The sequence below is a fragment of the Streptomyces sp. NPDC026575 genome (assembly GCF_055567415.1).
The window spans coordinates 1-112,002 of record NZ_JBVHQM010000024.1; the positions used below are offsets into that span (position 1 = coordinate 1).

Genomic DNA, 112,002 nt, shown 5'->3' on the forward strand with positions numbered 1-112,002 from the left:
GCCTCGCCGCCGATGGACTTCCACATCTCCGACTCGTACTTCGTGGTCGCGCACTTCCACTACGTCGTGTTCGGCACGGTCGTCTTCGCGATGTTTTCCGGCTTCCACTTCTGGTGGCCCAAGTTCACCGGCAAGATGCTCGACGAGCGGCTCGGCAAGATCACGTTCTGGACGCTGTTCATCGGCTTCCACGGCACGTTCCTCGTCCAGCACTGGCTCGGCGCACAAGGCATGTTGCGCCGTATTCCCGACTACCTCGCCGCCGACGGTTTCACCGCTCTGAACACCGTCTCCAGCATTTTCTCCTTCGTCCTCGGACTCTCCCTCCTGCCGTTCCTCTACAACGTCTGGAGGACGGCGAAGTACGGCAAGAAGGTCGAGGTCGACGACCCGTGGGGCTACGGCCGCTCGCTGGAGTGGGCGACGCCCTGCCCGCCGCCGCGGCACAACTTCCGCACCCTGCCGCGCATTCGCTCCGAATCCCCGGCGTTCGACCTGCACCACCCGGAGGTCGCGCGCGAGCTGGCGGCCCTGGCCGATTCCGAGGGCACGCACAGCACGGAAATCGGAGCCCGCATATGAACGAGCCCATGCAGCGGGAACGTGCCATCAACGAGATCGAGGGGTATCTCCTCTGGGAGGCGGAGAAGGACCGTGCCCGTACCCGAGCGGCTGCCTTCTGCGCCGGTCTGCCCTGGCTCACCGACACCCAGCGGCAGGAAGTGGAACTGCGCTATTGCCAGGACCAGCGCGACGCCTCGCGGGCCTATCTGGAACGCATCGCGGTCCGCAGCGCCACTCTGCGGACCGAATACCAGGGTGTGTACCGGGCGCTCAGGCGTCGGCTGATCACCGCATTCGTCAGCGGTACGGTGGCGGTGTCGGTGACCGTGGCGGCCGTCGGGCTGGCCACACGCTGAGCGGTCCTCACGCGGATTCCTGCGCGGTTCCGGCATCGTTTCCGCGTAATGCCCGCAGGATCCTCGCGAGGCCCGCTCTCAGCCGCCGGTGACGGAGATCTGGGATGCGGGATCCGTGGTGTCACTGACCTTATAGGTGGCGTTGAACGTCGAGCTGGTCGCACTGGTCGGGCAGCCGAAACCGCCCACCACCTTCACAGGCACCGCCGCATTGGTGAAGGCGAGCGTGGACGGCGCGCCATTGGTCCAGGTGCCGTTCACCGTCGCCGCCGCGGTGGGGGCCGCGGTGACGGTGCAGGATGCCAGTCCGCTGGTCTTGAGGACGAACCCGCCGGACGGAATGGTCAGTCCGGCGGTCACCGGCGCTCCGTTCTGCATGGCCACACCCCAGGTGCCGGACGTGCTGACGGTTGCGCTGACACCCGGCATGCTCGTGGTGCAGGAGCTGTAGGTGGCCGGGGTCGTGGAGCTGCTCACCGGCCCGGCCTCGTTGTGGTTGCCAGGCGCGGCGGGCACCTGCCCACTGGAGGCCGAGACCGTACAGCTGACGGTCACCGAGCCGGCGGTGAAGGTGGCCTTGCCGCTGAGCGCGGCGGTGAAGGCGTGGCCCGCGGGGGTCACGGTCGTGGCTGCCTCGGCGGCCGCCGGCGCCCCACCAGACTGCGCCGCGGCGGAGGCCGGCACACCGATGGACAGTGCGGCCAACGCGGCGATCCCGGTGCCGGCGGCCTGCACGGCGCGCACGATGTGCAGGCGGTGTGCGGGCTGCGGGGGTTGCGTCATCGTCATCGTGAGGTTCCTTCCCGAGGGGGGCGGGAGTTGTGGGGTGTGAGGTGGGGGAGCCGTGGGGTCAGGCTTCGGTCGTGTGGTGCTCGCCGACGACCGGCTGCCAGGCGAAGATCATCGAACCGCCGAGAATTCCGATGACCGTGCCGATCAGAAAGCCCCCGAGGTTGGACATCACCAGTGCGGCCGCCGCGCACAAGACGGTCAGTACGCCCGCGATGCCCCGGTACTGCGGCGCGAACCACGCCGAGAGCCCCATCACGATCATCACCAGCCCCATCAGCACCGAGGGGATACCGGCGATGCCCTGTTGCAGCATGACTTTGAGTGGCGCCAGAGGGAGGGCGCAGATTTCGGCGCCGGCGACGAGGGTCGCCAGACCGCCCCAGAAGGGCCGCCCCGTCCGCCAGCGCCGCCAGGTCAGAAGCATTCCTTCTTGCCCTTGGAGATCTTCATGCTCAGCCCGGAGAGCTTGAACGTCCCCGCGTTGGTGGCCCAGGCGGTCTGCCGCAGTTTGCCGATGCTCACATCGTCGGCCTGTTGGGCGAAGAGGTCCTGCAAGCCCTGGGCACTGGCCGGCCCCTTGTCCAGGGTGGAGGCGTCCCGGCCGATCTCGATGTTGTTGAAGGACGCGTTGCCGGAGAGCTGAGTGGCGTCCACGAACAGATTGGCCGCTTCGACGGGCTGGGCGCCCGTCCCGGCATGGAGGTTGAGCGAGATATCGCCGATGACCGGCAGATGAGTGACCACCGACTGACAGAGATTGTTCAGCTGTGCCGTTTTGATGGCGGTGACCGCGACCGGGAGGAGGTCCCCCCTGGCGTTGGTGTCGATGCTGCCGTACTGGGCGAATCCCTCGCCCTTGAGGCTGTCCGCGGACACCTTGAACTGCTGTCCCGATACGGCGAACGACGCCGCCAGCGCCCCGTTGGCCAGGGCGATGCCCAGGGCCGCCGTGCCGGCGAGGGCCGGGACGGACAGCACGGCGAACCTCCGCCAGCTGATGCGTCCCGTGACAGGTCTGCCGTGTGCGTCCTTCATGGTGTGAGTCCCCTTCGAAGAGCGTGGAGCGCACTGTCGCAACACGTGGGGGGAAGAGACGTGGAGGTGCATCGCGGTACGGGGCGTGGTGCGCCGCGGTACCGCGTGGTGCTGAAGACGCGCGTGAGGTGCCGAGCCGGGCCGGCGTGTCCATGGGGGAGCGGGAACGTGCGGCCCCACCCGGCGCGCCACCGCACCGTGCCCCAATACGGTGAGCCGGGTGAAGCGAGCGAGCGGGGTGAACTGGACGATCTCGGTGAACTCGGCGAACCGAGCCAATCGCCAGGTGTTACCGGCGAGTTGAGTTGAATGTAAGTCTGCCCTCGGCGACTGGCAAGGTTGAGAGAGGAACAGTTTCGGACATACCGCTGCGCCCCATGGTCGGTGATGACCACCGAGCGCAGCGCATTCCAGAGGCGTCTGCCGACCGTCAGCCGACCCGTCAGCCGCTCACCCGTAGCGAACCTGGAGCTCCTTCACGCCGTTGAGCCATGCCGAGCGCAGCCGACGCGGATCGCCGACCAGCGAGATATCGGGCATGGCGTCCGCAATGGCGTTGAAGATCAGGTTGATCTCCAGGACCGCCAGGGACTTGCCGAGGCAGAAGTGCGGCCCGCCGCCCCCGAATCCCAGATGCAGATTGGGATCACGAGTGATGTCGAAGACCTCCGGATCGTCGAAGACCTCGGGGTCGTTGTTGGCGGAGGAGTAGAAGAGCCCGACCCGCTGGCCCTTCTTGATCTTCGCCCCGCCCAGTTCGGTGTCCTGGGTGGCGGTGCGCTGGAAGGAGACCACCGGCGTCGCCCAGCGCACGATCTCCTCGGCCGTCGTCGCGGGGCGTTCGCGCCGGTAGAGCTCCCATTGGTCGGGGTGGGTGAGGAAGGCGTGCATGCCGTGCGTAATGGCGTTCCGGGTCGTCTCGTTGCCGGCGACCGCCAGCAGAAGGACGAAGAACCCGAATTCGTCGGAGCCGAGATTCCCCTCGTGCTCGGCCGCCACCAGTTGGCTGACGATGTCCTTGGCCGGGCATTCCTTGCGCGCGGCGGCGAGGTTCATCGCGTACGAGATCAACTCCATCGCCGCGTTGGTGCCGACCTCCTCGGTGATGGCCAGTTCCGGGTCGTCATAGGCGACCATCTTGTTCGACCAGTCGAAGATGCGGGCCCGGTCGTCCTGGGGGATGCCGATGAGTTCGGCGATGGCCTGGAGGGGCAGCTCGCAGGCGACGTCGGTGACGAAGTCCCCGGCGCTCTTCGCCCGCGCCTCGGCGACGATCCGGGCCGCCCGATGGCGCAGCGCCTCCTCCAGGGCGCGAATGGAGCGCGGGGTGAAGCCCCGCTGCACTATCTGGCGGACCCTGGTGTGCTCGGGCGGGTCCATGTTCAGCATGATCAGCTTCTGGACGTCGATCTGGTCGCGGGTCATGGCCGAGTTGAAGCGGATGATCGAGGTGTTGAGGTTCGCGGAGAAGATGTCCGGCTTGGTGGACACCTCCTTGACGTCCTGATGACGGGTGACGACCCAGTAGCCGTCGTCGTCGAAGCCGGCGATGCCGTGCGGCTGGGCGTTCCACCACACGGGCGCGGTCTGCCGCAGCTGCGCGAACTCGGGGAGCGGAACGCGGGACTGGTAGACGTCGGGGTCGGTGAAGTCGAACCCCTCGGGCAGCGCTGGGCATGGCATCGGCGACTCCTGGTCCGTTATTCCATCCGGGACTTCTGACGGCTCATCAGGTGTGGGGTCGCGGTGAAGGTAGTAACGAGTTCTATAAGTGGCAAGGGTCATGGCGACTCCTGTTGCGGACAAGGGGCTTGCACGCCTCTTGCGCGCCGGAGGGTGGCTCATAAGACTGTTTGCGGAACTAGAACGCGTACTAGTTCTTCTTCCGTGGGTGCCGGGACGCCTGCGGGCGCGAGGAGAGGACGAGTCAGTCATGGCCGCGGAACCCGTCATCGTCGAAGCAGTACGCACTCCCATCGGCAAGCGCCAAGGCGCGCTCGCCAACCTCCACCCCGCCTACCTCCTTGGCGAGACCTACCGCGAACTCCTCGCCCGTACGGGCATCCAGCCCGACTGCGTCGAACAGATCGTCGGCGGCACCGTCACCCACGCCGGCGAACAGTCCATGAACCCGGCGCGCAACGCCTGGCTGGCGATGGGCCTCCCGTACGAGACCGCGGCGACCACCGTGGACTGCCAGTGCGGCTCCTCCCAGCAGGCCAACCACCTGGTCGCCAACATGATCGCGGGCGGTGTCATCGACATCGGCATCGGCTGCGGCGTCGAGGCGATGTCCCGGGTGCCGCTCGGCAGCGGCTCCAAGCACGGCCCGGGCAAGCCCTGGCCCGATGAGTGGAACGTCGACCTGCCCAACCAGTTCGAGGCCGCCGAACGCATCGCCCGCCACCGGGGGCTGACCCGGGAGAACGTCGACGCACTCGGCCTGATCTCGCAGGAGCGAGCCGCCGCTGCCTGGGCGGAGGAACGCTTCAAACGGGAGACGTTCGCCGTCCAGGTGCCCACTACGGAGGACGAGCAGGCGGCCGGTCAGGGCATGTGGCGGCTGGTCGACCGCGACGAGGGACTGCGCGACACCAGTATGGAGGCGCTGAGCGGCCTCAAGCCCGTGATGCCGACCGCCGTCCACACGGCGGGCAACTCCTCGCAGATCTCCGACGGCGCGGCCGCGATCATGTGGGCGTCGAAGCGGATGGCGCGCGCCCTCAAACTCAAGCCGCGGGCCCGCATCGTGGCCCAGGCGCTGGTCGGCGCCGATCCGCACTTCCACCTGGACGGCCCGATCGACGCCACCCGCGCCGTGCTCGGCAAGGCCGGCATGTCCCTCAAGGACATCGACCTGGTCGAGATCAACGAAGCCTTCGCCTCCGTCGTGCTCTCCTGGGCGCAGGTCTTCGAACAGGACCTGGAAAAGGTGAACGTCAACGGAGGCGCCATCGCGCTGGGGCACCCGGTCGGTGCCACCGGCGCCCGGCTGATCACCACCGCCCTCCATGAACTGGAGCGCAGAGACAAGGAATTCGCTCTCATCACGATGTGCGCGGGCGGCGCACTGGCCACGGGGACGATCATTCAGCGGTTGTAGGGGTTGTGGCGGCTGTGGTGGGTGGAGTGGCTGTGGTGGTTGGCGCGGTTGTGGTGGCTGTAGGGGGTGCGGGTGATTTGTTGTTTTCCCCGCCGCCCACCCCCCTTACGGGGGGTGGGCGGGTGTAGTGAGGTCCCGCGCGCGATGGGCGGCGGGCCCTCCCCAACCTGCGGAAAACCACAGGTGAGTTGTGCGGGAAACCGCATTCTGTGACGAGCGGCATCTCCGTACCGTCGAAGACATGACGAACAACGCTCAGCAGCCTTCACCGCATTCACCTGCAGCTTCCGCTTCACCGGCTGCCTCAACCTCAGCTTCGGTCTCACCCTCATCTGCGCCCGGCGCGCGGACGGCATCCAGCGTCCGGGCCGCTTCCGGCGCGGCGCGTCCGCCCGGCGCATTGTGTCCAGCCAACGCGCCGCGCGGACCGAGCGGACGCCCTCGCGTCTCCCGCGGCCTGGCCGTCGGTGCCGCCCTTCTGCTCGCGGCGCTCACGACGGCTCCGGCCCTCGCGACATCCTCGGCCTACGCATCGCAGTCGACTGGGCAGGGGCAGGGGCAGGGGCAGGGGCAGGGGCAGGGGCAGACGAAGACGGCCGGTGCAGGCGCGCTCGCCAGCTCGGGCGGTACGGGTCGAACGGCGGATGAGGAGCCGACGGCCGGCAGCGGACAGAGAGCCGCAGCCCTCACGACTGCCGCCACGGCTGGGTCCCGCACCGCGACCTGGCGCGGGAGGCTCCTCTCCATCACGCCTCTGGGCCGGCAGAGCAGAACCGGGATCATCGCCCAGGCGCAGAAGGCGGGCCTGGACGCGGAGACCGCGCGGCACGGCGTCGCCGCCTACCGCCTCACCTACCGCACGATCTCCCCCGACGGCCGTCCCACCACCGCGTCCGGCCTGCTGGCGCTCCCCTTCGGCACCAGCCAGCATCACCTCCCGCCCGTGGTCCACGCCCATGGCACCCTCGCCTACCGGGGCTATGCGCCCTCCGTCGCGGAAGGTCCTGACCGAGCGGTATCGGTGCTGTACGCCTCCGCCGGTCGCGCCGCCATCGCCCCCGACTACCTGGGCCTCGGCATGAGCCCTGGCCGCCACCCGTACATGGACGCCCGATCCGCGGCGTCGGCCTCCCTGGACATGCTCCGGGCAGCCCATTCGGCCGCTCCGAAGCTCGGCTCCGCCCTTGAACGCACGGTGTCCGTCACAGGCTTTTCACAGGGCGGGCAGGTCAGCATGGAGCTGGGCCGAGAGTTGGGCCGAGGCGCTGACCCCCGATTCCGCCTCGGAGCGCTCGCCCCGGTCGGCGGACCGTACGACCTCGACGGCAGCGAACTGCCCGGCATGTTCGACGGCCGAGTCGACCCGCGGTCCGCCGTCTTCTACGTCTCCTTCTTCCTCACCGCCCAGAACCGCCTGCACCCGCTCTACAAGGATCCGAGTGAGGTGTTCCGAGCCCCCTACGCCGACCGCGTCGAGGACCTCTTCGATGGTGACCACCCGGCCGAAGACATCGCCGGCAAGCTGCCCGACCGCCTCGAAGACCTGCTGACCGACACCTGGTACAAGAAGCTCCAGCACCCGTCCGGTGCCCTGCTGGAAGCCCTTCGTACCCACGACCGCACCTGTGCCTGGCAGCCCGGCCGAGGCGTCCGGACAACCCTCTATTCCGCCACCGGCGATCGCGACGTACCGATAGCCAACACCCGCAGCTGCGCGCGGGAACTGGCGCGCCACGGCGCTCGGGCCACGGTCGTCGATCAGGGTGCAGACGCCGACCACTACACCTCGTTCCAGCGCTCGGAGCCTTTGATAGCCCGGTCCTTGCCCGTCTCCCGCTGAGCCCGGTTCCGCCTTCCGCACGGGTCCTGGCAGCCCGCGAAGCGGGGCACGGTCTACAGGTCAGGCGGCCCCTCGGGGCGGATCAGGGGTGAAGGCTACGGGGACGTCGAAGGCGGCGCGGCGGGTGGCGCGGCGCAGGGCCTTGAGGACGGTGCCGCCCAAGGTGAAGGTGAGGATCACAGTGACCAGGGCACGGGGCAGGTCCCAGCCGAGGGAGGTGGCAAGGCAGTAGGCGAGATAGCGGGCGAGGTTCTCTTCGAGCGGGTCGCCCGGGACGAAGGAGACCCCCGAGGCCATGCCGGCGATATAGGGCCACCCCTGGAGGTTCATGATGAGGCCGTAGAGGACCGCGGAGACCGCGCCGTAAACGGCGAGCATGGCCAGCTCGCGGCGGCCGCGCAGCCGGTCGGGCCCCGGCAGCAGGCCGGCGCCCATCGACACCCATCCCATCGTCAGCATCTGGAACGGCATCCATGGGCCGACTCCGCCGGTCAGCAGGGCCGACGCGAACATCGCCACGGATCCCAGCACAAAGCCGAATCCGGGCCCGAGCACCCGGCCCGACAGCACCATCAGAAAGAACATCGGCTCGATTCCGGCCGTCCCCGCGCCCAGCGGGCGCATCGCGGCCCCGGCCGCGGCCAGCACGCCGAGCATGGCGATGGCTTTGGCGTCCAGGCCGGTGTCGGCGATGGTCGCGACCACCACGGCGAGCAGCAGCGGCAGCAGCGCGGCGAACAGCCAGGGCGCGTCCTTGGAATGGGCGAGGCCGGAGGCGGAGTCGGCGAGCAGCGGCCATCCGAAGGCCATCACGCCGATGGCTGAGACAAGGGCCAGTGCGGCGACGGACCGGGGACCGAGCCGTACTGCCCGAGCCTGACGGTGCGTGCGGAGACCGGAGCCGGCATCGGTAGCAGCACCGGCACCGGCACCGGAGTCGATGTCGGAGCCGGAGCCGGAGCCGGAGTCGGAGCCGGAGCGGGGGTGGTTGTCGTCGGGGTGTTGGGGGAGCGACGTGTAGGTCATGCGGTGGTCTCCAGGGCGTGGGCCACCTGAGGAACGGTCAGCCAGGGCAAGGGAGCGAGCACCTTGGCGACCTGCGGAGCAAAGGAGGGAGAGGAGACGACAATCTCGTCGGTGGGACCGTCGGCGACGACCTCACCGTCCGCGAGGATCACCACGCGGTGTGCCAGCTCGGCGGCGAGTTCGACGTCGTGAGTGGCCAGGATGATGGCGTGGCCGTCGGTGGCCAGAGTGCGCAGGACTTCGATCAGGCGGGCCTTGGCGGCGTAGTCCAGGCCGCGGGTGGGCTCGTCGAGGAGGAGCAGCGGCGGACGAGCGGTCAGTACGACGGCGAGGGCGAGCGCGAGGCGTTGGCCCTCGGACAGATCACGGGGGTGGGCGGAGTCCGGAACATCGGGCAGCAGCTGGGTCACCAGTGCCCGGCAGCTGCCGGCGGGGGCGCCCGCGTCCTGGTCGGCCATGGTGCATTCGGCGGCGACGGTGTCCGCGTAGAGGAGGTCACGAGGCTCCTGGGGCACCAGCCCGACGTGCCGCAGAAGGGCGCGGGGGCTGGTGCGGTGAGGAGTGGCGCCGCCCACGCGGACCGTACCGGCGGACGGTTGGTGCATTCCGACGAGTGTGCCGAGGAGCGTGGACTTTCCCGCACCGTTGCGCCCCATCAGGGCAACGGTCTCGCCGGCCCGGACCTTCAGATCCACCCGATACAACGTGTCCATCTGGCCCCGGCGCACGCCGAGCCCGGAAACCGCCGCGGCGGCATCCGCCCCGGCACTCGGCGATGTGACTCCGGGGGCCGGGGAGGTGGACGTGGATGAGGACGGGGCCGGGGCCGGGGACGGGGCCGTCCGAGGGGAGCCCGGGCCTGTCCCTGGTGCCGGTGGGGTCACGCCCGTCAGGCGTTCGCGGAGGGCGGTGGCCTTGCGGCGGGCATCGCGGACGGTGAGGGGGAGGGGGGACCAGTCGGCCAGGCGGCCGAGGGCGACTACCGGGGGGTGGACGGGGGAGACGGCCATGATGTCGGCGGGCGTTCCCATCACGGGGGCGGCGCCGGGGGAGGGGAGGAGGATGACCTGGTCGGCGTATTGGACGACGCGCTCCAGGCGATGTTCGGCGAGCAGGACGGTCGTGCCGAGGTCGTGGACCAGACGCTGGAGTACGGAGAGCACCTCTTCGGCGGCGGCCGGGTCGAGGGCGGAGGTCGGCTCGTCGAGTACCAGGACCTTGGGGTGGGTGGTGAGGACCGAGCCGATCGCCACCCGCTGCATCTGGCCGCCCGAGAGGGTGGTGAGAGCGCGATCGCGCAGGTCGGCCAGGCCCAGCAGATCCAGGGTCTCCTCGACGCGGCGGCGCATCACATCGGGGGCGAGCCCGAGGGATTCCATACCGTAGGCGAGTTCGTCCTCGACGGTGTCGGTGACGAAGTGCGCCAGCGGGTCCTGGCCCACCGTGCCGACGACATCGGCGAGTTCGCGTGGCTTGTGGGTGCGGGTGTCGCGGCCGTCGACGGTGACGCGTCCGTGCAACGTGCCGCCGGTGAAGTGGGGGACCAGTCCGCAGACGGCGTTCAGCACGGTGGACTTGCCCACGCCGGACGGGCCGACCAGGAGGCACAGTTCGCCTTCGGGGACGGTCAGGTCGATGCCCTGGACAGCGGGTGCCGCGGCGTCCCCGTAGGTGACCGAGACCTGCTCGAACCGGATCACTGGGTCGGCTCCTTCGTGAACGGAGGGGGATCGTCGGGGTGGCTGTGGCCCTCGCCGGGGCCGTCGCGATGAACACGACCCTGGCCCTGACACTGCCCGTGCCCGTGCCCGTGCCCGTGCCTGTAGCCCTGGCCCTGACGCTGGCCGTGGCCGTGGTCGTTGTCCTGCCCCTGCCCCTGCCCCTGCCCATGCCCCGGCCCCTGCTCCTGGCCGCGGCCGTGACCGCGGCCGTAAGGCTCGGCAGGAGCGTGAGCGGGGCCCCGAAGGCCCGATCGGCTGCCGCGCTCCTGCGTGCCCTCCGGCCGGGCGTCGCCGCGTCGCGCTCGTTCCGTCGGCCTCGGGAGGGGGGCCACCACCGCGGGGAGCAGCCCGATCAGTACGGATGCCGCCGGCCAGAGCGGAAGCACGGGGGCCGTGAGGGGGACGGCGGGTGGGTGGAGGGCGGCCGGTGCGTAGGTGTTCGCCCAGATCATCAGGGTGGCCACGGCGATGCCGGAGCCGGCGACGAGCCAGGCCCGCGGGCCCCAGCGCTCGGGGCGGTAGCGGGTGCGCAGCGTGCGGCGGCCGCCGAGCCACAGGCCGGCGAGGGCGGCGGCCAGCCCGGCGAGGAGCAGCGGCAGACCATAGCCGGCCCCGGTGCCGCCGAGCAGGCCGTAGGTGCCGGCGCAGATGCCGAGGAGACCGCCGAGGGTGAGAGCGGAGGTGAGGCGACGTACGGCGCGAGGCACTTGGGCGCTGCGGCCGTAGCCACGGGCGTCCATGGCCGCGGCCAGGGCCACCGAGCGCTCCAGCGCGCCCTCCAGCACCGGCACGCCGACCTGGAGCAGTGCCTTGAAGCCGCGGTCGGGGCGGCCGCGCAGCCGTCGGGCGGCGCGCAGCCGCTGGACGTCGGCGACCAGGTTCGGCGCGAACGTCATGGCGACGACGACCGCCACCCCCGCCTCGTACAGCGCGCCGGGCAGGGACTTCAGCAGCCGCGACGGGTTGGCCAGGGCGTTGGCGGCGCCCACGCAGATGAGGAGGGTGGCCAGCTTCAACCCGTCGTAGAGCGCGAAGACCATGCCCTCCGCCGTGACCCGCCCGCCGATCCGGACGCCCTTCGCCCAGTCGGGCAGCGGAACTTCGGGCAGTGTGACGAGGGTGTGGGTACCGGGGATGGGGGAGCCGAGGACGAAGGCGAAGGCCAGCCGAATGGCGATCACGACCAGACCGAGCTTGACGAACGCGCCGTAGGAGCGGGCCCAGGGCGCGTCCGTGCGCCGCGCCGCGACGACATAGCCGGCCACGCCCACCAGCAGCCCCAGCAGCAGCGGGTTGGTGGTGCGCGAGGCCGCGGTGGCCAGGCCGAGGGCCCACAGCCACCAGGCGCCGGCGTGCAGCGCGGTGGTACGGGTCGCCTGCGGGGCGCTCATCCGCGCCGGCGGCGCGCCTGCCACACGGCCGCCGCGCCCAGTACGACGACGGCCGCGACACCGCCGAGCAGCCCGGCGGACGGTCCGCCGTCACCCCCGGAGCCGGCCCCCTTCGCCCCGTCCGCACCCTGCCCGTCGGCGGACTGCTTCGGGTCGGCGGACGCCTTCGCCCCGCCCGATCCGCTCACCTGGTCCGCGCACCCCGTCTCCGGATAGCCGGCGATGGCGCACAGCAGCGCATTGGAGTCATAGCGCAGCCGCCCGGCGACCGCGGCCAGCGCCTCGCCCGCCGAGGCGTCCTCGGCCACCTGGGCGCACTCCGTCCGCGCCTTCGGCGGGCGCTCGCCATCGGGAGCGTCCTTCGCGGTACCGAAGTCGATGACGACGCCGATCCGCTTGCGGCCGTCCTTGGCGGGCGTCTCGCGGCAGATCGCGTCGAAGTCGGCGGCTGCGCGCGGTTTGCCGGCCGCGGCCGAGTCGGCGCTGACGGTGAAGCGGAAGCCCTCGACCGCGCCATCGGCCGGGCGCACGGTGGCCGGCCCCTGGGTGGCGTAGGCCCAGGAGCCGCCGCTCCCGCCGTCCCAGAAGGACCAGTAGCGGTACTCCTGCGCCTGGGCCGGCCCGGCGGCCAGCCCGGTGACCGTGCCGGCCAGCAGCAGCGCGCCGGCGATCCGGGTGCGCCGCGTCGGCTGCGGCAGCTGCCTCGGCCGCATCAGAGTGCGTTCTTCTTCTTACGGCCGCTCAGCAGGAAGCCGATGCCGGCGCCGAAGGCGAGCGCGACGCCGACGACCCACCAGACGTTGACGCCGCCGTCGCCGTCCTTGTGGTCCTCGGCGGCCGGCGCGGCGGTACCGGCCGGCTTGGGTCCGGTCGCGTTCAGCGCGGCCACCAGATCGCTGCCCCCGAAGGAGCGCGGGTCGGTGCCGGTGGCGTGCGCGGCGAGCACCAGCTGGGCGTACGCGGCCGGGCCGTTCTCCTTGGCCCAGCCCGCGGCGTTCTTCTCCAGCCACTTCAGCGGCTTCTGGGCGGCGGCCCCGTGCGAACCGGCCGCCAGCGCCACCACGGCATCCGCGGTGTTGCCGACATCGGGCTGCTTCTCCTGGCCCGGCATCGCGGAGAGCAGATGCTGTCCGTTCCGGTCGAGCTGGGCGACGAGGTGGGCGGCGCCGCCGGCCGCGGCCGACGCCGCATCGCTGGACTTCTCCGGCTTGCCGTCCTTGCAGGTCAGAGGCTTGACAGGGGTGTCCGCGCGCTTCCCGGCCGGTGCGACGACGAAGCCCTTGCCCAGCGCGCCGGTCGCGGCGGCCGCGGTGGCGTCCGCGTTCGGCGCCGCACCCTTGAGCTGGAAGGCGAACGCGCCGCGCTCGTCCTCCTTCGCCGCACAGCCCAGCTGGAAGGTGAGCAACGCGTCGTAGGGGGTCTTGCCGCCCTTCTTCGACGTGACCGACTCCGGCTTCTCGCCGGCCGCCGTGAGCGCGCCGATCACGACGGAGGTGGAGTTGGCGTCGCTGGGCGAGCCGGCCATCGAGCTCCAGCCGCCGTCGTCGTTCTGCACCGACTTCAGCCAGCTCACGGCCTTCTTCACGGTCTCGCCGTGCCCGCCGAGCGCGGCCAGCGCCTGCACCGCGGCGGCCGTCTGGTTGGTGTCCCGCATCGTCTTCGCGTCACAGGACCGCTTCGGCTCGGCGCGGAAGGCGGTGAACGAGCCGTCGGCGCACTGCTGCCCGACCAGCCAGTCCACGGCCGACGCCGCCGGCCGTACGCCGACCGTGTCCTGCGCCAGCAGCGCGAGCGACTGCCGCCAGACACCGTCGTACTGCGGGTCCTTGGTGCCGTACAGCCCGTCGGGCAGCTTCTTGGGGGACGCCGAGGGGGCGGCCGCGGGCTCCGCGAACGCGGCGGGGGCGGTGGCCGTGCCCAGCACCGCCACGGCCGCCAGCGCCATGGCGGCGCGGCGCGCCAGGAAGGCGACGGGGTGCGTCGAAGGGGCCTGGGGAGCCATGGAAGCCATGGGGGCCATCGGGTCGGTGCCTCTCGGGTCGGGTCGCGGCGGTGGTACGCAGCCGCGCTCGGACGACCGCCGAGCGCCGATCCTGCGATCGGGCGCGGTGGCACCGGGCTCAGCTCCGTATACCTCGACGGTGCCGCGCACCGGACCGTCCGCGCGGGCGGCGGTTCCGGTGGCGGGAGCCTTGGTCGTGCCCCAACGGGTGCTCCGGCTCGTACGGCCATCTGCGCCGCGCACTGCGCGGGCCGCCGGCCGTCCTCACGGTTGCGGGTCAGCGCCGGATTTCCACCGGCTTCCCCCGATCGGGTACGGATGAAGTTGTCCCGCACACCTTAACCGGCGCCCGGACGGGGCCCGCCCGCACGTACGAGCCGGGGAAGGCCGACGGTGGCCACGCGCGGCACAGGAACAGCGCCGACGTCGCCAGGCCGCGCACAGGCGCGAGGTGCGTCACACCTCCCTCACGCGTCACACCGACTCGGCGGCGCGAGTGCCCTCGCCCCGCCCGCCGCCTCGCCCGAGGCTCCCGCGCGTGCGTCACACCGCCTCGCGCCTCACACCGCCCGGTAAGTCGCCGGCTCGGAGCCCGGTACCCGCTCCACGCCCCCCTGCTTCACCAGGCGGCGCAGATGTGCCTCGGCCTCCGAGACGGCGATGTTCCGGGAGCCGTAGGGGATCTGCTCCCAGGGACGGTTCCACTCCATGGCCACGGCGAGCTGCCAGGGGGTGAGGGGTTCGCGGAGCAGTGCTCTCAGTCCGGAGAGCCGCTCTTCGTGGTGGGCGATGAGTTCGCGCACCCGGCCCTCGGCGTCGGTGAAGGCGTGCTGATGGGCGGGCAGTACCTCGGCGGGGGCGAGCCGGCCGATGCGTTCGAGGGAGGCGAGGTAGTCGCCCAGGGGGTCGGTGACCGTGCTGTCGTCGGGGTCCCCGTACAGGCCGATGTGCGGGGTGATGCCGGGGAGGAGGTGATCGCCGGAGAAGAGCCGGCCGAAGCCGTGCGCCCGCCCGCCCGGATGCTCCTCCTCCAGATGCAGGCACACATGCCCCGGCGTGTGCCCCGGCGTCCAGATGGCGCGCACCCGGCGTCCCGGCAGGTCGAGCAGCTCGCCGGGCTCGATCCCGCGGTCCGGCAGCGCGGCCCGCCGGCCGGGCGGCCTCCGGCCGCGCCCGCTGCCGCGCGCCTCCCGCAGCGGTGCCAGATGATCGTCCGGCGCGCCCGCGCCCGCGAGCTTGGCGATCAGGTAGTCGAGCCACTCGCCCGGCTCGGCCTCGCGGGTCCGGCGGACCACGGCGGTGTCCGCGGCGTGCATCGCGATCCAGGCGCCGGACGCCTGCCGCACCTTGGCGGAGAGGCCGTGGTGGTCGGGGTGGTGGTGGGTGATCAGGACGCCGTGGAGATCGGTGAGGGCGAAGCCGCAGGCGGCGACGCCGGCGACGAGGGTGTCCCAGGAGTCCGGGTCGTCCCAGCCGGTGTCGATGAGCACCGGTCCGCGGTCGGTCTCCAGGAGGTGGACGAGGGTGTGGCCGAGCGGGTTGTCCGGGATGGGGACGGCGATGCTCCACACCCCGCCCCGGTGGTCGATCACCTGCGTGGTCATCCCGGTCCCCTCTCGGTGTGGCACACACCCCGACACCCCGCACCTGCCCTCTCACTATAACTAGAACCGGTTTCAAGGAGGCGCGAAGTCACCTACCGTGGGCGGCGGTTGGGGTGGTGGTGGGGATTTGGTCCGCGCCGTGGACTCCTCCAACTAGAACTGGTATCAGTTTCTGACGTGGTGAACCGAGCGGCGCCGAGGCGATCGACTGACACGGCGTCACCAGTCGGCGCGGTAGCGCGGCACAGGCCCCTCGGGCGGTCCGCGTCGGTGCGCACCCACATCGGACAGGCGGCCAACCCGCAGGAGGCGGCAGCGATGAGCGACCTCGTCGAGCACGGAAAGCTCTACATAGGCGGACAGCTGGTCGATCCGGCCGGCCGGGACACGATCGAGGTCGTCTCACCGCACACCGAACAGGTCATCGGCCGCGTCCCGCACGCCTCGCGGGCCGATGTCGACCGTGCGGTGGCCGCGGCCCGTACGTCCTTCGAGTCCGGGGTGTGGGCGAACGCCCCGTTGGCGGACCGGATCGCGGTGGTGACCCGCATCAAGGACGCCTTCGCCGCGCGCAGCGAGGAGATCGCCAGGGTCATCAGCTCCGAGAACGGCACCCCGTTCACCTCCGGCGTCATGGTGCAGTCGCTGGCCTCGGTGCTGGCCTGGGACTCGGCGCTCACGGTGGCCCGCACCTTCGAGGGCGCGGACGGCGGCGCTCCGTTCGAGGAGCGGCGGGCCGGTGTGCTGGGGCCGATCCTCGTACGGCGGGAGCCGGTCGGGGTGGTCGCGGCCGTGGTGCCGTGGAACGTCCCGCAGTTCACCGCCGCGGCCAAGCTCGCGCCCGCCCTGCTGGCCGGCTGCTCGGCCGTGCTGAAGGTGTCGCCGGAGACCCCGCTGGACGCGTACCTCCTCGCCGAGATCGCGTCCGAGGCCGGACTGCCGGAGGGCGTGCTGTCGATCCTGCCGGCGGACCGCGAGGTGAGCGAGTACCTGGTCGGGCACCCGGGAGTGGACAAGGTGTCGTTCACCGGATCGGTCGCGGCCGGCCGGCGGGTCATGGAGGTCGCGGCCCGCAATCTCAGCCGCGTCACGCTGGAGTTGGGCGGCAAGTCCGCGGCGGTGATCCTGCCGGACGCGGATCTGGACGCGGCGGTGGCCGGCATCGTCCCGTTCGCCTGGATGATCAACGGCCAGGCATGTGTGGCCCAGACGCGGATCCTCGCACCGCGCAGCCACTACGACGAGATCGCCGAACGGTTCACCGCGGCCGCCTCCGCGCTCACCGTGGGCGACCCGCTGGATCCGGCCACGGAAGTGGGCCCGCTGGTCGCCCGCCGCCAGCAGCAGCGCTCGCTGGACTACATCGCGCTCGGCCAGCAGGAAGGCGCCAAGGTCCTGACCGGCGGCGGCCGGCCGAAGGGGCAGGACACCGGCTGGTACGTCGAGCCGACCCTCTTCGGCGAGGTCGCCAACTCGATGCGGATCGCCCGCGAGGAGATCTTCGGCCCGGTCATCTGCCTGCTGCCGTACGACGACGAGGCGGCGGCGGTCCGGATCGCCAACGACTCCGACTACGGGCTCTCCGGCTCGGTGTGGACCTCCGACGTCGACCACGGCATCGACATCGCGCGCCAGGTGCGCACCGGTACGTACTCGGTGAACACCTTCAGCATCGACATGCTCGGCCCGTTCGGCGGCTACAAGAACTCCGGTATCGGGCGGGAGTTCGGCCCCGAGGGCTTCGACGAGTACCTGGAGCACAAGATGATCCACCTGCCGGCGGGTGCCTGATGGCGGACCGCTGGCAGGTGGAGGTGGACCGGAGCGTCTGCATCGGGTCGGGGATGTGCGTCGGCGCGGCACCGGACGGCTTCCGGCTGGACGCGGCCCGTCAGTCGCACCCCGTGGCGCCGGAGGCGGAGGCCGCCGAGAGCGTTCTGGCGGCGGCGGAGGGGTGCCCCGTGGAGGCGATCATCATCACCGTCGCCGGCAGCGGCGAGGCGGTCTTCCCGCCGGAGGAGTGAGCGGCTCGGGCGGGGGTGGGGCCTTAGGGGGTGGGGGCCTTAGGGGGTGGGGGCGGCGATCCCGTAGGGGTTCGATGGGCCCCTTGCGGGCCAACTACCCGGGCGGGCGGCGGGGCGAACCTCGGCGGACCCGGGTACGCCCCTACCTCGGCCCCTCCGGTGCGGTCAGGTCGATCAGGCGGCAGACCGTCTCGATGTCTATCTTCACCTGGGCGATCGAGGCGCGGCCCGACAGCCAGGTGATCAGTGCCGAGTGCCAGGTGTGCTCGATGACCCGTACCGCGGAGAGCTGCTCCGGGGTGGGCGCGGCCTCCAGCCCCATCGCGTCCAGGATGATCGCCGTCGTCAGCCGGGAGACGGTGTCCACCTCCGGGCTCACCGACCGGTCGGCGAAGGTCAGCGCGCGCACCATCGCATCCGCGAGGTGCGGTTCGCGCTGCAGTGCGCGAAACGCCCGCATCAGGGTCTGGGCGACCCGCGCGCCCGGATCCTGCTCCGACGGCGGGCGCTTGCGCAGCGTCTCGTGCATGTGCTGGAGCTGGTCCTGCATGGTGGCGACCAGCAGATGCACCTTGGAGGGGAAGTAGCGGTAGAGGGTGCCGAGCGCGACGCCCGAGGACTCGGCGACCTCGCGCATCTGCACGGCGTCGAAGCCGCCGCGGGACGCCAGTTTGGCGCTGGTGTGCAGGATGCGGCGGCGCCGGGCCTCCTGACGCTCGGTCAGGGGAGGACTCGCGGGAAGCGCCGCCTTGGCCGCCTTGGATTCCGTAGTCATATTTCCCATTCCATGGCATTCCGTCCGCGATGCGGTGAGTGCCGGTGGTTCGATCGGCACAGCATGGCAGGGGGGCGGGTGGTGGCGCGAATCACCTGGTGCGGCTCTTTTCGCATCGGTCCTGGCCGGTAGATTCGAAGTTCGGTGAACTGATCAGTAGCCCGTCAGTTCTGTAACTTGTTCTAGATTACCGCCAGCGGTTACGCTCCGGCGAAAGTCCAGTGAGAAGGGGGCCGAGCGTGACCGCAGAGGCCGTCCAGGCAGCCGCGCCTCGCCCCGCAGAGGTCTCCTCGGCCTCCGCCCCGACGAACGGCGAGCGCCTGGAGCGCACCTCGGTCGCCACTCCGAGCGACCACGGGCGCCCCCTGCGGATCGCGATGCTCACGTACAAGGGGAACCCGTTCTGCGGCGGACAGGGCGTCTATGTACGCCACCTCTCGCGCGAGCTGGCCCGCCTCGGCCACACCGTCGAGGTGATCGGCGCCCAGCCCTACCCCGTCCTCGACGAGGGCGTGCAGCTGACCGAGCTGCCGAGCCTGGACCTCTACCGCCAGCCGGACCCGTTCCGCACGCCGGGGCGCGGCGAATACCGCGACTGGATCGACGCCCTTGAGGTGGGCACGATGTGGACCGGCGGCTTCCCCGAGCCGCTCACCTTCTCGCTGCGCGCCCGGCGCCACCTCGCCGCCCGCCGCGGCGAGTTCGACGTCGTCCACGACAACCAGACCCTCGGCTACGGCCTGCTCGGCGGCCCCGGTGCGCTCGGCGCCCCGCTGGTCACCACCATCCACCACCCCATCACCGTCGACCGGCGGCTCGACCTCGAAGCCGCCGACGACTGGAAGCGCCGCGCCTCGGTCCGCCGCTGGTACGGCTTCACCCGGATGCAGAAGCGGGTCGCCCGGCGGCTGCCGTCCGTGCTGACCGTCTCCGGGTCCTCCCGCCAGGAGATCGTCGACGACCTCGGGGTGAACCCCGGCCGCATCCACGTCGTCCACATCGGTGCCGACACCGACCTGTTCTCGCCGGACGCCGCCGTCCCGGAGGTGCCGGGCCGGATCGTCACCACCTCCAGCGCGGACGTCCCCCTCAAGGGGCTGATCCACCTCGTCGAGGCGCTCGCCAAGGTGCGCACCGAGAACCCCGACGCCCATCTGGTGGTCGTCGGCAAGCGGGCCGACGACGGGCCGGTCGCCGCCGCCATCGAGCGGCTCGGGCTCTCCGGCGCCATCGAGTTCGTCAAGGGCATCAGCGACGGCGAACTCGTCGACCTCGTCCGCGGCGCCCAGGTCGCCTGCGTCCCCTCCCTCTACGAGGGCTTCTCGCTGCCCGCGGCCGAGGCGATGGCCACCGGGACCCCGCTGCTGGCCACCACCGGCGGCGCGATCCCCGAGGTCGCCGGCCCCGACGGCGAGACCTGCCTCGCGGTGCCCCCGGGCGACGCCGACGCGCTCGCCGGCGGACTCCTGCGCCTCCTGGGCGACGAGGCGCTGCGCCGCCGGCTCGGCGCCGCCGGCCGGGAGCGGGTACTGGCCCGCTTCACCTGGCGGCAGGCCGCCATCGGCACCGCCGAGCGCTACCGCGAGGCGATCGCCCTCCAGGCCGCCGCCCGCACCCTGCGCACCTGACCCGCCCCACTGCCTTCAGCTGTTCGCAGCCACCACCGCCCGCCCGTCGCCCGACCTCCACCCCCAGAAGACGGCGCTACGCGCCGACCGCCCACTCACCGCCGGACGAAAGCAGAACCCCGTGCTGACCGTCGACTTTTCCCGTTTCCCGCTCGCTCCGGGCGACCGCGTGCTCGACCTGGGCTGCGGCGCCGGCCGGCACGCCTTCGAGTGTTACCGGCGCGGCGCGCAGGTCGTCGCCCTCGACCAGAACGGCGAGGAGATCCGCGAGGTCGCCAAGTGGTTCGCGGCGATGAAGGAGGCGGGCGAGGCCCCGGCGGGCGCCTCCGCCACCGCCATGGAAGGCGATGCGCTGGCCCTGCCGTTCCCCGACGACAGCTTCGATGTCGTGATCATCTCCGAGGTGATGGAGCACATCCCGGACGACAAGGGCGTGCTCGCCGAGATGGTGCGCGTCCTGCGGCCCGGCGGCCGGATCGCCGTCACCGTGCCCCGCTACGGCCCCGAGAAGATCTGCTGGGCGCTCAGCGACGCCTACCACGAGGTCGAGGGTGGCCATATCCGCATCTACCGCGGCGACGAGCTGCTGGGCAAGATGCGTGAGGCCGGCCTGGAGCCGTACGGCACGCACCACGCCCACGGGCTCCACAGCCCCTACTGGTGGCTCAAGTGCGCCTTCGGGGTGGACAACGACAAGGCGCTGCCGGTGCAGGCGTACCACAAGCTGCTGGTCTGGGACATCATGAAGAAGCCGCTGGCCACCCGGCTCGCCGAGCGGGCGCTCAACCCCGTCATCGGCAAGAGCTTCGTCGTCTACGCCACCAAGCCGCATCTGCCCGAGGCGCCGGCCGCCGCCCCGGCCGAGCCCGCCCGCCGTGCCGCCAAGTCCTCCGCCAAGTCCTCCGCCAAGTCCTCCGCCGGGGCCGCCAAGTGACGAGTCCCGGGCGTACCGAACGGCTCGTCCTGCCGGGGGTGCTCACCGCCGAACAGGCGGCCTCCACGGTCGCCGGCATCCTGGCGACCCAGCGCGAGGACGGCGCGATCCCCTGGTTCCGGGGCCACCACCTCGACCCGTGGGACCACACCGAGGCCGCCATGGCCCTGGACGCGGCCGGCGAACACGAGCGCGCCGAGGCCGCGTACGACTGGCTGGCACGCCACCAGAACCCGGACGGCTCCTGGTACGCGGCCTACGCCGACGGTGACGCCGAAGCGCCCACCGACCGCGGCCGGGAGACCAACTTCTGCGCCTACATCGCGGTCGGCGTCTGGCACCACTTCCTGTCGACCGGCGACGAGGGCTTCGTCGACCGCATGTGGCCCGCGGTCTCCGCGGCGATCTCCTACGTCCTAAAGCTCCAGCAGCCCGGCGGCGAGATCGGCTGGAAGCGCGAGGACGACGGCACCCCCGTCAACGACGCGCTGCTGACCGGCTCGTCCTCCATCTACCAGGCGCTGCGCTGCGCCCTCGCGCTCGCCGAGGAGCGCGAGGAGCCGCAGCCCGACTGGGAGCTGGCGGTCGGCCGACTGGGCCATGCGATACGCAGCCACCCCGAGCGGTTCCTGGACAAGGGCCGCTACTCGATGGACTGGTACTACCCGATCCTGGGCGGCGCGGTCCGCGGCGAGGCGGCCAGGAAGCGCATCGACGCCTCCTGGGACCGCTTCGTGGTCCCGGATCTGGGGGTGCGCTGCGTGCTGCCCAACCCCTGGGTCACCGGCGGCGAGAGCGCGGAGCTGGCGCTCGCCCTGTGGGCCATGGGGGAGTCCGAGCGGGCCGTGCAGATCCTCAAGTGGATACAGCATCTGCGCGCCGAGGACGGCATGTACTGGACCGGCTATGTCTTCGACGACGACGCGATCTGGCCGCGTGAACTCACCTCCTGGACGGCCGGCTCGCTGCTGCTGGCGGTCGCGGCCGTGGGCGGCGACGAGGCGACGACGTCGGTCTTCGGCGGCGAACAGCTGCCGACGGGGCTCGATCCGGACTGCTGCCGGTAGGCGCGGCGCGGCATCAGCAGCGCGGCATCAGCGGCCCCGGCGCGACGGGAACTAGGACGCCCCGGGGCCGCGATGCTCACTACTGTGCGGTACATGACTCTCCAAGGTTCCCTCACCCACGAGGAATACTGCGCCCAACTTCTCGCCGAGACCGCCGAGTTCCGTACGATCCTGCGCGGCGCCGACCTGTCGGCGACCGTGCCGACCTGCCCCGACTGGACGCTCGCCGATCTCGCCCGGCATGTCGGGGGTGCGCATCGCTGGGTCGGCACCCTCGTCGCCACCCGCGCTTCGGAGAACGTCGACCCCGCGGAGGTCCCCGAGGGCGCCGGGCCCGAGGGCGAGGACGCGGTGGCGCTGGACGCCTGGCTGGCGGCGGGCGTCGAGCAGACCGTGGCCGCGCTGCGGGAAGCGGGCCCCGATGCCGAGGTGTGGAGCTGGACGACGGCCCACCACGCGGGGTTCTGGGCCCGCCGGATGGTCCACGAGACGGCCGTCCACCGTGCCGATGCCGCACTCACCGCCGGTGTCCCCTTCGACCTCCCGGCGCCGGTCGCCGCGGACTGTCTGGAGGAGTGGCTGCAGATCTGCGAACTGCCGGCGGTGGTGGCCCGCTTCGCCGAGCGCGGGAGCAAGGCGTTCGGCCCCGGCCGGACGATCCATGTCCACGCCACCGACGCCCCGCCCGAGCTGAACGCCGAATGGCTGCTCGATCTCACGGGGGAGGCGCCCTCCCACCGCCGCACCCACGAGAAGGCCGCGGTCGCGCTGCGCGGCAGCCTCACCGATGCCCTCCTGGTGGTCTATCGCAGGCTGCCCGCCGACAGCGACCGGGTGGAGGTGCTGGGCGAACCGGCGGTGCTCGACCAGTGGCTGGAGTGGGCGAACTTCGGGTGAGCGCCGGGCCGGGCTTCAGGAGTTCAGCTCGGCCAGCACCCGTAGGGTGTGCGGGTCCGGCGCGGTGACCAGCAGGTCGGTGACCGGGCCCGTGCGCCACAACTCCAGCCGCTCCGCGATCCGTTCCCGCGGGCCGACCAGGGAGATCTCGTCGGCGAAGGCGTCCGGCACGGCGCGTACGGCGTCCTCCCTGCGGCCTTCGAGGAAGAGCCGCTGCACCCGCCGGGCCTCCTCCTCGAAGCCCATCCGCGCCATCAGGTCGGCATGGAAGTTCCTGGCCGCGTGGCCCATTCCGCCGATGTAGAAGCCCAGCATCGCCTTGACCGGCAGCAGTCCCTCGGCGACGTCGTCGCAGACCACGGCGCGGGCCATCGGGGCGACGAGGAAGCCCTCGGGGGCGTCCGCCAGCGACGCCCGGTAGACGTCGGTGCGCTGCGGTGACCAGTACAGCGGCAGCCAGCCGTCCGCTATCCGGGTCGTCTGGGCGATGTTCTTGGGGCCCTCCGCACCCAGCAGGATCGGCAGGTCGCCGCGCAGCGGATGGGTGATGGGCTTGAGCGGTTTGCCGAGGCCGGTGCCGTCCGCGCCGCGGTAGGGGTGGGTGTGGAAGAGCCCGTCCACCTCCACCGGGCCCTCGCGGCGCAGGACTTGGCGGATCACCTCCACGTACTCCCGGGTGGCGGTCAGCGGGCTCTTGGGGAACGGTCGCCCGTACCACCCCTCGACGACCTGCGGTCCGGACAGCCCCAGGCCCAGCAGCACCCGCCCGCCCGAGAGGTGGTCGAGGGTCAGGGCGTGCATCGCGGTGGCGGTGGGGGTGCGGGCGGCCATCTGCGCGATGCCGGTGCCCAGCCGGATACGGGAGGTGTGGGCGGCGATCCAGGTGAGCGCGGTGAAGGCGTCCGAGCCCCAGGACTCCGCGGTCCACACCGAGTCGTAGCCCAGCCGCTCGGCCTCGCGGGCGAGTTCGAGGTGCCGGGGGTCGGGGCCGCGTCCCCAGTAGCCCAGTGCCAGACCGAGTCGCATGCTGATCGCCTCTCTCCGACGGTGACCGCTGACCGCTCGCCACCCGCGCTACTGACGATTCGTCAGATCCGGGGTTCCGGCGAACTGTACGGCGGCCTCGCGGGCAGTGCAACGGCCCCCCGCCCGCAAGGGGCGAGGGGCCGCGAAAGGACCGCTGCGCGTCCGGTCGGCCGCCGGGCTCTGCGCCCGGCGGCCCGTTGGGTGTCAGCCGCGCTGGATGCCGGTGGTGTCCTGCAGGACGCCGCGCCGGCCGTCCTGGGTCTGTGCGATCAGGGCCTGACCGCGCTGCTCCACCGCGAGGTACCAGGTGCCGGGCGCCAGTTCGGCGATCGGCGCCGGCGCGCCGTCCTCGCCGTACAGCGGGCGCGCGACGGGCACCGCGAACCAGAACGGCGCGAAGTCCGCCGGGCTCCCGGCCGCCGCGGTGGCGCCGGCCGGGCCGCCGGCCGTGGCGTCGACCGGAGCCTGCTGGCCGTGGGTCTGGCCCGCCTGCGGCTGCTGGCCGCCCGGGTAGCCGTAGCCCTGGCTCGCCTGCTGCTGCGCGCCGGGGTAGCCGTAACCCGGGGTGGGGCCGGCTCCGTACGGGGCGGCGGCCGGAGCCTTGGGGGCCGGCATCAGGGCGACCTTCAGCGCCGGGACGAGCGGCGTGGCGACCGCGCCACCGGCCAGGATCAGCGCGGCGATCAGACCGAGGATCAGACCGGCACCGGCGTTGTGGGCGTCGATGATGGTCCAGAACGCCGTCCACGCGGCGAAGATGCTGAGGGCGACGCCGAACTGCCCCAGGTCGAGCCCGGCGATCTTGCGCGGCTGCGGCAGTGCACGGCTGGCGACGATGATCGCCGCGCCGATCACACCGGCCAGGTACACGCTCATGAGGGTCGACAGCACGTCCCAGGCGTTGATGCTGCTGTAGGACTGGGCCTCGCAGTACTTGGCGAGCGGGCCGGAGCAGTCCGGGCCGCCGGTGGAATCGAGGAACGAGGCGATGAACAGCAACACCGCTGCTCCGATCACCACGCCGTCGCCTCGAGTGAGGGAGCGGATGTTCACGTAAGGGTCCTTTGTCTCTTTCGTGGGTCTGGTCGTCGCTGTCGCGGTGCGAGGCACGGCGGTGGCCACCCATCGTAAAGGGGAACCTATCGCCGAATCCGGCGGGTCGTCGTGTTCGTTTCCGCGTGCTATCGGACGGCGCATCGGAACCGCACCCCGGGCCCGTATCGGCGGGTATCGGATCCGGCCGCGGCGGTCGCGGTCAGTGCGCCAGGAAGTCCGTAATGCCCTCGGTGATCCCGAGGGCCGCTTTCTGCCGCCACTTCGGATCGGTCAATTGCGCGGCGTCCTTCGGATCGCGCATATTGCCGCACTCGATGAACACCTTCGGCACCGTGGAGAGGTTGAGGCCGCCGAGGTCGGAGCGCACGTCGAGCCCGGTACCGCCGCCGATGTAATTGGACGGATCACTTCCGGTCACCGCCATGAACCGGCGGGCCAGCCCTTCGCCGAGCCGCCGCGAGGGCTTGACGATGTGGGAGGTGTCCGCCGAGCCGGCCGTGACGCGGGCGGGCAGGATCACATGGAACCCGCGGTTCCCGGCGCCCGAACCGTCGGCGTGGAGGGAGAGCGCCGCATCGGCGTGCGCCTTGTTCCCGATGGCCGCGCGCTCGTCCACGCACGGCCCGTACGGCCGGTCGCCGTCCTGGGTGAAGACGACCTTGGCGCCCTGGCGTTCGAGGAGCGTGCGGGCCCGGCGGGCGACGTCCAGGGTGAAGGACGCCTCCGGGTAGTCGTCGTTGGTGGCGGTGCCGGTGGTGTCGCACTCCTTGCGCTCGTTGCCGATGTCCACCAGCCGGGCGATCTCCCGCCCGTGATCGCGGTTGTGCGGATTGTGGCCGGGGTCGATCAGCACGGTCCTGCCCTTGAGGCTGCCGCGCGGCGGTCCGGCCGTGCCGGAGCCGTCGCCCGGGGTGTGCCCCCGCCCGTCCGTGCCGTCGGGGGAGCCGCCGTGCCCCGCCGCGCCGTCGGCCGCCTCGCCCCCGGTGGACCGGCCCGGTGCGGGCTGCCCGGCTCGTGGCGGCTCGCCGCCCGACCGCCAGAACAGCCAGCCCCCGAGGCCGAGGACCACCACGGCCACCAGCACCAGGAGCAGGGTGCCGCGCAGGCGGCGGGGCGGGGGGAAAGTGCTGCCGTTCGACACGTTCGCGATGGTAGCCCGCTCAGATTCCGGCGCCGGTGCGCCGCAGGACGTGCAGCGACCCGTGCACGGAGATCTCGGTGAAGGCGCCGGACGCAAGCGCCCTGCGGTAGATGCGGTACGGGGCCTGGCCGCCGTCCGCCGGGTCCGCGAAGACGTCATGGATGACCAGCAGCCCGTCGGGCGCGATATGCGGGGCCCAGCCCTCGTAGTCGGCGCGGGCGTGCTCGTCGGTGTGCCCGCCGTCGACGAAGACCAGGCCGACCGGCGCCTGCCACAGGGCCGCGATCTGCGGCGACCGGCCCACCAGGGCGATCACCTGGTCCTCCAGCCCGGCGGCGTGCAGGGTGCGGCGGAAGGTGGGCAGGGTGTCCATCCGGCCGACCTCGGGGTCGACGACGGAGGGGTCGTGGTACTCCCAGCCGGGCTGCTGCTCCTCGCTGCCCCGGTGGTGGTCGACGGTGACGGCCGTCACCCCGGCGCCGCGCGCCGCGTCCGCGAGCAGGAGGGTGGACCGGCCGCAGTAGGTGCCGACCTCCACCAGGGGCAGCCCGAGCGCCGCCGCCTCGACCGCCGCGGCATACAGGGCGAGCCCCTCGTCCACGGGCATAAAGCCCTTCGCCGCCTCGAACGCGGCGAGTATCTCCGGCCGCGGAGCGGGCTGGGCCGTGGGAGCGGACATGGGCTTCCTCCAGGTGGTGCGGTCAGATGGCTCATCGTGCCGTATGAGGTGGGGCGGGTGGTGTGGGGGTCTGCCTGTGGGGCTTATGAGGTATGGCATAGGGGCGTAAGGCGTAAGGGGTATACGGATATCGGGACGGCGGGTTCGTATTTTCCGCTGTCCGCTCTTCCGTCCGAGGGGTGCATCTTCCGTCCGAGGGGCGCACGTCCCGGCATCCGTCGTTTGGCGTCCGTTCCCGTCGATTTTCGGCGGCCGTTTCGCCGATGCCCGAAAGCGGCGAATCCGCGTGGGCGCGGGGAGGCCGCCGGGAAAAGGCGAACCGGCCGGTACCGGAATTTCCCCCGCCGTTTCCGTGCCCCGCTTCCGGGCCCGCTTCTCCGCTTCCGCGGGCCCGCTCCCGGGCCGGCTGCCGGTTGCGCCCCGACCCCGGATCCCGCCGCATCCGACCTTCCGTCAGATTGGAACGTGTTCTAATCTGCCCCGCATGGGCATCGGAATCACACAGGAGCACCGTGACCTTGCCGAGGCGGCGGGCGGCTGGGCCGCGCGGGCCGTACCGCCCGAGGAAGTGCGCAAGCTGCTCGACGCCGCGCCCGGCCGCCACGGGCGGCCCGCCTACTGGGACGGGCTCGCGGCACAGGGGCTGCTCGGCCTCCACCTCCCCGAGGCCGACGGCGGGGGCGGCGGCGAACTGCTCGACCTCGCCGTCGTGTTGGAGGAGCTGGGCCGCGCCGCGCTCCCCGGCCCGTACCTGCCCACCGTCCTCGCCGCCGAACTACTGCACCGCGCCGGCGAGCACACCCTCGTACGGGCCCTGGTCTCCGGCGAACGGATCGCCGCCGTCGCGCTCGGCCCGGGCTCGCTCACCGCCGCCGCGGCGGCCGACGGCCACGTGCTGGACGGCACCGCGCCCCCGGTCCTCGCCGGCGCCGACGCCGATCTGATCCTGCTGGCGGCCGAAGGGGCCACCGGACCCGTCTGGTGCGCCGTCGACGCCGATGCGCTGGACGTCCGCCCCCAGGAGAGCGCCGACCCGACCCGGCCGACCGCCGAGGTGCGTGCGGAGGGGGTGCGGGTGCCCGGCGAGCGGGTGCTGGCCGTCGACAGCGCCCTCGTCCGGGACCTGGCCGGGGTGCTGTTCGCCGCGGAGAGCTGCGGAACGGCGGCCTGGGCGCTGCACACCGCCGCCGAACACGCCGCCGTACGCGAGCAGTTCGGCCGCCCGATCGGCCAGTTCCAGGGGGTCAAGCACCTCTGCGCCGACCTGCTCGTACGCTGCGAGCAGGCCCGTGCCCTGGTCTGGGACGCGGCCCGGGCGCTGCACCAGGCGCCCGAGGTCCGCGGACTGGTCGCGGCGCTGGCCACCGCCACCGCCCTGGACGCCGCCTTCAGCTGCGCCAAGGACTGCATCCAGATCCTCGGCGGCATCGGCTTCACCTGGGAGCACGACGCCCACCTCCACCTGCGGCGGGCGACCGCGGCCCGCCAGCTGCTGGGCGGCGGCGACACCCACCGGCTGCGCGCCGCCCGCTACGCCGCCGACGGCGCCCGCCGCCCGCTGCGCCTCGAACTCCCCGCCGAGGCGGACGAGTACCGCGCCGAGGCCCGTACCGTCGTCGACGGCGTACGCGGACTGGACCCCGCCGCGGTACGCCGGGCGCTGGCACCCACCGGCTATGCCGCGCCGCACCTCCCGGAGCCCTACGGCCTGGGCGCCGGGCCGCTGCGGCAGCTGGCGATCCAGCAGGAGATGGCCGCCGCAGGGGTCGGGATCAGCGATCTGGGCATCGCCACCTGGGTGGTGCCCTCCCTGATCGCCCACGGCACCCGGGAGCAGCAACAGCGCCTCATGCTGCCGACGCTGCGCGGCGAACTGCTGTGGTGCCAGCTGTTCTCCGAGCCGGAGGCCGGTTCCGACCTGGCGTCGCTGCGGACCCGCGCCGAGCGGGTGGACGGCGGCTGGCGGGTCAACGGCCAGAAGGTGTGGACCTCGGCGGCCCAGTGGTCGAGCCACGGGATCCTGCTCGCCCGCACCAACCCGGACGCGCCCAAGCACAAGGGGCTGACGTTCTTCCTCGTCGACATGGCGACCCCCGGCATCGAGATCCGCCCGCTGAAGGAGATCACCGGCGACGCGCTGTTCAACGAGGTCTACTTCGACGATGTGCTGCTGCCGGCCGACGCGGTGGTCGGCGAGGTCGACGACGGCTGGCGGGTGGCCCGCACCACCCTGGACAACGAACGCGTCCACATGGCCGACCAGTTGTCCTTCGACACCGGTCTGGAGGCACTGCTCGACCGCGCCGCCGAACTGGACGCGTCGGTACACGTCCGGCTCGGCGCGCTGGCCGCCGAGGCGCACGCCCTGGGCTGCATCGGGCTGCGGACCACGCTCCAGCAGGTGTCGGGCCTGGAACCGGGCGCCGGCGCCAGCATCCGCAAGCTGGTGCAGACCCCGCACCAGCAGAAGGTCGCCGAACTGGCGCTGGAACTCCTCGGCCCGGCGGGCGCGGTGCGCGAGGGTGCCGGTGAGCGGGCGCTGCACGGCTTCTTGATGTCGCGCTGTCTGACCATCGCCGGGGGCACCACCCAGGTGCAGCGCAACGTCGTCGCGGAGCGGCTGCTCGGCCTGCCGCGCGACCCGGAGCCCCGTCCCCTCATCTGACGCACCGCGGCTCCTTCATCCGCCGCACCGCTACCTCTCCAGGAGGACACGTATGGCTGGCAAGGCGTACCTCGTCGGCGTCGGGATGACCACGTTCGAGAAGCCCGAGACCCGCGAGTGGCAGTACTGGGACATGGCGAAGGAGGCGGGCGGCAAGGCCCTCGCCGACGCGGGGATCGGCTACGAGGCGGTCGAGCAGGTGCCGGTCGGCTACTGCTACCAGCCCTCGACGGCGGGCCAGCGCGCCGTGTACGAACTCGGCCTGACCGGCGTCCCCGTCTACAACGTCAACAACAACTGCGCGACCGCCTCGACCGCGCTGATGATGGCGCGCCAGTTCGTCGAGTCGGGGATCAACGACTGCGTACTGGCGCTCGGCTTCGAGAAGATGCGCCGCGGTGCGCTGGGCGGCGGTGCGGACGGATCGGACTTCAGTGTGTCCCCGGTGGCCCGCCACTACGGCGTGATGGCGGCCGCCCACGGCTTCGACATGACGCCGCCCACCGCCCAGATCTTCGGCAACGCGGCCCGTGAGCACATGGAGCGCTACGGCACCACGGCCGAGCAGCTCGCCGCGGTCGGCGCGAAGAACCACCGGCACTCCGCGCACAATCCCCACGCCCAGTTCCAGGACGTCTACACCGTCGAGGAGGTCCTCGCCGCCAAGACCATCCACCGTCCGCTGACCAGGCTCCAGTGCTCGCCGACCTCGGACGGGGCGGCCGCGGCGGTCGTCGCCTCCGAGCGGTTCGTCCGCGAACACGGGCTGGCCGACCGGGCGGTGGAGATCGTCGCCCAGGCCATGACGACCGACACCGAGGACGCCTTCGCCTCCGGCTCCTGCATCGACGTGGTCGGCAAGCCGATGTCGCGGGCCGCGGCCCGGCAGGTGTACGCGGCCGGCGGCCTGGGCATCGAGGACGTCGACGTCATCGAGCTGCACGACTGCTTCTCGGTCAATGAGCTGCTGACGTACGAGGCGTTGGGCATGTGCGCGGACGGGGAGTCCGGGAAGCTGGTCGCCGAAGGCGCCACGACCTACGGCGGCCGCTGGGTGGTCAACCCCTCCGGCGGCCTGATCTCCAAGGGGCATCCGCTGGGCGCGACGGGCCTGGCGCAGGTCGCGGAGCTGGTCTGGCAACTCCGCGGCACGGCGGGCGAACGCCAGGTCCCCGGCGCGCGGGTGGGCCTGGCCCACAACATCGGGCTGGGCGGGGCGGCGGTGGTGACGCTGCTGCGGCGGTGAGGCTGGTGGGGCCGGTGGGGCCGGTGGAGTGGGGCCGGTGGGGCGGCCCCGGACTCCGCCTCGCGACCTAGGTCCCCGGGTCCGGTGGTAGATGCACCGATATCCCGATGCGGGGGGCAAGCGGCGAATGCGAGCATGGTCCGCATGCCCCCGATAGCCTCCCCCGCGACCCTGTCCGAAACCCCGCGCCGCACGGTCGCACCGGCCTGGCTGGTGATGCTCCTGGTCTGCGCCGGACAGTTCCTGGTCGTCCTGGACGTCTCCGTCGTGAACGTGGCGCTGCCCGCCGTACGGACCGGGCTGGGGCTGAGCGAGCTGGGCCTGCAGTGGATCGTCAACGCGTACGTCATCACCTTCGCCGGCTTCATGCTGCTCGGCGGCCGGGCCGCGGACCTCTTCGGCCGCAAGCGGGTGTTCGTCGTCGGGCTGGCGCTGTTCACCGTCGCCAGCCTGGGGGGCGGGCTGGCGCAGCAGCCGTGGCAGCTGATCGCCGCCCGAGCCGTGCAAGGCATGGGCGCCGCCGTGCTCTCCCCGGCCACCCTGACGATCCTGACCACGTCGTTCCCGGCCGGTCCGGCCCGCACCCGGGCCATCGCCACCTGGACGGCGGTGGGCGCCGGCGGCGGCGCGGTGGGCGGTCTGGTCGGCGGGGTGCTCACCGAGTTCCTGTCGTGGCGCTGGGTGTTGCTGATCAATGTGCCGGTCGGGGCGCTGGTGCTGGTCGGTGCGGTGCTGTGGCTCACCGAGAGCCGGCAGGGCCTCGTGCGGCGGCTCGATGTGCCGGGCGCGCTGCTGGTGACCGGCGGGCTGGGGCTCGTGGCGTACGGGATCGTGCAGACCGAGACGGACGGCTGGACGTCGGCGTCCGCACTGCTGCCGCTGGCCGCCGGACTGCTCGTGCTCGCGGTCTTCCTCGCCGTCGAGGCGCGGGCCAAGGCGCCGTTGATGCCGCTGGGGCTCTTCCGGCTGCGCCCGGTCTCCTCGGCGAACGCGGCGATGGTGCTGCTCGGCGCCGCGATGTTCTCGATGTGGTACTTCCTGTCGCTCTACATGCAGAACGTGCTGGGCTACCCGCCGCTGCAGGCCGGGCTGTCGTTCATTCCGCACTCGCTGAGCATCGTGCTCGGCTCCAAGATCGGGCCGCGGCTGATGAACCGGATGGGCGCCAAGACCCTGGCCGTCGCCGGTGCGGTGATCTCCGCGGCGGGCATGGCCTGGCAGGGCACGATGGGCGTCGACGGCACGTACCTGGGCACGCTCCTCGGCCCCGGCATCCTGATGGCGCTGGGCGCGGGCCTGACCGCGACACCGGTCGCCGCCATCGCCACCTCCGGCGCCGACCCCGCCGACCAGGGCCTGGTCTCCGGCCTGATCAACACCTCCCGCCAGATGGGCGGTGCGCTGGGCCTGTCGATCCTGTCCACCGTCGCCGCCGCCCGCATCGAGTCCGGGCACGGCGCGAGGGCACTGGCGGACGGCTACGGACTGGCCTTCCAGGTCGGCACGGTGGTCCTGCTGGGCGCCCTCGCGCTGATGGTGATCGCCCTGCCCAGGCGCCGGACGGACACCGCCCACGGGCAGGGCTCCGCACAGAAGTAGGGCCCGCGGAGACGTCGTACGCGCGCAGGCGTGGAGCGCGCCCGGCGCCTCCTCGCCGGGGGCTCGCTACAGCCACCCGTTCTGCCGGGCCGTCCGAACCGCCTCCATGCGGTTGCGGGTGCCGGTCTTGCCGATGGCTGCGGAGAGGTAGTTGCGGACGGTGGCCTGGGAGAGATGGAGCTTGCCGGCGATATCGGCGACCGTGGCGCCGTCCACCGCGGCGGTGAGGACATCGCGCTCGCGCTGGGTCAGCGGACTGGGACCGGCGCTCAGCGCGGCCGCGGCCAGGCCCGGATCGATCACCCGCTCTCCGGCGAGCACCCGGCGGATCGCCGCCGCCAGCTCCTCCACCGGGCCGTCCTTCACCAGGAAGCCGGAGGCTCCCGCCTCCATGGCGCGCCGCAGATAGCCGGGCCGGCCGAAGGTCGTCACGATCAGCACCTTGCAGGACGGCAGTTGCGTGCGCAGGTCGGCCGCGGCGTCCAGGCCGCTGCGGCCGGGGAGTTCGATGTCCAGCAGGGCGATGTCGGGACGGGCGTCCAGGGCGGTGGCGACGATCTGGTCGCCCGCCGCCACCTGCGCCACGACCTCCATGTCCTCTTCCAGGTCGAGCAGCAGCGCCAGGGCGCCCCGCATCATCCCCTGGTCCTCGGCGAGGAGGACGCGTACCGGTCGTACGGGGGGCTGCTGGTCCGGCGCATGGGTCATGCGGCAAGAGTAGCCAGCACCGGTCATGTTCTTGATCACCTCGGTGACTCCTCGAATTCCGGCATATCGGCCGTGCCGACCGGGAGTTCGGCCCTGACGCGGAAGCCGCGTCGGCCGTCGGGGCCGCTGTGCAGGGTGCCGCCCGCCGCGGCCAGCCGCTCGGTGAGCCCCTTCAGGCCGGTGCCGCCGACCGGGCCCGAGGCGCCGGGCCGCGCGGCGTCGCCCCCAGGGTCCGTTGCCGGGGCCGCGGCGGTGCCTGCGGGACCGCGGCCGTCGTCGGTGATCGTCAGCCGTACCCGCTCCTCGTCGGCGTGCACCTCGATCTCGCAGCGGGTGGCGCCGCTGTGCCGGACGGTGTTGGTGACCCCCTCGCGGACCACCCAGCCCAGCAGCGCGCCGGTCTGCGGCGACAGCGGGGGCCCGGCCTGGCGTACGACGGGCTCGATACCGGCCGCCTCCAGTGCCGAACGGGCCCGGTCCAGTTCCGTGGACAGGGTGCCCTCCCGATAGCCGCTGACCGCCTCGCGGATCTCGGTCAGCGCCTGCCGGCCGACCGCCTCGATGTCGGCGGCCTGGGCGAGCGCCGCGTCCAGATTGCGCGGTGCCAGGCGGCGGACCGCCTCGGCCTTGACCACCACCACGGACAGGGTGTGCCCCAGCAGGTCGTGCAGATCGCGGGAGAAGCGCAGCCGCTCCTTCTCCACGGCGCTCCGGGCGAGTTCCTGGCGGGTGGCGTTCAGTTCCTGGATGGTGTCGAACAGGCTCAGGACCGTGGCCGTCACCATGCCGGACAGGAACGTGCCGTATCCGATGCCGAACGAGCCGGAGGGGTCGCCGTCGCGCCAGCCGGACAGATATCCGGCCGCACCGCTGAGCGAGATCAGCCAGAGGGCGAGCTTCTTGCCCCGCAGGGCGCGGACCGTGCCGGAGGCCAGCGACAGCAGCGGGAAGAACAGGAACCAGTTGCCGCCGAACCCGAGCGCGATGGCGAAGGTGATGGCGGTCAGCATCCCCAGGGCGATGAGCGGATAGCGGGAGTCGCGCCGCCGCGGGTTGAAGGAGGACCACACGACGCTGATGTAGAGGGAGTTGAAGGCGAGCAGTCCGAGGCCGGCCAGCCAGGGGCTGTCCGTCTTGCCCTGGAGGATGTTGGAGAAGGCCCCCAGGCCCATCAGGAGCCAGGGCAGGAAGGCGTACTTTCCCGGCCCCCGGTCCGGCTTCTTGTTCCCCGGCCTCGCCGATGTCGTCCGTGTGGCGCACGTCCCGTCCGTGTCGTTCGCCTCGCCGGGGCGCGGCCCGGCCGTGTTCTGCTGCTGTGTCTGCTGCACTGTCGTTTCCCAGGTCCGCCGCATCGTCGATCACACCGTTCGCGCGGCCCGACGGTATGCGTACACCGCGTAACCGCCGAAGAGTGCCAGCCAGGCGGCCAGTACCGCCACCGCGGTGAGGCTCGGAGCGCCGCCCTGGGTGACGCTCTGGCCCAGTTCGGAGAAGCGGTTGCCGGGCGTCCAGGAGGAGAGCGAGCGCAGCCAGCCGGGGAACAGCTCGGCCGGGAACCACAGGCCGCCGATGATCGAGAGCAGCAGCATGCAGCCCGTGTTGACCACGCCGGTGGACTGGGCGGAGAGGCGGTAGCCGTTGCCGAGCCCGAGGAGGGTGAAGGGGGCAGTGCCCACCCACAGCAGCCCGGCGAGCGCCGCCCACTGCCAGGCGGGCATCCGGACGCCGTTGACCAGCGCGCCCACCAGCAGGACGGCGGCGATGGCCGGCAGCACCGTCACCGAGCCGGTCAGCCCCCGGCTCACCACCACCCGCAGCGGACTCAGCGGGGTGATCCGCAGCTGCCGGAGCCAGCCCAGCTGCTTGTCCTCGGCGACACCGGTGCCCGTGCCGATGGCCGCGCCCAGCGCGCCGTACGCGGCCATCCCGACCATCGAGGCGGTCTTCCACTCCGCGGACGCGCCGCCGGGGCCCGCCCCGATGTTCGTCATCAGCAGATACATCAGCACCGGCATCCCGATGCCGAAGATCACAAAGCCCCTGTCGCGCAGTGTGCGGCGGACTTCGAGACGGATGTAGTCGAACATCAGGCGTTCTCCTTCGGGGACGGGGCGCCGGCTTCGGCGGAGGTGAGGGTGAGGAAGGCGTCCTCCAGACTGGCGGGGGCGACCTGCAGGCCGCGGACGAGACCGCGGCCGGCCAGCGCCACGACCGTCGCGTCGGAGTCCGTCGTGCGCAGCAGCGCGCGGTCGCCCCGTATCTCCACGGCGCTCACGCCGGGGAGTCCGGGCAGCGGTTCGGTCGCCGCCCCCGCGAGGTCGAAGGAGACCAGCGACCCGCCGGCCCGCCGCCGGATCTCCTCGCCGCTGCCGTCGGCGACCACCCTGCCGCCGTCGATCACCACGATCCGGTCGGCGTTGTCGTCCGCCTCCGCCAGATAGTGGGTGGAGAACACGATGGTGTTGCCCCGGCGGGCGTAGGCCCGCATGGAGCGCCAGAAGGCCCGGCGCGCCTCGACGTCCAGCGCCGCGGTCGGCTCGTCGAGCACCAGCAGCTCGGGGTTGCCGGCCAGCGCCATCGCGAAGCGGACCCGCTGGGCCTGCCCGCCGGACAGCCGGTCCACCCGCCGTCCGGCGAACTCCTCCAGGCCCGCGAGCTCCAGGGCCTCGGCGACGTCCAGGGGAGCGGGGTAGGTGGCGGCGACGAAGGCGATCAGTTCGCGGACCGTGACCCGCGGGATGGCCTTGCCGTCCTGGAGCATCGCGCCGACCTTGCCCGCCCGCACGGCGGCCTCCGGCGCGCCGCCGAACAGCGCCACCGTGCCCGAACTCGGCGGCAGCAGGCCCAGCAGCATGTTGAGGGTGGTGGACTTGCCGGCGCCGTTGCGCCCGAGCAGCGCCACGGTCTCGCCCGGGGCGATCTCCAGGTCGAGACCGTCCACGGCGCGGACCGCGCCATAACTCCGGGTCACTCCGAGGAAGGCGACGGCCGTGCCGCCGTCGGCCCTGCGCTCCGTGCGCAAACCTCCTGTCACCTGCGTTGATTCCGTCATCATGGCCCGCCCCTCCGGTCGGCTCATGGCCGCTCCCCGTGGTGTTTCCCGTCCTGCTTTCCGTCTTCGAGATTACGGAGAGTCGCCGGGCCGCGGCAGATGCGAATGTGTGGGATCCGCACTGACAAATGTCATGGTCCGTCGGCGGGATGCTGCCCGGACACCGATCTGACTGAATGTCAGAGGTCTTCCGGGTGCCGGGAGGATCGGCTATACATGAGGACCATCGGCTAGAACGCGTTCTAGATGTGTCCCGTGCGCCGTCGGAGCGCGGCCGCGCCGACCAGATACGACCCCGGCACGGCCGACGGTGCGGACGGCCGGGCCGGGGTCTTCCCACCGTGGTGAAGGAGCAGCAGCCCCATGCCCATCGACGCCGCCAAGGCCACCTCCGCCGAGCCGCGGACCACCGAACTCGCCTGGGACCACAAGGACGTCCAGCTCTACCACCTCGGCATCGGCGCCGGCGCGGCCACACCGCAGAAGCCGCACCCCGCCACCGACCCGGACGAGCTGCGCTACACCCTGGAGAGCGCACTGCACGTCCTGCCCAGCTTCGCCACCGTGGCGGGCGGCGGGATGGCGGTGGCCGGCGGCCTCTCCACGCCCGGCATCGACGTCGACCTCGCGGCCGTCCTGCACGGCGGGCAGTCCGTCACCGTGCACCGCCCCCTCCCGGTGCGCGGCCGCGCCCGGCAGACCTCCTCCGTCCCGGCCGTCTACGACAAGGGCAAGGCCGCCGTGATCGTGCTGCGCTCGGAGGTCGCCGACGAGGAGGGGCCGCTGTGGACCTGCGACACGCAGATCTTCGTCCGGGGGGAGGGCGACTTCGGGGGCGAACGAGGACCCTCCGTACGCCTCGAACTCCCCGAGCGCGCCCCTGACCTGAACACCGAACGGCATATCCGCGAGGACCAGGCGCTGCTCTACCGCCTCTCCGGGGACTGGAATCCGCTGCACGCCGACCCGGAGTTCGCCAAGCTCGCCGGCTTCGACCGGCCGATCCTGCACGGGCTGTGCACCTACGGGGTCGCACTCAAGGCGGTCGTCGACACGCTGCTCGACGGGGACGTGGCCAGGGTGCGCTCGTACGCCACCCGCTTCGCCGGAGTGGTGTTCCCGGGCGAGACGCTCCGCATCCGTGCGTGGCGGGAGCCCGGCCGGATCCAGGTGTCGGTCACGGCGCCCGAGCGGGACGACGCGGCGGTCCTGGAGGACACCGTGGTGGAGCACAGCTAGGGGTGTCTCCCCGGGCCCCCTACCCGACGCTTGAGAGGACGTGACATGCGCGCAGCCGTACAGCACGAGACGGGTCAGGACAAGCTGGAGGTGCTCGACGACGTCGAGGCGGTGGGGTTCGGCCCCGGGAAGGTCAGGGTCCGCATCCGGGCGACGGGACTGTGCCACTCCGACCTCTCGGCCATGAGCGGGGTGCTGCCGCAGCCCGCCCCGTTCGTTCCCGGGCACGAGGGCGCCGGGGAGATCCTCGACGTCGGCGACGGCGTCACCGGCCTCGGTCAGGGGGACCGGGTCCTGATGTGCTGGCTGCCCGCCTGCGGCAGCTGTCCGTCCTGCAAGCGCGGCCAGACCCACCTGTGCCTGGCCGGATTCCTGAACGCCGGTACGCCCAACTTCAAGCGCCCCGGTGGCGACGTGTTCGGCTTCGCCGGCACCGGCACCTTCGCCGAGGAGGTCGTGGTACCCGCCAACTGCGCGGTCCCGATCCCGGACGACGTCCCCTACGAGATCGCCGCGCTGATCGGCTGCGGTGTCACCACCGGACTCGGCGCGGCCCTCAACACGGCCGAGGTGGAGGCCGCCTCCTCGGTGGCGGTCATCGGGTGCGGCGGCGTCGGCATCTCCACCATCCAGGGCGCGCGGGCCTGCGGCGCCGCCCAGATCATCGCCGTCGACCCGGTGCCGGCCCGCCGCGAGGCCGCGCTGCGCTTCGGCGCCACCGAGGCCGTCGCCCCCGAGGAACTCGCCGACGCCAAGGCCCGGATCACCGCGGGGGAGGGCTTCGACTACGTCTTCGAGGTGGTCGGCAAGTCCGCCACCGCCCGCACCGCCTACGAGACGACCCGGCGCGGCGGCACCCTGTGCGTGGTCGGCGCGGGCGCCATGGACGACACCTTCCAGGTCAATATGTTCGAGCTGTTCTTCGACGAGAAGCGGATCCTGCCGTCCCTGTACGGCGGCGCGGACGTGCTGCGCTCCTACGAGCGGGCCATCGCCCTGTGGCGGGCCGGCCGGATCGATCTGGCCGGCCTGATCACCCACCGCGTGCAGCTCGCCGAGGTCAACGACGCGCTCGACCAGATGCGTTCCGGGGCCGCGCTGCGCACCTGCATAGAGATCTGACCGTGCGCCCGTAGGCCGGCCGCGCGCCCCTGGACCCGCCAGGCGCGCAGGGGCCGACCGGGCACCCGGGCACCCGGCCGGGGACGCCCGGAGAACCGATCGAGAGGACAGGAAGAGCGATGGCACAGCCACTTGAGGGCCTGACCGCGATCGTCACCGGGGCCGGCCGCGGCCTGGGCCGCGCCGAGGCCCTCGAACTCGCCCGGCTCGGCGCCCGCGTCGTGGTCAACGACTACGGGCAGCCGGGCCGCGACGGCTCGGGCGCGGCCTCCGCCGCGCCCGCCGAGGACGTCGCCGCCGAGATCCGGGCGGCGGGCGGTCAGGCGGTCGCCCACCTCGGCGACGTCGCCGACCACGAACAGGCCGGTGCGCTCGTGCAGTTGGCGGTCGCCACCTTCGGCCGGCTCGACATCCTGGTCAACAACGCGGGCATCCTCCGCGACCGGATGGTGTTCTCGATGACCGAGGACGAATGGGACTCGGTCATCCGCGTCCACCTCAAGGGCCACTTCAACACCACCCATTTCGCCGCGGTCCACTGGCGCGAACGTTCCAAGGCCGCCGGCGCCCCGGTGCACGGCCGGATCATCAACACCTCCTCGGAGGCGTTCCTCGCCGGCTCGGCGGGCCAGCCCAACTACGCCGCGGCCAAGGGAGGCATCGTCGGCCTGACGACCTCCACGGCGCTGGCGCTGGCCAAGTACGGCGTGACGGCCAACGCGATCTGCCCGCGTGCCCGCACCCGTATGACCGAGGACGTTTTCGCCGGCTTCGAGGAGCCGGAGGACGGCGGGCTCGACGCGCTCGCCCCGGAGCACGTCGCCCCGCTCGTCGGCTATCTGGCCGCGCCGGCCGCGGCCGGGGTCAACGGTCAGCTGCTGGTCGTACACGGCGGCATGGTCGCGATCGCCGAACGCCCGCGGATCGCCGCCAAGTTCGACACCGCCAAGGAGGTCTTCAGCTTCGAGGAGCTGGACGGGCTGCTGACGCCGTACTACGCCGAGCGCCCGCCGAACGAGACGTTCGCGGCGGCGGAGGTGCTGGGCCTCAAGCACGGCTGACGGGCGGACCGGCGGACCGGGCGGACCGGCGGACCGGGCGGACCGGCGGACCGGGTGGCCCGGCGGGCGGACGGCCCGCCAAAACGGCCGCGGCCGCCGCCCGCCGGGAAGGCGGTGCGGCGGCCACGGCCGTTGCCGCGCGCTCGGCGGTCGGGGTCCGCCGACGTGGACCTGTGCGTCCTGCGGCTACTTGTCCCGGCGGTGCCGGCCATGTGGGGTGGAGCCGGACTCCTCCGTGGCGGCCGGGCCACGGTGCCTGCCGGAGCTTGCGGCCTCGGCGGCCTGGGCGGATGCCTCCTGAGGGCGCGCCTGGGTCGTGTCGGTTCGGGCTTCGGACATGAAGAGAGTCACTCCGTCGGATCGCTTACGGCTTTACGCGTCGGGACCCCGCCCGACGGTCGCCGAGGCTGACCCCGAGCGGAACCGTCGGTGGCCGGTCAACCGGCTGCGTAGCCCCCGGCCCGAAATACTAACGGGGCGGAAAATCGCGCTGCACCGGGTCTACCGCGCTGTGAGAGGTGCCTGTTGCAGGGGCACTGGCCTGCACATTCGAGGATGCGCGGGGGAGCGGTGCGGTTCCGCGCCGACGGGCTGCGGATGTGGGGATCTTGTGGAGTGGTTGTCGGCATCCGCTGCATCCAGGACAATCCCCGCGCCGCTCCCGGCGCTTGCCCCGGAAGGGGAGCGCTCCGGCCGCAACGCCCCCTCCTGTTCCACGGGGCCCGTGGAACCCACCGCCCTCAGCGCCTGCATCAGACCCCCGCGCTCCACGGGTCCCCTGTGCACGACGGGTCCCTCGCGCCCCACCGGGTCTCCGCGCCCCACGGGCTCTTCGCCCCCCACCGGCTCCAGCGGTACGGCCATCCGCGCCACCCCGCACGGCTCCGCGTCCGTCGCGTACGGCAGCAGCAGTTCGCCGCCGGCCGTCCACAGCCCGGCCCCCGCCAGCCACCCCGCCGGTACGGGGAGTTGGCGCAGCCGCCGCCCCGAGGGCCGCCAGATCCCCAGCCAAGTGCCGCTCGCCGCGTCCATCCGGAACGCCACCGCACAGCTCTCCGGCGCCAACATCTGCCCCGGCTGGACGGCGAACGGGGTCACCGCCACATCCGCGGGCCGCAGGCACTCCGGGAAGCGCACCGGCAGGCTGCTGCCCAGTACGCCCCAGCCCAGCCGGTCGTACCCGGGGGCGTCGGACCGTACGAGCAGCAGTCCGCTGTCCGGGTCGGCGAGCAGCAGGCGGTCGTTGCTGTGCTCGGTGATCTGCAGGAGCGGCCCGGTCTCGCCGCCCCGCCCCAGGTCGAGAAGCACCGTCTTGGTCCGGCCGGCCAACTCCCGGTCCAGGGCGAGGAGCCGGCCGGATCGGTCCAGCCAGGCGCCGCCCGTACAGCGGCCCGGGATCTCGGCGATCCGCTCGGGGCCGCCCCCGCCGCCGTGCACCAGCCACAGCCCGGTGCGGTCCACCCCGGGGGCCAGGGCGTAGCCGAGGGTCCCGTCGGGGGCGGGCGGCAGCAGGGTCAGTTCGGGCGCCTCCACGGTGCCCAGCAGTCGCTCACCGGTCCCCGGGCCCGTCGGGTAGAGCAGGGAGAGCGCGAAGCGGTCGGCGACCCGGCGCAGGATCAGTACCCGGCCGTCCGTGAGGGGCAGCAGTTCGCTGTCCGGCTCCTCGGGCTGGCTGCCCGGCAGTGGAACGGCGTACGGCTCGGGTCCGCTCAGCGTCCAGCGCTCCGGGAACCAGCTCCCCGCCGCATCGTCGTGACGGGCGAGCCGGGCGGCGTACGAGCCGTCGGCGGCGATCGTCAGGGCGGCGCGGTGCGGGCTGTCCAGGGCGGTGGCGTCCTCGGTGGCGCAGATCGTCATCGCTTCGGTCACCTCCAGTCGGCAACCGAAGCTAGTTTTCGCACTTGCGGACGATCTTCGCGAGTTGCGGTACTTCACGCATAAGGGTGGCAGTTGTCCGGTTCGCCGGTGCCGGATGGGGTGGTTGTGCTTGCGGTTTCAACCGTGCATTAAGTTAGGTCTGCCTAACCCGGCCTTGCTCGGGCCCTTCCCTTGGAGTACGTGATGCCCCTTCGCCGCCGCGGCAGTGCCGCGATAGCCCTCGCCGCCGCCGGTGCCCTGTCGCTCGCGGCCTGCGGTTCCTCCGGTGCGGGCGGCAAGGGCGGCGACGGGGCGGGATCGAAGGCGGTCGCCCAGGGCGGCAAGGACTTCGCCGAGGCCGCCGAGGAGACCGCGAAGATGGGCGCCGACGCCGCCCCGGGGCGGTTCCCGCGCACCATCGAGCACGCGATGGGCAGCACCCGGCTCAAGGCCGCGCCCAAGAGGGTGGTCGTCCTCGACGTGGGCGAACTCGACAACGTCGTCTCACTGGGCGTCAAGCCGGTCGGCTACGCCCCGACCGAGGGCGACGAGGGCATCCCCGGCTACCTCAAGAAGGCCGCCGGCCACCCCAAGAGCATCGGCACCGTCAACGGCCTCAACCTGGAGGCGGTCGACAAGCTCAAGCCCGACCTGATCCTGGGCAGCAAGCTGCGCGCCGAGAAGCAGTACCGGCAGCTCAGCAGGATCGCCCCGACCGTGTTCTCGATCCGCCCCGGCTTCACCTGGAAGCAGAACTACCTGCTGAACGCCGCGGCCCTGGACAAGACCGCCGAGGCCAAGGCCGAGCTGGCCGGGTACGAGGCCAAGGCCCGCAAGCTCGGCGCGGACATCGGCCCGGAGAAGCCGACGGTCACCATGCTGCGCTACATGCCGCAGTTCACCCGGCTCTACGCCGAGCAGTCGTTCATCGGCACGATCCTCCGGGACGTCGGCCTGCCGCGGCCCGAGAACCAGCGGATCGACGACCTCGCCACCGAGGTCAGCCCGGAGAACATCGACCAGGCCGACGCGGACTGGATCTTCACCGGTGTCTACGGCGACCCCAAGGCCACCAAGCGGGAGAGCGCGGAGCACAACCCGCTGTGGAAGAACCTCAAGGCGGTCAAGGACGGTCACGCCAAGAACGTCCAGGACGAGACCTGGTACCTGGGCCTGGGCGTCACGGCGGCCGACCGCGTCCTGGACGATCTGCGGGGCTTCCTGGCCGGGTAGCCGCCGGCCGGGAGAGCGCCCGCGCCCGTCCGCGTCCCCCGTCGCGCCGTTGGCCCCACCCCCTGTCACAGGCGGGGGGTAACCTTCCCTCCGTGCCCGTACTGTCTGAAGTCCTCACCGCGCTCGACGCCCTCTGGCCCCCCGAGCGGGCCGAAGGGTGGGACGCCGTCGGCACGGTCTGCGGAGATCCCGACGCCGAGGTCCGCCGTGTGCTGTTCGCCGTCGACCCGGTCCAGGAAGTCGCCGACGAGGCGGTGAAGCTCGGCGCCGACCTCCTCGTCACCCACCACCCGCTCTATCTGCGCGGCACGACGACGGTCGCGGCCTCGACCTTCAAGGGCAAGGTCGTGCACACCCTGATCAAGCACGACATCGCCCTGCACGTCGCGCACACCAACGCCGACACCGCCGACCCCGGCGTCTCCGATGCCCTGGCGGGCGCCCTGGACCTGCGCGTCCTCGGCCCGCTGGTGCCGGATGCGAGCGACCCGGCGGGCCGGCGCGGCCTGGGCCGGATCTGCGAGCTGGCGCATCCGATGACGCTGGCCGAGTTCGCCTCGTACGCCGCGGCCCGACTGCCGTCGACCGCGCAGGGCGTTCGGGCGGCCGGCGACCCGGAGCGGGAGATCCGCACCGTCGCCGTCTCCGGCGGCTCCGGCGACAGCCTCTTCGAGGACGTGCGGGCGGCCGGTGTGGATGCCTTCCTCACCGCCGACCTGCGCCACCACCCGGCCTCCGAGGCCACCCAGCACACCCGAAACGGCCCGCTGGCGCTGCTCGACGCCGCCCACTGGGCCACCGAATGGCCGTGGTGCGAGCAGGCCGCGGCCCAGCTCGACGCGGTCTCCGACCGGCACGACTGGGGACTGCGCACGCATGTCTCCCGTACGGTCACCGACCCCTGGACCGCCCACGCGGCGTCCGCCCCTCTCTTCACCCCGACGCACACCACAGGAGCCCCACGCTGAACGCCGCGCCCGCCGACCAGATCCGCCTTCTCGACGTCCAGAACCTGGACGTCCGGCTCACCCAGCTCGCGCACCGGCGCAAGAACCTCCCCGAGCTGGCCGAGCTGCAGACCCTGGAGGCCGACCTCATCCAGCAGCGCGACCTGCTCGTCGCCGCGCAGACCGAGGAGAGCGACACCAGCCGCGAGCAGACCAAGGCCGAGCAGGACGTGGACCAGGTGCGCCAGCGCGCCGCCCGCGACCAGAAGCGGCTGGATTCCGGAGCCGTCACCTCTCCCAAGGACCTGGAGAACCTCCAGCACGAGATCGCCTCCCTGGCGAAGCGTCAGAGCGACCTGGAGGACGTCGTCCTGGAGGTCATGGAGCGCCGCGAGGCCGCCCAGGAGCGGGTCGGCGAGCTGACCGACCGGGTGGCGGCCATCCAGGCCAAGGTCGACGACGCCGTCGCCCGCCGTGACGCCGCGAACGGCGAGATCGACGCCGAGGCCGCCACCGTCACCAAGGAGCGCGAGCTGACCGTCGCCGACATCCCGGCCGACCTCGTCAAGCTCTACGACCGCATCCGCACCAAGGAGGGCGGCGTCGGCGCGGCCCGGCTCTACCAGCGCCGCTGCGAGGGCTGCCGCCTGGAGCTGAACATCACCGAGCTGAACGACGTGCGGGCGGCCCCCGCCGACACGGTCGTCCGGTGCGAGAACTGCAGCCGCATCCTGGTCCGTACGCCCGACTCGGGCCTGTAGGCCATGGCGCGCACGCTGATCGTCGAGGCGGACGGCGGGTCCCGGGGCAACCCGGGGCCGGCCGGCTACGGCGCGGTCGTCCTCGACCCGGAGACGGGCGAGGCGCTCGCCGAGGCCGCCGAGTTCATCGGCACCGCGACCAACAACGTCGCCGAGTACAAGGGCCTGGTGGCCGGCCTCCGGGCGGCGCACGCGCTGGATCCGCAGGCGCGCATCCAGGTGCGGATGGACTCCAAACTGGTCGTCGAGCAGATGTCCGGGCGCTGGCAGATCAAGCACCCGGACATGAAGCCGCTGGCCGCCGAGGCCAGGGCGGTCTTCCCGGCCGGCCAGGTCTCGTACGAATGGATCCCGCGCGCGCAGAACAAGCACGCCGACCGGCTCGCCAACGAGGCGATGGACGCCGGCAAGATCGGCAAGCAGTGGGAGCCCCGGGATTCCCGGGCGGCGCTCGCCACCACCGCGCCGGCCCGCAGCGCCGCGGCCCGGGCCGCCGACGAGGCGGCCGAGGCCGCGGACGAGGTGGCCGCCGCCGCCCCGCCGGCCGGTTGGGGAGCCCCCGACCTCGGCGTACCGGCGACCTTCGTGCTGCTGCGGCACGGCGAGACGGCGCTCACCCCCCAGAAGCGGTTCTCCGGCAGCGGCGGCGCCGACCCCGAGCTCTCCGCCGCCGGCCGCCGCCAGGCCGAGGCGGCCGCCGCCGCGCTCGCCGCACGCGGCACGATCCAGGCCGTCGTCAGCTCCCCGCTGCGGCGCTGCCGGGAGACCGCCCAGGCGGTCGCGGACCGGCTCGGTCAGGAGGTCCGCATCGAAGAGGGCCTGCGCGAGACCGACTTCGGTGCCTGGGAGGGGCTGACCTTCGGCGAGGTGCGCGAGCGCTTCCCCGACGACCTCGACGCCTGGCTCGGCTCGTCCAAGGCGGCGCCCACGGGAGGCGGCGAGTCCTTCGCGACGGTCGCCCGCCGGGTCGCCGTCGCCCGCGACAAGCTGCTCGCCCGCCACGCCGGCAAGACGGTGCTGCTGGTCACGCATGTCACGCCGATCAAGACGCTGGTCCGGCTGGCCCTGGGCGCCCCGCCGGAGTCGCTGTTCCGTATGGAGCTCTCCGCGGCCTCGCTCTCCGCGGTCGCCTACTTCGCGGACGGCAACGCCTCGTTGCGGCTGCTGAACGACACCTCGCATCTGCGGTAGGCGGGGCGTCCGGTGACCGGCGCGTTCCGTACGCGCGCGGTCGCCACGCGGACACCGGCAGACGGGCCCGGCGCATCGGCCATCCGATGCGCCGGGCCCGTTCGCGTCATCGGCGCAGCGGCGGTCGGACCGCCAGCGCCGCCGCCTCCAGGGCGAGCCGGCGCACCCGGTCCCAGTCCTTGGCGGCCAGCGCGTCGGCCGGCAGCATCCATGTGCCGCCCACACAGCCGACGTTCGGCAGCGCCAGATACGACGGGGCCGTCGCCAGGCCGATCCCGCCGGTCGGGCAGAAGCGGGCCTGCGGGAGCGGTGCGGCCAGCGACTTCAGATAGGCCGTGCCGCCGGCCGCCTCGGCCGGGAAGAACTTCAGCTCGGTGACGCCCTCCTCCAGCAGGGTCACCACCTCCGAGGCGGTCGAGACACCGGGCAGGAACGGGATGCCCGAGTCCCGCATGGCGTGCAGCAGCCGCGGCGACCAGCCGGGGCTGACCAGGAACTGTGCGCCGACCGCACCGGCCGCGGCGACATGCTCGGGGCTCAGCAGCGTGCCGGCGCCGACCACGGCCTCGGGCACCTCGCGGGCGATGGCCCGGATGGCGTCCAGCGCGGCGGGCGTCCGCAGGGTCACCTCGATGGCGGGCAGTCCGCCGGAGACCAGCGCCCGGGCGAGCGGAACGGCGTCGGCCGCGTCCTCCAGCACGACGACCGGGATGACGGGGGCGAGCCCGAGGACCGAGGGGGCGGTGGGCACGGGGGAGGAGGAGCTGGTCACATCGCCCATAGTGCGCCCAGGGGCCACTCTCCGCAACGACTGTTGCACATGTTGCAACAGTTGTGGGGGTCCGTTCCGCTCCTCAGACGCCCCGCCGCCCCGCCAGGGGTCCTACAGCTCCGTCACGATCACATCAATGGCCCACGCCGTGCCGCGCTTCGCCGGCGCCTTCGCCTCCACGACGTAGCCCAGCCCGCGCAGCGCCTCCACCAGCTCCGCCGGGTCCGCCGGGTCCAGCCCCGCGGACAGCAGGTCCCGCACCAGCCGCCCCTTGGTCGCCTTGTTGAAGTGGCTGACCACCGACCGCTTCTCCACACCGGCCACGATCTTCGACTGGAGCACCCGCACCGTCGCGGTCCGCCCGGCCACCTCGCCCTTGGGCTTCCACGCCGTGGCGTACGCCGCCGACCGCAGGTCCAGCACCAGCCCGTCCCCGGCCGCCTGCGGCATCACCTCCGCCATCGGCGCCCGCCAGTACGCGCCCAGCGCGCCCAGCCCCGGCAGCTTCACCCCCATCGAGCAGCGGTACGAGGGAATCCGGTCGCCGAGGCGCACGGCGCCCCACAGCCCCGAGAACACCAGCAGCGAGCGCTCGGCCAGCTTGCGCGCCCGTGCGTCCAGGGACCCGGCCCCCAGCGCGTCGTAGAGCACACCGGTGTAGATCTCCCCGGCCGGGCGGGTCCCCGCGGTCCGCAGCTCCGCGTTCTTGGCGATCTCGCCCCGGAGGCCGTCGCTCAGCCCGAGCACCTCCTGGGCCTTGCCCTCGTCCGCCGCGCACAGCTCGACCAGCTCCTCGAACACCGCCTGGCGCGCGCCGGTCAGCCCCGGCAGCGACAGCGCACCGATGTCCAGCGGCGCCCCGGCTCCGGGCGTGGCCTTCCCTTCGGACGGTGGCAACAGCACGAGCACGGTGTTCTCCTTCACGGCGGTACGGGCGGGGGTGCGGCCCCGGGAAAGCGTATGGCCTGCGGCGGGCGGGTGCGGAACCCACCCGCGGCCGCCGCCGCCCCCTCCCGCCCGCGGAGGCACCGCTCAGCCCGTGTACACCGAGCCGATGGCGCCCGGCGGCCATACGCTCGGTTTCATGCCCCGTCGCCATATGCATGTGACCGACGCAGCGGAGGCCCCGCTGCGCGCCGCGCTGCGTGAGCTGCGCGGAAAGCTGGAGATCCCGGACCACTTCCCGCCCACGGCGCAGGCCGAGGCGGAGAGCGCAGCCCGTGCCCCGCGGATCCCGGCCGCCGACGGCGCGGTGGCGACCGAGCACACTCTGGAGGACGCCACCGACCTCCCCCTCTTCACCATCGACCCGCCCGGCTCCCTCGACCTCGACCAGGCGGTGTTCCTGTCCCGGCGCAGCGGCGGCGGCTTCCGCGTCCACTACGCCATCGCCGATGTGGCCTCCTTCGTGACACCGGGCGGCGCCCTGGACGCCGAGGCCCACCACCGCGTGACGACCCTGTACTTCCCCGACGAGCGGCTTCCGCTGCACCCCTACGCGCTGAGCGAGGGCGCCGCCAGCCTGCTGCCCGACCAGGACCGCCCGGCCGTGCTGTGGCAGCTCGACCTCGACGCACAGGGCGCGCTGATCGCCACCTCGGTGCGCCGCGCCCTGGTCCGCTCCCGGGCCAAGCTCGACTACGCGGGCGTCCAGCGGGTCCTCGACGACAAGACGGCCGAGGAGCCGCTCGCCCTGCTCCGCGAGATCGGCCTGCTGCGCGAGGAGCTGGAGGTCGCCCGGGGCGCGATCTCCCTGCACGTCCCCGAGCAGGAGATCGTCGAGCGCGACGGCCACTACACCCTCGAATACCGCGCCCCGCTGCCGGTCTACGCCTGGAACGCGCAGATCTCCCTGCTCACCGGCATGGCCGCGGCCGAGCTGATGCTCGCCTCCGGCACCGGCGTGCTGCGCACCCTGCCCAAGGCCCCGGACGGCTCGGTCGCCCGGCTCCGCCTCACCGCCCGCGCCCTGGGCATCGACTGGCCGCACCACACCTCCTACGCCGCGCTGATCCGCACCCTCGACCCGCGCCGCGCCACTCACGCCGCGTTCCTCCAGGAGTGCACCGCCCTGCTGCGCGGCGCCGGCTACACCGTCTTCGACGGCACCGCGCCCACGGCCTCCGAGGTGCAGCACGCCGCCGTCGCCGCCCCCTACGCGCACGCCACCGCCCCGCTGCGGCGGCTGGTCGACCGCTACACCTCCGAGCTGTGCCTGGCCGCCTCGGCCGGCGAGGAACCGGCCGACTGGGTGCGCGGCGCGCTGCCGGCGCTGCCGGGCGAGATGGAGTCCGGCATCCAGCACGCCAACCGGGTCGAGCGGGCCTGCGTCGACCTCGTCGAGGCGGCGCTGCTGCGCGACCGGGTCGGCGAGACCTTCGAAGCACTGGTCGTCGAGATCCAGGAGAAGGACCCCACCCAGGGCACCGTCCACCTCTACGACCCGGCCGTCATCGGCCCCGTCGACGCCGCCTCGAACGGCCCCGAGCTGCCCCTGGGCCACCGCATCCGGGTCCGCCTCGCCGAGGCCGAACCGGGCCGCGAACCGGTCCGCTTCACTCCTGCGTGATCGCGGCTCGGTCCGGGGCCTTTCCGGTACCTTCCGGGGCCTTCCGGCGCCTGAGCCGGGGCCTTCGCCGCGTCAGGCCGCGCTCTGCGCCGTCTTGGGGCGCTCCTCAGGAGCATCGGCCGTACCCGGCGCCCCAGGACGCTCGCCGCGCGCCGCCCCTTCTGCCACCGCCGCCAGCTCCGCCCGTACGGCCGCGACCGCGCCCCGTGCGTCATCGGCATGGAACCGCACCGTGCGCACCGTCTCCCGCCGTCCCCGCAGCGTCGCGGTCTCGACCGGTTCGGCCAGTTCCACGGTGACCGACGTCTGCCCGCCGACCGCCAGCACCACGACCCCGCCTCCACCCTCCTTGCCGAACCGCAGGTCATAGCGCACGGAGGCGATCCGCTCCAGCGGTATCCGCAGCTCCCGCCGCGCCCCCTCGCGCAGCCGCAGCTCACCGGCGCCCACGACGTGCGGCCGGGTCACCGCCGCCGCCTGGAACCCCAGCATCATCAGCACCGTGTAGACGTCGAGGACCAATATCACCTCGCGCACCACCGGCACACCGCCGAGCAGCACATGCAGCCCGACGGTCTCCACCCCGCACACGAACGTCAGCCCGTACACGAGCGCCGCCTGCGCCCCCGCATAGGGCATCGCCCGGTCGCCGGACGCCACCCCGATCCGCCGCCGCGCCACCCACCAGCCCAGGCTCACCAGCCAGCGGCCCTCGTAGGCGGCCAGGGCACGCAGCGCACCGCCCCGGCTCACCGGGCACGCTCCGCCACGAGCCGGATCGCCTGCCGTACGGCCTCGGCCTGCGCCGGCGCGAAGTGCGCGTAGTACGCCGCGACGAACCCGTCGTCCGTCCCCTCGCCGGCCGCCCGCTCCCAGTCCTCCCCGCCGACCTGGGCGAACATCGCGTCCGGAATGCAGTCGGCGAGCGCCTGCGCGGCCTGTGCCACCCGCGGGTCGTCCGGCGCGGCCGCCGCCAGCGCGTCCAGCAGCCCGTACACCTCGTACGTCCGCTCCATCGCCCCCGGCGCCGACATGGCCTCCTCCAGCAGCGCCGTCACCCGGCCGCCCTCCTCCCCGCCCCCCATCGACTCCATCAGCGCCAGCACCTCACGCTCCTTCGCCGCCATCGCGGGCTCCGGGCCGGGGCGTGCCGCCGAGGTACGGGCCATCTCCCCGAAGACGGCCGCCAGCTCGTCCGAGACCGGCCCCTCCGCCGGAAGCCCCCCGTACTGCTCCGCCTGCCGTCGCAGGGCGGCCAGCCGGGCCCGCCGCTCGCGGAGCTGCTCCTCCTGGCGGGCCAGATCCGCGTCCAGCTCGGCCAGCACCTCGTCCAGCTCGCGCCCGGAGTCGTCGGCGAGCACATCGCGTACCTCCTCCAGCCCGAGCCCCAGCTCCGTCAGCCGGCGCAGCCGCGCGAGCTCGACCGCGTCCCGCAGCCCGTACTCCCGGTAGCCGTTGGCCCGGCGTTCGGGCTCGGCCAGCAGTCCGAGGTGGTGGTAGTGGCGCACGGCGCGCGTGCTGACGCCGATCAGACCTGCGAGCTCCCCGATTCTCATGCGTCCAGTAGAAACGTTGCCGCTGCGACAAGGTCAAGGGCGGACCGGGAGCGCCCGCGGCCGGCGGGCGAGGGGCGGCTCGCGGCCCCTCGACCTGTGGGTACCATGGTCGGCACGGCGGACGAGCCGGCCGGACGGCCGCGTGGGGCTCCTGGCATCTTCGGATGCACGGATCCTCCCGAGGAACGTCCGGGCTCCACAGGGCAGGGTGGTGGGTAACGCCCACCCGGGGTGACCCGCGGGACAGTGCCACAGAAAGTAAACCGCCCGGGCCGCAAGGCGCGGGTAAGGGTGAAACGGTGGTGTAAGAGACCACCAGCCTCCGAGGTGACTCGGAGGGCTAGGTAAACCCCACCCGGAGCAAGGTCAAGAGGGGGCGTCACTGACGCCCCTGCGCGGACGACCGAGGGCTGCCCGCCCGAGTCCGCGGGTAGACCGCACGAGGCTGCCGGCAACGGCAGCCCTAGATGGATGGCCGTCTCCCCCCGGCCCGCAAGGACCGGGGGCGACAGAACCCGGCGTACAGGCCGACTCGTCCGCCTTCCCCCTCCGGCCGTATGCGCCGTACCGCCATGCCTCTTTGCCGTGGCGCAATTCGACATGCCCGTGATCGGGCTCATGAGGGAAAGAAACACGAAATTCCGGCACCACATCGCCAGGACAAGGGTGACTGCCGTCGAAAGGACAGGAGCCCACCGATGGTGGGTGCCTGTGAATATTTTGTGGACGCGCCGTAAGGGGTGTAACGGAAGTAGAGAAAAAGTGGATGAGGTCCCGGTGCGGCGGCTCGGCCGCTCATTACGCCTGGCGCCACGCCGCAGAAAGCAGAAACGGGGTGCGGGCGGTGTCGGTCAATCCGGGCCGACACCGCCCTCACCCCCTTGGCGCTGTGCGCGCAGACGGGCCCAGCCGCCGCAGTCGCCGACCTACTTGCCGAGCTCCTGGTCGAGGTTCTCGAAGGAGTCCGCCGCCTTGTCCAGGTACTGGGCCAGGCCGTCGAGACCCTCGTTGGTCTTCGACATGCCCTGCTTGAACTCGTCGAAGTCGTGGCCGAACTTCTTCGAGGCCGACCGGGTGACGAAGCCGCTTTCGAGCAGGCCGTCGATGTAGGACTTCAGGTCGTGCAGCTTCTCCTCGATGCGCTCCTTCTCGCGGTTCATCTTCTTCGCGGCGGCCCGCATGTCCTCATATGTGACATCAAGGTCCTTGGCCATGACGCTCCCCTTCCCTCGTTCGGCAACCGCGAGGTTCCCCCTCCCGGCATATACGCGTGGCGCGCACCCGAGTTGGGCACACGCCGTTGGGCACCTTAGTCGCTAACCCGCACAGGCGCATAAGCGCAGACCCGGTGTCCGTTTTAACTCTCCTAAATCGGGACGTTGTTGGGACATATCGCGGGTGCGCGGCCGAGTCGCCGGGAGGATATTCTCGATCTCGTAGCGAGGCATTTCGAGGAGGAGTTAAGTGTGCGTTTGAAGCTGACTGTCGTTGACCCTTATACGAACGCCAGCAAAGACCTCGTCCTCGATGCCGACCCCGAGGCCCGAATCGACGCCGTGGCCCGGGAGTTGGCGGTCCGGGTGCGGGGCGGGATCGCGCCCGGGCAGCCAGGGCCGGTGCTCTACGTCGACAACCATCAAGTGGACCCCCACCGCACCGTCACCACCTCTCCGCTGCGCGACGGCGCGGTGGTGAGCCTGGACGACCCCTCCGGCTCGTTGCCTGGCGAGCAGTCCGGTGTCATCGAGATCCGGGTGGCCGGCGGGCCCGACGCGGGTGCCGTGTACCGGTTCGGCATCGGCCGGTACGACATAGGGTCCGGCCAGGGCTGCCAACTGATCGTCAACGACCCGGAGTTGCCCCAGCGCGCGCTGACGCTCTACGTGGTCGCCCCGGACGACCTCCGCCTGGGCGTGCACGCCGGTCTGCAGTCGGCTGGGCAGCGAGGCGGCCAGCCCGGTGCGGCGCCCGAGAGCAAGGGGCCCGAGTTCGAGGTGCGGGTCGATGGCAAGCCGCTCGAAGGGCAGCAGTTGCGCGTCGGCTCCCAGCTCGCCATCGGCAACACCCTGCTCGACGTGGCCCGTTACACGCCCCCGGACGCGGCCCTGAAGTGGTCCGACGACGGCTCCGGGCTCGACTACAACCGCCCGCCGCGGCTGCGCCCGCCGGAGCGCGTCACCAAGTTCCGTCTGCCGGCGCCCCCGAAGGAGTTCGAGGCCCGCCCGCTGCCCTGGCTGATGGCGCTGTCCCCGCTCGTCATGGCCGTCACCATGGCGTTCGCGATGGGGCGTACGACGTACCTGGCGATCGCGCTCTTCAGCCCGCTGATCATGCTCGGCAACTACTTCTGGGACAAGAAGCACGGCCGCAAGTCCCACGCCAAGCAGGTCCAGGAATACGAGGAGCACAAGGCGCGGATCGAGCGCGACGCGCAGGAGGCGCTGGTCCTGGAGCGCGGCGACCGCAACCTCGACCACCCGGACCCCGGCACCATCTGGGCCAACGCCACCGGCCCCCGTACTCGTCTGTGGGAACGCCGCCGCAGCGACGCCGACCACCTGCTGCTGCGGGTGGGCACCGGCCGGCTGCCCTCCGCCGTCGTCCTCGACGACCCCGAGCAGGACGATCACCGCCGCCAGGTCACCTGGGACATCGCCGACACCCCTGTCGCCCTGCACCTGGCCCGGCTCGGCGTGATCGGCTTCGCCGGCCCCGACGACACCGCGCGCAGCCTGGCGCGATGGACGGTGGCGCAGGCGGCCGCCCTGCACAGCCCGCTGGACGTGCAGTTCTACGTGCTCACCGAGGCGCATGCGCAAGGCAGTTGGGACTGGGTCCGCTGGCTGCCGCATGCCCGTCCGAGGGCGCAGGACGCCAACGTCCTCATCGGGAACGACGCCGAGACCGTCGGCGCCCGTATCGGTGAACTCACCCAGATCCTTGAGGCCCGGCAGAAGGCGGCCCAGGAGAACCGCGGTCAGGCGGGCTTCGCCGACCCCGACATCGTCGTCGTCTGGGACGGCACCCGCCGACTGCGCTCGATGCCCGGCGTCGTACGGCTGCTCCAGGAAGGCCCGGCCGTCTCGATGTACGCGATCTGCCTGGACGGGGAGGAGCGCTTCCTGCCGGGCGAGTGCAAGGGCATCGTGATCGCGGAGCCGCGCAATTCCCGGCACGCCGCGCACGAGAAGCAGGCCGGTGGCGGCGCGACCGACGCCATGGAGGTGCTGCGGCGGGCCGCCGAGGAGGAGCAGCGGAAGAAGGCGGCGGCCGAGAAGGGTAAGCGCGGCAAGGGGAAGCGGAGGAAGTCGGCTGCGTCCGACAATCCGGAGCTGACCAACACCGCCGCCGTGATGCTCGCCTTCAACAACCAGAGCGGCGCCCCCGCGCACGCGACGCCGACCGCCGGGGAGCAGTTCGACCCCTCCGTGCTGCGGCTGCGCGTGCAGCAGGAGGGCACGGCCAAGGTCCTGGGCGTACGGCCCGACTTCGTCTCGCCGGACTGGTGCGCCCGGGTGGCCCGGGCCCTCGCCCCGCTGCGCGACATCAGCGGCGAGGCGACGGACAGCGCGCTGCCGGACGCCAGCCGGCTCCTTGACATCATCGGGATGGAGCCGCCGACGGCCGGCGCGGTGGTCGGCCGCTGGCAGACCGGCGGGCAGTCCACGCTGGCGACGGTCGGCGAGTCGTACGACGGTCCCTTCGGCATCGACATCCGCAAGGACGGGCCGCACGGCCTCATCGCCGGTACGACGGGTTCCGGCAAGTCCGAGCTGCTGCAGACGATCGTCGCCGCGCTCGCGGTGGCGAACACGCCGGAGAACATGACCTTCGTGCTCGTCGACTACAAGGGCGGCAGCGCTTTCAAGGACTGCGTCCACCTGCCGCACACCGTCGGCATGGTCACCGACCTCGACGCCCACCTCGTCGAGCGCGCCCTTGAGTCGCTCGGCGCCGAGCTGCACCGCCGCGAGCACATCCTGGCCCAGGTCGGTGCGAAGGACATCGAGGACTACCAGGACCTGGTGCGCCGTCATCCGGGTGTGGCGCCGCTGCCCCGACTGCTCCTCGTCATCGACGAGTTCGCGTCCATGGTCCGCGACATGCCGGACTTCGTCACCGGCCTGGTCAACATCGCACAGCGAGGCCGTTCCCTCGGCATCCACCTGATGCTGGCCACCCAGCGGCCGTCCGGCGTGGTCTCGCCGGAGATCCGGGCCAACACCAACCTCCGGATCGCCCTGCGGGTCACCGACGGTGGCGAGTCGACGGACGTCATCGACTCGCCCGAGGCCGGCAACATCTCCAAGAACAACCCGGGCCGCGCCTACGTGCGCACCGGCGCGGCCTCCCTCATCCCCTTCCAGTCCGGCCGCGTCGGCGGCCGCCGCCCCGGCACCGTGGACCCGATGGCCCTCGCCCCGTGGACCGGGGAGCTGGACTGGGCCGACCTGGGCCGCCAGGCGCTGGCGAAGCCCGCGGCCGCCAAGAGCGAGGAAGAGGAGATCACCGACCTGAAGGTCCTGGTCGACGCCATCCGGGAGGCCAACGCCCACCTGCAGATCCCGCAGCAGCACAGCCCGTGGCTGCCGGCTCTCGCGGAGACCGTGCTGCCCGAAGACCTGCCGTCCGTGCCGGGCCAGGGCGAGCTGCCCCCGGCGCCCTACGGCATCGAGGACCTGCCGGCGAGCCAGTCCCGCCGCGCGGCCGCGATCGACTTCGCCACCTTCGGCCACCTGCTCGTCGCGGGTGCGCCGCGCAGCGGCCGCTCCCAGGTGCTGCGGACGATCGCGGGCTCCCTGGCCCGCACCCTCTCCTGCGCCGACGTCCACCTGTACGGCATCGACTGCGGCAACGGCGCACTGAACGCGCTGACCAAGCTGCCGCACTGCGGCGCGGTGGTGGGCCGCAACCAGAGCGAGCGGGCCACCCGCCTGGTCCGCCGCCTTTCGGCGGAGGCGAGCAGGCGGCAGGAGCTGCTCGCGCAGTACGGCTTCGCGGACATCGGCGAGCAGCGCGCCGGGGTGCCGCGGGACCAGCAGCTGCCGCACATCGTGCTGCTGCTCGACCGCTGGGAGGGCTGGGTCTCCTCGCTGGGCGAGCTGGAACACGGCGAGCTGACCGATGAGTTGCTGACCCTGATGCGCGAGGGCGCGAGCGTCGGCATCCACCTGGTGATCACGGGCGACCGGCAGCTCCTCACCGGCCGGATCTCCTCGTTGACGGAGGACAAGCTCGCCCTGCGCCTTTCGGACCGTACCGACTTCTCGATGCTCGGCCTCAACAGCCGCAAGGTGCCCGAGGAGATCGCGCCCGGTCGCGCGTTCCGTAACGAGACGGGGACGGAGATCCAGTTCGCGCTGCTGAGCGAGGACGCCACCGGGCAGGGCCAGAACGCGGCGATCGTGGCCATCGGAGAGGGGGCGGCCCACCGGGACGCGGAAGTGCCGCGGGCCCGGCGGCCGTTCCGGGTGGACTCGCTGCCCAGCCGCATCACCTTCAACCAGGCGTGGCAGTACGCCGACCCGGCGACGTCCGCCTCGCGGCTGTGGGGCCTGGTGGGCGTCGGCGGTGATGACCTGACGGCCTTCGGTCCGGACCTGGCGCAGGGCTTGCCGGGCTTCGTGATCGCGGGCCCGGCGAAGTCGGGCCGCTCGACCGTGCTGATGAACCTGGCGGCCACGTATGTGGGCCGCCGCGGTGCCCGCCTGGTCATCGCTGCCCCGCGCACCTCTCCGTTGCGCCAACTCAAGGGCCAAAAGGGTGTGTTGGCGGTCTTCACGGGCAGCGACATCGAGGAGGACGAGCTGAAGGAGGCCGTGGCCACGGCGTCTTTGGAACGTCCGATCGTGGTCCTGATCGACGACGGCGAGCTCCTGGAGGACTGCGACGCGGAGGACGAGTTCAAGAGGCTGATCGCGACCGGCGCCGAACGCGGCATCGGCATCGTCATCGCCGGCGACGAGGACGACGTCTGCTCGGGCTTCAGCGGCTGGCAGGTCGACCTGAAGAAGTCCAAGCGGGGCCTGCTGCTGTCCCCGCAGGACACGTCGAGCGGCGAGCTGATCGGCGTACGCCTGAGCCGGAGCGCGGTGGGCGGTCCGGTGACCCCGGGCAAGGGCTTGCTGCACCTGGGGAGCGGGGAGGCGTTCACGGTGGCCGTGCCGGCGGGCTGAGGACGCTCGATCGAGCTTTGCGCCTGTCGGCCCGCAGATGCACGGGCCGACAGGCGGTCTCATACAGGATCAACCAAGGGGGAGGTCGGGCGCATTGAGCGACCTGCGAGTTTCTTACGACGAGCTGTTGGAGATCAAGAAGAACTTCGCCAGGCTCCATCGCGAGTTCAGTTCGTGCGGGGCCAACCAGGAGGCCATGGCGGACGCCTACGGAAATGGCAACATCATCGGGGCCATGCAGGAGTTCGTCGACAACTGGGATGACCACCGAAAAGAGCTTGTGCAGCAGATGGCGGACGCCGAAAAGCGGGTCAAGGAAGTCATCAAGAAGTTCAAAGAAGCCGACGGCGAGAAGGGGGAGTAAGGAATCATGGGTAAGCGTCCGGTCGATTGGTCTCCCCTCTCCGAGAGTGACCCGACTCCCGGAGACCCCTACGAGATCCGGGAAGAAGCTCGGCGGCTCGACAACATCGCAGAGACCATCAGGGAGCAGTCGCGGGCCCTCCGTGAGATCGGTAAGTCCGAGAACCTCAAGGGCAAGTACAAGCAGAAGCTCACCGAGGGCTCGGAGGATCTCGCGGGAAAGCTCAGCAAGGTCGAGGGCCGGTACGAGAAGGTCGCGGGCCTGCTCCGGGAATGGGCGAAGGAGCTGGAATACGCCCAGGGAGAGACCCTGAAGGCGCGCAGTCAGGCGCAGCAGGACGAGAAGGACGAGGACGCTGTGGAGACGGCCAAGTCCCGTATGGACGAGGCCGTGGGTCACTATCTGAGGTTTGGCGCGAAAATCGGCGGCCAGATCGAGGACGCGCTCGATGACGACATCGAGGACAGCCTCTGGGATGACGCGGTCGGCTGGGTGAAGGAGCATTCCGAGGGATTCAAGCTGTTCCTCGACATCCTCGGCTGGATCGGGACGGCACTCGCCATCGTGTCGATGTTCATCCCCGGACTGAACATCCTGGTCGGGATCGGCCTCGCGATCGGCCTCGCGGTGGTCGCCGGTCGAATGATGCTGGTGGCCGCTGGAAAGGCAACCTGGATGGACGTGGCGTTCGACTGCATTGGTCTGGTGACGTTCGCCGCCGGTGGGGTCGCGGTGAAGGGGCTGAAGGCAGCGGGTTCCAGCGTGCGCACCGCGGCCACCGCGAGTCGCACCGCGGGCCTCAAGGAGGGCCTTGCCGCCACCAAGGGCATGCGCAATCAGCTCGCCAGAGGACTGGCCAACGCCGGGGACGACGCCTCGAAGGCGGCCATCAGGTCGGAGATGAACACCCTGCGGAAGCTGATATCCCGCGACGCCGGAAAGGTCGCGGGTGACACCGCCGATATCGGTACGTTGGGCAAGATCCTGAACCAGGGTGACGACGAAGCCATCGGCATCCTCCAGGGAATCCGATCGAACGCCGCCGCGCACGGGGATGCCGTGTCATCAGCGGCCGTCCACGGTGGACAGCTGGCATACGGTGGAGCGGTCGGCATGCAGTGGACCGGTTTCGCCGCGGACGTCGGCGACAAGGCTCTCGGCGACAACGACACGTTGAACGCGGTTGGCGAGCAGACCGGCGGCTGGCAGAAGCCCAGTTGGGACTCCTACAACGATCTCAAGGGCGAAACCTGGAAGGTACCTGCCAGCTCGGCCTGGTAATCGGCCCCCTTCGAAACGCGAGGAATGAGCACCTTGGAAATCCCTCAGACGGCGGTCGGCGGCTACACGCTCCTGATGCCTCCGGGGTGGGACCGCATCCCACTGAGATCGAAGTCCGAGACCCAGGACGCGATCAAGGGAATTGTGGACCACGCCGTCACCTACCTGGACCCGGCGACCCCCAAGGAAAAGGTGACGCAAGCCCGGCTTGAGCTGCACAGCCGGCTCAACCGAGCCGTCGCCGACGCCAGGCGTCGGAACGGTGTCGACGTCTACCTTCCCGTGGAGCCGATCCACGGATTCGTCGCGCCCGCGTCGTTCCTGGTCTCCAAGGTCTTTCCGGGTTTCGCCGCGGAGACGTCGCCGAGCGAGATCATGAGCCATCTGACCAAGGACTTCGGGCCGTCGGAGGGCATCGAGCTGGACCACGTGCCCGGCGTTCGTTGTCAGCGTTCCGTCCCCGCCAACCCGAAGGAGGAGGATTCGGTACCCAGTCGGCAGGTCAACTACGTGGTGCCGGTGCCGGATTCCGGGGAGGTGAGCGAATGGCTCATCGTCTCGTTCACCACACTCACGCCCGAGGGCACCCCGCAGGACTTTCTGGAAATCCTCACCGAACTTTTCGACGCCGTCATGACCACCTTCCGCTGGAGCACAGCATGAGCATTCCGTACGCACTCGACTTCACCGAAGACCCGGAAGACTGGATTTCCGTCCCCATCCTTGAGGGGAGGGGCGCCGACCGGCAGCGGCGGAAGTGGTCGAAGAAGAGCGCCGAGTTGCGCTGGGCCCTTGAGGACGAGGGGCCTCGCGACAAGTCGCAGGTGAAGGAGCTGGCGCGCATGCTTGAGGGCTTCTCCGAGCAGTTGCCGCAGAGGATCCCTATGCACTACATGTTCGTGTACGCTCCGGATCTCCGCAGGCATCTCGTGCCGTTCTTCTTCTACGGCGCCGGGTCGGAAGGGCCGCTGGAGCAGGTCCTGGACGCACTGGTGCAGCGCAACGAGCCAGGGGCCGCGCAGGATCCCCAGATCGTGGATTTCACCACGGACAACCTCGGCAAGGGGCAGCGCTCCATCCGCCACTTCGTGCCGAAGGGCGGCGAAGCTCTGTGCATGTCGGTCAACTACGGGTGGCGCGTGGAGTCTTACGGCATCGATCTGTCCATGCGTACCGTCAGTGACGACCTCGGCTGGGTGTCCGCGAATATCGACGCGTTCGACGCGTTCGCCCGCAGCCTGAAGGTGGTGCACCCGAACGACGTCGCGGTCGACTGATGGCGAGGCGACGAGCCTCCAGGAGTGGGGCGATCCCGATTTCGGCTCGTGTGCTGACGGCTTCGGAGTGCCGAAGATTGCGCACGCGGCCTGTATCCGAACTATCAGCGGCACACCGGAAGTAAGGGCAGTAAATGGCACGCGAGGAAGGCGAGTTCGCCATCGGGGAGGGAGTTGCTTCCGAGAAGCAATCCCGGGAAGTCCGATCAGTGTTTCTGCGCTGGCTGTTGTTCTACCTTGCGTGCCTGGCCGGAATCATCGGGCTCACCTGGTCGGCACCTGCGATCCCGCTGGATCCGTGGATCCGGGGTGCGGTTCCTGTGGTGGGATGGCTCCTCTTGCCGCTCGCTTCGCTTATGGTGCCGATCTTCGGAATTCGGCGTGCCCCCCACATTCGGCGGAAGCTGGCGTGGCAGCTTGTGCTGCCACTTTTCGCCGGATCCGTACTGGCATTTGTGTCACAGGGGGCGGGCGAGGACGCGGCGTTGCAGGAGCGCGGCCGTTGGGCCAACGCCAAGATCGTGACGGTAGCGAATGACCATTCCAACAAGACCCGTCAGTGCACCTTGCAGAAGCTGGATGGGCAGGAGATAGAGCCGGATCTCAGGGAGAATCACGGTTGCGAGGACGGGGTTGAGCGGGGTGAGGTGTTGCGGATCCGATACGACCCCGCGGGGGTGGCCGGACCGGAAGACGAGTCTTGGGAGCCGGGCTCCCAAGGTGGCCTGATCGCCGTTCTGGCGATGCTGTTTGTGGCGTTTGGTATGTGGGGCTGCATGCGGATGTCCCGGGGCGAGCGCGAGTAGCCGCCGCATCGTGGCAGGTCCAGGGCACGGCGGCGAGCGTCTGCTCGGCCGCGGCGCGGTCGGCGGGGTAGTGGGTGGTGCCGCCGAGGAGTACGTCGTACACGCGCGCCGCGTGCGGTCTGTCGGGGTGGAGTTCGACCGGCGGCTCGGGGCGGGCCGTCATCCAGTCCTCCGGCATCGGCATGCCCCGTACTCCCTCCCCGCCCGATGTGCGGCGGTCCCAACGTGGCCGTCACCGTAGCGCGTTGACCGGCGGCCGCACGCGGACCTTGTGAGGGGTGTGGTGCGTGTCTGGTGGCGGGGTGCGTCGTTCTTTTCATAAAAGCCCATCTCCCCACCTCCCTAAGGAGTTTTGATGCGACGAGTCCTCACTGCAGCCGCTACCGCCGCAGCCGCCCTGACGCTGGGATCGACCGGTGCAGCCCAGGCCGTCGAGGCGCCGCAGGTCCCCGACCTGGGCGGTGCGAGTGCCGTTGACCCCGGTGAGGTCGGTGGTGCGGTGAGCGGGGCCGCGCAGGCGGTCGCGCCGCTGACCAGCGATGTCGCCGGATCGGCCGGAGGCGTCCTGGGGGAGACGGCGAAGACGGCCACGACCGGCGGAGCGCTTATGGGCGGGCTGCCGACCAAGGCGCTTCCGGGCAAGGCGCTTCCGGGTAAGGGGCTGCCGGCCAAGGGGCTGCCGCTGTCGACCGCCGGACCGTCCACGGACCAGCTGCCCACCGACGGAGTGTCGACCGACAAGCTGCCCACTGGCGGAGCTTCGACGGACAAGCTGCCCACCAAGGGCCTGCCGGTTTCCACGGACAAGCTGCCGACCAAGGGCCTGCCGGTGTCGACGGACAAGCTGCCGACCAAGGGGCTGCCGGTGTCCACGGACAAGCTGCCCACCAAGGACCTGCCGGTGTCCACGGACCAGGTTCAGGCTGTGGCCAAGGGCCTGCCCCTGGCGTGACGCGTCCTGCCGGGTCCTCCGGGCCCGCAGGCCGTCGGCCCCGCCCCGCCCCTCTTCGAGGGGGTGGGGCGGGGCCGTTTTGTCGCCGCGCCCCAGAAGGAGCATCAGGCGCCCCAATGCCACCCCGGCCTGAAGCACGGCTCAAAACCCCTCAGCGGTGTGGGTGTGATGCAGGCTCCACATGGGTAACACGCCTTCTTCGTAAGGGTGTTGGGGGTGGTGTGGTGCGCCCCCTGATGTCCATCAATGGGGGAGAGCTGGATGTCCGACCTGGCGACCGTGTCCACCGAAATCGCTCCCTATCTCACCCTGGCCGCGAACAGCCTGGGCACCTCCGTGATCACCGCCGCCCAGCAGCGGATCGCCGAACGCACGGTGACGGCCGGCGAGGGCTTCTTCCGCCGGCTGCTGCGGCGTGGTGACGGCACCGACGGCGACCTCGGCGGGGACGCTGGCGGCGGCACGACCCATCGGCTGGACGCCGACCGTGCGGACGCCCTCGACGAGCTGCTCGCGACGCTCACCGACCAGGAGCGCCGACTGCTGTCCGACGCGGTGACCTCCTGGCTGCGGGCCCCGGCTGCCCGGCGCGACGCCGCCCACCTCCTGGACCACGTCGGTCGGCTCGCCCCGTCCACCGGCGGGTACACCGTGCACAACACCCCGACCGCGACCGGCCGGGGCTCCATCGCGGCCGTCGAGATCCACGGCGACATCCACATGGGAGGCGGCGAGCGCACCCGGGACGGCTCATGACCGGCCGCCGACTCGGTGACAGCGGCGGCGTCCACAACAACCCGACGGCGCACGGCGACCACTCCATCGCGGCCAATGACATCCGGAACGTGATCGTCAAGTGGGTGATGCACCCCAGCGCACGCTGGCTGCCCCTGCTGCTGGCCTGCGCCGCCGTGGTGATCGCCGGAACCGACTGGCCGGACGGACCGGCCCGGCAGTACACCCTGTGGGGCACCCTCGCCGCGCTGTCGCTCGGTACCGCCGCCGCCCGCGTTCTCGGCCGAAGGCCCCGCGACGCCCGCGTGGTCGGCGTCCTCTCGCTGGTCTCCGTGCTGGCCACCGTCGGAGGCTGGCTGGCGTTCCGACACGTCTCGACGCACGGCGAGATCGATGTGACCGGGCAGGTGCGTACGGAGGGCGGGCAGCCGCTGGACGGCGCCGGGCATCGCGCGCTGGCCCTGCGGCTGGACGCGTCCGCGCTGGCGAAGCCCCGCAACGCCCTGCGGTTGACGCTGGCCATCGCCGACCACGAACCGGCCGGCCCGACCTGCCTTCCTGACACCAGCGCCACGCTTTCGCTGCTCACTTCGGGCGCCGCGGCGCAGTCGAAGGAGATCCGCCCCGGCGGCACCGCCGAATTCTCGCTGGGCGCGGGGGTCCGCAGCGTACGCATCGACGTCCGGCTGCACACGGCACGCGGCTGCCGCATGGACGTCCAGGCGACGGGCGCGGTGCTGTACGACGCGTAGACGGGGTGAAGGGGAGTACGGGAAGTACGCCGTCGACGGGGAGTACGGGGAGTACGGGGTCAACGGGGAGGACGGGGAGACGATGCGAGCAGGAGCAGGAGCAGGGACAGCGGCAAGGCGTGCGGCCGTGGTGTGGCGGCGTGGGCGTGGCAGGCGTGGGCGGCGGACGCTGCCGGGGGCGTTGCTGCTCGCGGGGGCCGCGCTGACCGCTACCGCCTGCGGGGCCTCCGGGCCGCCCTCGCTCTTCGAGTCCGGCAAGGTCTCGGTCGGGGCGAAGAACGACCAGCCGGGCACCGGCGTGGTCCACACCTACAAGTTCTCCGGCTTCGACATCACCGTCGCCCAGCAGATCCTCAAGGCCGTGGGCGCCGAACCGGACTTCGGGATCGTGCCGTCCGAGGACCGCGGCGCGGTGCTCACGGAGAAGAGGAAGGACCTGGTCGTCGCGACGTTCTCGATCACCGTCGAGCGGATGAAGAAGCTGGACTTCGCGGGCCCGTACGCCTCCACCTACCAGGGCATCATGGTCCGCAAGGACGACCACCGCATCCGCAAGCCCGACGACCTCTTCGGCAAGCGGGTCTGCACCTGGCCCGGGACCACCTCGGTGACCACGCTGGAGGGCCCCCAGTACAGCCGGATCGCGGTCTACGAGCGGCCGGACGCCTCCAGTTGCATCGAGGACCTCAAGGTGAAGAAGGTGGCCGACGCGGTCTCCACCGACCAGATGATCCTCTACGGCTTCACACAGGAGAACCCGGATCTCAGGGTCGTCCCCGACCTCACCTACGGGTCGGCCAACCACTACGGCATCGCCATGGACAAGGGCCACCGTAAGGACTGCCTGCGGTTGCGCGACGCGCTGCGGGACTACGTCGGCAGCAACAGCTGGAGCCATGACTTCTCGACCTCGCTGTGGTCGATACCGAAGGCCGACGCCACCTGGGAGACCGACTACAAGCCGCGCGTCGAGACCATCGACGCCCTCTCCTGCCGGGATCAGCCCCGGACCTGACGCCCGTAGCGCAGCAGCACCACGCCGTTGCCGAAGGTCCGGGTCTCTTCGAGCCGGAGGGCGGTCCTGGTGTCCGCGTCCGGGAACGGGGTTCTGCCGCGTCCGATGAGGACCGGATGGACGTAGACGCGGTACTCGTCGACGAGGTCGTGCCGCAGGAAGGACGTGGCGAGGTCGGCGCCGCCGAGCACCAGATCACCGCCCGGCCGGGCCTTGAGCGCCGCGATCTCCTCGACGACGACCTCCCGCGCCACGGTGGTGTTCCAGTCGGCCCGCTCCAGGGTCCGGGAGTACACGATCTTGGGCATCTCGCGCCAGATGGCGGCGAACTCGGCCACCGGGCCGCTGTTCGCGGGGTCCGCGTCGGCGGTGGGCCAGTAGTCGGCCATCAGTTCATAGGTGAGGCGGCCGCTGAGGAAGGCGCCCATCTCCCCGAGCTGCTCGTTGAGATGGCGGTGCAGCTCGTCGTCGACCAGGTGCCAGTCGATCTCCCGGTTCGGTCCCTCGAAGTAGCCGTCGAGGGACACCGACATCATGAAGATGATCTTTCTCATGGTCCGGACGATACGCCCGGCGGCTCACGTCCTGGGGGACGAGCCGGGGGAACACCCGGGAGGCCGTACGGCGTTCGGACGGTGTCCGGACGGGTCGCCGTACGGCCCCGGGCGCGGGTCGGGCCGTCTGGCCCGGATGGTCTGGGTCAGGCCGTCCGGCTCAGCTCGTCTGGGCCTTCTCGTAGAGGTTCTTGGCGTCGTCGCCGAAGTACGGGCCGAACATCGTGTTGGGCAGGAACTGGTAGCCGAAACTGTTCACCGAGGACTGCAGGCCGGTGCCGGTCTTCTCGTCGAACGAGGTGAACCAGGGGCCGCCGCTGGAGCCGCCGGTCATGTTGCAGGACAGCCCGTGGTCGTTGGAGAACAGCGGGTCCTTGATGGTGTTGCCGCTGCAGTAGATCAGCTTGCTGCCGTCGTACGGGGCGGCCGCCGGGTAGCCGAAGGCGTACATCGCCTTGTTGTAGCCGGAGTTGAAGGACAGGCCCTGGCCGCCGACGACATCGGTGAGCTTCTTGCCGTCGAGCGGGGCGACGACCGCCGCGCCGACGTCGTAGTTGATGTCCTCGCTGGCCGTCCACTGCGGGGTGGAGAGCGTCTTGGCGGCCGGCCACTTGCCGTACGGTGCCTGGCCGTCGTGGTAGCCGGGGACGAAGACCCAGTTGGTGTGCCAGTTGCCCTGGAGCTTCACACAGTGCCCGGCGGTGATCACCGTGCTCTTGTTGCCGCTGGTGACCGCGTCGCCGGAGCAGGAGGCGTTGCGGCCCTGGTAGGTGAAGAACACCCGGCCGGTGGTCTTGGTGACCGCGCCGCCGCCGGTCCAGGGCCCGCCGGCCTGGGGCAGGACCCCGGGCAGCAGAGAGGCGAGCGAGGGGACCTCGGGGAGCCGGGGGAGGGTGGGCGGCACCTTCAGGGGCGCGCTGCGCGGGACCGCGGCGGTGCGGGCGCCCTTCGCGGGTGCGGCCGGGTCCAGGGGGGCGGCGGAGCGCATCCGGCTCGCTGTCCAGAAGACGTCGGCGGCGGTCTGCGGGGCGGGGGAGCGGTGGGAGCCGGACGGGGTGGCGGCGCCGGCCGAGCCGGCGGGGAGCAGCAGGGCGAGCAGCGTACCGGCGGCCGTCAGGGCGCCGAGGGCGGCCCGGGACCTGCGCGCGGGGTGCGCCGCGGGTATGCCGTGAACTGCCGGTATGCCACGAACGGTTCGTCTCACGCGTAACTCCTTCTGCGGGGCCGCGCGAGGCGGGGCGCGCGCGGCCGCGGGGGATGGGGCCGCGCGGGGGCGGCCCGGCAGACGAGTGGTGCGGATCCGAGGTAAGCGTGCCACCGGAAGCGGCGGGAGGGCAGGGGGCGTACGGGGATCGATACCGGCGGGCGGGTAGCCGGAGGGCGGCCGCGCGGCGCCGGTCACGGCAGCGGCGGCTCCGACCGGCACCCGCGACGGCCCCGTGGGGCGGGCACCTCAACCCCGCCCGATGTACGGCATGTTCGTCGCCAGCACCGTCGCGAACTGCACATTGGCCTCCAGCGGCAGCGCCGCCATGTGCACGACCGTACGGGCGACGTCCGCCGCGTCCATCACCGGCTCGATGGCCGTCTGGCCGTTCGCCTGCAGGATTCCGGTCTGCATTCGGCCGGTCATCTCGGTCGCCGCGTTGCCGATGTCGATCTGCCCGCAGGCGATCCGGTACGGACGCCCGTCCAGGGAGAGCGATTTGGTCAGGCCGGTCATCGCATGCTTGGTGGCGGTGTACGCGATGGAGTGCGGCCGCGGCGCATGGGCGGAGATCGAGCCGTTGTTGATGATCCGTCCGCCCTGCGGGTCCTGGGCCTTCATGGCGCGGAAGGCGGCCTGGGCGCAGAGGAAGGAGCCGGTGAGGTTCACCTCGACCACCGAGCGCCAGTCGTCGTAGGACAGCTCCTCCAGCGGTACCGCCCGGCCGAAGGTGCCGGCGTTGTTGAAGAGCAGGTCGAGGTGGTCGAAGCGGTCCTGTACGGCCGCGAAGAGCGCATCTACCTGGTCGGGGCGGGTGACGTCGGTCGGCACCGTCATGACCGTGGGGCTGTTGATGTCGGTGAGGCCCACCAGGCGGGCGGTCTCCGCCAGCGCCTCGGCGCGCCGCCCGGCCAGTACCACCGACCAGTCCTCGGCGATCAGCGCATGGGCGACCGCCCGGCCGATGCCGGAACCGGCGCCGGTCACCACCGCCACCTTCCGGGGCGCCGCCCCGCCCCGCCGTGCCTCCTGCGGCACCGGTGCCGTCTGCGGGCTCTGCCCGGCCGGTGAGGAGGGTGCCGGCAGTGTGGGCCAGGGCGCGGTGGCCGTCCCGCCCACCTGCCCGGCCCGTGCCGTCGGCGTTGCCTGTGCTGCCCGTGCCCGCTCTGTGTTCTGTGCCATGGCGGCAGCGTAAACGCCGTACGGGGAGCGGACCGGGCGACTCAGCCGCCGGCGTGGAAGCGCTGGAGGACGGCCGCCTTCGCGGCGGTGAACTCCGCCTCGGCCAGGATGCCGTCGCGGTGCAGTTCGCCCAGTTCCCGCAGCCGGCGCAGCAGCGCGTCATGGTCCTCGGCGGGGGCTGCGCCGGCCGCCGCCGGGGCAGGCGGGGCGAGTGCCGGGGCCGCGGCGGCCGCCGGCGCGCCGTCGCCCGATGGGTGCGGCAGCCGGAGCGGCCGCCGCCGCCAGCAGTGCCGTCGTGCCGCTCTCCTTCTTGACCAGCGGCACCGTGAACTCGCCGAGGTCCTGACGCAGTTTGTGCACCCCGCGCTCGCGTCCCGGCACGATGCGCACGCTCTCGCCGTCGAAGCTCCAGGTGCCGTCCCGCACCATCAGTTCAGCCACGCGGCGCATCCCACGGAGGCGCCGGATGCCGTGATTGTCCGGCGTCGTCCGGTCCGGGCCCAACCATCATCCAGCTGTCATGCATGCGTCGTACACGGGACAGCGCCGCGCCGTCCCGGGCCACTCCAATCATGGGCGACAACCGCCGTCAGGGGAGGGCCAGATGACGCACTCAGCAGCGTACGAGCAGCAGATCCGGGCCGCCGGAGCGCTTCTCGCGTCCGCAGGGCGACCCGCAGGGACAGGCGCCGCGGCACACGTGGGCCGGCGCCGCTTCCTCACCGGCACCGGGGCCGCCGCCGCTCTCGCCTTCGCGACCAACCTCCCGGGCGCGGGCGCGGCGTACGCCGCCGAGGCCGACGCCCGGCAGATCACCGAGAACCCCTTCACCCTCGGCGTCGCCTCCGGAGACCCGCAGCCCGGCTCGGTCGTGCTGTGGACCCGCCTCGCACCGCGCCCGTATGAGCCGAGCAACGGCTTGCCGAACGCCAGAGTCACCGTCCGCTGGGAAGTCGCCTACGACGAGCGCTTCACGCGGCTGGCCGGCCGCGGCCGGGCCGACGCGCACCCGGAGTTCAACCACTCCGTGCACATCGAGCCCACCGGCCTCGCGCCCGACCGCGTCTACTACTACCGCTTCCGCGTCGGCAGCTGGATCAGCCCCGTCGGCCGGACCCGCACCGCGCCCGCCCGCAGCGCCCGGATCTCCGAGCTGAAGCTCGCCGCGGTCTCCTGCCAGGCCTACCACGACGGCTACTTCACGGCCTACCGGCACCTGGCGCAGGAGGACCTCGACGTGGTCTTCCACCTCGGCGACTACCTCTACGAGTACCCGGTCGGCGCGGCCGGCGGCGCCCGCAACTACACCGACCGCAAGCTGCCCGCGCTCTTCAACCGCGAGACGGTCACGCTGGAGGACTACCGGCTGCGCTACGCCCTCTACCGGTCCGACCCGGACCTGCAGGCCGCCCACGCCGCGCACCCCTTCATCGTCACCTGGGACGACCACGAGGTGGAGAACAACTACGCCTCCGACATCAGCGAGGACAACCTCCCGCCCGCCGAGTTCCTGGTCCGCCGGGCCGCCGCCTACCGGGCGTACTGGGAGAACCAGCCGCTGCGCCGCCCGCAGCGGCCCGACGGCCCCGACGCCCGGCTCTACCGGCGCCTGCAGTTCGGCCGGCTCGCCCAGTTCGACATCCTCGACACCCGCCAGTACCGCTCCGACCAGGCATACGGGGACGGCTGGCACGCACCGGGCCCCGAGTCCGAGGACCCCAGGCGCACCCTCACCGGCGCCGCCCAGGAGCGCTGGCTGATCGACGGCTGGCGGCAGTCCACCGCCCGCTGGAACGTCGTGCCCCAGCAGGTCACCTTCTCCGAGCGGCGCAACGCCACCGGTCCGGGCTACCAGGTCAGCATGGACGCCTGGGACGGCTACGCGGCGTCCCGCGCCCGGGTGCTGGCGGGCGCGGAGTCGGCCGGTGTGGACAACCTCGTCGTGCTCACCGGCGATGTGCACGTCCACTACGCCTTCGACATCAAGAAGGACTTCAAGGACCCCGACTCGCGCACCGCGGGGGTGGAGTTCGTCACCACCTCGATCGCCAGCGGCAAGGACGGCGCGGACAAGCCCGCCAACTGGGCCACCTACATGGCCGCCAACCCGCATATGAAGTTCTACAACGGCCGGCGGGGCTATGTGACCGTCACCCTGGACCAGGACGCCGCCCGCGCCGACTACCGGACGGTGTCCGCCGTCACCACCCCCGGCGCGCCGGTGACCACCGCCGCGTCCTTCGTCTCCGAGGCGGGCGATCCGGGCCTGAAGAGCGCCTGACGGGCCTTTGGGCGGACGCGCCGGGACGTTGGTCCTAGGTCGATGTGACCGGCCCGGAACCGGCCGGTATCGGCCGCGTGCATGACACCATGGTTCAGTCATCAACGACCCATGGAGACGCTCATGACAGAGCCCGGCCCCAGCACGGCCGAGACCCAGGACCCGCCCGCCATAACCGGGCGGGGCGCGGCGGCAGCACTTGCCGCGCCCCGCCGCACCGGCCTGCTGGTCACCCTCGTCCTCGGCGGTCTCACGGCGCTCGCGCCGCTCTCCATGGACATGTACCTGCCGGCCCTGCCGCAGGTCACCGCCGCCCTGCACAGCCCGGCCGCCACCATCCAGCTCACCCTCACCACCTGCCTGGCGGGCATGGCGCTGGGCCAGATGATCGTCGGTCCGATGAGCGACAAGTGGGGGCGCCGCCGCCCGCTGCTGGCCGGCATGGTGATCTACGTCCTGGCCACCGCCCTGTGCGCGGTGGCCACCGACGTCGCCTTCCTCATCGCCTTCCGCCTGCTCCAGGGCCTGGCGGGGGCCGCCGGCATCGTCATCGCGCGGGCGGTGGTGCGCGACCTCTACGACGGCGACGCGATGGCCCGCTTCTTCTCCACCCTCATGCTGATCTCCGGCGTGGCACCGGTCGTCGCCCCGCTCATCGGCGGCCAGATCCTCCAGATCACCGACTGGCGCGGCGTCTTCGTGGTGCTGACCGCGGTCGGCGCGGCGCTCACCCTCCTGGTGTGGCGCACGCTGCCGGAGACCCTGGCGCCCGAGCGGCGCCACCCCGGCGGCCTCGGCCAGACCCTGCGCACCATGCGCGATCTGCTCGCCGACCGGGGCTTCACCGGCTACCTGCTCGCCGGCGCCTTCGCCTTCGCCGCCCTCTTCGCGTACATCTCGGCCTCGCCGTTCGTCATCCAGGAGATCTACGGCGCCTCCCCGCAGACCTTCAGCCTGCTGTTCGGCCTGAACTCCGTCGGCCTGGTCCTCGCCGGCCAGATCAACGGAAAGGTGCTGGTCGGCCGGGTCAGCATGGAGAAGGTGCTGGGCTGCGGCCTGGTGCTGATCGCCGTCGCCGCGGGCGGACTGCTGCTGATGTCCGCCGGCGTCCTCGGCACGGTGGGCCTGGCCCCGATGGCCGCCGGCCTCTTCGTCCTGATGACCGGCATGGGCCTGGTCCTGCCGAACGCCAACACCCTCGCCCTGCTGCGCACCCCGCACGCGGCCGGCTCCGCCTCCGCGCTGCTGGGCACCTCGACCTTCCTGCTGGGCTCGGTGGCCTCCCCGCTGGTGGGCGTCGCGGGCGAGCACACGGCCGTCCCGATGGCCCTCGTGCAGCTGGTATGCGCCGTTTTGGCGCTCGTCAGCTTCCTGGGAATGTGCCGCCCGTGGCAGCGTAGGAAGGAGAGCACCCCGACCGAGGGCGAGAGGACCCGACCCTGAAGGCACCGAGACTCACCTACGGCACGCCGACCCAGGCGGGGCTGGACCCGGCCTGGGTGGAACGGCTGGTCCGCGGTGTGCGCGCGCTGCCCGACGGGCGGCCGCCGTGGTGCCCGGGGGCCGTGGTGCTGGCCGGCCGGGGTCCGGTCGTGGTCGCCGAGGCCGCCGCGGGCTGGGCGCACCGCTACCGTGCCTACGACCCCGAGCGGGACCGGGGGCTGGATCTGCCCCGCGAGCAGTGGGAGCCGATGCGGGTCGGCACCGTCTTCGACCTCGCCTCGCTCAGCAAGCTCTTCACCGCCATCGTCGCGATCCAGCAGGTCGAGCGCGGCCGCCTGGTGCTCAACGACCAGGTCAAGGCCCATCTGCCGGCCTTCGCCCCGGGCATCACCGTCCGCCAGCTGCTCACCCACACCTCCGGACTCGCCCCCGAGCTGCCCTTCTACGAGCGCCGGGACCGGGCCGCCCAGCTGGAGCTGCTGTGGCGGGAGGCGGCCGCCCCCACCGGCCGCCCCGACACCAGCTACCTCTACTCCGACGTCAACCTGATCTCCCTCCAGCTGATCCTGGAGCAGCTCACCGGCCGGCGTCTGGACGCCCTGGTCCACGAGGGCATCACCGGTCCGCTGGGCATGTCCAGCACGTGCTACGGCCCGCTGGCGCCGCCCGGTGTGGCGGCGACCGAGGACCAGCGGCGCCCCTGGGCCAAGGCGGACCGCGGCATGATCCGCGGCGAGGTGCACGACGAGAACGCCTGGGCGCTGGGCGGGGTGGCCGGTCACGCGGGCCTGTTCTCCACCGCCCAGGACCTCGCCGTGCTGTGCCGCACGCTGCTCAACGGCGGCGCCTACGGCTCCGCCCGGATCCTGGGCGCCGGCGCGGTCGCCGCGCTGCTGGACCCGCCCGGCCTCGGCTTCGGCATCGACCAGCCGTACTTCATGGGCGAGTTGGCGGGCCGGGGCGCTGCCGGGCACACCGGCTTCACCGGCACCAGCCTGGTCGTGGACCGCGCCACCGACACCTTCCTGATCCTGCTGGCGAACACCGTCCACCCCCGCCGCCGGATCAGCGGCAGCGCGCCGCGCGCCGCGGCCGCCACCCGCCTGGCCAGAGCCGTGGTGGGGGCCGTCTGAGGCACGGCGGGCGGGAGGTCCGCTGCGCCGTCCGGGCGCGGGGGAGCGCGCCCGGGCCCGCCGTAGAATTCCTCCAATGCACGAGGAACTGCGCGCCGCACTGGCCGGCCTGCTCGACGGCCTGCCGCCCAAGCAGGCCGCGCAGGCGGTGGACCGCCTGATCGCCAACTACCGGGGACGCACCCCCACCGACGCCCCGGTCCTGCGCGACCGCGCGGACGTGGCCGCGTACGCCGCCTACCGCATGCCGGCCACCTTCGAAGCCGTACGGGCCGCGCTGGCCGCCTTCGCCGCCCGGGTCCCCGACTGGTCGCCGGCCACCCATATCGACATCGGCGGCGGCACCGGCGCCGCGACGTGGGCCACCGCCGCCACCTGGGACGGCCACCACAGCACCGTCTGGGACTGGGCCCAGCCCGCCCTCGATCTGGGTGCCGAACTGGCCGCCGGCGTGCTGCCGGACACCGACTGGGAGCGCCGGACCCTCGGCGAGGGCCTCACCCTCCCCGCCGGTACGGACCTCGTGACGGTCTCCTACGTGCTCGGCGAACTCCGCCCCGAGGACCGCCGCGCGGTTGTCGCCGCGGCCGCCGCCGCCAAGAGCGTCGTCCTCATCGAGCCCGGCACGCCCGACGGCTACCTCCGTATCCGCGAGGCCCGCACCCAGCTCGTCGAGGCCGGGCTGCGGATCGTCGCCCCCTGCCCGCACAGCGACACCTGCCCCATCGTCCCCGGGGAAGACTGGTGCCACTTCTCCGCCCGGGTCAGCCGCTCCTCGCTGCACCGCCAGGTCAAGGGCGGCTCCCTGCCGTACGAGGACGAGAAGTTCGCCTACGTGGCCGCCACCGGCCTCGACGCCGCCCCGGCCGCCGCCCGCATCGTCCGCAAGCCCCAGCTCCGCAAGGGCCAGGTCCTGCTGGAGCTGTGTACGACGGACGACGGCCTGGAGCGCGCCACGGTCACCAAGCGGCACGGCGACCGCTACCGCGCGGCCCGCGACGCGGCGTGGGGCGACGACTGGGACCGCCCGTAGGGTCCGCCCCTTCGGACGGCCCCCGGTCAGTCCTTGCGGGCCCGCTCCTGGAACTTGCGGAGCAGCTCGCGGCGCCGGTCCTGCGGATCCGGCTGACCGTGGCCACTACGGGCGCCGCCGGCGCCGCGCAGCGCACCGCGCGAGAGCTTGCTCCGGGTGCCTCCGACGCCGAGCATTCCGCCCGCGTTGCCCTTGCTCATGGGGATCCCCTCTCCTCGTCGACCACTTTCGCGAGACGGTCCGTCTCGCTTGATGTCCACCACTATGGACCGAGACGCTTCGTATCGTCAAGACGATACGTCTCGCCTCTTCCTCGCTAGACTCCGCAGCATGGCCAGCAAAAGCGCACCCGACGCCTCCCGCCGCAGCGAACGCTCCCGCCGCGCGATCTTCGACGCCGCCCTCACCCTCGTCGGCGAGGTCGGCTACGAGAAGCTCACGATCGAAGGCATCGCCTCCCGGGCCGGGGTCGGCAAGCAGACGATCTACCGCTGGTGGCCTTCCAAGGCCGCCGTCCTGCTCGACGCCTTCACCGCCGGCGTCGACGAGGACTACGAAAAGGGCCTGCCGAACACCGGTGACCTGGCCGCCGACCTGAAGTTCGTGCTGCGGGCGACCGCCGACGAGTTCAACGACCCGGCGTTCCAGGCCCCCTACCGCGCCCTCGCGGCGGCCGGCGCCGGCGACGAGGAGCTGTCCCGCTCCTTCGTCGGCCGACTGCTGGAGCCCGGCACCCGCGTCTACGTCGAACGGCTGCGGGCCGCGCAGGAGGCGGGCCAGGTGGCCGACGACATCGATGTGCGGCTGGCCACCGAGATGCTGCTGAGTCCCTTCTCACAGCGCTGGTTGATGCGCACCGGCGAACTGACCCACGAGTTCGTCGACACCCTTGTCGACCAGGTACTGCGTGGTCTGTCCCCCCGCGACTGACCGTGCCGGGCGGACGGCGGACGAGGCCGGCGAGGTGTCGCCGATGGGATGGATTGCCGGTATTCGCCCGTTCTCAGTTCACCCCGGATCCCCACACCGGTCACCCGAAGCGCAGGATGGTGGCAGCATTGATCCCAGACCACCGCTCGAAGTGAGGGGATAGATGGAACGCAAGAGCAGGTTCTCCCAGTGGCTGCGCCGGCCGAAGAGCGGATCGGACGGCGGCGATACGGACACGGGATCGGCGGCCGCGCGCGGCCGCGAGGACCTGCTGCTGGCCGCGGCCGACGCGGGCTTCCCCGTCGCCCCGGCAGCACACCCCTCCGGCTACGGCTGTTCCTGTGAGCGCGTCGGCTGTCCCACTCCGGGCCGACATCCCATCTCCTTCGGCTGGCAGACCGTCGCCACCACCGACCGCGACATGGTCGCCGCCTGGGTCCGCACCCTCCCGCAGGCCAACTTCATCACCGCCACCGGCATCGCCCACGACGTGCTCGACGTCCCCGTCGAGGCGGGCCGCAGCGCCCTGGGGCGCCTGGAGGCGGCGGGCATCGAGGTCGGGCCGATCACGCTCAGCGGCGCCGGCTTCGGCGACGGCCGGATGCTGTTCTTCACCGCCACCCGCGGCACCCCGGACGACGAGGACGAGTGGTGGCCCTGCGAGCTGGACTGCCACCCCGAGACCCTGGAAGACCACCCGGGGCTGCGCTGGCACTGCCGCGGCAGCTACGTACTCCTGCCGCCCTCGGCGCTGCCCGGCGAGCAGCCCGCGGTGACCTGGCTGCGCGGCCCCGAGCTGACGCTGCCCGACCCGCTGACGCTGCTGGAGTCGCTGACCGACGCCTGCGCCGAGTTCCACGACCGCACCGACCGCGAGCCCTACCACGAGTCGGCGGCCTGGCCGATCGGCCGCTGACCCCCGCTCCGCACACCGAAGGGGCCGCCGGGATCACCCGGGCGGCCCCTTCGGCGTCGGCGACCTTGCGCGGGTCCCCTACTGAGGCTTCACCGAGGTCTTGCCCTCGCGCCGGTTGAGGAAGACGACCTTCCCGCCGGACCCCTTGGCCGGCACCGTGACCGCCTGGGACGAGACCGTGGTGAAGGCCATCCGGTTGGTCTTCTTCTGCGGGCCCTCGACGAGCCCCCGCAGACCCGCCGGCACCGTGATCACCGACCCCTCGGAGACCGTCTTCTGCTGGTGGTAGAAGGTCGAGAAGAACACCAGCGCACCGCCGTCCGTCGTCCGCAGCGCCACCGGCGGCGCCTCCGAGGCGGTGTCCTCCCACAGGATCCGCGCACCGAGCTGGTGGGAGTCCTTGGCGCGCCGCTCCCGCCAGCCGTCGGTGTTCGGCCCCGAAGCGAAGGCGCCGCCCTTGCCGGTGTTGAGGAAGTCCGCGTAGCGGCGGCTCAGCTTGCCCGGGTCCACGGTCAGGCCCGACGCCGCGCCGGCGGGCACCGCCTCCGCGTAGCCGTCCTCGTCCGTCTTCAGCTCCGGCGCCTTGTTCCCGGGGAACTGGGCGAAGTACTGCGCGCGCCACTTCTCGTCGATGCCGTCGCGGCCGAACACCAGGAACCAGCGGGTGTTCTGGCCACTGGCGTCCTTGCGGTTGCTGAGCGCGTCCGCGAGGAAGTACTTCGGCCAGCCCTTCTGCTTGGGCACGGTGAAGTGCGCGTCCTTGAACGCCAGCGCGGGGAAGCCCGGGTTGCCCTGCGGCCGCAGCGCCTGCGCGGCCTTTATCCCGGCCTGGTCGATGGCGAGCAGCGGGCCCGCCTCGAAGGACGGGTTCAGCTTCGGATCGAGCCGGCGGTTGGCCTTGTTGAAGCCGTCGGCGAAGCGGTCGAGCGCCTTGGCGCCCTCAGCCTTCGACACCGCCGGCAGCATCTCCCTCTCGCCGTGCACCGTCATGCACCCGCTCAGTATCAGCAGCGCCGTCGCTGCCGACATCAGAGTTACGGGCACCCGGAACGGCGACCTGCGTGTCATGGGGCTCGGGCTCCTTCGGGGCGACCGGGGCGGACTGGGCGGCCGCCGGGGTGGCACGATTCGGCGACACCCTACCCGGGGCGAGGAAGAACAGAAGCGTGGGGATCAGATACAGAGCCCACACCGTGACCTGGAGGACGGTCGGGTCCGGCTGGAAGTTGAAGACGCCCTTGAGCAGCGTGCCGTACCAGCTGTCGGCCGGGATCTGCTCGCTGATGTCGAACGCCTTGCTGCCCAGCCCCGGCAGGAACTCGGCCTCCTGCAGGTCGTGGAAGCCGTACGCCAGCACGCCCGCCGCGACCACCACCAGCATCCCGCCGGTCCAGGTGAAGAACTTCGCGAGGTTGATCCGGACCGCGCCGCGGTAGAACAGCCAGCCCATCAGAACCGACGTCGCCAGCCCCAGCAGCGCCCCGACCAGCGGCCGTACGCCGTCGTTCGCGGACTGGGCGGCGGTCCAGACGAACAGCGCGGTCTCCAGGCCCTCCCGGCCCACCGACAGGAAGGCGGTGACCACCAGCGCCACGGTGCCCATCTGCAGCGCCGCGTCCAACTTCCCGTGCAGCTCCTGCTTCAGATGCCGCGCGGTGCGCCGCATCCAGAAGACCATCCACGTCACCAGGCACACCGCGACGACGGACAGCGATCCGCCCAGCGCCTCCTGCGCCTTGAACGTCAGGGTCTGCGAGCCGAACTGCAGGGCGGCCCCGAACCCGAACGACAGCACCACGGCGAGCGCGATCCCGAGCCAGACCGGGCGCAGCGCCTCCCGCCTCCCGGTCTTGACCAGATAGGCGATCAGGATGCAGACGACGAGGCTGGCTTCCAGGCCCTCGCGCAGACCGATCAGGTAGTTGCCCAACACGTCGGGGCCTTCCCTTCCTTCGTACGGCGGCAGTCAGATGGCGGCAGTCTTGTTTCCGGCGCGGCCGAGCGGCGCCGGCGGCGTCAGGCGAAGAGCTCCCGGCCCCACCAGTCGTCGCCGTCGCGGACGCCCGGCGGCACCGCGAAGAGCGCGGAACCGACGTGCTGGATGTACTCGTTGAGGGCGTCGTTGGCCGCCAGCCTCCGCTGCAGGGGGATGAAGCCCTCGCGTACGTCGCGCTGGTAGGCGAGGAAGAACAGCCCCGCGTCGAGCCGGCCCAGGCCGTCCGTGCCGTCGGTGAAGGAGTAGCCGCGGCGCAGGATGCGCACGCCGTGGTTGGAGTCCGGGTGCGCGAGGCGTACGTGGGCGGTGGGCAGCATCGACTTCAGATGCGGCTCGTCCCGCTCGTTCTTCTTGCCGACCGCGGCGCCCTCGCCCTTGTTGCGGCCGAAGATGTCCTCCTGCTCCTGGAGCGAGGTGCGGTCCCAGGTCTCGATGTGCATCCGGATCCGGCGCGCGACGAGGTAGGAGCCGCCGGCCATCCAGCCGGCCGCGCCCTTCTCGTCGCCCTCGCCGACCCACACGTGCTTGGCCAGCGCGGCGTGGTCGGTGCCCGCGATGTTCCGGGTGCCGTCCTTGAAGCCCATCATGTTGCGCGGTGTCTGGGCCTCCGGCGTCGTGGAGGAGGTCTTGCCGAAGCCGAGCTGCGACCAGCGGATGGCTATCTTGCCGAAGCCGATCCGGGCCAGGTTGCGGATCGCGTGCACCGCGACCTGCGGGTCGTCCGCGCATGCCTGGATGCACAGATCGCCGCCGCTGCGCGTCTTGTCGAGGTTGTCGCCGGGGAACTGCGGCAGCTCGGTCAGCGCCGCGGGCCGGCGGCCCTTGAGGCCGAAGCGGTCCTTGCCGTCCTTCTCGAACAGCGACGGGCCGATGCCGAAGGTCAGGGTGAGCCGGGACGGCGGCAGGCCGAGCGCCTCGCCGGTGTCGTCCGGCGGCGCCTCCGCCAGCCCGCCGACCGCGCCCTCGCCGACCGCGTCGCCGGCGGTCATCTTCGCCGCCGCCTTCGACCAGTCCTTGAGCAGCGCGATCAGCTCGTCGCGGTCGTCGGTGGTGACGTCGAACGCGGCGAAGTGCAGCCGGTCCTGGACCGCGGTGGCGATACCGGCCTGGTGCTTGCCGTGGAAGGGGACCGCGGCACCCGCGGTCACGTCCGCGGCGGCCGGCTGGGCATCGCCGCCGGCGCGCAGCGCCGCCGCCGTTCCGCCGGCCGCGACCGCGCCGAGCGCCAGTCCCGCGCCGCCCCAGCCCAGCAGCGAACGCCGGGAGGGCGCCCGCCCGTTGGCGGTCTGCTCGGCCGCGGCGTCGGTGGCGGCGGTGTCCTCGGCGGCCGCCTCGCCCTGGGCGCCGGTGCTGTTGTCGTGCGTCATGGTGACCCCCTGTGGCCTGGCAGTGGACTACTTGGCGGCGGCCACGGCGGCGGCCAGCTTCGACAGCGGCTCGGCCAGCGCGTTGACGGCGTCGGAGAGTTCCTTCTGCTCGCTCTTGTCGACCGTGTCGTAGGAGACGAAGCCGTCGGCGGACTTGTCGTCGCGGTGCGCCTCAAGCCGTGCGTGGATCGCCTTGAACTGCTTGTCCAGCTCCTTGGCCAGCGCCGGGTCGTTCTTGGCGGCGACCGGCTTCAGCAGCTGGTAGGTCTTCTCGGCGCCCTCGACGTTGCCCTGGAAGTCGACCAGGTCGGTGTGGCTGTAGCGCTCCTCCTCACCGGTGACCTTGCCGGTGGCCACCTCGTCGAGCAGCTCCTTGGCGCCGTTGGCCATGCTGGTCGGGGTGATCTCGGCCTTGCCGACCCGCTTCTGCCAGTCCTTGAGGTCCGTCATGAGCTGGTCGGCGAGCTTCTTGTCGTCCCCGGAGATCTTCTTCTCCTCCCACAGGGACTTCTCCAGCTTGTGCCAGCCGGTCCACTTCTGGCCCTTCTTCAGGCCGTCCTCGCGCAGGTCGACCTTGGGGTCGATATCGCCGAACGACTCGGCGACCGGCTCGGTGCGCTCCCAGCCGATCCGCGAGACGGCGTAGGTCTTCTTGGCCTCGTCCAGGTCGCCGGCCTTGACCGCGTCGGCGAACTTCTGCGCCTTCGGGATGGTCTGGTCGGCCTGCTCCTGGGCGTAACTGCGGTACGCGGCGACCGCGGCGTCCAGCTTGGGGTCGCGCTTGGCGGTGGTGGCCTTGCCGCTGGCGGTCACCTTCTGCCGGATCCCGTCGCCCTTCATACCCGGCTTGCAGGCGATCTCGTACGAACCGGCCTTGATCTCGGCGGTGATCTCCGTGCTGGTGCCGGGCCCGATGTTCTCCCGCTCGGTCACGATGCGGTCGCCGGGCGCGTAGACGTACACCTCGGTGACCTTGGAGCCCTTGTTCTGCACCGCGAAGCGGACATGTCCGGCGGGGAACTCCTTGGCGGAGAGCTCACAGCTGGAGTCGGTCGCGGTCACCTCGATCGCGCCTTTGCCGCCTCCTGCCTTGCCGTCGTTCTTCGCGGCGCAGCCGGCGACGGCGGTGACGGCCGCGACCGCGGCGATGGCGGCGACGGCGGAGGGGCGAAGGGCTCGCATACGGGGCTCCCAGCGGGCTCGGATGTACGGAAACGACGTACGGGAAGGGTAGACAGACGTTAGGGTCGCCACTAAGGCGGCCCTAACTTATCTGAGGCTTACCTTCTCCTGCCCACCCTGTCCAGTGATCCCGCTCTCATGGGCAACGGCCCGATTACGGATTGATCCATGGCCAGTCACGGAACCGTCAAGCCACGGTCAAGGTAAGGGTCATGGCTCGCGACGGGGCATGACCAGCGGAATTCCGGTCCGCGGCGGCCCGATCGCCTCCACCGGCTGCCGGTGGACCCGCGACAGCAGCGCGCCGGGTCCGTCGCACACGGCGGTCGGGCCCTGACCGGCGGCGCCGCCCCGGTCGGCGAGAGCCGCTTCCGCTTCCACTCCGCCTCCGGCGACTACGGCCCGGCGACCGGCGCCCGCACCTCCTGCTGGAACGGCTCGGGCCCGGGGTGGTCGCCCCCCCGGGCCCGTCCGGCGTCACGCGCTCAGCGGGAACTGCTCGCCCAACTCCCTGAAGACCGCGCTGTTCAGCCGGAACGCGCGCTTGCACTCGTCGACCACCCGCTGCTTCTCCAGGTCGTCCACCGGCAGTGCGTCCAGCAGGGTGCGGTACTCGCGCTTGAAGGCGGCGGGGTTGGCTATGTCCTCGAAGACGTAGAACCGCACCCCGTCGCCCTTGCGGGCGAAGCCCCAGGTCTTCTCGGCGGTGCCGCGGATGATCTGGCCGCCGGAGAGGTCGCCGAGGTAGCGCGTGTAGTGGTGGGCGACATAGCCGGCCGGCCAGTCGCGGGCGCAGGCCGCCACGCGGTCGGCGTAGGCGGCGGTGGCCGGCAGCGGCTCCAGGCCGTCGCGCCAGGCGGACCCGCCGAGGTGGCTGAGATCGCGCTCCAGCTCGGCGGTGCGGGCCAGCTCCGGGCGGATGAAGGGGCCCGCCACCGGGTTGCCGGCGAGCGCCTCGGAGGCGCCCTCCAGCGCGCGGTAGACGAACCACAGCTGCTCGGTGTAGCGCCGGTAGGCCGTGACGCCGAGCCGGCCGCCGAGGAGATCGCTCATGAACGAGGAGTTCTCGGCCTCCGTGTGCTGCTCGTGGGACGCCGTGCGGATGACCGTCGAGAACGGCGTGGCGGGAGCGGGCGGATCGGACGGGCTCGGGCTGGACGGGCTGGACGCTGCCAAGGCGGACCTCCGGGGGCCGAGGATGGGTCCCCCCTGCTCAAGCGGATTCGAGAGCTTGGGGAGGACGGGAGCAGGTACTCCGCTGAGCCGCTGACGCTGGGGCTCACGTAACTACTTAGGCTTACCTAAGTCAACCCGTTCCCGACGTCCTGTCGGTAACCAGGCTACCCCTGTTCCCGACGCGCTGTCGGTAAAATGTGCCCCACGTCCCGGACGGCCCCGCGAGGCCGCGCCCCGCCGCCTTCGCCCTACGAAGAGCCCGCCGCCGCTTACGGGAGCGTGAGGATCTCCGCCCCGGTCTCCGTCACGACCAGCGTGTGCTCGAACTGCGCGGTCCGCTTGCGGTCCTTGGTCACCACGGTCCAGCCGTCGTCCCACATGTCGTAGTCGTGCGTGCCCAGCGTCAGCATCGGCTCGATCGTGAAGGTCATGCCGGGCTTGATGTCGGTGGTGTGGTGCGGGCTGTCGTAGTGCGGAACGATCAGGCCGGAGTGGAAGGAGGAGTTGATGCCGTGACCGGTGAAGTCGCGGACCACGCCGTAGCCGAAGCGCTTGGCGTACGACTCGATGACCCGGCCGATGATGTTGATCTGACGGCCCGGCTTGACCGCCTTGATCGCGCGCTGGAGCGCCTCACGCGTGCGCTCCACCAGCAGCTTGGACTCCTCGTCCACGTCGCCGCACAGGTAGGTGGCGTTGTTGTCGCCGTGCACGCCGTTGATGTACGCGGTGACGTCCAGGTTCACGATGTCGCCGTCCTTGAGGACGGTGGAGTCCGGGATGCCGTGGCAGATGACCTCGTTGAGCGAGGAGCACAGGGACTTGGGGAACCCGCGGTAGCCGAGGGTGGACGGGTAGGCGCCGTGGTCGCACATGAACTCGTGGGCGACCCGGTCGAGTTCGTCGGTCGTCACACCGGGCTCGATCAGCTTGGCGGCCTCCGCCATCGCCTGTGCGGCGATCCGGCCGGCGATCCGCATCCGCTCGATCGTTTCGGCGTCCTGCACCTCGGGCCCCGTATAGGGCGTGGGTGCGTCCTTCCCGACGTACTCGGGGCGCGCGATCGAGGCGGGGACGGGGCGGGTGGGGGAGATCTTCCCCGGGACAAGAAGCGACTGGCCAGACATGCCAGCGAGTGTATCCGCGGGCCGTCGGGCAGGATGGTGACACGGAACACCCACAGGAGGCGGCAATGGCGCTGTTCAAGAGGCGGACGGTCGGTAAGCCGGGCGAGTGGTACTACTGCCTCCGGCACCAGACGGTCGAGGAGGGCCCGGAGTGCCGCGCCGCCGACCGCTTCGGCCCGTATGCCAGCCGCGAGGAGGCCGCGCACGCCATGGAGACCGCCCGGGAGCGGAACCTGGAGTGGGAGACCGACCCGAAGTGGCACGACATGGACGCCGGGAAGGGCAAGGGCGGCGCGGGCGAGGACGCGTAGCGGCCCACCCGGACCCGGACGGGGGCACCTCCCGCGCCCGGGGCGACCGGGGGAGCGGCGCGGGGCCCCGAGCACAGGCTCCGGGGCGCTACCACCGCGGGGGCGGCGGCTCCGTCAGGGCGTCGGCGAGGCGGGCCAGGCGGTCGCGGAAGCGGCGGTGCCGGCGGGGCGCGGGCAGGCTGTTCTCGCCGGCGGCCGCGCTGACCAGATGCTGGACGGTGTCGAGGTCGAGGTCCGCGGGGGCATGGGTCCCGCCGTCGGGCGGAGGCGCGGGGGCGGCGAGCGCGTCATGGGCCAGGGCGTGCAGATCGCGGTCGCCGCCGCCCAGCGCCAGTACCGTCGCGCCGTTGCGGCGGGCGTCATGGACCCGCTCCAGCAGCCCGGCGCCCGGCTGCCCCGGCGTGACGACCAGCAGCGTCTCGCCCCGCCCGGCCGCCGCCAGCCGCCCCAGCCCCACCGCCAGATGAGCCGGCGCCCCGCCGGGGACGCGATGGCGCACCAGGGTCGGCGACAGCTCCGGCAGGCCCGACCAGGCGGCCTCGTCGTCCAGATGGGCGGCCAGATGCCAGGGCTCGTACGCGGCGCTGCCGACCAGCAGCAGCCCGCCGCCGTGCGGTGCGACCGCGGCCCGCAGCGATCCGGCGAACCTGCGGGTGGCCTGGACCCACTCCGTCCCGGCGAGCACCTCGCGCAACAGCGCGACCCGTACGGCATCCATGGCACGGCATCCTGCCCCAGGACGGCACTCCCTGGTTTCGCGTTCAACGGCTTTCACCCGTACGGGACGTGCGGCGCCCTCCCTCGTACGGCCGGCCGGGGCCCACGCTGGTCCCCGCGCCGGAAACCTCAGCCGCTGCGGCGGTCCCCCTGCGGCAGTGCCAGACCGGCCTCGGTGAGGAGCCGTCCGACCTCCCGCACCGACTCCTCGCCCAGCGGCAGTTGGGGGAACGCGGTGGTGCCGCGCTGGATCACGCCGAGGAGGTGCAGGGCCGCCTTGAAGGCGCCCAGTGCGGAGGAGCTGCGGCCCATCTCGCTCTCCGGGCCGGTGTCGACCATCGAGAACAGGGCGGCCAGCCGCTCCTGTTCGGTGGCGGCCCGCTCCCAGTCGCCGGACCGGGCCGCGTCGTAGAGGCGTACGTAGCCCGCCGGGTCGACGTTGCCGAGGCCGGGGACGATGCCGTCGGCGCCCGCCAGCAAGGCGGCGTCCGCGGTCAGTTCGGAGCCGGTGAGGATCGCGAAACCGGGGGCGGGGCCGGTGCGGCGGCCGGTGCGGCCGCCGAGCGCCACGATCAGCCGGCGCAGCGAGCCCTCGTCGCCGCTGCTGTCCTTGAGCCCGGCCAGGGTGCCGTCCTCGGCCAGCTCGCGGACCACGGCGGGCGCCAGCTTGCTGTGGACGGCCATGGGGATGTCGTACGCGAGCAGGGGGAGGTCCACGGCCGTGCGCAGATGCCGGAAGTGGGCGGCGATCTCCCGGGGATGGGTGCGGGTGTAGAAGGGCGCGGTGGCGACCAGGGCGTCGGCGCCCAGGCCGGCGGCGGTGCGGGCGTGGTCGAGGACCCGCGGGGTGGTGGTGTCGATGGCGCCGGCGAGCACCGGGACCCGGCCGTCCGCGGCCTTGAGCACCGCTTCCAGGGCGGTGGCGCGCTGGGCGTCGGTCAGGTAGGCGACCTCGCTGGTGGAGCCGAGGGCGAACAGTCCGTGCACTCCGCCGTCGATGAGGTGGTCGACCAGGCGGGCCAGGGAGGCGGTGTCGACCTGGCCGCGCGGGTCGAGCGGGGTGCAGACCGGTGGGATGACGCCGTGGAGAGGGGTGGGCAGTGCCATGGGGGGCTCCGGGTCTCCGATGTCGGACGGATGATGACCGATGTCACCGGACATGGGACGTGGGATGTCCTATGTCGGAGCACAATAGACCTGTTCACAGGCGGTCGGTCAAGGATGTGCGGTCCCGGGTGGGGCGGGTCGGACGGGGGTGCCCCCTGCTCCCCACGGGCTCGGGGAGGGCCGGCGGCGCGGCCCGCGCGGTCGCGGGAGAGGGAGAGGGAGATTCCATGGCGCGAGGGACGATGTCCGAGGATGTGCAGGCGCAGATCAAGAAGTTGATCCTGCAGGGCGGGCTGGTGCCGGGTGACCCGCTGCCCACCGAGGCCGAACTCGTCGCCCTGCTCGACGTCAGCCGCAACTCGGTGCGCGAGGCGCTGAAGGCGCTGCAGGCCATGCGCATCGTGGAGATCCGGCACGGCTTCGGCACCTACGTCGGCCCGCTCACCCTGGAGCCGTTCGTCGAGGGCGTCGCCTTCCGCGCGGCGGTCCGCCACCACCAGGGCGAGCCGAGCCTGTACGAGCTGATGGAGGTCCGCGAGGCCCTGGAGGCGGGCCTGATCGGCACCGTCGCGCGCACGCTGCCCGCCGAGGACCTCACTGCCCTCAAGGGGCTGGTGCGGCGGATGGCGGAGGAGGCGCGCGGCGGCATGGTGCACAGCGACACCGACCGGGCGTTCCACCTCGCCCTCTACCGCTCCCTGGGCAACCACCTGCTGAGCGAGGTGCTGGACGCCTTCTGGGCGGCGCTGCGCCGGGTGCGCGAGGACCTGTCCGACGCCCGCCCGGACCCGGAGGTGACCTGCCGTCAGCACCGGGAGATCGTCGACGCGCTGGAGGCCCGCGACGCGGACCGCGCCGTGGAGGCGATACACCGGCACTTCGACGGGATCCGCCACCGGCTCGCCGATTAGGGGAGGGTCCGACCGCCGAAGGGCGCTGTCCCATTCGTCCCGTTCACCGGGATTTCATGCGGTGTCGGGAGTGTCGTTGCCGACACGGAAGAACGCCATGTGCGGTGCCTTGACGGCCAGTTGGGCACTCCCTATGGTCACCGCAGGACAGGGGACATCCTACGTCCTTGCCCATTGGGGGTGACCCATGGCGTACGAGAGCTCAGTGCCGTACCGGGCCGGGACCGAGGGGTACACGAGCTTCCGGATCCCCGCCGTGGTCCGGGCGCGCTCCGGGGTCCTGCTCGCCTTCGCCGAGGGCCGGGTGCTGGTCCCCGCCAACCACTCCACCCCGCCCACGAGGCCCGGCGACGACGGCACCGAGCCCCGCTACAACGGCAGCCACGCCCTGCTCAGCGACGACGACGGCGCCACCATGGGGGTCCCCCCGCGCGAGCGAAGCCGAGCGTGGGGGAGGACCGCGCACCCGGTCGACGGGCTCCCGGCCGCCTGCTCCGACCTCGTCCGCCTCGACCGCGACAGCGTCGGACTGCTCTACGAGACCGGCGACTTCAGCGCGTACTCGACGATCACCTTCCGCCGCATCCCCGTGGAGGAGCCGACATGACCAGCAACCCCGTGCACCGCAGAACGGTCCTGGGCGGCGCGGCCGCCGTCGCAGCCGGTTTCGCGCTCGCCGGCTGCGGCGACGGCGACGACGGCCGAAAGCCCGAGGAGCGCAAGAAGGGGCAGAAGATCGAGCTGGCCTTCTGGTCCTGGGTGCCGGGCATCGACAAGCCCGTCGACCTGTGGAACCGCCACCACCCCGAGGTCCAGGTCAAGGTCGAGAAGGTGTCGGCCGTCAACGGCGAGCAGTACGCGAAGATGCACGCCGCCATCAAGGCCGGCAACCCGCCCGACCTGGGCCAGATCGAGTTCCCGGTCGTCCCCAGCTTCCTGCTCGACAACGGGCTGCTGGACCTCGCCCCGCTCGGCGCCGCCCGCCACAAGGACAGGTTCTTCGGCTGGCAGTGGCAGCAGTCCGTCTTCGGCCGGGGCGTCTACGCCATCCCGCAGGCGTCCGGGCCGATGGGCCTGTTCGTACGGCAGGACCTGTTCGACAAGTGGGGCGTACGGACCCCCGGGACATGGGACGAGTACGAGAGCGCCGCCAAGGCCGTTCGCAAGAAGGGCGCCTGGATCGAGACCTTCGCCCCCACCAACGGCAACCGCTTCGCGGGCCTCGCCTGGCAGGCCGGCGCCAAGTGGTACGCGGCCGACGGGGACACCTGGATCATCGGCATCGACGACGAACCCACCCGCAAGGTCGCCGACTACTGGGAGGCGCTCGTCAGGCAGAAGCTCGTCAAGACCATCCCGGACCGGCAGAACGCCTGGTATAAGGACCTCCAGACCGGGGCCATCGCGGCTTGGCTGGGCGCCAGTTGGGGCGATGCGCTGCTGTCCGGCAACGCGCCGGGCACCAAGGGCAAGTGGCGGGCCGCGCCGATGCCCCAGTGGAAGGCCGGCGAGAAGGTCTTCGCCAACTGGGGCGGCTCGACCACCGCCGTCTTCGCCAAGGCGCACTACCCCAAGGACGCCCTGGACTTCGCGGTCTGGCTCAACACCGCCCCCGAGTCGATCGCGCTGCTGATCGACGGCGGCTACGGCTTCCCCAGCGCCAAGAAGGGCTACGCCACCGCCGACCTCGACGTCGACAAGCCCTTCTTCGGCGGCCAGGAGTACAGCAGGATCTTCGCGGACGCCGGTGCGCACGTCGACACCAGCTGGCGCTGGGGACCCGGCGTGGACACCCTCTACCAGCGGCTCGGCGACGCCTTCACCGACGCGCTGGCCGACGGCGGCTCCTTCCGCTCCGTGCTGAAGAAGGTGCAGGGCCAGACGCTCTCCGACCTCAAGGGCAAGGGCCTGAAGGTGGAGAGCGGCGGGTGAGCCGGGACACGCTCAGCAGGGCCGAGCCGGTCGCCGTCACGACGCGGGCCCCGCAGCGGCGCCCGCGCCGGGCCTCGCGGACCGAGGCCCGCAACGCCCGCGCCGCGGCCGGCTTCGTCCTGCCCTTCCTCGCCGTCTTCGCCCTCTGCTTCCTCGCCCCGATCGGCTACGCCCTCTACCAGAGCCTGCACCGGACCGAACGCACCGGGCCGCTCGGCCTCGGCGGCCGGGAGCACGAGGCGTTCGCCGGCCTCGACAACTACGCCCATGCGCTCTCCGACGACCGGTTCCTGACCGGCTTCGGCCGGGTGCTGCTCTTCGGCGCCGTGCAGATCCCGCTGATGATCGTGCTCGCCACCGCCCTCGCGCTGCTCCTGGAGAGCGCCTCCGCCCGCTGGGTGCCCTTCTTCCGCAGCGCCTTCTTCCTGCCGTACGGCGTGCCCGGTGTGATCGCCTCGATCCTCTGGGGATTCCTCTACGTCCCCGGCATCAGCCCGCTGGTGAAGATCGCCGACTCGCTCGGCTGGCAGCTGGACTTCCTCTCCCGCGGCACCGTGCTGTGGGCCATCGCCAACATCGTCACCTGGCAGTTCACCGGCTACAACATGCTGGTGCTGATCGCCCAGCTCAAGGCCGTGCCGGGCGAGCTGTACGAGGCGGCGCGGATCGACGGCGCGAGCGCCTGGCAGGTCGCCCGGCACATCAAGATCCCGCTGATCCGGCCGGCGCTGGTGCTCACCACCGTCTTCAGCATCATCGGCACCCTCCAGCTGTTCGCCGAGCCGATGGTGCTGCGCCCGCTGGCCTCCTCCATCGACTCCGGCTTCACCCCCAACCTGCACGCCTACAGCGAGGCGTTCGTCGGCAACAACCAGCATGTGGCGGCGGCCGAGGCGGTGCTGCTGGCACTGGTGGCGTGTGTACTGTCCTTCGGCTTCCTGCGGCTGGTCGGCGGGCGCGCGAAGGAGCACGGATGACCCGGCCCCCGGTCCGCTACCGGATCATCACCGCCTCGCTGCTGACCCTCGGCGCGATCTACTTCCTGGTGCCCGTCTACTGGCTGACCGTCTCCACCACGAAGAACAGCGCCGACCTCTTCGGCACCTTCGGCTTCTGGTTCTCCGACCATCCGCGGCCCCTGGCCCACCTCGTCGACGTCCTCACCTACGACCACGGCATCTACGCCCGCTGGTTCGCCAACTCCCTGCTCTACGCCGGGATCGGCGCGGTCTGCGCCACCCTGCTGTCCGCCGCGGCCGGCTACGCGCTGGCCAAGTTCCCCTTCCGCGGCCGGGAGGCGGTCTTCAACGTCGTGCTCGCCGGGGTGCTGATCCCCGGCACCGCGCTCGCCCTCCCGCTGTACTTCCTCTTCAGCGCGATGGGCCTGGCCAACACCTACTGGGCGGTGCTGATCCCCAGCGTCGTCAGCCCCTTCGGCGTGTACCTCTGCCGGATCTACGCGACCGCCGCCGTGCCCGACTCGCTCCTGGAGGCGGCGCGGATCGACGGCGCGGGCGAGGCGAGGATCTTCGGCGGGCTCGGGCTGCGGCTGATGACCCCCGCGCTGGTCACCGTCTTCCTCTTCCAGTTCGTGCACATCTGGAACAACTACTTCCTGCCGCTGGTGATGCTCTCCGACTCCGACCTCTATCCGATCCAGCTGGGCCTGACCTCCTGGACCGGTTACGCCGACCGCCAACCGGTGCTCTATCAGTACACGGTCGGCGGCGCGTTCTTGTCCGTGGTGCCGCTGATGGTGCTGATGACGGTGCTCCAGCGCTACTGGCGGACGGGGCTGACCGAGGGCAGCGTGAAGTCCTGACCCCGGCGCGGCGCGGCGGGGCGGTACCGGCGGCCGTCACCCCGTACGGCGCAACGGCGTGACAGGATCGCTGTCATGACTACTTCCGACGCTGCGCAGTCCCCGAACGCCGCGACCCGCGCCAAGGCCGCCCTCCAGCGCGACCCCTGGGACCTCCCGGACGTCTCCGGCCTCGTGGTCGGCGTCCTCGGCGGCACCGGCGACCAGGGCCGCGGCCTGGCCTACCGGCTCGCCGTGGCCGGCCAGAAGGTGATCATCGGCTCCCGGGCCGCCGAGCGCGCACAGACCGCCGCCGACGAGCTCGGCCTGGGCATCGAGGGCGCCGAGAACGCCGAGTGCGCCCGCCGCAGCGACGTGGTGATCGTGGCCGTCCCCTGGGAGGGCCACGCCAAGACGCTCACGGCGCTGCGCGAACCGCTGGCCGGCAAGCTCGTCGTCGACTGCGTCAATCCGCTGGGCTTCGACAAGAAGGGCGCCTACGCGCTCAAGCCGGAGGAGGGCAGCGCCGCCGAGCAGGCCGCCGCCCTGCTGCCCGAGTCCCGGGTCACCGCGGCCTTCCACCACCTGTCCGCGGTGCTGCTGCAGGACCCCGCGACCGAGCGGATCGACACCGATGTGATGGTGCTCGGCGAGTCCCGCGCCGACACCGACCTGGTGCAGGCGCTGGCCGCCCGGATCCCCGGGATGCGCGGGGTCTTCGCCGGCCGGCTGCGAGGCGCCCACCAGGTCGAGTCGCTGGTCGCCAACCTGATCTCGGTCAACCGCCGCTACAAGGCGCACGCGGGGCTGCGGGTCACCGACGTCTGACCCCCTGGCGCGCGGGGGCGGGTGGGGCGGGCTCGGGCGGATCGGGGCATGGGGGACACTGGGAGGGATCGTGTGACCCCTCACCCAGGAGCCGACCCATGGCCCTCTTGCCCCCGCCCAGCCCGGCCCGGCGACTCGCCCTCATGGCCCTCGCCGTGTGCGTCCTCGCCGTCGCCGCGGCCGTCGTCTCCTTCGTGCAGGGCAGCTTCATCGGCATCGTCTGGGTCCTGCTGGCCGGTATCTCCAGCAACATGGCGTGGTTCTACGTGCGCAAGACCAAGCTGGAGCAGGCGCAGCGGACCCGGGCGGCCGGCTGAGACCCGGGCTCAGGCCCCCGACGGCAGCAGCTGCGGCTCGCCCTGCCAGAAGCGGAAGAGCTCCTGGCCCAGGTAGCTGTCGAGCTGTGAGACGCCCAGGCCCCGCAGGATCGTGTCCACGAAGTCGAAGAACACGTGGTTGACCTCCGGGACCCACAGCAGCCCGAAGACCGCCAGCAGCCCGAACGGCGCGAACGGCTCCACCTGCCGCCGCAGCTTCAGCGGCAGCCACGGTTCGAGCACGCCGTAGCCGTCGAGGCCGGGCACCGGCAGGAAGTTCAAGATCGCGGCTGTCACCTGGAGCAGCGCGAGGAACGCCAGCGCGAAGCGGAAGGCGGCGGGCACGTCCGCCGACCCGCCGAGCCAGAACGGCGCCGTGCACACCGCCGCGAACACCACGTTCGTCAGCGGTCCGGCCGCCGAGATCAGGCTGTGCCGCCAGCGGCCCCGGATCCGGCCGTGCTCGATGAACACCGCGCCGCCCGGCAGCCCGATCCCGCCCATGATCACGAAGATCACCGGCAGCACGATGCTCAGCAGCGCATGGGTGTACTTCAGCGGGTTCAGCGTCAGATAGCCCTTGGCCTCGACCGAGATGTCGCCGCTGTGCAGGGCGGTGCGGGCGTGCGCGTACTCGTGCAGGCACAGCGAGACCACCCAGCCCGACACCACGAACAAGAAGACCGCGAAGCCGGTGCTCGCGGCGAGGGTGCCGCTCCACACGGCCCACCCCGATACCACCAGGACGGCGGCGAGCGCCAGGAAGACCGGGCTGACGCGGCGGTCGGCGCTCCGGATTGCTGTGGTCATGCTGCGGGCTCCCGAGAGTCTGATGAGGGGCGGCCACGACCGTAACCGGACCACGGCGGCCGGTGCACGGGTCCCCCCAGGCGGCATCGCTTCCCGGCCCCTTCCCCGGGCCGCTGCAGGGGGAAACGAAAACCGGTGGCGAAGGAGTTCCGCCCTTGGACGACAATGGCGTGGTGCGCTACGGAATTCTCGGCACCACCCAGGCCGACCGGGCCGACGGCACCCCCGTCCCCCTCGGCGGCGCACGCCTGCGCGCGCTGCTCGCCGCCCTCGCGCTGCGCCCCGGCCGCGCGCTCTCCCCGGACCTGCTGATCGCCGACGTCTGGGGCGCCGACCCGCCCGCCGACACGGCCGGTGCGCTGCAGGCGCTGGTCGGCCGGCTGCGCCGGGCCCTGGGGCGGGCCGCCATCGTCTCGGTCGACGGCGGCTACCGGCTGTGCGCCGAGCCCGACGCCGTCGATCTGCACCGCTTCGAGCGGCTCACGGCGGACGGCGGCCGGGCACTCGCCGACGCGGACCCGGACCGGGCCGCCGCCCTGCTCGACGAGGCGCTGGCGCTCTGGCGCGGCCCGGCCCTCGCCGACCTCCCGGACGCGCGGGTGGAGGCGGCCCGCGCCGAGAGCCGCCGCCTGGACGCCCAGCGCACCCGCCTCGCCGCGGACCTCGCCCTCGGCCGCGCCGAGCGGGCCCTGCCCACCCTCCTCGCGCTGTGCCAGGACCACCCCCTCGACGAGCCCCTCCAGGCCCTGCGGCTGCGTGCGCTGCGGGCCGCCGGCCGCACGGCCCAGGCCCTGGCGGCCTACGAGGAGATACGCACCGGCCTCGCCGACCGCCTCGGCGCCGACCCGGGCCCGGAGCTGCGCGCCCTGCACGCGGAGCTGCTGGCGCCCGGCCCGGAACCGGCCGCGTCCCCGCCCGCCGCGCCTGCCCCGGCCGCCGCGCCTGCCCCGGCCGCCGCGCCTGCCCCGGCCGCCGCGCCTGCCGCGGCCCCCGCGCCCGCCGCGCCCGCTGCGGCCCCCGCCCCCGCCCGCCCCGGCAACCTCCGCGCCCGGCTCACCTCCTTCGTCGGCCGGGACGCCGATCTGGCGGCGATCCGGTCCGATCTGGCCGAGCACCGGCTGGTGACGCTGCTCGGCCCCGGTGGCGCCGGCAAGACCCGGCTGTCGCAGGAGGCCGCCGAGGCCGCCGCGGCGGCGCTGCCGGAGGCATGGCCGCACGGCGTATGGCTGGCGGAGCTGGCCCCGGTGGACGATCCGCAGACCGTGCCCGAGGCGGTGCTGACCGCGCTGGGCGCCCGCGAGACCGTCGTGCGCGGCACCACCGCCGAAGGGCTGCGCGCCGCCACCGACCCCACCGCCCTGGACCCGCTCGCCCGGCTCGCCGAGCACTGCACCGGCCGCCGGATGCTGCTGGTGCTCGACAACTGCGAGCATGTGATCGGCGCCGCCGCCGAACTCGCCGAGCGGCTGCTGGCCCACTGCCCCGGTGTGACGGTGCTGGCCACCAGCCGCGAACCGCTGGCCGTAGGGGGCGAGGTGCTGCGGCCGGTCGAGCCGCTGCCCGACCCGGTCGCGCTGCGGCTGCTCGCCGACCGCGGGGCCGCCGCCCGCCCCGGTTTCCGGGTCGAGGCCGACGAGGAGACCGCGGCGGCCTGCGCCGAGATCTGCCGCCGGCTCGACGGGCTGCCGCTGGCCATCGAACTGGCCGCCGCCCGGCTGCGGCTGCTCTCCCCGCGGCAGCTGGCCGACCGGCTCGACGACCGCTTCCGCCTGCTGACCAGCGGCAGCCGTACCCTGCTGCCCCGGCAGCAGACGCTGCGCGCGGTGGTGGACTGGTCCTGGGACCTGACCGACGAGCCCGAGCGGGCGGTGCTGCGCCGGCTGTCGGTCTTCGCCGGCGGCTGCGACCTCGCCGCGGCCGAGGCGGTCTGCGCGGGCGACGGCGTGGACGCGTACGAGGTGGCCGGGCTGCTCGGCTCGCTGATCGACAAGTCGCTGGTGGTGGCGGCGCCGGCCGGCCGCGGCGACGGGGAGCAGATGCGCTACCGGCTGCTGGAGACGGTGGGGGAGTACGCCGGTGAGCGGCTGGACGAGGCGGGCGAGCGGGCCGGCGCCGAGCGCCGGCACCTCGTCGCCTACCGCGAACTGGCCCGTACCAGCGACCCGTTGCTGCGCGGGCCCCGCCAGGGCCCCTGCATGGAGCGGCTGGAGCTGGAGCACGACAATCTGCGCACCGCGCTGCGCCGTGCCGTCGCGGCCGGCGACGAGCACGAGGCACTGTGCCTGGTGCTGTCCCTGTACTGGTTCTGGTCGCTGCGCGACCACCGCAGCGACGCCCGCCACTGGGCCACCGCGACCGCCGCGCTCGGCCCCAACCCCTTTCTCCGCCCCGTCGAACCGGCGCCCGAGCTGCACGAGACCCCCATCGACAAGCCGCCGCCGATGGCTCCCGAGCAGCTGACCGAGGCCCGCCGCGAGGTCCGCCTGGTCGCGCTCTCCAGCCTGGACAGCGACATCCAGGCCCTGCGCGACCCGGTGATGCAGGAGGAACTGGCCGGCGTCCTCGCCGCCTACCGCCCCGGCATGCCGCAGACCTGCCGGGTGCCCGGTGTGATGTGGCACTACGCGGTGCTGCTGACCGGGCAGATCGAGCAGCTGGCCGAGCTGGTCGACAGCGGGGTGCGGGCCTGCCGCGACCGGGGCTACGCATGGGAGCTGGCGTACGTCCTGCAGCTGCGCGCCAAGATCTTCAACGACCATGAGGGCGGGCTGCCCCAGGCGTCCCGGGACGCCGACGAGGCGCTGCGGATCTTCCTTCAGGTCGGCGACGCCTGGGGCGCGGCCGAGGCGCTGTCGGGGCGCGCCGAGACCCATGAGAGGCGCGGCGCCTATGAGCTGGCGGCGAGCGACTACCGGGCGGCGATGGTGCACGCCGAGGCGCTGGGCGCCCACGGCCAGACCCTGCTGCTGCGCAGCCGGCTGGGCGCCGTACTGATCGAGGACGGCCAGGGCGAGGCCGGTGAGCGGATGCTGCGCGAGGTGCTTGCCGAGACCGTCAAGGGCAACAGCGGCCGGGACACCGAGCCGTTCGCCCGGATGTCGCTGGCCATGCGGCTGAGCATGACGGGCCGGTTCCAGGAGGCGCGCGAGGAACTGCTCAAGGTGCAGGAGCTGTTCCTTCCGCGGGCCCCGGACCTGTTCGTCGGGGTCCTGGAGGCGTCGCTGATCTCGCTGGATCTGGACGAGGGGAAGACCGAGGGGCTGCTGCCGAGGTTCCGCAAGGCCCTGGAGATGATGCAGGACCCCCTGACGCAGATGGTCTCCCCGGATCTGCCGGTGATCCAACTCCTCGGCGGCGCACGGGTGCTGATGGGCGTGCACGGCGAGCGGGCGGGCCGGGACGCGGCGCGCCTGGTGGGGGCGTACGACGCGCTGCGGGCCGGCAGCCATGTCCCGGCGCTGATCATCCGCGACGACCGGGTCCGTACCGAGGCGGCGGCCCGGGCGATGCTGGGCGACAGCGCCTATGACGCCGCCTACGCCGAAGGCGGTGGCCTCTCCCTCGAAGAGGCCACCGCCCTCATCTGACGCGAGCCGGGCGAAGGGCCGTCCTACGGAGAAGGCCCCCGTAGGACGCGCGTCAGGTCTTGTTGCGGAACTTCGCCACCGCGAGCGGCATCGTGATCGCCGTGATGGCGACCGCCCAGGCGAGGGTGACGATGGTCGGGTGTGCCACCGCGCCCCGGCCGTCGATCAGCGCACGGGCCGCGTCCGCCAGGTTGGAGAGCGGGTTGATGTCCGTGAACCCCTTCAGCCAACCGGGCATGTCCTTGGTCGGCGCGAAGATCGACGAGCCGAACTGGAGCGGCATCAGCACCATCATCGCCACGCCCTGCACCGCCTGCGGGGTCTTCATGGCGAGCCCCAGCAGGATGAAGATCCACATCAGGGCGGCGCCGAAGACCGTGGACAGCACGATCGCGCCGACGAACTCCAGCATGCTGCCGCGGACTTCGAGGCCGATCAGGAAGCCCATGCCCAGCAGGATCGCGGTGGCGATCAGCATCCGGCCGACCTCGACCACGATCTTGGCTATCAGGACCGAGGACCGGGCTATCGGCATGGTCCGGAAGCGGTCCATCACGCCCTTGCGGAAGTCCTCGTTGACGCCCGTGCCCACCGCCATGGCGATGTTCATGCCCATCATCGCCATCATGCCGGGCACCAGATACTGCACATACTGCTGTTGGTTGCCCTTGCCGAACATCGCGCCGCCGAAGACGTACACGAACAGCAGGATGAAGATGACCGGCATCAGCAGGGCGTCGAACATCGACTCGGGATCGTGCTTGATCTGCAGGGCGTTGCGCCGCACCAGGGCGCCGATGTGCCGCAGATTGGCCCGCAGGCCGATCCGGCCCTCGTCGGCGCCGGGCTTGGCGAGCGGCGCCGTGATCGTCGCGGCACTCATGCCGACACCTCCGCGTGGCTCCGGTCCATGACGTCTTCGGCGGCCTCCGAGGTCTTCTGGCCGGTGATGGCCAGGAACACCTCGTCCAGGCTGGGCAGATGGGTGGAGATCCCGGCGAGCGCGAAGCCCCGCTGGCCGAGCACGTTGACCACCGCGGTCAGCTGTTCGTCGCTGATGATCGGGACGTTGACCACACCCCCGTCGTGGTCGGCGGTCGCGCCCGCGATGCCGTCCAGACCGGCCTGCGCGATGGCGCCGACCATGCGGTCCAGCTCGCCGGGCTCCGACGGCCGGATCTGCAGCGTCCGCCCGCCGACCTTGGCCTTCAGCTCGTCGACCCGGCCCTCGGCGATCACCCGGCCGCGGTCGATGACCGTCAGCTCGTCGGCCAGCTGCTCGGCCTCCTCCATGTACTGGGTCGTCAGCAGCACCGTCGCGCCCTCGCGGACCATCCGCTGGACCTCCTCCCACACCTCGTTGCGGGTGCGGGGGTCCAGGCCGGTGGTCGGCTCGTCCAGATACAGCACGGCCGGGCGGCCGATCATCGAGGCGGCGAGGTCCAGCCGGCGGCGCATACCGCCGGAGTACTTGGCCGCGGGCCGCTTGGCGGCCTCGGTCAGCGAGAACCGCTCCAGCATCTCGTCCGCGCGGGTGCGGGCGTCCTTGCGGGACAGATCGAGCAGCCGCCCGATCATGTAGAGGTTCTCCCAGCCGGAGAGCTTCTCGTCGACCGAGGCGTACTGCCCGGTCAGGCCGATCGTGCGGCGCAGCGCGCGGGGCTGGCGCACCACGTCGAAGCCGGCCACGACGGCGCTGCCGGCGTCCGGCACCAGGAGGGTGGACAGGCAGCGCACGAGCGTCGTCTTGCCGGCGCCATTGGGGCCGAGCACGCCGAGCACGGTGCCTTCCTTCACGTCCAGGTCCACCCCGTCGACGGCCTTGACGTCGCCGAAGTGCTTGACCAGACCGCGCACCTCCACGGCGTTGCCGCCCCTGGTGGTTATCGTCTGTCGCGTCATGCCCTCAAAGATGCCAGCGGCCACTGACAGCGCACCGACAGACCGCCGACACCGCGGGCGGGCCACCGACAGCGGCACCGGCGGACCCGGCGGACCCGTCCGGGCACTACGGCGACGGCGGCCGGAACGCGCGGTTCCGGCCGCCGGGCCGAGCTGCTGGGGGAGGCGCGCCTAGTGGAAGGTGTGCTCCTCGGCGGGGAACGTCCCGCCGACGACCTCCTGCGCGAACTCCTTGGCCGCACCGCCGAGCAGCTCCCGCATGTTCAGGTACTGCTTGACGAACTTCGGCACCCGGCCCGCGGTCATGCCGGCCATGTCGGTCCACACCAGCACCTGCGCGTCGCACTCCAGGCCCGCGCCGATGCCGACGGTCGGGATGTGCAGGGAGCGGGTGACCTCGGCGGCCAGTTCGGCCGGGACGGCCTCCAGGACGACCGCGAACGCCCCCGCGTCCTGCACCGCCTTGGCGTCGCGCAGCAGCTGCTGCGCGGCCTCCTCGCCGCGGCCCTGCACGGGGTAGCCGCCGTAGGCGTTGACCGACTGCGGGGTCAGCCCGACGTGCGCCATCACCGGGATGCCCGAGGAGACCAGCAGCTCCACCTGCTCCGCGGAGCGCTCACCGCCCTCCAGCTTGACGGCGCCGACGCCCGCCTCCTTCACCAGCCGGGTGGCGCTGCGCAGCGCCTGGACCGGCCCTTCCTGATACGAGCCGAACGGCAGATCGCCGACGACCAGGCTGCGCTTGGTGCCCCGGACGACCGCGGCGGACAGCAGGGTGATCTCGTCCATGGTGACCGGGACGGTGGACTCGTAGCCGAGATGGCAGTTGCCCATCGAGTCGCCGACCAGCAGGACCGGGATGCCGGCCTCGTCGAAGACGGAGGCGGTCATCGCGTCGTAGGCGGTGAGCATCGGCCACTTCTCGCCGCGCTCCTTGGCGGCGGCGATGTCGCGGACGGTGATCCGGCGCGAGCCGGTGCCTCCGTACAGCGACTTGCCGCGCTCCGAAGCGGGCTTCTCGGCGGACCCCGGGGTGGCCCCGGCGGCGGGCTCGCGAGCAGGCGAAAGCTGCGTCATGGTGACGGCTCCTGTTCATCATCTCGAGGCACCCTGACGGTGTCCCCGGACTCCCCACCATGCTGGCACGGCCCGCACGCAAAGGAAAAGGGAGGGGCGCGACAGGCTCCTGCCACCGTCCGGCTGCGCGGCGCGCCACTCCGGCCGACCCGGCGCTTTACGATACGGAACGGCCCCGTATCGAAATAGGTTAGGGTGTCGCCATGGCCACCTCATCCGCCCCATCCGCCACTCCGGGAGAACCACCCGCCCGGCAGGTCCCCGAGCACATCCACCGCCGCCGCTGGGCGATCCTGTCCACGCTGATGCTCAGCCTGCTGATCGTGGTGCTGGACAACTCCATCCTCAACGTCGCCATGAAGACGATCGCCACGCCGTCGCCCACCGGCCTCGGTGCCACCCAGAGCGAGCTGGAGTGGGCGATCAACGCCTACACGCTGGTCTTCGCCGGGTTGCTGTTCACCTCCGGCCTGCTCGGCGACCGCCTCGGACGCAAGAAGGTGCTGCTCTTCGGCCTGGTGGTCTTCGGCGCCGGCTCGGTGCTCGCCGCGTTCGCCGGTTCCCCCACCCAGCTGATCGTCTTCCGCGCCCTGATGGGCCTGGGCGGCGCGTTCGTGATGCCGGCCACTCTCGCCGTCCTGATGAACGTCTTCGAGCGCGACGAGCAGCCGAGGGCGATCGGCGTGTGGGCCGGCGGCGTGGGCCTGGCCATCGCCATCGGACCGATCGCCGGCGGTCTGCTGCTGGACCACTTCTGGTGGGGCTCGGTCTTCCTCGTCAACGTCCCCATCGTGCTGATCGCGCTGGTCGCGATGGTGATCCTGGTGCCCGACTCCAAGGACCCCAGCCCCGGACGGCTGGACCCGGTCGGGGTGGTGCTGTCCGTCGTCGGCCTGGTCCTGCTGGTCTACGGGATCATCAAGGGCGGCCAGCTCGCCGAATTCACCGACCCCCAGGTGTTCGGCACCATCGCCGGCGGTCTCGTCGTGCTGGCGGTGTTCGTGGCGCACCAGAAGCGCAGCGACCACCCGTCCATCGACATCGGCTACTTCCGCAAGCCCGCGTTCTCCGCGGCCATCGCCGCCATCGCCCTGGTCTTCTTCGCGCTGATGGGCGTCACGTTCTTCATCGTCTTCTACGTCCAGAGCGTGCGCGGCTACACCCCGTTCCAGTCCGGCCTGCTGCTCCTCCCGCTGGCCGCGGCCCAGCTGATCTTCGCGCCGCGGGCCCGGCTGGCCGTGGACCGCTACGGCGCCCGCGCGGTGTGCACCGCCAGCATGCTCGTGGTGGCCGCCACCATGGCGGGCCTGCTGCTGATGGACACCGACACCCCGATGTGGGTGATGGAGGTGCTGTTCTTCCTCCAGGGGGCCGGTATGGCGCACATCATGCCGCCGGTCACCGTCGCGATCATGCAGTCGCTGCCGCGTGAGAAGGCCGGTTCCGGCTCGGCGCTCAACAACGTCTTCCGGCAGGTCGGCGGCACCCTCGGCGTCGCGGTCCTCGGCTCGCTGCTGTCCACGACCTACCGCGACGGCATCCAGCACAAGCTCGACGCCCTGCCCGGCGTGCCCGCCGGCGCCCGGCACGCGGCCGGCGAGTCCATCGAGGCCACCCTCGGCCTCGCGGACCGGATGGGCCCCGCGGGCCGGCCGCTGGTCACCGCCGCCCACGACGCCTTCGTCCACGCCATACACGTCACCGCCCTCGGCTCGGCCGCGGTCTCGGTGATCGGCGCCCTGGTCGTACTGGCCTTCCTGCCGGGCAAAATGGGACCGGTGCCGCAGTCGGCGGAGCCGCAGGACGAGCGGAAGGCGGGCGCAGCGCGATGACCCGGGCGGCGCAGGACCCCCAGGCGACGGCGGCCGAGGCGGAGCCGGGTCCGGCGGCCACCGGGCGGCGCGGCCGGCCGCGCAGCGCCGAGGCCGACTCCGCCATCATCGAGGCGGTGCTGCGCCTGCTGGAGGACGGCGTCTCCATAGGCGAGTTGTCCATGGAGCGGATCGCCCGAGAGGCCGGCGTCGGCAAGGCCACGGTCTACCGCCGCTGGCCCGGCAAGAGCGCGCTGATGCTGGACGTCATGCGGTCGCTGGACGCCCAGAGCCCGCACCTGGCGGGCGATTCGGTACGCGACGACCTGGTCTGCCTGCTGGAGTTCCTGCGCCGCCGGGGGCTGGCCAAGCGCAACTCGGCGCTGCTGCGCACCCTCGTCAGCCATGTCCAGGCCCAGCCCGAGCTGTGGGCCGAGTACCACGACACCGTCGTACGGGCCCGCCACGAGGCGCTGCTCGGCGTCCTGCGGCGCGGTGTGGCCAACGGAGAGATCCGCGCCGACCGCGATCTGGAGACCATCGCCGACCTCTTCGTCGGCCCGATGCTGGCCCGCGCCATGCTCCACGAGCACAAGGAGCTGCCCGAAGGGCTCGCCGAGGACATCGTCGACATGGTCCTTCAGGGCGTACGGCCCGGTCCCCGGGCTGCGGCGGGCTGAAACCGGCCACCGGCCGCGGCGGTTGGCGCGCGGCGGTCCCGCGCCGGCCGGGCGCCGTCGCGCACACCCCGCAAACGCCCCGCGAACCCTGCTCGTATGACCGGATCATGCCCGTTGTGTCACAGCATCCGTCACGAACCCGCAGACCGGAACCCCGACCTGCCGCCGCGCCGTCCTCACATACAAGAAGGCGCACCACGGATCTAAGAAAGTGCGTTACGGCGATCGCCTAGGGTCGTGGATCACAGGCGACGTGCGCACCGGAGCAAGGCAGTGAGGACAGCTACATGGCGCAGGCATACATGACGGAGCCGGGACAGGGGCAGGGGCCCGAGCGGGCCGGTTCCCGGGCCGGACGCCTGCGGAACTGGTGGCGCCCGGAGGGGATGTGGCGGCGCGGCATCGTGCTCGCGGTACTCGCCGTGCTGCTCGGGCTGCTGATGATCCTGCACGCCCGGATCCCCAACGCCGTGGGGAACCTGGGCAGTCTGCTGGAGACGTTCCTGCCGTGGCTGGGCCTGTGCGTCCCGCTGCTGCTGCTCGCCGCGGTCCTGCGGCGCTCCGCGACGGCGCTGGTCGCCCTCGTCCTGCCGGCCTTCGCCTGGGTCAACCTCTTCGGCGGCCAGATCACCGACAAGGCGGGCACCGGCGGCAATCTCACCGTCGTCACCCACAACGTCGACGCCGGCAACCCCGACCCGGCGGCCACCGCCAGGGACATCGTGGCGTCGGGCGCCGACGTGGTGGCCCTGGAGGAGCTGACCGGCGAGGCGCTGCCCACCTACCGCCAGGGGCTGGCGAAGGCGTACCCGTACCACACGGTGCAGGGCACGGTCGGCCTGTGGAGCAAGCGCCCGCTGTCCGACGCCCGGCCGGTGGACATCAAGATGGGCTGGACCCGCGCGCTGCGCGCCACCGTCACCGCCGCCGACGGCCGGCAGTTCGCCGTCTATGTCGCACATCTGCCGTCGGTGCGGGTCAAGGTCGAGGCGGGCTTCACCGCCAACCAGCGCGACGGCAGCGCCGAGGCGCTGGGCGAGGCGATCGCCGCCGACCCGGTCAAGAAGGTCATGCTGCTCGGCGACCTCAACGGGACCATGAACGACCGTTCGCTCGCCCCGGTCACCTCCCAGATGCGCTCCGCGCAGGGCGCGGCCGGCGACGGCTTCGGCTTCAGCTGGCCGGCGGGCTTCCCGATGGCCCGGATCGACCAGATCATGATGAAGGGCATGGATCCGGTCAAGGCGTGGGTCATGCCGTCGACCGGCAGCGACCACCTCCCGGTCGCCGCCTCGGTCAAGATCTGACCGAAGCCGACGGGCCCGGGCGGCGCCGGCCGCTCGGGGCCCGCGGGCCGCGCCGACGACCTGCCGAAACGTAGTCGTCACGCCCCGTTCCCGCCCCGGAATACTCGGGCTGAGAGACTTTGTTCCGTAAGAGAACTTACAGCTCCCCTACGGACGTCCCCGGAAAGGTCTGGGTCTTTCATGCCCTTGGCTCTGCTCGCGCTCGCGATCTCGGCCTTCGGTATCGGCACCACGGAATTCGTGATGATGGGCCTGCTGCCCAATGTCGCGGACGATCTGGGCACCTCCGTGCCCACCGCCGGCTACCTCGTCTCCGCCTACGCCCTCGGCGTCGTCATCGGCGCCCCGCTGCTGACCGCCCTCGGCTCCCGCGTCCCGCGCAAGCGGATGCTGGTGCTGCTGATGGCGGTCTTCACGGTCGGCAACCTGGCCTCCGCCCTGGCGCCGGGCTTCGGCACGCTGATCGCCGGGCGGCTGCTGGCCGGCCTCCCGCACGGCGCGTTCTTCGGCGTCGGCGCGGTGGTCGCCGCCCGGCTGGTGCGCGAGGGGCGCCAGGCCCGCGCGGTCGCCACCATGTTCCTCGGCCTGACCATCGCCAACATCGTCGGCGTCCCCGCCGCCACGCTCCTGGGCCAGCGGTTCGGCTGGCGCGCCACCTTCCTGATCGTCGCCGCCATCGGCCTGGTCGCGATGGCCGCGCTGGCCCGGCTGATCCCGCCGCTGCCGACGCAGGAGCGCACCGGCCTGGGCCGCGAGCTGCGCGCCCTCGGCAGCCGCCAGGTCCTGCTCGGCCTGCTGACCACGGTCTTCGGCTTCGCCGGCATCTTCGCCGTCTACAGCTACCTGGCCTCGATGATGACCGAGGTCACCGGCTTCGCCGAGGGCTCGGTGCCGCTCGTGCTCGCCCTCTTCGGCATCGGCATGACGCTCGGGGCCCTCGCCGCGGGCCCCCTCACCGACCGCGCCCTGCGGCCGACCCTGTACGGCTCGCTGGCGGCGCTGGCCCTCGTCCTGGCCGCGTTCCACTTCACCGCCCAGGTCAAGTGGGCCGCCCTGGTCACCGTCGTCCTCATCGGCGCAGTCGGCTTCCTGACCACCACGCCCCTGCAGATGCTGGTCATGAACAAGGCCCAGCAGGCGCCGACGCTGGCCGCCGCCTCCAACCAGTCGGCCTTCAACCTGGCCAACGCCGGGGGCGCCTGGGTCGGCGGCCTGGCCCTGGCGGCCGACTGGGGCTGGACGTCCCCGACGCTGGTCGGCGCGGTGCTGGCCGCCGCCGGACTGGCCGTCGCCGTCGTGGCGGGCCTGCTGGACCGGGAGGCCAAGGACGCGTCCCGCATCGTGGCACGCAGCCAGGAGGCGGCCGCAGAGGCCGGTGCGGCCGCCCGGTAGGGCGGGCCCGCGACGTCCCGTCGTCGCCCCGCCGGGAGCCGGGTGAGGGCCCGTCAGCTCCCTTCCCGCCAGCGGTTGGTGATCGGCAGGCGCCGGTCCTTGCCGAAGCCCTTCGTGGAGATCTTCGGGCCCGGCGGGTACTGGCGGCGCTTGTACTCGGCGTGGTCGACCATCCGCAGGACGCGGGTGACCAGGGCCTCGTCGAAGCCCTGGGCGATGATCTCCTCGCGGCCGCGGTCGCGGTCGACGTAGAGCTCCAGGACGCGGTCGAGGACGTCGTAGTCCGGCAGCGAGTCGGTGTCGACCTGGCCGGGGCGGAGTTCGGCGCTCGGCGGCTTGGTGAGGGTGTTCTCCGGGATCGGCGGGGTCTGGCCGCGGTCGGCGGCGGCCTGGTTGCGCCAGCGGGCGAGCTGGTAGACGACCGACTTGTAGACGTCCTTGATGGGGCCGTAGCCGCCCACCGAGTCGCCGTAGAGCGTCGAATAGCCGCAGGCCAGCTCGGACTTGTTGCCGGGGGCGAGGACCAGGTGGCCCTCCTGGTTGGAGACGGCCATCAGGGCCGTGCCGCGCAGCCGGGACTGCAGGTTCTCCTCGGCGAGGCCGGTGAGGGAGAGCGACTCCATGTACGCGTCGAACATCGGGCCGATCGGGACCGTGCGGAAGGACAGGCCCGTACGGCGGGCGAGTTCGGCGGCGTCGGTGAGGGAGTGGTCGGAGGAGTAGCGCGAGGGCATCGCCACGGCGTGGACATGGGCGGCGCCCAGCGCGTCGCAGGCGATCGCGGCGACCAGCGCGGAGTCGATCCCGCCGGAGAGGCCGAGCACGACGCTGTGGAAGCCGTTCTTGGCGACGTACGCGCGCAGGCCGACGACCAGCGCGGTGTAGACCTCTTCGAGGTCGCCGAGGCGCTCGGCCTGCCCGCCGGGGGTCTCGGCGGGGTAGGGCGGCAGCGGTTCGGGGGTCAGGACGAGGTGGTCGACGCGCAGGCCGTCGTCCAGGACGCCGGAGGGGGCCTCGGGCGCCGCGGCCGGCAGGTCGAGGTCGACCAGGACGCAGCCCTCCGCGAACTGCGGCGCCCGCGCGATCACCCCGCCGTCCCTGTCCACCACGATCGAGTCGCCGTCGAAGATCAGCTCGTCCTGGCCGCCGATCATCGCCAGATAGGCCGTGGTGCAGCCGGCCTCCTGGGCGCGCTTGCGGACCAGCTCCAGGCGGGTGTCGTGCTTGTCCCGCTCGTAGGGGGAGGCGTTGATGGACACCAGCAGCCCGGCCCCCGCGCTGCGGGTCGCCGGGACCCGGCCGCCGTCCTGCCACAGGTCCTCGCAGATGGCGAGCGCGACATCGACGCCGTGCACCCGTACGACCGGCAGCGTGTCACCGGGGACGAAGTAGCGGAACTCGTCGAAGACGCCGTAGTTGGGCAGGTGGTGCTTGGCGAAGGTGAGCGCCACGTCGCCGCCGTACAGCACCGCGGCGGCGTTCTGGGGCGCGCCGGCGGGGCGTCCGTAGCGCGGCCCGGCCTGCTCGCCGCGGTCGAGGTAGCCGACGACGACGGGGACGCCGCCCAGGCCCTCGTCGGCCAGCCGCCCGGCCAGCGTCCGCAGCGCGACGCGGCTCGCCTCGACGAAGGACGGGCGCAGCGCGAGGTCCTCGACGGGGTAGCCGGTCAGCGCCATCTCGGGGAACGCGACGAGGTGCGCGCCCTGGCCGGCGGCGTGCCGGGTCCAGTGCACGATCGTCTCCGCGTTCTGGGCGAGATCGCCGACGCAGGAATCGATCTGATTGAGTGCGAGACGAAGTTGGGGCACCCCGCCAGTGTAATCGTCTTTCTGACGCGATGGGTGGCCCGCGGGGTTCGCGGGCCACCCATCGCGGTCGGGCTCTCAAGGAGCGGGGGGACGCCCTCCGGTGACCGGACCGGGCGCCCCGGCCGAGGGGGCGGAGTGCGCCGTCACTTCGGCAGCCGGTAGCCGAGGACCGTCATCATCCCGGACTCCGAGTGGTAGATGTTGTGGCAGTGCACCATCCACAGGCCGGGGTTGTCGGCGTCGAAATCGACGGCGAGCTTCTTGCCCGGCAGCATGATCGTGGTGTCCTTCCGCGGGCCGCCGTCCGGCAGCGCGAAGGTGTGCCCGTGCAGATGCATCGGGTGCCACATCTTGGTCTTGTTGCGGAAGACGATCCGCACCCGCTCGCCTTCTTGCACGGGGTACCGCTGCGACGGCGTGTACGGCTTCCCGTTGATCGCCCAGTCCCACTTCTCCATCGTGCCCGTGAGGTTCATCTTGATGGTGCGGTCGGGCTCGCGGTCGTCGAGCAGGCACGATTCGTCGCCCTTGAGGTCGCCCGCGCTGATCCCCCCGCTGCGCAGCTCCTTCGGGCGGATCTTGGGGTCGGGGGCCTCGCCGCTCCCGGTGCGCAGCAGGGCCTGTGCGGTCTGGTTGTTCTTGCCCGCGGAGAGCGCGGTGAACGGGAAGACCCCGTCCTTGGCCGTGACCAGGACGTCGTAGCGCTCGGCCATGCCGATGAGGAGGCTGTCGGTCTTGTGGTGCGCCACCGGGAAGCCGTCGGTGTGCGTCACGGTCATCTGGTGGTCGCCGAGCGCGACCCGGTAGGCGGTGTCGCCGCTGGCGTTGATGATCCGGATCCGGATGCGGTCGCCGGGCTTGGCGCGGAAGGTCTCGCGGTCGTCGCGCGTCTTGCCGTTGATCAGGTGGTACGGATGTTCGACGGTGCCCGAGAAGTCGTCGTCGTCCATCGGGGCCATGGTCTGCAGCAGCCGGGACGCGGCGGCGCGGGAGCGCCGGTCGGCCCGGTGCGCCATCTGCAGCTCGCCGTGGCCCATGGGGCCGCCGGGCTTGTCCTTGTTCAGCTCGGCCAGGACCGCGTCCGGGGTGACCCCGTCGACCCCGTCGAGCCAGTCGTCGATGACGACGATCCACTCGTGGTCGTAGGAGAGCGGCTCTTCGGGGTCGTCGACGATCAGCGGTGCGTACAGCCCGCGGTCCACCTGCACGCCGACGTGCGGATGGAGCCAGTGCGTACCGGGCGTGGAGGCGGTGAAGAGGTAGTTGAAGGAGTGGCCGCTCCTGACTTCCTGCTGGGTGATGCCGGGGACGCCGTCCATGTCGTTGCGCAGCTGCAGCCCGTGCCAGTGGATGGTGGTGGACTGCGGGAGGCGGTTGCGCAGGTGCAGCGCGATCCGCTCACCTGCCTTGACCCGGATCACCCGGCCCGGCAGCCGGTCGCCGTACGCCCAGGTGTCGACGGTCACGCCGCCCAGGTCGAGCCGGGTCTCGGAGGCGGTCATCGAGAATGCCCGTACGGGGCCCTTGCCCCGCTCGCTCTCGGTCTCGGCGACCTCCGCGCCGGAGGGGGAGACATAGCCGGACGGGGGGCGGTCGTCGCGGGGGCCGGGCGAGCCGTGGGGAGCGTCGCCCCCGCCGTGCCTGGTGTCCGGGGCGGTGGATGCGAGGGATCGGGAGGCCAGCAGCCCGCTTCCGGCGGCGGCGAGTCCCGCGCCGAGCACGGCGCGGCGGGAGTGCGTACGCATAGGGAAAGCACCTCGTGGCGATGTCGGTGTGAAGGGTGGTCTGTTCGGGGGCGCTGCCGCGGACTCCGGAGCGTCGGCGGCGGGCGCTCCTACACGCGCGGCACCGACAGGGGAGCGAGGAGTTTGGGACGCGGCGGCGCGGATATTGGCCACTGGCCGCGCGGCAGCCGGGTGAGCAGGGCCGTGCGGGTCGGGGAGGCCAGGGCCTGTCCGATGGGTCGGGGTCGGAAAGGCCCTAGGGGGTCGGCGACCTGGGGGGTGATCCGCGGCAGGCAGCCGCAGTGCGCGGCGGCCTCGCCCTGTTCCCGCATCGCGGACCTCCCGACGGAATGACCCATGGGCGGCCGCCCCGCGGACCGCCGCCACTGAAATCTACCCCCGAGGGGTATCGCTCTCCCAGCGCTGTCCGCCGAACGGAGTGCCGCCCGCATATCCTTGGTCTTCCCGTGCACGGCGTGCCCGGGGGCACCCCCGGCGGTGGCCGGGGGAGTCGCGACCGGCCCGTTCACCCGAACACCTGGATGTCCGTGACCCGCACCCGCCGCTCCGCCGCCCGCCGCAGGGTGGCCGCCGCCCTGCTGCTGCTCGGCGCCGCCGCGTACACCGCGTGGGTGCTGGAGGTGGTGCTCGCCACCGGCCTCGACCCCGTGCAGGCGTACGTCAGCGAGCTGGCCGCGGCCGATCAGCCGCTCGGCGGGCTCTTCCGGGCCACCGACCTGATCGCCGGGCTGCTGGTGCTGGCCGGTGCCGTGACCGCACTGCTGACGACCGAGCGCGGACCCTGGGCGAGCGCCGGCTGGACCGCGCTGGCGCTCTTCGGCGCCGCCACCGCCGTCGACTCCCGGCTGCCGCTGAGCTGCGCGCCGACCAGCGACCCGGCGTGCGCGGCCCGGGAGACCGCCGGACTGGTGCCGGCCACCCACACCGCGCACGCCCTCAGCAGCTCCTGCGCCATGCTCGGCGCGCTCGCCGCGCTGGTCCTGCTGACCTTCGCCGCCCGGCGCTACGACCGCTGGCCGCCGCTGGCCCGCTTCGGCCCCGCCCTGGTCCTCGCCGAACTGGCCGCCACCCTCTGGACGCTGGCCTCCGTCGCGGCGTTCAGCGCCGGCCGCGGCACCTGGGCCCTCGGCGCCGGCCAGCGGCTGCAGGTCCTGCTGGTCGCCCTGTACATCGCGCTGCTCGCCCTCTGCATGGCCCGGTCCGGCCCCGCACGAGCGGCGGAGGAACGGGCATCAGAACAAGAGGCACCCGGAGAACCCGCGGCAGGACGAGGAGACCGATGAACCGACACCCGCGCCCGCTGCCCGCCCCCGGCCGCTTCCTGCGCGTCGACGGCGTCGCGCTGCACGTCCTGACCGAGGGCAGCGGCCCGGTCTGCGTGCTGAGCGGCGGACTGGGGATGGCCTGGTTCGACTGGGACGCGGTCGCCGCGCTGCTCGCCCCGTACCGCACCGTCGTCCGCTTCGACCGCCCCGGACTGGGGCTGAGCGCCCCGTCGCCCGCGGCGCCCACCGTCGCCGCCGAGGCGGACCGGCTCGCCCACCTCCTCGACGCGCTCGGCCACTTCGGCCCGGCCACGGTCGTCGGCCACTCGCTCGCCGGGTTCCACGCCGAGGCGTTCGCCCGGCTGCACCCGGCCCGCTGCGCCGGGCTCGTCCTCGTCGACGGCAGTATCGAGGACGACCCGCGGCCCCGGCTGCCGCGCGCGGTGCGGACCGCCTGGGCGGGCGGCCTGGCCGGCGCGCTGTCCGCCGCCGGGCTGGCACGCGCCCTGGGACCCGCGACCCGCCGCCTCATAGGGCGTGCCACGACCGTCGGCAGCCATCCGCCGCACCCCTGGGAGCGCGCCGGCTACCGCACCAGCCGGGTCGTGCGGGCCTGTGCCCTGGAGAACGCGACCTACCCCTACCAGGCCGCCGAGCTCGCGGCGCTGCGCACGGACCGTGCGCTGCCCGATCTGCCGGTGACGGTCCTGGCGGCGTACGACGGCAGCGAGACGGCCGGGCAGCTGCGCTGGCTGGAGCGGCAGCGGGCGCTCGCCGCGGAGCTGGGCGGCCGGTTCGCGGTCGCGGCGCCCGCGGGGCATCTGGTGATGGCCGACGTACCGGAGTCGGTGGCGCAGGCGGTCCTGGACCTGTCGGGGACGGGGCGCGACGCGACGGCGCCGTTCGCCTAGGGACAGCCCTTAGGGGCCCCGGCCCCGCGCAGGGCGCGAAAACGCAAGACATGGGGCCCTCAACAGCGGGTCAACGACACCTCCGGCCCGCTTCAAGATCGGGCCAAGCCCCCCGATTGCCACAGCCGGCCGCGCTGAGCGGTTTCACCGTGGGAAGGATCGGGGGCGAGGGTTACGGGACGGCGGTTCTGATTCAGGCCAAGGGTGCGTAATGTGACGGTAACCCCCTCACGTGATACTGGTGTGCCACGCACGATCTTCCCCGTGCGCGGACAGGCCGATTGACCTGCAAGGATTGGTGACCCATGGACAAGCAGCAGGAGTTTGTGCTCCGTACGCTCGAGGAGCGCGACATCCGCTTCGTACGGCTGTGGTTCACCGATGTCCTCGGGTTCCTCAAGTCCGTGGCGGTCGCGCCCGCCGAGCTGGAGCAGGCATTCGACGAGGGCATCGGCTTCGACGGCTCGGCCATCGAGGGCTTCGCCCGGGTGTACGAGTCCGACATGATCGCCAAGCCGGACCCGGGCACCTTCCAGATCCTGCCCTGGCGCGCCGAGGCCCCCGGCACCGCCAGGATGTTCTGCGACATCCTGATGCCCGACGGGTCGCCGTCGTACGCCGACCCCCGTTACGTCCTCAAGCGCATCCTGGCCAAGACCTCCGACCTCGGGTTCACCTTCTACACCCACCCCGAGATCGAGTTCTTCCTGCTGAAGGACAAGCCCGTCGACGGCTCCCGGCCGATCCCCGGCGACTCCTCCGGCTACTTCGACCACACCCCGCAGAACGTCGGCATGGACTTCCGCCGGCAGGCCATCACGATGCTGGAGTCGATGGGCATCTCGGTGGAGTTCAGCCACCACGAGGGCGCCCCCGGCCAGCAGGAGATCGATCTGCGCTACGCCGACGCGCTCTCGACCGCCGACAACATCATGACGTTCCGGCTGGTCATGAAGCAGGTGGCGCTGGAGCAGGGCGTCCAGGCGACGTTCATGCCCAAGCCGTTCTCGGAGTACCCGGGCTCCGGCATGCACACCCACCTCTCGCTCTTCGAGGGCGACCGCAACGCCTTCCACGAGTCCGGCTCGGAGTACCAGCTCTCCAAGGTGGGGCGCTCCTTCATCGCCGGTCTGCTGCGGCACGCCGGGGAGATCTCCGCCGTCACCAACCAGTGGGTCAACTCCTACAAGCGCATCTGGGGCGGCACCAACCGCACCGCCGGCGCCGGCGGCGAGGCCCCCTCGTACATCTGCTGGGGCCACAACAACCGCTCCGCGCTGATCCGCGTGCCCATGTACAAGCCCGGCAAGATGGGCTCGACCCGGGTCGAGGTCCGCTCGATCGACTCCGGCGCCAACCCGTACCTGACCTACGCGGTGCTGCTCGCCGCCGGCCTCAAGGGCATCGAGGACGGCTACGAGCTGCCGGCCGGCGCCGACGACGACGTGTGGGCGCTGTCGGACTCGGAGCGCCGGGCGATGGGCATCGAGCCGCTGCCGCAGAACCTCGGCGAGGCCATCGAGCTGATGGAGCGCAGCGAACTGGTCGCCGAGACCCTCGGCGAGCACGTCTTCGACTTCTTCCTGCGCAACAAGAAGCAGGAGTGGGAGGAGTACAGGTCGGAGGTCACCGCCTTCGAGCTGCGCAAGATGCTGCCCGTGCTCTGAGCCACCGCGCCACCGAGAGGCCGCATCATGGCACTTCCCGCTCCTCAGGGACGGCGGAGCAGCACCTTCACCCGGCTGCTGAGGCACGGTTTCACCGACCCCTCGGCGGCCGGGGTGCTGCTCGACGTCCCCGAACTCGCCCCCGTACGCGACGACTCGGTCCTGCTCGAAGCGCTCGGGGCCACCGCGGACCCGGACCTCGCGCTGCGGGGCCTGGCCCGGCTGGTGGAGGCGCTCGCGCCGGACGAGCAGCAGACGCTGCTGAGCACCGTCGTCGCGGCCAAGCCGCTGCGCGACCGGCTGCTGGGGGTGATGGGCGCCTCCGAGGCGCTCGTCGACCACCTCGCCCGGCACCCGGAGGACTGGCAGTCGCTGGTCACCTACGAGTCGGTCGATCTGCACCCCACCACCCCCGAGTTCGAGCAGTCGCTCGCCGAGGGCATCTGGGGCGACCGGGGAGTCGGCCGCTCGCGCGCGGACGCGCTGCGCGCCGCCTACCGCCGGGCCCTGCTGGGCATCGCCGCCCGCGATGTGTGCGGGACGACCGATGTCGCCGAGGCCGCCGCGGAGCTCGCGGACCTGGCCACCGCCACGGTCCGGGCCGCCCTGGAGATCAGTTACGAGGAGGCGCCCGGCGACGCCGCGGTCTGCCGGCTCGCGGTCATCGGCATGGGCAAATGCGGCGGCCGGGAGCTGAACTACGTCTCCGACGTCGATGTCATCTTCGTCGCCGAGGCCAAGGAGGGCGTCGACGAGGCCAAGGCGCTGCAGGCCGCGACCCGGCTCGCCGCCCGGATGATGCGGCTGTGCTCGGACAACACGGTCGAGGGCACGATCTGGCCGGTGGACGCCAATCTGCGGCCCGAGGGCCGCAACGGCCCGCTGGTGCGCACGCTCAGCAGCCATCTCGCCTACTACCAGCGCTGGGCCAAGACCTGGGAGTTCCAGGCGCTGCTCAAGGCCCGCCCGATGGCCGGCGACCTGGGGCTCGGTCAGGAGTACGTCGACGCCCTGTCGCCGATGGTGTGGGAGGTCGCCGAGCGGGAGAACTTCGTCACCGACGTGCGCCAGATGCGCCGCCGGGTCGTCGAGAACATCCCCGCGGCACAGGTCGAACGGGAGCTCAAGCTCGGCCCCGGCGGGCTGCGCGACGTCGAGTTCGCCGTCCAGCTGCTGCAGCTGGTGCACGGCCGCAGCGACGCCACGCTGCGCAGCGCCACCACCCTGGACGCCCTGGCGGCGCTGGCCGCCGGCGGCTATGTCGGACGCCAGGACGCCGCGGCCCTGGACGCCGCCTACCGCTTCCTGCGCACGCTGGAGCACCGCATCCAGCTCTTCCGGATGCGCCGTACCCATCTGATGCCCGAGGACGAGGCCGAACTCCGGCGCCTGGCACGGTCGTTGGGGCTGCGGACCGAGCCGGTCGACACCCTCCGCAAGGAGTGGAAGTGGCACGCCAGGGAGGTGCGGCGACTGCATGAGAAGCTCTTCTACCGCCCGCTGCTCGACGCCGTCGCCCATCTGGAGTCCGGCGAGGCCCGGCTGTCCGCCAAGGCCGCCCGCCACCGCCTCGAAGCGCTCGGCTACGCCGACCCGGTGGGCGCGCTGCGGCATCTGGAGGCACTGGCCTCCGGCGTGACCCGCAAGGCCGCCATCCAGCGGACGCTGCTGCCGGTGCTGCTCGCCTGGTTCGCGGACTCCGCCGACCCGGACGCCGGACTGCTCAACTTCCGCAAGGTCTCCGACGCGCTCGGCAAGACGCCCTGGTACCTGCGGCTGCTGCGCGACGAGGGCGCCGCCGCCGAGAACCTCGCCCGGGTGCTCTCGGCCGGCCGGCTCGCCCCCGACCTGCTGCTGCGCGCCCCCGAGGCGGTCGCCCTGCTCGGCGCCCCCGACGGGCTGCAGGCCCGTACCCGGGCCGCGCTGGAGCAGGAGGCGCTGGCCGCGGTCGGCCGCGCGGACGGTGCGGAGGCGGCGGTGACGGCAGCCCGCGGGGTGCGCCGCCGGGAGCTGTTCCGCACGGCCGCGGCGGATGTGATCGGCGCCTACGGCACGGAGTTCAGCCCGGCCGACAAGGACCACGGCCACTCGGTCGACGCGGTCGGCTCCGCGCTCTCCGACCTCAACGCCGCCACCCTCGCCGGTGCGCTGCGCGCCGCGGTCCGCGAGCAGTGGGGCGACACCCTGCCCACCCGCTTCGCGGTGATCGGCATGGGCCGCTTCGGCGGCCATGAGCTGGGCTACGGCTCGGACGCCGATGTGCTGTTCGTCCACGAACCGCGCGAGGGCGCCGACGAGCAGGAGGCCGCCAACGCCGCCCGCGCCGTCGCCAACGAGATGCGCCGGCTGCTGGAACTCCCCTCCTCCGACCCGCCGTTGCCCATCGACGCCGATCTGCGCCCGGAGGGCAGGTCGGGGCCGCTGGTGCGCACCCTCGCCTCGTACGCGGCCTACTACCGGCGCTGGTCGCTGGTGTGGGAGTCCCAGGCCCTGCTGCGCGCCGAACCGGTCGCGGGCAACGCCGAGCTGGGGCAGCGGTTCATCGAGCTGATCGATCCGCTGCGCTATCCGGCCGAGGGCCTGGGGGAGGACGCGGTCCGCGAGATCCGCAAGCTCAAGGCCCGGATGGAGGCCGAGCGGCTGCCCCGCGGCGCCGATCCGACCACCCACGCCAAGCTGGGGCGCGGCGGGCTCAGCGACGTCGAGTGGACCGTGCAGCTGCTGCAGATGCAGCACGGCTGGGAGGTCCCCGGGCTGCGCACGACCCGTACCCGCGAGGCGCTGGCCGCCGCCCACGCCGCCGGGCTGATCGACACCGAGGACGCCCAGACCCTGGACGAGGCATGGGTGCTGGCGGCGCGGGTGCGCAACGCGGTGATGCTGGTGCGGGCCCGTCCGGGGGACACCTTCCCCACCGACGGCCGGGAGCTGGCCGCCGTGGGCCGCTACCTCGGCTACGAGGAGGGGCACGTCGGCGAGATGATCGACGACT

At 72.2% G+C, this 112,002-nt stretch carries 99 protein-coding genes, 1 other RNA gene, 2 pseudogenes and 1 riboswitch (1 of these 103 only partly in view); of the genes and pseudogenes, 55 read left to right on the plus strand and 47 right to left on the minus strand.

Going from position 1 to position 112,002, the window contains the following annotated elements:
- Positions 1 to 582, plus strand: a 582-nt coding sequence (locus ACZ4NB_RS28630; protein ID WP_467665927.1) for a cbb3-type cytochrome c oxidase subunit I, incomplete at its 5' end; no start/stop codon positions are given.
- 8 nt (positions 583 to 590) lie between these two features.
- Positions 591 to 920 (plus strand): hypothetical protein, encoded by a 330-nt coding sequence (locus ACZ4NB_RS28635; protein WP_467665928.1) that lies wholly within the window; start codon positions 591 to 593, stop codon positions 918 to 920.
- A 78-nt stretch (positions 921 to 998) separates the two neighbouring features.
- On the opposite strand, the gene ACZ4NB_RS28640 is transcribed toward ACZ4NB_RS28635, so the two are convergent.
- The 4 genes from ACZ4NB_RS28640 to ACZ4NB_RS28655 form a co-directional block, all read right to left on the minus strand.
- Positions 999 to 1,709: a hypothetical protein gene (locus ACZ4NB_RS28640; RefSeq protein WP_467665929.1), complete on the minus strand. Its 711-nt coding sequence runs from the start codon at positions 1,707 to 1,709 to the stop codon at positions 999 to 1,001.
- A 61-nt stretch (positions 1,710 to 1,770) separates the two neighbouring features.
- On the minus strand, positions 1,771 to 2,136 hold the full coding sequence (locus ACZ4NB_RS28645) for a DUF6114 domain-containing protein (protein WP_467665930.1): 366 nt from the start codon (positions 2,134 to 2,136) through the stop codon (positions 1,771 to 1,773).
- The gene (locus tag ACZ4NB_RS28650; RefSeq protein WP_467665931.1) at positions 2,127 to 2,747 is read right to left on the minus strand and encodes a DUF6230 family protein; all 621 of its coding nucleotides are present in this window, start codon (positions 2,745 to 2,747) and stop codon (positions 2,127 to 2,129) included. The genes ACZ4NB_RS28645 and ACZ4NB_RS28650 overlap by 10 nt, the downstream gene beginning before the upstream one ends.
- A gap of 450 nt (positions 2,748 to 3,197) precedes the next feature.
- Entirely contained in the window at positions 3,198 to 4,430 is a 1,233-nt protein-coding gene (locus tag ACZ4NB_RS28655) for a cytochrome P450 (RefSeq protein WP_467665932.1), read from the minus strand.
- A 250-nt stretch (positions 4,431 to 4,680) separates the two neighbouring features.
- On the opposite strand from ACZ4NB_RS28655, the gene ACZ4NB_RS28660 reads away from it, so the two are divergent.
- The gene (locus tag ACZ4NB_RS28660; protein WP_467665933.1) at positions 4,681 to 5,850 is read left to right on the plus strand and encodes a steroid 3-ketoacyl-CoA thiolase; all 1,170 of its coding nucleotides are present in this window, start codon (positions 4,681 to 4,683) and stop codon (positions 5,848 to 5,850) included.
- Positions 5,851 to 6,250: 400 nt separating this feature from the next.
- The gene (locus ACZ4NB_RS28665) at positions 6,251 to 7,690 is read left to right on the plus strand and encodes an alpha/beta hydrolase family protein (protein ID WP_467665934.1); all 1,440 of its coding nucleotides are present in this window, start codon (positions 6,251 to 6,253) and stop codon (positions 7,688 to 7,690) included.
- 60 nt (positions 7,691 to 7,750) lie between these two features.
- Here the strand turns inward: ACZ4NB_RS28665 and ACZ4NB_RS28670 are convergent, their stop codons facing one another.
- From ACZ4NB_RS28670 to ACZ4NB_RS28695, 6 genes are all read right to left on the minus strand, one after another.
- Positions 7,751 to 8,716 (minus strand): ECF transporter S component, encoded by a 966-nt coding sequence (locus ACZ4NB_RS28670; RefSeq protein WP_467665935.1) that lies wholly within the window; start codon positions 8,714 to 8,716, stop codon positions 7,751 to 7,753.
- Positions 8,713 to 10,416, minus strand: coding sequence for an ABC transporter ATP-binding protein (locus ACZ4NB_RS28675; RefSeq protein ID WP_467665936.1), 1,704 nt, complete (start codon positions 10,414 to 10,416; stop codon positions 8,713 to 8,715). The genes ACZ4NB_RS28670 and ACZ4NB_RS28675 overlap by 4 nt, the downstream gene beginning before the upstream one ends.
- Positions 10,413 to 11,828: an energy-coupling factor transporter transmembrane component T gene (locus ACZ4NB_RS28680; protein WP_467665937.1), complete on the minus strand. Its 1,416-nt coding sequence runs from the start codon at positions 11,826 to 11,828 to the stop codon at positions 10,413 to 10,415. Before ACZ4NB_RS28680 ends, ACZ4NB_RS28675 begins: the two co-directional genes overlap by 4 nt.
- Positions 11,825 to 12,541, minus strand: coding sequence for an SCO2322 family protein (locus ACZ4NB_RS28685; protein WP_467665938.1), 717 nt, complete (start codon positions 12,539 to 12,541; stop codon positions 11,825 to 11,827). Before ACZ4NB_RS28685 ends, ACZ4NB_RS28680 begins: the two co-directional genes overlap by 4 nt.
- The gene (locus ACZ4NB_RS28690) at positions 12,541 to 13,839 is read right to left on the minus strand and encodes a prenyltransferase/squalene oxidase repeat-containing protein (protein WP_467665939.1); all 1,299 of its coding nucleotides are present in this window, start codon (positions 13,837 to 13,839) and stop codon (positions 12,541 to 12,543) included. The genes ACZ4NB_RS28685 and ACZ4NB_RS28690 overlap by 1 nt, the downstream gene beginning before the upstream one ends.
- 177 nt (positions 13,840 to 14,016) lie before the next feature.
- Positions 14,017 to 14,158: riboswitch (cobalamin riboswitch) on the minus strand.
- Positions 14,159 to 14,390: 232 nt separating this feature from the next.
- Positions 14,391 to 15,434 (minus strand): MBL fold metallo-hydrolase, encoded by a 1,044-nt coding sequence (locus tag ACZ4NB_RS28695; protein WP_467665940.1) that lies wholly within the window; start codon positions 15,432 to 15,434, stop codon positions 14,391 to 14,393.
- Positions 15,435 to 15,752: 318 nt separating this feature from the next.
- Here ACZ4NB_RS28695 and ACZ4NB_RS28700 point away from each other — a divergent pair, with 318 nt between their 5' ends.
- Entirely contained in the window at positions 15,753 to 17,225 is a 1,473-nt protein-coding gene (locus ACZ4NB_RS28700) for an aldehyde dehydrogenase (protein ID WP_467665941.1), read from the plus strand.
- Positions 17,225 to 17,458 (plus strand): ferredoxin, encoded by a 234-nt coding sequence (locus tag ACZ4NB_RS28705; protein WP_467665942.1) that lies wholly within the window; start codon positions 17,225 to 17,227, stop codon positions 17,456 to 17,458. The genes ACZ4NB_RS28700 and ACZ4NB_RS28705 overlap by 1 nt, the downstream gene beginning before the upstream one ends.
- 142 nt (positions 17,459 to 17,600) lie before the next feature.
- Here the strand turns inward: ACZ4NB_RS28705 and ACZ4NB_RS28710 are convergent, their stop codons facing one another.
- On the minus strand, positions 17,601 to 18,233 hold the full coding sequence (locus ACZ4NB_RS28710) for a TetR family transcriptional regulator (RefSeq protein ID WP_467665943.1): 633 nt from the start codon (positions 18,231 to 18,233) through the stop codon (positions 17,601 to 17,603).
- Positions 18,234 to 18,472: 239 nt separating this feature from the next.
- Between ACZ4NB_RS28710 and ACZ4NB_RS28715 the strand changes: the two genes are divergently transcribed.
- From ACZ4NB_RS28715 to ACZ4NB_RS28730, 4 genes are all read left to right on the plus strand, one after another.
- Positions 18,473 to 19,861, plus strand: a complete 1,389-nt coding sequence (locus ACZ4NB_RS28715; RefSeq protein WP_467665944.1) for a glycosyltransferase family 4 protein — start codon at positions 18,473 to 18,475, stop codon at positions 19,859 to 19,861.
- A 121-nt stretch (positions 19,862 to 19,982) separates the two neighbouring features.
- Positions 19,983 to 20,795 carry a class I SAM-dependent methyltransferase gene (locus ACZ4NB_RS28720; RefSeq protein WP_467665945.1) on the plus strand — a complete coding sequence of 271 codons (813 nt, stop codon included), beginning with the start codon at positions 19,983 to 19,985 and terminating at the stop codon, positions 20,793 to 20,795.
- Positions 20,792 to 21,862, plus strand: a complete 1,071-nt coding sequence (locus ACZ4NB_RS28725; protein WP_467665946.1) for a prenyltransferase/squalene oxidase repeat-containing protein — start codon at positions 20,792 to 20,794, stop codon at positions 21,860 to 21,862. Before ACZ4NB_RS28720 ends, ACZ4NB_RS28725 begins: the two co-directional genes overlap by 4 nt.
- 93 nt (positions 21,863 to 21,955) lie before the next feature.
- Positions 21,956 to 22,759, plus strand: a complete 804-nt coding sequence (locus ACZ4NB_RS28730; RefSeq protein WP_467665947.1) for a maleylpyruvate isomerase family mycothiol-dependent enzyme — start codon at positions 21,956 to 21,958, stop codon at positions 22,757 to 22,759.
- Between the two features lie 15 nt (positions 22,760 to 22,774).
- Here the strand turns inward: ACZ4NB_RS28730 and ACZ4NB_RS28735 are convergent, their stop codons facing one another.
- The 4 genes from ACZ4NB_RS28735 to ACZ4NB_RS28750 all read right to left on the minus strand — a co-directional run bounded on the left by ACZ4NB_RS28735 (position 22,775) and on the right by ACZ4NB_RS28750 (position 26,661).
- Positions 22,775 to 23,785, minus strand: coding sequence for an LLM class F420-dependent oxidoreductase (locus tag ACZ4NB_RS28735; RefSeq protein ID WP_467665948.1), 1,011 nt, complete (start codon positions 23,783 to 23,785; stop codon positions 22,775 to 22,777).
- A 204-nt stretch (positions 23,786 to 23,989) separates the two neighbouring features.
- Positions 23,990 to 24,838, minus strand: coding sequence for a DUF5336 domain-containing protein (locus ACZ4NB_RS28740; protein WP_467665949.1), 849 nt, complete (start codon positions 24,836 to 24,838; stop codon positions 23,990 to 23,992).
- A gap of 202 nt (positions 24,839 to 25,040) precedes the next feature.
- Positions 25,041 to 25,982, minus strand: a complete 942-nt coding sequence (locus ACZ4NB_RS28745; protein ID WP_467665950.1) for an N-acetylmuramoyl-L-alanine amidase — start codon at positions 25,980 to 25,982, stop codon at positions 25,041 to 25,043.
- A 19-nt stretch (positions 25,983 to 26,001) separates the two neighbouring features.
- On the minus strand, positions 26,002 to 26,661 hold the full coding sequence (locus tag ACZ4NB_RS28750) for a class I SAM-dependent methyltransferase (protein WP_467665951.1): 660 nt from the start codon (positions 26,659 to 26,661) through the stop codon (positions 26,002 to 26,004).
- Between the two features lie 484 nt (positions 26,662 to 27,145).
- Here ACZ4NB_RS28750 and ACZ4NB_RS28755 point away from each other — a divergent pair, with 484 nt between their 5' ends.
- The 3 genes from ACZ4NB_RS28755 (at position 27,146) to ACZ4NB_RS28765 (ending at position 32,171) form a co-directional block, all read left to right on the plus strand.
- Complete coding sequence (locus tag ACZ4NB_RS28755) at positions 27,146 to 29,326, plus strand: acyl-CoA dehydrogenase (RefSeq protein WP_467665952.1); 2,181 nt, start codon at positions 27,146 to 27,148, stop codon at positions 29,324 to 29,326.
- A gap of 52 nt (positions 29,327 to 29,378) precedes the next feature.
- Complete coding sequence (locus ACZ4NB_RS28760) at positions 29,379 to 30,572, plus strand: lipid-transfer protein (protein ID WP_467665953.1); 1,194 nt, start codon at positions 29,379 to 29,381, stop codon at positions 30,570 to 30,572.
- 135 nt (positions 30,573 to 30,707) lie between these two features.
- Positions 30,708 to 32,171, plus strand: coding sequence for an MFS transporter (locus tag ACZ4NB_RS28765; protein WP_467665954.1), 1,464 nt, complete (start codon positions 30,708 to 30,710; stop codon positions 32,169 to 32,171).
- A 66-nt stretch (positions 32,172 to 32,237) separates the two neighbouring features.
- Here the strand turns inward: ACZ4NB_RS28765 and ACZ4NB_RS28770 are convergent, their stop codons facing one another.
- From ACZ4NB_RS28770 to ACZ4NB_RS28785, 4 genes are read right to left on the minus strand one after another with little or no spacing between them, the layout of a single operon-like run.
- The gene (locus ACZ4NB_RS28770; RefSeq protein ID WP_467665955.1) at positions 32,238 to 32,879 is read right to left on the minus strand and encodes a response regulator; all 642 of its coding nucleotides are present in this window, start codon (positions 32,877 to 32,879) and stop codon (positions 32,238 to 32,240) included.
- 35 nt (positions 32,880 to 32,914) lie between these two features.
- Positions 32,915 to 34,231: a histidine kinase gene (locus ACZ4NB_RS28775; protein WP_467665956.1), complete on the minus strand. Its 1,317-nt coding sequence runs from the start codon at positions 34,229 to 34,231 to the stop codon at positions 32,915 to 32,917.
- Between the two features lie 6 nt (positions 34,232 to 34,237).
- On the minus strand, positions 34,238 to 34,966 hold the full coding sequence (locus tag ACZ4NB_RS28780) for an ABC transporter permease (RefSeq protein ID WP_467665957.1): 729 nt from the start codon (positions 34,964 to 34,966) through the stop codon (positions 34,238 to 34,240).
- On the minus strand, positions 34,966 to 35,931 hold the full coding sequence (locus ACZ4NB_RS28785; RefSeq protein ID WP_467666036.1) for an ABC transporter ATP-binding protein: 966 nt from the start codon (positions 35,929 to 35,931) through the stop codon (positions 34,966 to 34,968). The genes ACZ4NB_RS28780 and ACZ4NB_RS28785 overlap by 1 nt, the downstream gene beginning before the upstream one ends.
- 363 nt (positions 35,932 to 36,294) lie before the next feature.
- On the opposite strand from ACZ4NB_RS28785, the gene ACZ4NB_RS28790 reads away from it, so the two are divergent.
- From ACZ4NB_RS28790 to ACZ4NB_RS28800, 3 genes are all read left to right on the plus strand, one after another.
- Entirely contained in the window at positions 36,295 to 37,170 is an 876-nt protein-coding gene (locus tag ACZ4NB_RS28790; protein WP_467665958.1) for a MaoC/PaaZ C-terminal domain-containing protein, read from the plus strand.
- A gap of 45 nt (positions 37,171 to 37,215) precedes the next feature.
- Positions 37,216 to 38,292: a Zn-dependent alcohol dehydrogenase gene (locus ACZ4NB_RS28795; RefSeq protein ID WP_467665959.1), complete on the plus strand. Its 1,077-nt coding sequence runs from the start codon at positions 37,216 to 37,218 to the stop codon at positions 38,290 to 38,292.
- Positions 38,293 to 38,411: 119 nt separating this feature from the next.
- Complete coding sequence (locus ACZ4NB_RS28800) at positions 38,412 to 39,353, plus strand: 3-oxoacyl-ACP reductase (protein WP_467665960.1); 942 nt, start codon at positions 38,412 to 38,414, stop codon at positions 39,351 to 39,353.
- A 186-nt stretch (positions 39,354 to 39,539) separates the two neighbouring features.
- Here ACZ4NB_RS28800 and ACZ4NB_RS28805 read toward each other — a convergent pair whose 3' ends face one another.
- Entirely contained in the window at positions 39,540 to 39,692 is a 153-nt protein-coding gene (locus ACZ4NB_RS28805) for a hypothetical protein (protein WP_467665961.1), read from the minus strand.
- 162 nt (positions 39,693 to 39,854) lie between these two features.
- Positions 39,855 to 41,210 (minus strand): hypothetical protein, encoded by a 1,356-nt coding sequence (locus tag ACZ4NB_RS28810; protein WP_467665962.1) that lies wholly within the window; start codon positions 41,208 to 41,210, stop codon positions 39,855 to 39,857.
- Between the two features lie 204 nt (positions 41,211 to 41,414).
- Between ACZ4NB_RS28810 and ACZ4NB_RS28815 the strand changes: the two genes are divergently transcribed.
- The 4 genes from ACZ4NB_RS28815 (at position 41,415) to ACZ4NB_RS28830 (ending at position 45,342) form a co-directional block, all read left to right on the plus strand.
- Positions 41,415 to 42,443, plus strand: coding sequence for an ABC transporter substrate-binding protein (locus ACZ4NB_RS28815; RefSeq protein WP_467665963.1), 1,029 nt, complete (start codon positions 41,415 to 41,417; stop codon positions 42,441 to 42,443).
- Positions 42,444 to 42,535: 92 nt separating this feature from the next.
- The gene (locus tag ACZ4NB_RS28820; protein WP_467665964.1) at positions 42,536 to 43,411 is read left to right on the plus strand and encodes a Nif3-like dinuclear metal center hexameric protein; all 876 of its coding nucleotides are present in this window, start codon (positions 42,536 to 42,538) and stop codon (positions 43,409 to 43,411) included.
- A complete protein-coding gene (locus ACZ4NB_RS28825; protein WP_467666037.1) occupies positions 43,408 to 44,151 on the plus strand; it encodes a zinc ribbon domain-containing protein in 744 nt (247 codons plus the stop codon). Before ACZ4NB_RS28820 ends, ACZ4NB_RS28825 begins: the two co-directional genes overlap by 4 nt.
- Before the next feature lie 3 nt (positions 44,152 to 44,154).
- Positions 44,155 to 45,342: a bifunctional RNase H/acid phosphatase gene (locus tag ACZ4NB_RS28830; protein WP_467665965.1), complete on the plus strand. Its 1,188-nt coding sequence runs from the start codon at positions 44,155 to 44,157 to the stop codon at positions 45,340 to 45,342.
- A 106-nt stretch (positions 45,343 to 45,448) separates the two neighbouring features.
- Here ACZ4NB_RS28830 and eda read toward each other — a convergent pair whose 3' ends face one another.
- Together eda and yaaA are read right to left on the minus strand one after the other, a co-directional pair.
- Complete coding sequence (gene eda, locus ACZ4NB_RS28835) at positions 45,449 to 46,123, minus strand: bifunctional 4-hydroxy-2-oxoglutarate aldolase/2-dehydro-3-deoxy-phosphogluconate aldolase (protein ID WP_467665966.1); 675 nt, start codon at positions 46,121 to 46,123, stop codon at positions 45,449 to 45,451.
- Positions 46,124 to 46,225: 102 nt separating this feature from the next.
- A complete protein-coding gene (yaaA, locus tag ACZ4NB_RS28840; RefSeq protein ID WP_467666038.1) occupies positions 46,226 to 47,023 on the minus strand; it encodes a peroxide stress protein YaaA in 798 nt (265 codons plus the stop codon).
- A 175-nt stretch (positions 47,024 to 47,198) separates the two neighbouring features.
- Between yaaA and ACZ4NB_RS28845 the strand changes: the two genes are divergently transcribed.
- Positions 47,199 to 48,683: an RNB domain-containing ribonuclease gene (locus tag ACZ4NB_RS28845; RefSeq protein WP_467665967.1), complete on the plus strand. Its 1,485-nt coding sequence runs from the start codon at positions 47,199 to 47,201 to the stop codon at positions 48,681 to 48,683.
- Positions 48,684 to 48,755: 72 nt separating this feature from the next.
- Here ACZ4NB_RS28845 and ACZ4NB_RS28850 read toward each other — a convergent pair whose 3' ends face one another.
- A complete protein-coding gene (locus ACZ4NB_RS28850; RefSeq protein WP_467665968.1) occupies positions 48,756 to 49,436 on the minus strand; it encodes a hypothetical protein in 681 nt (226 codons plus the stop codon).
- Positions 49,433 to 50,239: a MerR family transcriptional regulator gene (locus tag ACZ4NB_RS28855; RefSeq protein WP_467665969.1), complete on the minus strand. Its 807-nt coding sequence runs from the start codon at positions 50,237 to 50,239 to the stop codon at positions 49,433 to 49,435. The genes ACZ4NB_RS28850 and ACZ4NB_RS28855 overlap by 4 nt, the downstream gene beginning before the upstream one ends.
- Positions 50,240 to 50,361: 122 nt before the next feature.
- Here ACZ4NB_RS28855 and rnpB point away from each other — a divergent pair.
- Positions 50,362 to 50,778: RNase P RNA component class A (gene rnpB, locus ACZ4NB_RS28860), an RNA gene on the plus strand.
- 387 nt (positions 50,779 to 51,165) lie between these two features.
- On the opposite strand, the gene ACZ4NB_RS28865 is transcribed toward rnpB, so the two are convergent.
- Positions 51,166 to 51,453, minus strand: coding sequence for a WXG100 family type VII secretion target (locus tag ACZ4NB_RS28865; protein WP_467665970.1), 288 nt, complete (start codon positions 51,451 to 51,453; stop codon positions 51,166 to 51,168).
- Positions 51,454 to 51,705: 252 nt separating this feature from the next.
- Here ACZ4NB_RS28865 and ACZ4NB_RS28870 point away from each other — a divergent pair, with 252 nt between their 5' ends.
- From ACZ4NB_RS28870 to ACZ4NB_RS28895, 6 genes are all read left to right on the plus strand, one after another.
- The gene (locus tag ACZ4NB_RS28870) at positions 51,706 to 56,415 is read left to right on the plus strand and encodes an FtsK/SpoIIIE domain-containing protein (protein ID WP_467665971.1); all 4,710 of its coding nucleotides are present in this window, start codon (positions 51,706 to 51,708) and stop codon (positions 56,413 to 56,415) included.
- A 94-nt stretch (positions 56,416 to 56,509) separates the two neighbouring features.
- Complete coding sequence (locus ACZ4NB_RS28875) at positions 56,510 to 56,779, plus strand: hypothetical protein (protein WP_467665972.1); 270 nt, start codon at positions 56,510 to 56,512, stop codon at positions 56,777 to 56,779.
- Positions 56,780 to 56,785: 6 nt separating this feature from the next.
- Entirely contained in the window at positions 56,786 to 58,060 is a 1,275-nt protein-coding gene (locus ACZ4NB_RS28880) for a hypothetical protein (protein ID WP_467665973.1), read from the plus strand.
- A gap of 33 nt (positions 58,061 to 58,093) precedes the next feature.
- Positions 58,094 to 58,723 carry a hypothetical protein gene (locus ACZ4NB_RS28885; RefSeq protein ID WP_467665974.1) on the plus strand — a complete coding sequence of 210 codons (630 nt, stop codon included), beginning with the start codon at positions 58,094 to 58,096 and terminating at the stop codon, positions 58,721 to 58,723.
- Positions 58,720 to 59,337, plus strand: coding sequence for a hypothetical protein (locus tag ACZ4NB_RS28890; protein WP_467665975.1), 618 nt, complete (start codon positions 58,720 to 58,722; stop codon positions 59,335 to 59,337). Before ACZ4NB_RS28885 ends, ACZ4NB_RS28890 begins: the two co-directional genes overlap by 4 nt.
- A 134-nt stretch (positions 59,338 to 59,471) precedes the next feature.
- Entirely contained in the window at positions 59,472 to 60,143 is a 672-nt protein-coding gene (locus tag ACZ4NB_RS28895) for a hypothetical protein (protein ID WP_467666041.1), read from the plus strand.
- A gap of 49 nt (positions 60,144 to 60,192) precedes the next feature.
- Here ACZ4NB_RS28895 and ACZ4NB_RS28900 read toward each other — a convergent pair.
- Positions 60,193 to 60,327, minus strand: a pseudogene (locus ACZ4NB_RS28900) (SAM-dependent methyltransferase); the annotation flags it as partial.
- 171 nt (positions 60,328 to 60,498) lie between these two features.
- On the opposite strand from ACZ4NB_RS28900, the gene ACZ4NB_RS28905 reads away from it, so the two are divergent.
- From ACZ4NB_RS28905 to ACZ4NB_RS28920, 4 genes are all read left to right on the plus strand, one after another.
- Positions 60,499 to 61,095: a hypothetical protein gene (locus ACZ4NB_RS28905; RefSeq protein ID WP_467665976.1), complete on the plus strand. Its 597-nt coding sequence runs from the start codon at positions 60,499 to 60,501 to the stop codon at positions 61,093 to 61,095.
- Between the two features lie 261 nt (positions 61,096 to 61,356).
- Positions 61,357 to 61,851 carry a hypothetical protein gene (locus tag ACZ4NB_RS28910; RefSeq protein ID WP_467665977.1) on the plus strand — a complete coding sequence of 165 codons (495 nt, stop codon included), beginning with the start codon at positions 61,357 to 61,359 and terminating at the stop codon, positions 61,849 to 61,851.
- Positions 61,848 to 62,582 carry a hypothetical protein gene (locus ACZ4NB_RS28915; protein ID WP_467665978.1) on the plus strand — a complete coding sequence of 245 codons (735 nt, stop codon included), beginning with the start codon at positions 61,848 to 61,850 and terminating at the stop codon, positions 62,580 to 62,582. Before ACZ4NB_RS28910 ends, ACZ4NB_RS28915 begins: the two co-directional genes overlap by 4 nt.
- A 181-nt stretch (positions 62,583 to 62,763) precedes the next feature.
- Positions 62,764 to 63,597 carry a transporter substrate-binding domain-containing protein gene (locus tag ACZ4NB_RS28920; RefSeq protein WP_467665979.1) on the plus strand — a complete coding sequence of 278 codons (834 nt, stop codon included), beginning with the start codon at positions 62,764 to 62,766 and terminating at the stop codon, positions 63,595 to 63,597.
- Here ACZ4NB_RS28920 and ACZ4NB_RS28925 read toward each other — a convergent pair.
- The 5 genes and pseudogenes from ACZ4NB_RS28925 to ACZ4NB_RS28945 all read right to left on the minus strand — a co-directional run bounded on the left by ACZ4NB_RS28925 (position 63,582) and on the right by ACZ4NB_RS28945 (position 66,990).
- On the minus strand, positions 63,582 to 64,151 hold the full coding sequence (locus ACZ4NB_RS28925; protein ID WP_467665980.1) for a dihydrofolate reductase family protein: 570 nt from the start codon (positions 64,149 to 64,151) through the stop codon (positions 63,582 to 63,584). The two genes, ACZ4NB_RS28920 and ACZ4NB_RS28925, sit on opposite strands and share 16 nt — an antisense overlap.
- A 160-nt stretch (positions 64,152 to 64,311) precedes the next feature.
- Positions 64,312 to 65,355: a trypsin-like serine peptidase gene (locus tag ACZ4NB_RS28930; RefSeq protein WP_467665981.1), complete on the minus strand. Its 1,044-nt coding sequence runs from the start codon at positions 65,353 to 65,355 to the stop codon at positions 64,312 to 64,314.
- A 249-nt stretch (positions 65,356 to 65,604) separates the two neighbouring features.
- Positions 65,605 to 66,540: an SDR family oxidoreductase gene (locus tag ACZ4NB_RS28935; RefSeq protein ID WP_467665982.1), complete on the minus strand. Its 936-nt coding sequence runs from the start codon at positions 66,538 to 66,540 to the stop codon at positions 65,605 to 65,607.
- 41 nt (positions 66,541 to 66,581) lie between these two features.
- Positions 66,582 to 66,806, minus strand: a pseudogene (locus tag ACZ4NB_RS28940) (DUF4429 domain-containing protein); the annotation flags it as partial.
- Positions 66,700 to 66,990, minus strand: a complete 291-nt coding sequence (locus tag ACZ4NB_RS28945) for a DUF4429 domain-containing protein (protein ID WP_467665983.1) — start codon at positions 66,988 to 66,990, stop codon at positions 66,700 to 66,702. The pseudogene ACZ4NB_RS28940 and the gene ACZ4NB_RS28945, both read right to left, overlap by 107 nt.
- A gap of 154 nt (positions 66,991 to 67,144) precedes the next feature.
- Here ACZ4NB_RS28945 and ACZ4NB_RS28950 point away from each other — a divergent pair, with 154 nt between their 5' ends.
- The 4 genes from ACZ4NB_RS28950 to ACZ4NB_RS28965 all read left to right on the plus strand — a co-directional run bounded on the left by ACZ4NB_RS28950 (position 67,145) and on the right by ACZ4NB_RS28965 (position 72,430).
- Positions 67,145 to 68,821 carry an alkaline phosphatase D family protein gene (locus tag ACZ4NB_RS28950; protein WP_467665984.1) on the plus strand — a complete coding sequence of 559 codons (1,677 nt, stop codon included), beginning with the start codon at positions 67,145 to 67,147 and terminating at the stop codon, positions 68,819 to 68,821.
- Positions 68,822 to 68,944: 123 nt separating this feature from the next.
- The gene (locus ACZ4NB_RS28955) at positions 68,945 to 70,264 is read left to right on the plus strand and encodes a Bcr/CflA family multidrug efflux MFS transporter (protein WP_467665985.1); all 1,320 of its coding nucleotides are present in this window, start codon (positions 68,945 to 68,947) and stop codon (positions 70,262 to 70,264) included.
- Positions 70,265 to 70,320: 56 nt separating this feature from the next.
- A complete protein-coding gene (locus ACZ4NB_RS28960; RefSeq protein WP_467665986.1) occupies positions 70,321 to 71,397 on the plus strand; it encodes a serine hydrolase domain-containing protein in 1,077 nt (358 codons plus the stop codon).
- Positions 71,398 to 71,473: 76 nt separating this feature from the next.
- Positions 71,474 to 72,430, plus strand: coding sequence for a small ribosomal subunit Rsm22 family protein (locus tag ACZ4NB_RS28965; RefSeq protein WP_467665987.1), 957 nt, complete (start codon positions 71,474 to 71,476; stop codon positions 72,428 to 72,430).
- 26 nt (positions 72,431 to 72,456) lie between these two features.
- Here the strand turns inward: ACZ4NB_RS28965 and ACZ4NB_RS28970 are convergent, their stop codons facing one another.
- Complete coding sequence (locus ACZ4NB_RS28970) at positions 72,457 to 72,630, minus strand: DUF6243 family protein (RefSeq protein WP_467665988.1); 174 nt, start codon at positions 72,628 to 72,630, stop codon at positions 72,457 to 72,459.
- 130 nt (positions 72,631 to 72,760) lie between these two features.
- On the opposite strand from ACZ4NB_RS28970, the gene ACZ4NB_RS28975 reads away from it, so the two are divergent.
- Positions 72,761 to 73,360, plus strand: a complete 600-nt coding sequence (locus ACZ4NB_RS28975) for a TetR/AcrR family transcriptional regulator (RefSeq protein WP_467665989.1) — start codon at positions 72,761 to 72,763, stop codon at positions 73,358 to 73,360.
- A 163-nt stretch (positions 73,361 to 73,523) separates the two neighbouring features.
- Complete coding sequence (locus tag ACZ4NB_RS28980) at positions 73,524 to 74,276, plus strand: bifunctional DNA primase/polymerase (RefSeq protein ID WP_467665990.1); 753 nt, start codon at positions 73,524 to 73,526, stop codon at positions 74,274 to 74,276.
- Between the two features lie 78 nt (positions 74,277 to 74,354).
- Here ACZ4NB_RS28980 and ACZ4NB_RS28985 read toward each other — a convergent pair whose 3' ends face one another.
- The 6 genes from ACZ4NB_RS28985 to map all read right to left on the minus strand — a co-directional run bounded on the left by ACZ4NB_RS28985 (position 74,355) and on the right by map (position 81,124).
- Positions 74,355 to 75,305 carry an SCO2278 family lipoprotein gene (locus ACZ4NB_RS28985; RefSeq protein WP_467665991.1) on the minus strand — a complete coding sequence of 317 codons (951 nt, stop codon included), beginning with the start codon at positions 75,303 to 75,305 and terminating at the stop codon, positions 74,355 to 74,357.
- Positions 75,217 to 76,209, minus strand: a complete 993-nt coding sequence (efeU, locus tag ACZ4NB_RS28990; protein WP_467665992.1) for an iron uptake transporter permease EfeU — start codon at positions 76,207 to 76,209, stop codon at positions 75,217 to 75,219. Before efeU ends, ACZ4NB_RS28985 begins: the two co-directional genes overlap by 89 nt.
- A gap of 83 nt (positions 76,210 to 76,292) precedes the next feature.
- Positions 76,293 to 77,639, minus strand: coding sequence for an iron uptake transporter deferrochelatase/peroxidase subunit (efeB, locus tag ACZ4NB_RS28995; RefSeq protein ID WP_467665993.1), 1,347 nt, complete (start codon positions 77,637 to 77,639; stop codon positions 76,293 to 76,295).
- A 27-nt stretch (positions 77,640 to 77,666) separates the two neighbouring features.
- Complete coding sequence (efeO, locus tag ACZ4NB_RS29000) at positions 77,667 to 78,821, minus strand: iron uptake system protein EfeO (protein ID WP_467665994.1); 1,155 nt, start codon at positions 78,819 to 78,821, stop codon at positions 77,667 to 77,669.
- Positions 78,822 to 79,298: 477 nt separating this feature from the next.
- Entirely contained in the window at positions 79,299 to 79,997 is a 699-nt protein-coding gene (locus ACZ4NB_RS29005) for a biliverdin-producing heme oxygenase (RefSeq protein ID WP_467665995.1), read from the minus strand.
- A 269-nt stretch (positions 79,998 to 80,266) separates the two neighbouring features.
- A complete protein-coding gene (gene map / locus ACZ4NB_RS29010; RefSeq protein ID WP_393496976.1) occupies positions 80,267 to 81,124 on the minus strand; it encodes a type I methionyl aminopeptidase in 858 nt (285 codons plus the stop codon).
- A gap of 65 nt (positions 81,125 to 81,189) precedes the next feature.
- Here map and ACZ4NB_RS29015 point away from each other — a divergent pair, with 65 nt between their 5' ends.
- Complete coding sequence (locus ACZ4NB_RS29015) at positions 81,190 to 81,435, plus strand: hypothetical protein (RefSeq protein WP_467665996.1); 246 nt, start codon at positions 81,190 to 81,192, stop codon at positions 81,433 to 81,435.
- An 88-nt stretch (positions 81,436 to 81,523) separates the two neighbouring features.
- Here the strand turns inward: ACZ4NB_RS29015 and ACZ4NB_RS29020 are convergent, their stop codons facing one another.
- Together ACZ4NB_RS29020 and ACZ4NB_RS29025 are read right to left on the minus strand one after the other, a co-directional pair.
- Entirely contained in the window at positions 81,524 to 82,153 is a 630-nt protein-coding gene (locus tag ACZ4NB_RS29020) for a hypothetical protein (protein ID WP_467665997.1), read from the minus strand.
- 128 nt (positions 82,154 to 82,281) lie between these two features.
- Entirely contained in the window at positions 82,282 to 83,259 is a 978-nt protein-coding gene (locus ACZ4NB_RS29025; RefSeq protein ID WP_467665998.1) for a dihydrodipicolinate synthase family protein, read from the minus strand.
- A gap of 227 nt (positions 83,260 to 83,486) precedes the next feature.
- Here ACZ4NB_RS29025 and ACZ4NB_RS29030 point away from each other — a divergent pair, with 227 nt between their 5' ends.
- The 7 genes from ACZ4NB_RS29030 (at position 83,487) to ACZ4NB_RS29060 (ending at position 89,048) form a co-directional block, all read left to right on the plus strand.
- The gene (locus ACZ4NB_RS29030; protein ID WP_467665999.1) at positions 83,487 to 84,170 is read left to right on the plus strand and encodes a FadR/GntR family transcriptional regulator; all 684 of its coding nucleotides are present in this window, start codon (positions 83,487 to 83,489) and stop codon (positions 84,168 to 84,170) included.
- 187 nt (positions 84,171 to 84,357) lie between these two features.
- Entirely contained in the window at positions 84,358 to 84,777 is a 420-nt protein-coding gene (locus ACZ4NB_RS29035; RefSeq protein WP_467666000.1) for a hypothetical protein, read from the plus strand.
- Entirely contained in the window at positions 84,774 to 86,102 is a 1,329-nt protein-coding gene (locus ACZ4NB_RS29040; protein WP_467666001.1) for an ABC transporter substrate-binding protein, read from the plus strand. Before ACZ4NB_RS29035 ends, ACZ4NB_RS29040 begins: the two co-directional genes overlap by 4 nt.
- On the plus strand, positions 86,099 to 87,079 hold the full coding sequence (locus ACZ4NB_RS29045; RefSeq protein WP_467666002.1) for a carbohydrate ABC transporter permease: 981 nt from the start codon (positions 86,099 to 86,101) through the stop codon (positions 87,077 to 87,079). Before ACZ4NB_RS29040 ends, ACZ4NB_RS29045 begins: the two co-directional genes overlap by 4 nt.
- A complete protein-coding gene (locus tag ACZ4NB_RS29050; RefSeq protein ID WP_467666003.1) occupies positions 87,076 to 87,924 on the plus strand; it encodes a carbohydrate ABC transporter permease in 849 nt (282 codons plus the stop codon). Before ACZ4NB_RS29045 ends, ACZ4NB_RS29050 begins: the two co-directional genes overlap by 4 nt.
- 75 nt (positions 87,925 to 87,999) lie before the next feature.
- Positions 88,000 to 88,731 (plus strand): NADPH-dependent F420 reductase, encoded by a 732-nt coding sequence (gene npdG, locus ACZ4NB_RS29055; protein ID WP_467666004.1) that lies wholly within the window; start codon positions 88,000 to 88,002, stop codon positions 88,729 to 88,731.
- Positions 88,732 to 88,829: 98 nt separating this feature from the next.
- Positions 88,830 to 89,048, plus strand: a complete 219-nt coding sequence (locus tag ACZ4NB_RS29060; protein WP_467666005.1) for a hypothetical protein — start codon at positions 88,830 to 88,832, stop codon at positions 89,046 to 89,048.
- 9 nt (positions 89,049 to 89,057) lie between these two features.
- On the opposite strand, the gene ACZ4NB_RS29065 is transcribed toward ACZ4NB_RS29060, so the two are convergent.
- Positions 89,058 to 89,858 (minus strand): site-2 protease family protein, encoded by an 801-nt coding sequence (locus ACZ4NB_RS29065; RefSeq protein WP_467666006.1) that lies wholly within the window; start codon positions 89,856 to 89,858, stop codon positions 89,058 to 89,060.
- 155 nt (positions 89,859 to 90,013) lie between these two features.
- Here ACZ4NB_RS29065 and ACZ4NB_RS29070 point away from each other — a divergent pair, with 155 nt between their 5' ends.
- On the plus strand, positions 90,014 to 93,445 hold the full coding sequence (locus ACZ4NB_RS29070) for an AfsR/SARP family transcriptional regulator (protein ID WP_467666007.1): 3,432 nt from the start codon (positions 90,014 to 90,016) through the stop codon (positions 93,443 to 93,445).
- A gap of 52 nt (positions 93,446 to 93,497) precedes the next feature.
- Here the strand turns inward: ACZ4NB_RS29070 and ACZ4NB_RS29075 are convergent, their stop codons facing one another.
- The 3 genes from ACZ4NB_RS29075 to panB form a co-directional block, all read right to left on the minus strand.
- Entirely contained in the window at positions 93,498 to 94,328 is an 831-nt protein-coding gene (locus ACZ4NB_RS29075; RefSeq protein WP_467666008.1) for an ABC transporter permease, read from the minus strand.
- Complete coding sequence (locus tag ACZ4NB_RS29080; protein WP_467666009.1) at positions 94,325 to 95,347, minus strand: ATP-binding cassette domain-containing protein; 1,023 nt, start codon at positions 95,345 to 95,347, stop codon at positions 94,325 to 94,327. Before ACZ4NB_RS29080 ends, ACZ4NB_RS29075 begins: the two co-directional genes overlap by 4 nt.
- A gap of 171 nt (positions 95,348 to 95,518) precedes the next feature.
- Positions 95,519 to 96,424, minus strand: a complete 906-nt coding sequence (gene panB, locus ACZ4NB_RS29085; RefSeq protein ID WP_467666010.1) for a 3-methyl-2-oxobutanoate hydroxymethyltransferase — start codon at positions 96,422 to 96,424, stop codon at positions 95,519 to 95,521.
- A gap of 203 nt (positions 96,425 to 96,627) precedes the next feature.
- Here panB and ACZ4NB_RS29090 point away from each other — a divergent pair, with 203 nt between their 5' ends.
- The 4 genes from ACZ4NB_RS29090 (at position 96,628) to ACZ4NB_RS29105 (ending at position 101,614) form a co-directional block, all read left to right on the plus strand.
- Entirely contained in the window at positions 96,628 to 98,256 is a 1,629-nt protein-coding gene (locus tag ACZ4NB_RS29090) for an MFS transporter (protein WP_467666011.1), read from the plus strand.
- Positions 98,253 to 98,915, plus strand: a complete 663-nt coding sequence (locus ACZ4NB_RS29095; protein ID WP_467666012.1) for a TetR/AcrR family transcriptional regulator — start codon at positions 98,253 to 98,255, stop codon at positions 98,913 to 98,915. Before ACZ4NB_RS29090 ends, ACZ4NB_RS29095 begins: the two co-directional genes overlap by 4 nt.
- Before the next feature lie 302 nt (positions 98,916 to 99,217).
- On the plus strand, positions 99,218 to 100,222 hold the full coding sequence (locus tag ACZ4NB_RS29100) for an endonuclease/exonuclease/phosphatase family protein (RefSeq protein WP_467666039.1): 1,005 nt from the start codon (positions 99,218 to 99,220) through the stop codon (positions 100,220 to 100,222).
- A 180-nt stretch (positions 100,223 to 100,402) separates the two neighbouring features.
- Positions 100,403 to 101,614, plus strand: a complete 1,212-nt coding sequence (locus ACZ4NB_RS29105) for an MFS transporter (RefSeq protein WP_467666013.1) — start codon at positions 100,403 to 100,405, stop codon at positions 101,612 to 101,614.
- A gap of 53 nt (positions 101,615 to 101,667) precedes the next feature.
- On the opposite strand, the gene ACZ4NB_RS29110 is transcribed toward ACZ4NB_RS29105, so the two are convergent.
- Both ACZ4NB_RS29110 and ACZ4NB_RS29115 read right to left on the minus strand, forming a co-directional pair.
- On the minus strand, positions 101,668 to 103,422 hold the full coding sequence (locus tag ACZ4NB_RS29110) for an NAD+ synthase (protein WP_467666014.1): 1,755 nt from the start codon (positions 103,420 to 103,422) through the stop codon (positions 101,668 to 101,670).
- Positions 103,423 to 103,565: 143 nt separating this feature from the next.
- The gene (locus ACZ4NB_RS29115; protein ID WP_467666015.1) at positions 103,566 to 105,167 is read right to left on the minus strand and encodes a multicopper oxidase family protein; all 1,602 of its coding nucleotides are present in this window, start codon (positions 105,165 to 105,167) and stop codon (positions 103,566 to 103,568) included.
- 521 nt (positions 105,168 to 105,688) lie between these two features.
- On the opposite strand from ACZ4NB_RS29115, the gene ACZ4NB_RS29120 reads away from it, so the two are divergent.
- The 4 genes from ACZ4NB_RS29120 to ACZ4NB_RS29135 form a co-directional block, all read left to right on the plus strand.
- A complete protein-coding gene (locus ACZ4NB_RS29120; protein ID WP_467666016.1) occupies positions 105,689 to 106,450 on the plus strand; it encodes a DUF998 domain-containing protein in 762 nt (253 codons plus the stop codon).
- On the plus strand, positions 106,447 to 107,343 hold the full coding sequence (locus ACZ4NB_RS29125; RefSeq protein WP_467666017.1) for an alpha/beta fold hydrolase: 897 nt from the start codon (positions 106,447 to 106,449) through the stop codon (positions 107,341 to 107,343). The genes ACZ4NB_RS29120 and ACZ4NB_RS29125 overlap by 4 nt, the downstream gene beginning before the upstream one ends.
- 305 nt (positions 107,344 to 107,648) lie before the next feature.
- Positions 107,649 to 109,010, plus strand: a complete 1,362-nt coding sequence (gene glnA, locus ACZ4NB_RS29130) for a type I glutamate--ammonia ligase (protein WP_384437549.1) — start codon at positions 107,649 to 107,651, stop codon at positions 109,008 to 109,010.
- Positions 109,011 to 109,037: 27 nt separating this feature from the next.
- On the plus strand, positions 109,038 to 112,002 hold the 5' portion of the coding sequence (locus ACZ4NB_RS29135; protein WP_467666018.1) for a bifunctional [glutamine synthetase] adenylyltransferase/[glutamine synthetase]-adenylyl-L-tyrosine phosphorylase. It continues 59 nt past the right edge of the window; only the first 2,965 of its 3,024 coding nucleotides appear in the window; its start codon is at positions 109,038 to 109,040; its stop codon lies beyond the right edge, outside the window.

Bases quoted from the DNA above. Each gene is read 5' to 3' on its own strand.
- ACZ4NB_RS28955 (WP_467665985.1), top strand. From the start codon at position 68,945: ATGACAGAGCCCGGCCCCAGCACGGCCGAGACCCAGGACCCGCCCGCC.
- ACZ4NB_RS28710 (WP_467665943.1), bottom strand. From the start codon at position 18,233: ATGACTACGGAATCCAAGGCGGCCAAGGCGGCGCTTCCCGCGAGTCCT.
- ACZ4NB_RS28965 (WP_467665987.1), top strand. From the start codon at position 71,474: ATGCACGAGGAACTGCGCGCCGCACTGGCCGGCCTGCTCGACGGCCTG.
- ACZ4NB_RS28950 (WP_467665984.1), top strand. From the start codon at position 67,145: ATGACGCACTCAGCAGCGTACGAGCAGCAGATCCGGGCCGCCGGAGCG.
- ACZ4NB_RS28970 (WP_467665988.1), bottom strand. From the start codon at position 72,630: ATGAGCAAGGGCAACGCGGGCGGAATGCTCGGCGTCGGAGGCACCCGG.
- ACZ4NB_RS28765 (WP_467665954.1), top strand. From the start codon at position 30,708: ATGGTCCGCATGCCCCCGATAGCCTCCCCCGCGACCCTGTCCGAAACC.
- ACZ4NB_RS28865 (WP_467665970.1), bottom strand. From the start codon at position 51,453: ATGGCCAAGGACCTTGATGTCACATATGAGGACATGCGGGCCGCCGCG.
- ACZ4NB_RS28685 (WP_467665938.1), bottom strand. From the start codon at position 12,541: ATGCGGCCGAGGCAGCTGCCGCAGCCGACGCGGCGCACCCGGATCGCC.
- ACZ4NB_RS28800 (WP_467665960.1), top strand. From the start codon at position 38,412: ATGGCACAGCCACTTGAGGGCCTGACCGCGATCGTCACCGGGGCCGGC.
- ACZ4NB_RS28945 (WP_467665983.1), bottom strand. From the start codon at position 66,990: ATGCGCCGCGTGGCTGAACTGATGGTGCGGGACGGCACCTGGAGCTTC.
- ACZ4NB_RS28655 (WP_467665932.1), bottom strand. From the start codon at position 4,430: ATGCCATGCCCAGCGCTGCCCGAGGGGTTCGACTTCACCGACCCCGAC.
- ACZ4NB_RS28975 (WP_467665989.1), top strand. From the start codon at position 72,761: ATGGCCAGCAAAAGCGCACCCGACGCCTCCCGCCGCAGCGAACGCTCC.
- ACZ4NB_RS28690 (WP_467665939.1), bottom strand. From the start codon at position 13,839: ATGGCTTCCATGGCTCCCCAGGCCCCTTCGACGCACCCCGTCGCCTTC.
- ACZ4NB_RS29035 (WP_467666000.1), top strand. From the start codon at position 84,358: ATGGCGTACGAGAGCTCAGTGCCGTACCGGGCCGGGACCGAGGGGTAC.
- efeB (WP_467665993.1), bottom strand. From the start codon at position 77,639: ATGACGCACGACAACAGCACCGGCGCCCAGGGCGAGGCGGCCGCCGAG.
- ACZ4NB_RS29050 (WP_467666003.1), top strand. From the start codon at position 87,076: ATGACCCGGCCCCCGGTCCGCTACCGGATCATCACCGCCTCGCTGCTG.
- ACZ4NB_RS28770 (WP_467665955.1), bottom strand. From the start codon at position 32,879: ATGACCCATGCGCCGGACCAGCAGCCCCCCGTACGACCGGTACGCGTC.
- ACZ4NB_RS28735 (WP_467665948.1), bottom strand. From the start codon at position 23,785: ATGCGACTCGGTCTGGCACTGGGCTACTGGGGACGCGGCCCCGACCCC.
- ACZ4NB_RS28830 (WP_467665965.1), top strand. From the start codon at position 44,155: ATGGCGCGCACGCTGATCGTCGAGGCGGACGGCGGGTCCCGGGGCAAC.
- ACZ4NB_RS28905 (WP_467665976.1), top strand. From the start codon at position 60,499: ATGCGACGAGTCCTCACTGCAGCCGCTACCGCCGCAGCCGCCCTGACG.
- ACZ4NB_RS29060 (WP_467666005.1), top strand. From the start codon at position 88,830: ATGGCCCTCTTGCCCCCGCCCAGCCCGGCCCGGCGACTCGCCCTCATG.
- ACZ4NB_RS28760 (WP_467665953.1), top strand. From the start codon at position 29,379: ATGGCTGGCAAGGCGTACCTCGTCGGCGTCGGGATGACCACGTTCGAG.
- ACZ4NB_RS29025 (WP_467665998.1), bottom strand. From the start codon at position 83,259: ATGGCACTGCCCACCCCTCTCCACGGCGTCATCCCACCGGTCTGCACC.
- ACZ4NB_RS29120 (WP_467666016.1), top strand. From the start codon at position 105,689: ATGTCCGTGACCCGCACCCGCCGCTCCGCCGCCCGCCGCAGGGTGGCC.
- ACZ4NB_RS28635 (WP_467665928.1), top strand. From the start codon at position 591: ATGCAGCGGGAACGTGCCATCAACGAGATCGAGGGGTATCTCCTCTGG.
- panB (WP_467666010.1), bottom strand. From the start codon at position 96,424: ATGACGCAGCTTTCGCCTGCTCGCGAGCCCGCCGCCGGGGCCACCCCG.
- ACZ4NB_RS29115 (WP_467666015.1), bottom strand. From the start codon at position 105,167: ATGCGTACGCACTCCCGCCGCGCCGTGCTCGGCGCGGGACTCGCCGCC.
- ACZ4NB_RS28695 (WP_467665940.1), bottom strand. From the start codon at position 15,434: ATGACCACGCAGGTGATCGACCACCGGGGCGGGGTGTGGAGCATCGCC.
- ACZ4NB_RS28700 (WP_467665941.1), top strand. From the start codon at position 15,753: ATGAGCGACCTCGTCGAGCACGGAAAGCTCTACATAGGCGGACAGCTG.
- ACZ4NB_RS29030 (WP_467665999.1), top strand. From the start codon at position 83,487: ATGGCGCGAGGGACGATGTCCGAGGATGTGCAGGCGCAGATCAAGAAG.
- ACZ4NB_RS28640 (WP_467665929.1), bottom strand. From the start codon at position 1,709: ATGACGATGACGCAACCCCCGCAGCCCGCACACCGCCTGCACATCGTG.
- ACZ4NB_RS28650 (WP_467665931.1), bottom strand. From the start codon at position 2,747: ATGAAGGACGCACACGGCAGACCTGTCACGGGACGCATCAGCTGGCGG.
- npdG (WP_467666004.1), top strand. From the start codon at position 88,000: ATGACTACTTCCGACGCTGCGCAGTCCCCGAACGCCGCGACCCGCGCC.
- ACZ4NB_RS29040 (WP_467666001.1), top strand. From the start codon at position 84,774: ATGACCAGCAACCCCGTGCACCGCAGAACGGTCCTGGGCGGCGCGGCC.
- ACZ4NB_RS29065 (WP_467666006.1), bottom strand. From the start codon at position 89,858: ATGACCACAGCAATCCGGAGCGCCGACCGCCGCGTCAGCCCGGTCTTC.
- ACZ4NB_RS28705 (WP_467665942.1), top strand. From the start codon at position 17,225: ATGGCGGACCGCTGGCAGGTGGAGGTGGACCGGAGCGTCTGCATCGGG.
- glnA (WP_384437549.1), top strand. From the start codon at position 107,649: ATGGACAAGCAGCAGGAGTTTGTGCTCCGTACGCTCGAGGAGCGCGAC.
- ACZ4NB_RS29095 (WP_467666012.1), top strand. From the start codon at position 98,253: ATGACCCGGGCGGCGCAGGACCCCCAGGCGACGGCGGCCGAGGCGGAG.
- ACZ4NB_RS29105 (WP_467666013.1), top strand. From the start codon at position 100,403: ATGCCCTTGGCTCTGCTCGCGCTCGCGATCTCGGCCTTCGGTATCGGC.
- ACZ4NB_RS28805 (WP_467665961.1), bottom strand. From the start codon at position 39,692: ATGTCCGAAGCCCGAACCGACACGACCCAGGCGCGCCCTCAGGAGGCA.
- ACZ4NB_RS28890 (WP_467665975.1), top strand. From the start codon at position 58,720: ATGAGCATTCCGTACGCACTCGACTTCACCGAAGACCCGGAAGACTGG.
- ACZ4NB_RS29015 (WP_467665996.1), top strand. From the start codon at position 81,190: ATGGCGCTGTTCAAGAGGCGGACGGTCGGTAAGCCGGGCGAGTGGTAC.
- ACZ4NB_RS28880 (WP_467665973.1), top strand. From the start codon at position 56,786: ATGGGTAAGCGTCCGGTCGATTGGTCTCCCCTCTCCGAGAGTGACCCG.
- ACZ4NB_RS28755 (WP_467665952.1), top strand. From the start codon at position 27,146: ATGGGCATCGGAATCACACAGGAGCACCGTGACCTTGCCGAGGCGGCG.
- ACZ4NB_RS29125 (WP_467666017.1), top strand. From the start codon at position 106,447: ATGAACCGACACCCGCGCCCGCTGCCCGCCCCCGGCCGCTTCCTGCGC.
- ACZ4NB_RS28750 (WP_467665951.1), bottom strand. From the start codon at position 26,661: ATGTCCGCTCCCACGGCCCAGCCCGCTCCGCGGCCGGAGATACTCGCC.
- ACZ4NB_RS28680 (WP_467665937.1), bottom strand. From the start codon at position 11,828: ATGAGCGCCCCGCAGGCGACCCGTACCACCGCGCTGCACGCCGGCGCC.
- ACZ4NB_RS28935 (WP_467665982.1), bottom strand. From the start codon at position 66,540: ATGGCACAGAACACAGAGCGGGCACGGGCAGCACAGGCAACGCCGACG.
- efeO (WP_467665994.1), bottom strand. From the start codon at position 78,821: ATGCGAGCCCTTCGCCCCTCCGCCGTCGCCGCCATCGCCGCGGTCGCG.
- ACZ4NB_RS29080 (WP_467666009.1), bottom strand. From the start codon at position 95,347: ATGACGCGACAGACGATAACCACCAGGGGCGGCAACGCCGTGGAGGTG.
- ACZ4NB_RS28815 (WP_467665963.1), top strand. From the start codon at position 41,415: ATGCCCCTTCGCCGCCGCGGCAGTGCCGCGATAGCCCTCGCCGCCGCC.
- eda (WP_467665966.1), bottom strand. From the start codon at position 46,123: ATGGGCGATGTGACCAGCTCCTCCTCCCCCGTGCCCACCGCCCCCTCG.
- ACZ4NB_RS28925 (WP_467665980.1), bottom strand. From the start codon at position 64,151: ATGAGAAAGATCATCTTCATGATGTCGGTGTCCCTCGACGGCTACTTC.
- map (WP_393496976.1), bottom strand. From the start codon at position 81,124: ATGTCTGGCCAGTCGCTTCTTGTCCCGGGGAAGATCTCCCCCACCCGC.
- ACZ4NB_RS28785 (WP_467666036.1), bottom strand. From the start codon at position 35,931: ATGACGGAATCAACGCAGGTGACAGGAGGTTTGCGCACGGAGCGCAGG.
- ACZ4NB_RS29075 (WP_467666008.1), bottom strand. From the start codon at position 94,328: ATGAGTGCCGCGACGATCACGGCGCCGCTCGCCAAGCCCGGCGCCGAC.
- ACZ4NB_RS28645 (WP_467665930.1), bottom strand. From the start codon at position 2,136: ATGCTTCTGACCTGGCGGCGCTGGCGGACGGGGCGGCCCTTCTGGGGC.
- ACZ4NB_RS28775 (WP_467665956.1), bottom strand. From the start codon at position 34,231: ATGCGGCGGACCTGGGAAACGACAGTGCAGCAGACACAGCAGCAGAAC.
- ACZ4NB_RS28670 (WP_467665935.1), bottom strand. From the start codon at position 8,716: ATGACCTACACGTCGCTCCCCCAACACCCCGACGACAACCACCCCCGC.
- ACZ4NB_RS28845 (WP_467665967.1), top strand. From the start codon at position 47,199: ATGCCCCGTCGCCATATGCATGTGACCGACGCAGCGGAGGCCCCGCTG.
- ACZ4NB_RS28980 (WP_467665990.1), top strand. From the start codon at position 73,524: ATGGAACGCAAGAGCAGGTTCTCCCAGTGGCTGCGCCGGCCGAAGAGC.
- ACZ4NB_RS28895 (WP_467666041.1), top strand. From the start codon at position 59,472: ATGGCACGCGAGGAAGGCGAGTTCGCCATCGGGGAGGGAGTTGCTTCC.
- ACZ4NB_RS29100 (WP_467666039.1), top strand. From the start codon at position 99,218: ATGACGGAGCCGGGACAGGGGCAGGGGCCCGAGCGGGCCGGTTCCCGG.
- ACZ4NB_RS28730 (WP_467665947.1), top strand. From the start codon at position 21,956: ATGACTCTCCAAGGTTCCCTCACCCACGAGGAATACTGCGCCCAACTT.
- ACZ4NB_RS28795 (WP_467665959.1), top strand. From the start codon at position 37,216: ATGCGCGCAGCCGTACAGCACGAGACGGGTCAGGACAAGCTGGAGGTG.
- ACZ4NB_RS28790 (WP_467665958.1), top strand. From the start codon at position 36,295: ATGCCCATCGACGCCGCCAAGGCCACCTCCGCCGAGCCGCGGACCACC.
- ACZ4NB_RS28780 (WP_467665957.1), bottom strand. From the start codon at position 34,966: ATGTTCGACTACATCCGTCTCGAAGTCCGCCGCACACTGCGCGACAGG.
- ACZ4NB_RS28910 (WP_467665977.1), top strand. From the start codon at position 61,357: ATGTCCGACCTGGCGACCGTGTCCACCGAAATCGCTCCCTATCTCACC.
- ACZ4NB_RS28810 (WP_467665962.1), bottom strand. From the start codon at position 41,210: ATGACGATCTGCGCCACCGAGGACGCCACCGCCCTGGACAGCCCGCAC.
- ACZ4NB_RS29090 (WP_467666011.1), top strand. From the start codon at position 96,628: ATGGCCACCTCATCCGCCCCATCCGCCACTCCGGGAGAACCACCCGCC.
- ACZ4NB_RS28915 (WP_467665978.1), top strand. From the start codon at position 61,848: ATGACCGGCCGCCGACTCGGTGACAGCGGCGGCGTCCACAACAACCCG.
- ACZ4NB_RS28985 (WP_467665991.1), bottom strand. From the start codon at position 75,305: ATGTCGGCAGCGACGGCGCTGCTGATACTGAGCGGGTGCATGACGGTG.
- ACZ4NB_RS28855 (WP_467665969.1), bottom strand. From the start codon at position 50,239: ATGAGAATCGGGGAGCTCGCAGGTCTGATCGGCGTCAGCACGCGCGCC.
- ACZ4NB_RS29020 (WP_467665997.1), bottom strand. From the start codon at position 82,153: ATGGATGCCGTACGGGTCGCGCTGTTGCGCGAGGTGCTCGCCGGGACG.
- ACZ4NB_RS28660 (WP_467665933.1), top strand. From the start codon at position 4,681: ATGGCCGCGGAACCCGTCATCGTCGAAGCAGTACGCACTCCCATCGGC.